Below are 115,343 nucleotides of genomic sequence, written 5' to 3' on the forward strand. Positions count from 1 at the left end.
ACGACACGGAAAACTGGGACGGGTGTAGGATTGACACTCAGTAAACAGATTATGCTGGTTCATGGTGGAAATATTATGGTGGATAGTACAGAAGGAAAAGGGAGTGTATTTACTTTGAATTTCTAATATCTGGTTTAAAGCCTATTTTTGCAGTATGAGGTATTTCTGGAAAGGGGTGATACATTTTCTCACCTCGAATAGTCGACATGGCACACATTCTCCATTTGTGTATAAATTGGCGGATGAAGCCATCTATGCTAAATCCAAGAAACATGCTGTTGGCAGTAAACAGGATGAACTATTAATGGATGTAGCCGATTACTTTGAAGTGACTTATGTCCAGTCTAACCTAGATTTAGGAGCAGATAGGGCTTTGATTGTTGAAAAGTCTACGATGAATGTGGAGGAGCTTGCAGTGCTCGTTCGAGAGTTTAAGTATTTGGTAATTCCGAATATCTATAAAGATAGGACGATAAGGCAGACCTGGCATTTGGTATGCCAAGATCCGCGTTTTATTGTCTGCATAGATTTGTTTTACTATGGTTTGGTTTTTTACCGACGTGAGCAGCCTAAGGAATTTTTTAAGTTGCGGTTTCCGTATTGGAGATGAAGGGCTAGAATGCTTCGCTAACACTTAGATAAAATCCAGATTGCCTTTTTTCTCCAGCTCTTTTTTCTCCAAAAGCATAATCTAATCGAATACTACTACTGTGTTCTATACTAAAGAAGTAGCGGATCCCGCCACCGTAACTAGGTACCAAACGCAGATTGTTTGATTTTGAAAATGTACTTCCTGTGCCTACAAAGCCAGTTGCAGCAAATCGAGGCATAAATCGGTAACGTAATTCAGCTTGTGCTGTAGCATAGTTGTTGTCTTTATAGCGACCTAGATAATATCCTCGCATACTCATATCTCCACCGAGATCGCGCATAGCATAAAACGGAATGTTATTTCCATATGTGCCCCGGTATATTCCCTGTGTTGCTAAGCTGACTTTAGTTGAAAAGGGATAATAACCACGCATATCTACTTCTATCATATTCCCTTGGTAATTCTCTTTACCGAAGAAATCGGGCGCGTAGGCGTATTTTACTCTTCCGTAAAATCCTTTTGTGGTGAATGTCGTTACGTCCCGGGTATCGTAAAGTGCAGAAACGCCCAAAGCTAGAAATTGCCCCCCTGACTTACCGTATATTTCTGGAGATTCAAAGATTCCACCGGCTTCGATATCACTGAATTTGAAATAATCGTAATTTGCGTTTACACCCAAGTAAAATTTTGGTGCAAGTCTTTTTTCTACGTCTACTTTGAATCGGTATAAAGTCTGTTCTAGATAGTCTTCATCTACTTCCCAGGTGTCGTTGCCTATCCCATAGAAGTTGAACGGCCAGTCACGGAGACGTATGTCTGTAAGTATGTGGTATTTGTTGCCTTTGGTCCATAGATCGGAGGTCAAGTTTACTTTCTTTTGTTTTTCGGTCGTCACGGTGGCGATAAGCATGACGTTTGAAGTCTTGCTCTGCAGGTCAGTCCGGTCCATGTAGAAGTTATAAGTGCTTGCTATACCTATTTCCAAACCTGTTTCCTGGGCGTAGGCAACAGCTGGTAAAACCATGAAACTAGGACCCCTCGTACTATCGTTTGTGGAGGAAAATACTTTTTTAATAACCTTTTTAATCAGGTTATCTTCTTTTTGTGCAACAGCGGATAAGGAGATCCCTGTAAAGAGAAGACTGCATAATAGTTTGTGTCGAATCATGTAATATGAAAATTCAAAGCATCAAACTTAGATAAAATGCTTTGGAATCTCGAATACGAACTGGAAAAACTAAGGTAGAATTGGCCTATTTGTACTTCTTTGGTTAAAAAAGTGAAGGAAATCATTTTTCTGTTTTTTACTTCAAAAGGCGTTTTCTTTTCATCGGACTTTCAAATATGAACTTGCTTATTGCTATTTCATATTTGAAAGTGAAAATTATTTACTTGCATATCAGCGTAATGAATATCTAGTCGTGTTTTTTTTAGAAAAATATTTTTGATAAGTCATTTCTGTGTCTATCTTTGCATCATCGAAAACGGAAACATCGATTGTTTCTTTAGGATTTGATAACGTTCTTTAAGAAGAAAAAAAGAAAAAAGTTTTTTAAAATATCTCTTGCAAGTTTGAAATAAAATTTTGATTTTTGCACTCGCTGTTCAGAAGTAACAGATGTTCTTAGAGATTTTGAATAAAATGTAATAAAAGCCTCCTTAGCTCAGCTGGTAGAGCAACTGACTTGTAATCAGTAGGTCATTGGTTCGATTCCGATAGGAGGCTCTAAATGCGACGAAAGTTGCAGGTCTGGAGGGGTTCCAGAGCGGTCAAATGGGACGGACTGTAAATCCGTTGCTTCGGCTTCGAAGGTTCGAATCCTTCTCCCTCCACACTTTTTATGACCTTGTAAAAGAGGTCAAAAGCGGAAGTAGCTCAGTTGGTAGAGCGATAGCCTTCCAAGCTATAGGTCGCGAGTTCGAACCTCGTCTTCCGCTCTTTAATTTCAAGATTTTTAGTCTCTATCTTTCGTAAATTATGATGTTAGGTGGGGGCATAAATCTGTAAGTAAGCTTTTATAAAGCCGAAGTAGCTCAGGGGTAGAGCACTTCCTTGGTAAGGAAGAGGTCGTGGGTTCAAATCCCATCTTTGGCTCGATAATTTAGTTTATTATTTTTTTTTGTATAAAATTTAATAAAGAATATTTAATAATTACTAATTCGCATAAACATGGCAAAAGAGAAATTTGACCGTAGTAAACCGCACTTAAACATTGGTACTATCGGTCACGTTGACCACGGTAAAACAACGACTACAGCTGCTATCACAAAAGTATTGGCTGATAAAGGTTTATCAGAAGCTCGTTCATTTGATTCAATTGACTCTGCTCCTGAAGAAAAAGAACGTGGTATCACGATTAACACATCACACGTTGAATATTCAACAGCTAACCGTCACTATGCACACGTTGACTGTCCAGGTCACGCCGATTACGTTAAGAACATGGTAACTGGTGCTGCTCAGATGGATGGCGCTATTATCGTAGTTGCTGCTACTGATGGTCCTATGCCTCAAACTCGTGAGCACATCCTATTGGCTCGTCAGGTTGGTGTTCCTGCGTTAGTAGTTTTCATGAACAAAACAGACTTAGTTGATGATCCAGAGTTGTTAGACTTAGTTGAGATGGAAGTTCGTGAGTTATTATCTTTCTACGAGTTCCCAGGTGATGATATTCCAGTAGTTAAAGGATCTGCTTTAGGTGCATTGAACGGTGAGCCTGAGTGGGTTGAGAAAATTATGGAATTGATGGATGCTGTAGATAACTATATTCCAATTCCTCCACGTTTGACTGATCTTCCTTTCTTGATGCCAGTTGAGGACGTGTTCTCGATCACAGGTCGTGGTACAGTTGCTACAGGTCGTATCGAAAGAGGTGTAATTAACTCTGGAGATCCAGTTGAGATCTTAGGTATGGGTGCTGAGAACTTGAAATCTACAGTAACTGGTGTTGAGATGTTCCGTAAAATCTTAGATTACGGTGAGGCTGGTGATAACGTAGGTTTATTGTTACGTGGTATTGAGAAAACTGATATCAAACGTGGTATGGTTATCTGTAAACCAGGTTCAGTAACTCCTCACGATCACTTCAAAGCTGAGGTTTACGTATTGTCAAAAGCAGAAGGTGGACGTCACACTCCATTCTTTAACAAATACCGTCCTCAGTTCTATTTCCGTACAACTGACGTAACAGGAGAGATCTCTTTACCAGAAGGTACTGAAATGGTTATGCCAGGTGATAACGTTACAATTACAGTGAAATTAATCTCTGCGATTGCAATGGAGAAAGGTTTACGTTTCGCTATCCGTGAGGGTGGTCGTACAGTAGGTGCTGGTCAGGTAACTGAAATCATTTAATCTATATAGATTAATATAAAATAGGAAAAGCTAATCAGTGAAAGCTGATTGGCTTTTCCTATTTTATATCAGTAAATTATTCTGAAATAAAAGTAAAAAATATTTGCTGCAAACGGTTTAAAACACTATATTTGCAACACAAAATAAGAAATACACGGGCATAGTTTAAAGGTAGAACGAAGGTCTCCAAAACCTTTGGTCTGGGTTCGAGTCCTGGTGCCCGTGCATAATAACTTAAATAATCAAAAAATGGCTAACGTACTTGGTTTTTTTAAAGAGTCATACGAAGAGATCACACAGAAGGTTACTTGGCCTACTTGGTCTCAGTTACAAAACCACGCTGTGGTTGTACTTATAGCTTCCTTAATAATCGCTATGGTGGTGTTGGCAATGGATAAGGCTTCAAGTAATATTTTGGAGTTGTTGTACGGTACTAAGTAAGCAATCTATCAATTAGTATTATGGCAGATCAAACGTTGAAATGGTACGTAGTGCGTGCTGTGAGTGGTAAAGAGAAAAAGGTAAAGCAATATATAGAGGCTGAAGTAAATCGGTTGGGGATACAGCATTTGATTCCTCAGGTGTTAATACCGATGGAGAAGTATTACCAAATGCGTGATGGTAAGAAAGTTGCAAAAGAGCGAAATTACTACCCTGGATATGTATTGATTGAGGCAGCTTTGGATGGTGAGATTGAGCATATTATCAAAAACCTAAATAGTGTTATTGGCTTCTTAGGAGATAAAGCTGGCGTAGCCATTCCGTTGCGTCAGGCAGAGATTAATCGTATCTTAGGTAAGGTGGATGAGATGGCTGAGCAGGGAGAGTCTATCAACATGACTTACTTTGTCGGTGAATCTGTTAAGGTAATCGATGGTCCGTTTAATGGATTTACTGGTGAGGTTGAAGAGGTGCATGAAGATAAAAAGAAATTAACGGTTATGGTTAAGGTGTTTGGACGTAAGACTCCTTTAGAACTTAACTATATGCAGGTTGAAAAAGAATAGTCGGTGCTTATTAATAAGTGATAAGATATTGTAACCAGTTCATTTTTTGGGCTGGTTTTTTATTTGTAAAAATAAATCAACAATAGTCTTTTTTAATTAAAAACTTCTTATTATCTTTGCACCTCGTTTAGTTGCGTAAATCTAATGATCGGTGACTTTTCGAAATAAATGTTACAAGTATTGCTTCCAACTTACTAACAAACATTTAACACATTAAATAACAAACAAAATGGCAAAAGAAGTCAGTGCGTTAGTAAAATTACAAGTAAAGGGCGGTGCAGCAAATCCATCACCTCCAGTAGGACCTGCTTTAGGTGCTAAGGGTGTGAATATTATGGATTTCTGTAAACAGTTCAATGCTCGTACGCAAGACAAACCAGGACAAGTATTGCCCGTTGTAATTACTGTTTATGCTGATAAATCATTTGATTTTATCATTAAGACTCCACCGGTAGCAGTTCAGTTGAAAGACGCTGCTAAATTGAAAAGTGGATCTGGCGAACCTAACCGTAAGAAAGTTGCTTCTATTACTTGGGAGCAAGTGGAAACGATCGCTAAAGATAAAATGCCAGATTTAAATGCATTTACTGTAGACGCGGCAATGAGAATGGTCGCTGGTACGGCACGTAGTATGGGTATCACTGTTTCAGGTGACGCTCCTTGGAAAAATTAATTAACGAAATCAGTTTAAGAAAGTGGCTAGATTAACAAAGAATCAAAAAGCGGCACTATCCAAAATTGAAGCTGGTAAGGCGTACACTTTAGCTGATGCTGCGGCATTAGTTAAGGAGATTACTATGACTAAATTTGATGCTTCTGTGGATATCGACGTGCGTTTGGGCGTAGATCCACGTAAAGCGAATCAAATGGTTCGTGGTATTGCAACATTGCCTCACGGAACTGGAAAAACTGTGCGTGTTTTAGTATTGTGTACTCCTGATAAGGAGGAAGAAGCTAAAGCAGCAGGTGCAGATTACGTAGGTCTTGATGACTATATCAGCAAAATTGAAGGTGGTTGGACTGACGTTGACATCATTATTACTATGCCTTCGGTGATGGCTAAAGTAGGTAAATTGGGACGTATTTTAGGCCCAAGAAACTTAATGCCTAACCCTAAGACTGGTACAGTAACTACAGAAGTAGGTAAAGCTGTAACAGACGTAAAAGGTGGTAAGATTGATTTCAAGGTTGACAAAACAGGAATTATTCACACTTCAGTTGGAAAAGTGTCTTTCCCTGCAGAGAAAATTTACGAAAACGCATTAGAAGTATTGCAAGTTATCAGTAAGTTGAAGCCTTCTGCAGCTAAGGGAACATACTTCAAGAGTATTCACATCTCATCAACAATGAGTCCGGGTATTCATGTAGAAACTAAATCAGTAGCAGGAATTTAATCATGAGAAAAGAAGAAAAACAAGAAATTGTTCAAGCTTTGGCCGAACAGATTAAATCCTACGGTAATTTCTATATTACTGACACTGCTGATTTATCTGTTGAAAAAATCAATGGAATTCGTCGCAAATGTTTCGAGCAAGATATTATCATTCAAGTTGCTAAGAACAGCTTGATCGAGAAAGCATTGATCGAAGCGGGGATTGACTCAGAAGAACTTAAAGGTGTCTTGAAAGGCGCTTCTACAATGATGTTCTCTGAGAATGCTAATGCGCCGGCAAAATTGATCAAGCAATTACGTAAAGAAGGAGATAAGCCTGTATTAAAAGCGGCTTATATACAAGAGACTACTTTCGTAGGCGACGATCAGTTGAATGCACTAGTTAGCCTTAAATCTAAGGAAGAATTGGTTGCAGATATTATTGCGGCATTACAATCACCTGCGAAGAATGTTATTTCTGCTCTTCAATCGGGAGGAAATACAGTTTCAGGTTTGTTGAAAGCTTTAGAAGATAGAGGCTAACGAACGTCTCTCAAATAAAAGTTCGTGAACTATTAAAAAATAATTATTTAAGAAAATTTTAAAAATCAAAATAAAATGGCAGATTTAAAACAACTTGCTGAACAGTTAGTTAACTTAACGGTAAAAGAAGTTAAAGAATTAGCTGATATCTTAAAAGATGAGTACGGTATCGAGCCTGCTGCTGCTGCTGTTGCAGTTGCTGCTGCTCCTGCTGAAGGTGGCGCTGCTGCTGCTGAAGAGAAAACATCATTTGACGTTATCTTGAAAGAAGCTGGTGGTCAGAAATTAGCAGTAGTTAAATTAGTTAAAGATTTAGCAGGCTTAGGCTTGAAAGAAGCTAAAGATTTAGTTGACGGTGCTCCTAAAGAATTGAAAGCTGGTGTTTCTAAAGACGAAGCAGAAGCTTTGAAAAAGCAATTAGAAGAAGCTGGTGCTGTTGTTGAAATTAAATAATTTCGCATAACGCCCAAAAGAGATTAGACTCTGATAGTTTCTATCAGAGTCTATTCCTGTTTTAATGTATTGAAGTAGGTCATACGTGTACTGTCGTATGATTTAGAGAGTGACAATTAGCAGTACAATTAAGCTCAGTTTTTTTAAACTAAAATCTTATTCCCTTGGCAAACAATAATATTCAAAAGGAAAGAGTGAACTTTGCTACAAGTAAGAAGGTAATTGATTATCCGGATTTCTTGGACGTGCAATTGGAGTCTTTCAGGGAGTTTTTTCAATTGGAAACTACTTCTGATAATCGCCATCAGGAAGGGTTGTACAAGGTTTTCGCGGAAAACTTCCCTATTTCTGATTCAAGAAACATTTTCGTGCTAGAGTTTTTGGATTATTTTATTGATCCGCCTCGTTACGATATTCAAGAATGTATCGAGCGTGGTCTAACTTATAGCGTGCCTTTAAAAGCAAAGTTAAAGTTATCTTGTAATGACGAAGAACACGAGGATTTCGAAACTATCGTACAAGATGTATATTTAGGTACGATCCCGTACATGACACCAAAAGGTACTTTCGTGATCAATGGTGCCGAACGTGTAATCGTATCTCAGTTGCACCGCTCTCCTGGCGTATTCTTTGGTCAGAGTAGACACACAAATGGTACTAAACTTTATTCTGCAAGGGTAATTCCTTTTAAAGGGTCTTGGATCGAATTTGCTACCGACGTTAACAATGTCATGTACGCTTATATCGATCGTAAGAAAAAATTCCCAGTTACAACGCTGTTACGTGCTATCGGTTATGATTCAGATAAAGATATCTTAGAATTATTTGACCTAGCTGATGAAGTAAAGGTTAGTAAATCGGGACTAAAAAAATACATTGGCCGTCGTTTAGCGGCAAGGGTATTGAACAAATGGACTGAAGATTTTGTAGACGAGGATACAGGTGAAGTTGTATCGATCGATCGTAACGAAATTATTTTTGAACGTGAAACTGTTTTGGAAGAGGATCACATTGACTTGATCATCGATGCAGGTGTAAAATCGATTATACTTGCTAAGGAAGATGAATCAAACAATGCGGACTATTCTATTATATATAATACCTTACAGAAAGATACGTCTAACTCAGAGAAAGAAGCGGTAGAGCATATCTATCGTCAATTGCGTAACGCTGAACCACCTGATGAGGAAACTGCTCGTGGTATCATCGATCGTCTATTCTTCTCGGACAAACGTTATGATTTAGGTGATGTAGGTCGTTACCGTATCAATCGTAAGTTACAATTAGGTAAAGACGCCGATACGAAAGTATTGACACGTGAGGATATTATTGCTATCGTTAAGTACTTGATCAATTTGATCAACTCTAAAGCTGAGGTAGATGATATCGATCACTTGTCAAACCGTCGTGTACGTACGGTTGGTGAGCAGCTATATGCTCAATTTGGTGTTGGTCTGGCACGTATGGCTCGTACAATCCGTGAGCGTATGAACATCCGAGATAATGAGGTGTTTACACCTACGGATTTGATTAATGCGCGTACATTATCGTCGGTTATTAACTCGTTTTTCGGGACCAATCAGTTGTCTCAGTTTATGGACCAAACGAATCCATTAGCTGAAATTACGCACAAACGCCGTCTATCTGCGTTAGGTCCAGGAGGTCTTTCTCGTGAGCGCGCCGGCTTTGAGGTTCGTGACGTTCACTATACACATTACGGCCGTCTTTGTACTATCGAAACACCAGAGGGACCAAACATTGGTTTGATTTCTTCTTTGGCTGTTCATGCGAAGATTAACAATTTAGGGTTTATTGAAACACCATACCGTAAAGTTGAAAACGGACGTGTGGTTGTAGAAGAGCCTGTAGTGTATTTGTCGGCTGAAGACGAAGATGAGAAGACAATCGCGCAAGCGAATGCGATATATGACGATAAAGGTAATTTTGAAGATCCAAAAGTAAAAGCAAGATACGAGGGTGACTTTCCGGTTATCGAGCCGGAAAAATTGGATTTGATGGACGTTGCTCCGAACCAGATTACTTCTATTGCGGCTTCGTTAATTCCATTCTTGGAGCATGATGATGCCAACCGTGCATTGATGGGATCGAACATGCAGCGTCAAGCTGTTCCATTATTACGCCCTCAAGCTCCGATTGTAGGTACTGGTCTTGAAGGACGCGTAGCGTCCGATTCACGTACGTTGATCAATGCAGAAGGTTCTGGTGTTGTGGAGTATGTTGATGCTGAGGAGATTAAGATCCGTTATGACCGTACTGATGATGACCGTTTGGTTTCATTTGACGACGACGTAAAAACTTATCGCTTAATTAAGTTTAAGAAAACGAATCAAAATACTTGTATTAACCTGAAGCCAATTGTTAAAAGAGGTGAGAAGGTTGTTAAAGGTCAGGTATTATGTGAAGGATATGCAACAGAAGATGGCGAGCTGGCATTAGGCCGTAACCTGAAAGTTGCATTCATGCCTTGGCAGGGTTACAACTTTGAGGATGCGATCGTAATTTCTGAACGTGTAGTATCTCAAGATATTTTCACTTCACTTCATATTGAAGAGTTTGAATTGGAAGTCCGTGATACAAAACGTGGTGAAGAAGAATTAACTGCTGATATTCCTAACGTATCCGAAGAAGCTACTAAAGACTTAGACGAAAACGGTATTATCCGTGTCGGAGCTGAAGTAGGAGAAGGCGATATATTGATTGGTAAGATTACACCAAAAGGAGAATCTGATCCTTCACCAGAAGAAAAATTATTACGAGCTATCTTTGGTGACAAAGCAGGTGACGTAAAAGATGCTTCTTTGAAAACTCCTCCTTCGATTAAAGGTGTCGTTATCGATACGAAGTTATTCTCTCGTGCTAAGAAGATGTCTAAAGAAGTCGAAAGAAAAGCTTTAGAGAAGTTGGAAGTTACGCACGAAAAGAACTTAAGAATATTGAAAGATCGTTTGGTTGATAAATTATTTACAATTGTAAATGGTAAAACCAGTCAAGGTATCTATAATGTTTATAAAGAGTTGTTGCTTGCGAAAGGAGCTAAGTTCACTCAAAAAATCTTAATGGATCTTGACTATGCAAATGTCAACCCATTTGGATGGACTACGGACGATGAGAAGAATGATATGGTGAAAATGGCTCTTCATAACTACAATATCAAGTTGAATGAAGAGTTAGGTGCTTTCAAACGTGATAAATTTGCTGTTTCTGTAGGTGATGAGCTACCTTCTGGTATCGTACAGATGGCTAAAGTTTATGTTGCTAAGAAACGTAAATTGAAAGTGGGAGATAAGATGGCTGGACGTCACGGTAATAAAGGTATCGTAGCACGTATCGTACGTGATGAAGATATGCCTTTCTTAGAAGACGGTACACCTGTTGATATTGTGTTGAATCCACTAGGGGTACCTTCGCGGATGAACCTGGGCCAGATCTATGAAACCGTTCTTGGTTGGGCAGGTCAAAAATTAGGTATGAAGTTCGCAACTCCAATCTTCGACGGTGCCGAAATGGATCAAGTAGAAGAGTGGGTAGACAAAGCTGGATTACCTCGATCAGGGCGTACGTATTTATACAATGGTCTTACAGGAGATCGTTTTGACCAACCGACTACTGTTGGGGTTATCTATATGTTGAAATTAGGGCACATGGTTGATGATAAGATGCACGCTCGTTCTATCGGACCTTACTCGTTGATTACGCAACAACCATTAGGTGGTAAGGCACAATTCGGTGGTCAGCGTTTCGGTGAGATGGAGGTTTGGGCCTTAGAAGCATTCGGTGCATCTAACATCTTACAAGAGATCTTGACTGTGAAATCGGATGACGTTGTGGGACGTGCTAAGACATATGAAGCAATCGTCAAAGGTAATAATTTGCCTACTCCATCTGTTCCTGAATCGTTCAATGTATTGGTACATGAGCTCCGTGGTTTAGGTCTAGATATCACATTAGATTAATCAAGCAAAGAAATGAGCTTAGGAGGTCTTCGATCTCTTAAGCTTTTACATACATCTTTAAGTTATACAACGTATGTCTTACAAAAAAGATAATAAAATTAAAAGTAACTTCACTTCCATTACCATTAGTTTGGCCTCTCCAGAGACTATTTTGGAGCGTTCAAGTGGAGAGGTTACTAAACCGGAAACAATCAACTACCGTACCTATAAGCCGGAACGTGATGGTTTATTCTGTGAGCGTATCTTTGGTCCTGTAAAGGATTATGAGTGTCACTGTGGTAAATACAAACGTATCCGTTATAAAGGTATTGTCTGTGATCGTTGTGGTGTAGAAGTTACCGAAAAAAAGGTGCGTCGTGAGCGTATGGGACATATCAACTTGGTAGTTCCTGTGGCACACATTTGGTACTTCCGTTCACTTCCTAATAAAATCGGTTACTTATTGGGACTTCCAACTAAGAAGTTGGATATGATCATTTATTACGAGCGTTATGTTGTTATCCAGGCGGGTATCAAAGAAGATGACGGTATCTCGTACATGGATTTCTTGACTGAAGAAGAATATTTGGATATTTTGGATACACTTCCAAAAGAAAACCAATATTTGGATGACAATGACCCTCAGAAGTTTGTTGCCAAAATGGGAGCAGATGCTTTAGAGGAATTATTGAAGCGTCTTGATTTAGATCAATTGTCTTATGATTTACGTCACCAAGCTGCGAATGAAACTTCTCAACAGCGTAAAAATGAAGCGTTAAAGCGTCTTCACGTGGTGGAAGCCTTCCGTGGTGCTAATACACGTATCGAAAATAGACCGGAATGGATGATCGTTAAGATTGTTCCTATTATTCCACCAGAGCTACGTCCTCTAGTACCTCTAGATGGTGGTCGTTTTGCAACTTCCGATTTGAATGACTTATATCGTCGTGTGATTATCCGCAATAACCGTCTTAAGCGTTTGATCGAGATTAAAGCTCCTGAAGTAATTTTACGTAACGAAAAACGTATGCTTCAAGAGGCTGTTGACTCGTTGTTTGATAACTCACGTAAGGTAAATGCAGTGAAAACTGAAGGTAACCGTGCGTTGAAATCATTATCTGATATTTTGAAAGGTAAACAAGGTCGTTTCCGTCAAAACTTATTAGGTAAGCGTGTTGACTATTCGGCTCGTTCGGTAATTGTTGTAGGACCTCACCTGAAGTTACACGAGTGTGGTATTCCTAAAGATATGGCCGCAGAGCTTTACAAACCATTCATCATCCGTAAGATGATTGAAAGAGGTATTGTTAAAACTGTAAAATCAGCGAAGAAAATTGTAGATCGTAAAGATCCAGTGGTATGGGACATCCTTGAAAATGTATTAAAAGGACACCCTGTATTACTAAACCGTGCACCTACGCTTCACCGTTTGGGTATTCAGGCTTTCCAACCCACCTTAGTAGAAGGTAAAGCGATTCAATTACACCCATTAGTGTGTACAGCGTTCAACGCCGATTTTGATGGTGACCAGATGGCGGTCCACTTACCTTTAGGTAATGCTGCAATTTTGGAAGCCCAAATCTTAATGTTGGCAGCTCACAATATCTTAAATCCCGCAAATGGTTCTCCGGTTACTGTACCTTCACAGGATATGGTTTTGGGTCTGTATTATATTACAAAAGGCCGTAAGACGGATGATTCTCGCAAGATGAAGGGTGAGGGAAGTATCTTCTATTCTCCAGAAGAGGTTATCATTGCTTTGAACGAGAAACAAGTTGATCTTCACTCTTGGATAAAAGTACGTACCAATACGTTGGGAAGTACAGGTGAGATCGAGAGACAGATTATTGAAACTACCGTAGGTCGTGTTATCTTTAACCAGATTGTTCCTGCAGAAGTGGGATATATCAATGAGATCTTAACAAAGAAATCTTTGCGTAATGTAATCGGTGAGATTGTAAAATCAACCGGGATGGCACGCGCAGCTAAATTCTTGGATGATATGAAGGAACTTGGTTTCCAAACAGCATTCAAGGGAGGTTTATCCTTCAACTTGCAAGATTTGAATATTCCTGCTGCTAAAGCAGAATTGATTGCGCAAGCTACAAATGAAGTAGATGAGGTGATGAACAACTATAACATGGGTTTCATTACAAACAACGAGCGTTACAACCAGATTATCGATATTTGGACGCGTATCAACAACAGATTGACTGCGCACGTAATGGATATCTTGTCTAATGACAACCAAGGATTCAACTCTGTATATATGATGTTGGATTCTGGAGCCCGTGGTTCGAAAGAGCAGATTCGTCAGCTATGCGGTATGCGTGGTTTGATGGCTAAGCCTCAAAAATCAGGTAATTCAGGTGGTGAGATTATCGAAAACCCGATTTTGTCAAACTTTAAAGAAGGTTTGTCGGTATTGGAGTACTTTATTTCTACGCACGGTGCGCGTAAAGGTCTTGCGGATACAGCTTTGAAGACAGCGGATGCTGGTTACCTGACACGTCGTCTACATGACGTAGCACAGGATATGATTGTTGTTGATCATGATTGTGGAGGTCTTCGCGGTATTTATACTACAGCGTTGAAAGATAACGATGATGTTGTTGAACCATTATACGATCGTATTTTAGGACGTACGCCACTTCACGACGTTTATCATCCTGAAACGGATGAGTTGATTGTTGCCGCTAACGATGATATTACAGAAGAGGTAGCTGCTGCAATTGATGAGGCTGGTATAGAAGGTTTAGAAATCCGTTCGGTATTGACTTGCGAGGCTAAACGTGGAGTTTGTGCTTGTTGTTACGGACGTAACTTAGCGTCGGGCAAGCGTGTTCAAATGGGGGAAGCTGTCGGTGTAATTGCAGCTCAGTCTATTGGTGAACCAGGTACACAGTTAACACTTCGTACATTCCACGTAGGGGGTACCGCATCGAATATTGCCAATGAGTCTACTATTATAGCGAAGTACGAAGGTACTATCGAGTTTGAAAACGTGCGTACGGTAGAAAAAGAAGGTGAAGAAGGTTCTTATCATGTTGTCTTAGGACGCTCCGGTGAAATAAAAGTTGTTAATGCTGACCGTAAAGTCCTTTATCAACAAATTATTCCTTACGGATCTAACCTTTATGTTAAAGAAGGTGATAAGGTAGAGAAAGGCACTAAGCTTGTTGATTGGGATCCATATAACGCGGTGATTATTTCTGAGTTTGCGGGTAAAGTCGAATTTGATGCTATTATCGAAGGTGTTACTTTCCGTGAAGAGTCTGACGATCAAACTGGACACAAGGAGAAGGTTATTATCGAAACACGTGATAAGACGAAAAACCCGACGATCAAGGTTCTTGATAATAAGGGTGAAGTTATCCGTTCGTACAACATTCCTGTTGGAGCCCACGTTTCGGTATCAGATGGTCAGAAATTGAAAGAAGGAGCTATCTTGGTTAAGATCCCTCGTTCAACAGGTAAGACCCGAGATATTACAGGTGGTCTTCCTCGCGTAACGGAATTATTTGAAGCACGTAACCCTTCAAACCCTGCTGTTGTTACTGAAATTGACGGTGTTGTTTCTTTAGGTGGAGTGAAGCGAGGTAATCGTGAGGTTTCTATTGAATCACGAGATGGTCAAGTTAAGAAATACTTAGTGCCACTTTCGAAACACATCCTTGTACAAGATAATGACTTTATCAAAGCGGGTATGCCTTTATCTGATGGACAGATTTCTCCAGGCGATATATTATCGATTAAAGGTCCTTCAGCGGTACAAGAATATATCGTTAACGGTATTCAGGAGGTCTATCGTCTGCAAGGTGTGAAGATCAACGATAAGCACTTTGAAACAATCGTACACCAGATGATGCAGAAAGTGAATATCGAAGATCCGGGAGATACACGTTTCTTGGAGAGAGAAGCTGCAAACAAATGGGATTTCATGTTAGAAAACGATTCGTTATATGACAAGAAAGTGGTTGTTGACGCAGGAGATTCAAATTCATTACGTCCAGGACAAATCGTTACTTTACGTAAACTACGTGAGGAGAACTCTAGTCTAAAACGTCAAGACATGAAGTTGGTTGAAGTACGTGATGCTATCCCTGCTACATCTAGCCCATTGCTTCAAGGTATTACTAGAGCATCATTGGGCACTAAGTCATTCATTTCTGCTGCGTCTTTCCAAGAGACAACGAAAGTATTGAATGAAGCAGCTATAGCTGGTAAACGTGATGATTTATTGGGACTGAAAGAAAATGTAATTGTAGGACACTTAATTCCTTCAGGTACAGGACTTCGTCACTACAGCAATATCATTGTTGGATCTCGTGAAGAGTATGATCAGTTATTAGCTTCTAAAGAGGAAGATTAATTTCCTTTTTGAAAGTATGCTATAACAAAGGGGCTGTCCAAGTGGATGGCCCCTTTCTTTTTTATTCGGTGTACACGAAAACGTTTTCGTACATATCTCTCTTGCTTTGCTTTTTTTGTTAGTTAACTTTATTATTATTGTGTTAAATAATAATAAAGTATGAGCATTTTAGAACGTTTTTCTTTATCAGGGAGAGTGATTGTTGTAACTGGAGGAACAGGTATATTGGGTAGAAATTTTGTCAAGGCTATAGCTGAAGCAGGGGCTAAAGTCTGTATTATAGGTAGAGATTTGAATAAAGCGCAGGAGCGCGTTCGTCTCGTTGAAGGAATAGGAGGGGAAGCTTTAGCTTTAGTCGGCGATGTCTTAGATGAAAATTCTATGCGGTTGGCATGTCAAGCCGTTCTGGAAAGGTGGGGTAAAGTTGATGCATTGGTTAATGCTGCAGGAGGAAATATTCCAGGAGCAACCATTGGGCCCGATCAGGATCTTTTTGAATCCAATGTTCAAGATACGATTAAGGCTATTGAGTTGAACTTATTTGGTACGATCATTCCAACCCATGTTTTTGGAAAGGTGATCGCAGAACGAAGCAAAGGAACTATTATTAATATTGGATCGCTATCTTCTAGTCAAGCTATTACCCGAGTGTTGGGCTATACTGTAGCTAAGAATGGTATTATAGGCTATACCAAATGGATGGCTACGGAATTAGCGCTACGATATGGAGATAAGGTAAGGGTAAATGCAATCGCTCCTGGAGTGTTTTTAACGGAGCAGAATAGAACCCTTTTGACCAATCCAGATGGATCGTATACGGATAGGGCACAAAGGTTTGTCAATGGTACACCTTATTCCCGTTTAGGTGAGCCTTCTGAACTAGAAGGGACATTGATTTATTTACTCAGTGATGCGTCTGCTTTTGTGTCTGGCGAAACAGTATATGTTGATGGCGGTTTTAACGCTTGGACTGGGGTTTAACAGAATAATGATGATGAATAAATTTGAGCAAACCTGGAGATGGTACGGACCGAATGACTCGGTATCCTTACAGGATATTAGGCAGGCTGGTGCTACCGGTGTTGTTACTGCATTACATCAGATACCTCACGGAGAAGTATGGCCTGTATCTGCGATTTTGGAGCGAAAGGAGATAATTGAAGCCTCAGGCTTAATGTGGTCTGTAGTCGAAAGTGTTCCTGTACATGAGGCCATTAAAACTAGGCGTAGTGATGCGAATAGCTATATCGATAATTATAAGAAAACGCTGGAAAATTTGGCATCCTGTGGCATCCACGTGGTTACGTATAATTTTATGCCTGTATTAGATTGGACAAGGACTGAGTTGGGATTGGAATTACCTAACGGAGCTAAAGCTCTTTATTTTAATTGGATAGATCTTGCAGTTTTTGATATTTATATTCTAAACCGAATGGGGGCATTCGATGATTATCCCCAAGAGGTGGTAACTGAAGCTAAGCTACGTTTTGATAAATATTCTGATGTAGAGTTGGAGCGTCTGACACGTGTTATATTGATGGGAATTCCTAGTGAAAAGGCGACGTCAATAACGGATCTAAAAGATAGTTTGAAAGTGTACCAGGAGATCGGATTAGAGGGTCTTAGGGATAATTTGCTGTGGTTTTTGAGTGAGATCAAAGAGGTTTGCGAATCGCATGGTATTCTCATGGCTTTGCATCCAGATGATCCGCCATATCCAATATTGGGTTTGCCTAGAATAGCCAGCAATAAAGAAGATTATCTTAAGATAATTAATGGCGTGGATCGCCCATTTAATGGTATTTGCTTTTGCTCGGGTTCATTAGGGGCAGGTGTAAACAATGATGTTGTCGAAATAGCTACAGCAGTGAAGCACAGGGTGCATTTTGCACACTTTAGGAATGTGAAAAAAGATCGGATGGGTAACTTCTTTGAAGCAGACCATTTAGATGGTGATGTAAATATGGCAGCAGTTCTCAAGATTTTTATTGAAGAAAATCAAATACGTAGTAAACCGATTCCGTTTAGACCGGATCATGGTCATCAGATGTTGGATGATTTGAAGAAAGTAACGAATCCTGGATATTCTGCTATCGGTAGACTTCGGGGGCTAGCTGAGTTGAGAGGGCTTGAATTAGGTTTAATAGCTATTATGTAAGTATTGTGGATTTTCGGAGTTGGATAGTAGTTTCTAACAGCACAGTTTGAAATTCGATCTGACTCCGATCCCTTTTGGAGTTTATAAGATTTAAAAGTAATTGTAATGCTGTGCTCGCCATTTCTTCGGTCGGTTGGTGGACCGTTGATAAGGCTGGGTTTAGACTGTTGGCAAACTCAATATTCGAAAATCCGATCACAGCAATGTTTTCAGGGACATGGATTTTAAGATCTGCCAGTACACCAAGGACACGGGTAGTTAATGTCTCTGTTGTACCTATTATTGCGTTTGGAACATCCTCTGATGTCATGCATTCTGAAATTATTTTTTCAAGGTCGTCATCTATCTTTTTTAGCGACTTGCTGTAGTCTATATAAATCAGATGTTTCTCGTTAATTGGAATATTATAGTCCTGCAGAGCTTTTTTATAACCTTCAAGCCGATACTGGGTCACACCAATGTTCTGACCACATAATACTATTATTCTGTTTCTGTTTATTTTTAGAAGTTCCTCTGTCGCTCGATAGGTACTTTCTATATTATCAATTCCTACTTTATGCGTGTCCAAATTGTAATGAATACGGTCGAAGATAACGACAGGACAAATGTTGTCATGGATATTGGCTATTAATGATAGATTTGAGGTTTCACTGACAGGTGCAATTACAATTCCATCGACCCCTTGGTTAGTCAATGTTTTTAGTGCTTTTTCTTCTTCTTCTTCTTTGTCTAAACTTTGCATTAAAATAATATTGTAACTATTTTGGATTGCTTCTTGGTGTAAGTATTGGACAAGTTGAGCGGTAAAGGGCGTACGGACACTGGGTAATACAACGCCGATACTATTGGTTTTTCCCAACTTAAGATATTTAGCTAGTGGGTTGGGTTGATAATTATATCTTTCAGCTAATTCCCTAACTTTTGCTTTCGTTTCTTCACTGATTTCATAGCTGTCATTTAGTGCTTTTGAAATTGTAGATGGGGATAGATTTAATTTTTGAGCAAGTTCTTTTAAGGTTATTTTAGCCATGATAATCGGTTACTTCTTGTCTACAAGATAAGAAAAAAGAAGGGTATTCCCTTCTTTTCGTTACCTTAAATCTATAATTTCATAGTCTTTATACCTTTCCTTTGCGAAGCGAAAGATACTCTCTTCAAATTTTTGGCCTAGGTATAGTGTTTTGATAGTATAGGTAAATCGATTTCCGGATTTATCAAATATAGAAACGTCGTGTATATGGTTATTTTTGTTGATACGTAATTTTATTTTGAAATAATTTGTTTTGGTATCAGTGGGAGATAGTTCGACAACTCGCAATATTTCTGATTTTCCATTTTTTGTCAGTTTCTCATCAGTCATACTTATATATTTGTACCCATTTTTATAAAAAGAAAACAAATTGTTGGGACCTATTGTATTATCATCGTGTTCGGCGTCTGTAACCTGTACCTCTTTTATATCTTTCGATATATTCCAAACTGTGCGGCCATCTGAGAGAATCTCTTGCTCAGGAAGTCTGATGGCATATTGTTTTTTCGGCTTGTTAAAATACATAGTGCCAGAGCTATTGTAGCTTTTCTTTTCTGCGTCCTGTACTGTCAGATCGAATTGGGAACGGATGGTTTTATAAGAATCGTATCGCTTGGATACATCATTTAGCATTTTCTTTGCAGCAGGGTCTGTCTGCGCCAATGCCCCTATTGTAACTATGCTTATTGTGTAGATTAGCGTAAATAGTAATTTCTTCATATGTGTTACTTATTGTTATATGTCATATGGAGTTAGTTTTCCTTTCTCAATGACTCCAAATATTGTTCTAGGGAGTATTCGTCTGGATAGAGTACTTCTCTGGCTTTACTGCCTTCAAAAGGTCCCACAATGCCTGCTGCTTCCAGCTGATCAATGATCCGGCCAGCTCTATTGTATCCTAATTTTAACTTCCTTTGTATGAGTGATGTCGAACCCTGTTGATGCATGACGATCAGTCGGGCCGCTTCCTCAAATAACTGATCTCTGTCAGATAGGTCAAAGTCCATAGAGCCTGAACCTTCGCCTGATTCATCAATATATTCTGGAAGCATAAATGCTGAAGGATAGCCCCGCTGTCCTCCGATAAAATCGGAAATACCTTCTACTTCTGGTGTATCTACAAAGGCACACTGTATACGTATCAGGTCACTTCCTGTTGCCAATAACATATCTCCGCGACCTATCAGTTGGTCTGCACCGCCCGAATCCAGGATCGTCCTTGAGTCTACTTTCGATAATACTCTAAAGGCCAGACGTGCGGGAAAGTTGGCTTTGATCGTACCCGTTATAATATTTACAGAAGGGCGTTGTGTCGCAATAACTAAGTGTATCCCCACAGCCCGAGCTAATTGCGCGAGTCGTGCTATCGGTGTTTCGACTTCTTTACCTGCGGTCATCATTAAATCTGCAAACTCATCTACGATCAATACTATAAAAGGTAAGAATCGATGACCCTCCTCAGGGTTTAATCGTCTATTGACAAATTTTGCATTGTACTCTTTTAAGTTACGTACTTGCGCATTTTTTAGTAGGTCATAACGTTGATCCATTTCGATGCACAGCGAATTTAACGTATTAATTACCTTTTTGGTATCGGTGATGATGGCCTCTTCTTCATTCGGCAACTTTGCGAGAAAGTGGCGTTCAACTTTTTTGAATAGGGAGAGCTCAACTTTTTTTGGATCGACCAATACGAACTTTAGCTCCGCAGGGTGTTTTTTGTAAAGTAGTGAAGTAAGTATGGCGTTAATTCCAACAGACTTACCTTGACCCGTGGCTCCAGCAACGAGTAAGTGCGGCATTTTTGCCAAATCCGCAATATAAACTTCATTGGATATGGTCTTACCGAGTGCGATAGGTAAATCCATATCCGTTTTCTGGAATTTTTCAGTAGCCAATACAGAACGCATGGATACCATTTCGGGCGTACTGTTAGGAACCTCAATTCCTATGGTACCTTTACCTGGCATAGGTGCGATGATACGTATTCCCAAAGCCGCTAAACTTAACGCAATATCATCTTCTAAGTTTTTAATTTTCGAGATTCGAACACCTGGTTTGGGAATAATCTCGTATAGCGTGACGGTAGGACCGATAGTCGCCTTTATATGTTCTATTTCAATATTGTAGTTTCTTAACGTATCGACGATTCTGTTTTTATTTGCCTCTAATTCTTGTTGATTAATTGTTATTTTGCCTGTGCCGTAGTCTTTAAGTAAATCTAGTGTAGGATGTTGATAACTGGACAAATCTAACTTTGGATCATATTCTCCAAATTGAGCTACTAGATCGTTTGCAGAAATTTGTTTTTCTTCTTTTTGTTTCTCGATAAATAGTGTCGGTTCGTCAATATCTTCTTCTTTCGTAGTCTCAATTTCCAAAGGTGTATCGACGGTCAGTGCTATCGATTTGTCCTCTACCGATCGGACTGGCGTTTCGAAAGTCGGTTTGGTGTCAAAAGTGACACTATTTTTTGTTTCTAGCTCATCTAGTTCGAGTTCTTCGTGTTCAGATTCTTTGTATTCTTCACGAAGGTGCGCATATCTATCATTCAATGTGGCGGAGAGGGGCGGGGTATTTCTGTTTCGTAATGTATTAGATACTTCAATTATGGCACCGTCAATATTTTCCTCTTCTTGCTCTTCTTTTTCCTGAATTATGATAGGGTCTCTCTTAACTGTTGTCTTTCTCGATAAGAGTTCTTCTTCTTCTTGGTTACTGATAGATTTATTGGATTGAAATGTAAATTTCAAATCCAGATTGTAAATCAGGATTAATGCTGTGAGGTAAGCGAAAATCAATATACCTCCGACACCATATTTCCCAATTTGGGCATTTAGGAGCTGGTTGGTCCAGAAACCAAATTTGCCTTCTAGGATGTGTGGTGTCTCGGTAATATATTCCTGTATGAACCCAAGGGTTATGGATAAAAAGATTATTCCTATTGAAGCGTATAGGGTCGTTTTCCATACAGGTAGAATAGATTTTTTGTAAAGTAGTTTATAACCAAGGACAAATAATATCAAGATAAACAGAAAAGAGGCGATACCAAACCATTCAAAAATAAATTGATTAGCTAAAAGAGCGCCTAATTTTCCCAGTTTATTCGCTACAATAGGTAGTTCTGATGTTTCATCACGTAGTTCTTCGGATGTGTCAAACAAGGTTCCCCAGCCGCCGTTTGTTACCGCAATATAACTTTGATCTTCTTTCCAGGTAAATAAGTAGGATGTAAAAGCAACTGCCAATAAGAATGAACTCAGTATCAGAAATAGGCCGAGTATCTTCAACGCTTTTCTTTGTCCTTCAGAAAAATTAATATTATCGAAGGATTTGAATAATGAAGGTGCTTTTTTATTAGAAGAGATTGCTGCAGTCTCCTTTGTCTCTTTACTACCTCTGTTTTGACTACTATTTTTAAATGTATTGCCTTTGTATGCCATGAAAATGTGATACTTTACCTAATACAAACTTATTAAAAAAAAAGGGAGAAATGCAGTGTTGTTCCCGGATTTATATTAGATCTGTAGCGGTAGGTCCTTGTTGTCCGTTTTAGTGAATAAAATAGTATCTTGTCGTGTTGACTATGAAGAATATATATATCACCGCTCTTTTTTTTGTATTACTGTTTTTGAACAGTTGTATCAAAGACAATGATTCAGAACTGTACGGTAGCCCTAGTAATTTTGCAGGACTAGCCGTATTTAATGCTATTCCGAACTCTACTGCAGTCAATCTCTTAGTGGAGGGGAATCGATTGAATATGACAAGCGAAAAATTACCGTTTGGTGGGTATATATCGCATCGTAATTTATACCCGGGTGCAAAGGTGATCACCGTAGAGAATCAAAATTCGAAGGGAGAAACCCAAAGGATTACGCAAAATACTTCTTTGATTTCTGGAGATATTTATAGTTTGTTTTTGTACGAAGAGAATGGTATCAAATCCCTACTTGCTAAAGATAATATGGTAATTCCTCGTAATGGCTATGCCAAGATAAGGTTAGCAAACATGGTGAAGGATGCTCCCGATTTGGCTATGTCGAGTGGAAAGGAGCCCCAAACTCTCTATGCGGACGTTCCTTTCAAAACGGTGACTGAATTTATTGAAGTTAAAGCAGGTGAGCCGTTGACGTTTAGGATCGTTCCGGCTGATTCAAAAATAAACTTACCCGAAATCGTTTTGGAGAACTTTTCCCTAGACAATAAAGCGATTTATACGTTTATGGTAAAAGGTCTATTAAACGCAGCTCATGAAAATGAAGAAGTTTCTCTAACGGTGATAAAATTTTAAAGGTCAGTATGAATTTATCTTCTTCTGCCTTTATTTTGTCGCTCTTGAAGAGTGCTTCGTAGTAAATCATTAAAATCTTCTTCGACCTGAAAAAATTGAGAGGCGCGAGCTTGTCCGATTACTTTCGCAAATTCTTCTCTGCATTGTTTCTTTATCTCTACTTCTTTAGCGTCAAAAGCAATTACATCGCGCCTTCCACCATTAAAAGAGTTTGCTTGCTGTGGTGTTCCTCCGCGTTTAGCTTTTTTTAAATCCCTTAATTGCTCGGTGTATTTATTATATATAGGGAAGAATTTTTGTGCTTCACTTGGTGTTATTTTTAGCTCTTTAGTGATATAGGCTATTTTTTCACTTTCAATAGCTTCAAAGTTATTTTGCTGGGCAAATGATGCTATGTGTAAAATGAATATTAGTGAAAATGTGGTTAAAATATACTTTAATCGTAACATTATAACATGTAATTTAAATATTCTTTTATATCCTCGTCGTCTATTCTTTTGTCAATTTTATTCTGACTGGAGGTTTCATTCTCTACAAATTTTGTAAGATGGATTAGATCTTCTCCTTCAGAAACCTGTGCAAGGTAGTCGAGTATTTCCTCGTTACTTACATCATGTAAATTAACCTTCGCACTGTTCGCTTGTAAATCAGGTTCAGTAATGGCCGGTGCGGTAGCGTCTTTTTGTACAGCGAAATACGAACCAATACCTATTAGAAACACTACGGCAGCGGTAGAAGCGTAGCTGAACCATTTTTTTCGCTCCGAAAAAGAAATAATAGTTGTGTTTTCAGGATTTTCATTATCCAGTTGCTTTGTTGCCTTTTTGATAGTATCAGTTAAGGATTCAAAGTAATCTTGAGGAACATTAAAACCTGTGTCAGAGACCGCGTCTTGAAGTTTATTTTCTGCTAGCCTACTCTGAATCGAGTGCTCCAGCGTCTCAAAATATCCATCGGGGACTTGGTAATCTAACGTAGCCGTCTGATTCTTAAGTTTGCTTTCTGATACTTTTGATAAGATCTGCTCTTCCAATTGATCAAAATAGTGATCCGGTACAGGATACGTAGTCGAGTCTGCGTTTAATTTGCACTTCTCAATAGTCAATTGCGCTACAATCGATTGCTGCTGTACACCGAAGAAATTTTCTGGAGTAGAAAAAGGTGTGACACGTAGTGAATCCGGAAGTTTATTTCTTCCTATGGGCTCGTTATGTGTATCTTTTTCCTTCATGGTCTAATATAGATGCTTTTTCGATGAAAAGGTTTAATCGTTGTTGTTAAAAAAAGATTCGACTTTCTTTACAGCTAAGTGGTACGATGCTTTCAGAGCTCCTACGCTTGTTCCTAGAATTTGGGATATTTCATCGTATTTTAAGTCTTCAAAATATTTCATATTGAAGACCAATCGTTGTTTTTCAGGAAGAGTCAGAAGCGCTTGTTGTAACTTCATCTGCGCTTTATCCCCATTGAAATAACTCGTGTCGGCTAAGGTTTCCGATAAGTACGATGAACTGTCTTCATCCAAAGAGATGTTATACTTTTGCTTTTTCTTATTTAAAAAAGTGATGCATTCATTTGTCGCTATACGATACAACCAAGTATACAGCTGCGAATCTTCTCTAAACTTTTCCAGGTTGCGCCATACTTTTATAAAAATATCTTGGGTCACGTCATCCGCATCGTCATGGTCAATAACCATGCGTCTGACGTGCCAATATATTTTCTGTTGGTATTTTTTTAACAAATGACTGAACGCTGCTTCTCGCGTGCGTTCATCTGCAAACATAGAAATGATTTGCGCGTCTTCCATTTATTTTCTACTAATAGCTTTACGTGCCGCAGCCACAATGCTATTGGCATTTAACCCGTATTTTTCCATTAACTGAGCAGGTGTACCGGACTCTCCGAAGCTATCATTTACGGCGACGTATTCTTGTGGGGTTGGCAGTTTTTGTGCGAGCACTTGTGCTACACTGTCGCCAAGACCACCTAAGCGATTATGTTCTTCAGCCGTTACTATACAACCTGTTTTTGCTGCTGATTTAAGAATTGCTTCCTCATCCAGTGGCTTAATTGTGTGGATATTGATGATCTCTGCATTGATACCTAATTTTTCCAACTCTTCGCCCGCTTGAATGGCTTCCCATACAAGGTGTCCGGTAGCGATAATAGTTACGTCAGTTCCTTCATTTAGCATAATGGCTTTACCAATCTCAAAAGTTTGATCAGCAGGAGTAAAGTTAGGAACGACAGGACGGCCAAAACGTAAATAGACAGGTCCCTGATGATTGACTAAAGCAATAGTAGCTGCTTTTGTCTGGTTATAATCACAAGTGTTTATAACAGTCATTCCTGGGAGCATTTTCATTAATCCGATATCTTCTAGGATTTGATGCGTAGCTCCGTCCTCTCCCAAAGTAAGACCAGCATGGGAAGCGCATATTTTTACGTTTTTATCTGAGTACGCGATAGATTGTCTAATCTGATCATAAACACGCCCTGTAGAGAAGTTTGCAAATGTTCCTGTAAAAGGGATTTTTCCGCCAATGGTAAGACCGGCAGCAATACCCATCATATTTGCTTCTGCAATACCAATTTGAAAGAAGCGTTCGGGGAACTCTTTGATAAAGGCTTCCATTTTAAGGGAGCCAATTAAATCGGCGCATAATGCCACCACATTATCGTTGGTTTTTCCAGCCTCTAAAAGGCCAGCTCCGAAGCCGGAGCGAGTATCTTTAGATTCTGTGAAAGTATATTTTTTCATTTTTTAGCAGTATTAAGTTTTTGGATAGGAAATATTAGTAATCACCGATTGTTCTCGGAATTTGGTCTAAAGCAGACTCTAATTGTTCATTATTAGGTGCTGCACCGTGCCATTTATGAGTGCCCATCATGTAGTCTACTCCAAATCCCATCTGTGTATGCAATAATATAACGACAGGCTTTCCTTTACCGGTACGGGATTTGGCTTCTTCTAGACCAGCTATTACAGATGCCATATCGTTTCCTTTTTCTATTTCCAGAACGTCCCATCCAAAAGCCTCCCATTTTGCTCTTAGGTTGCCTAAGGATAGTACTTGATTGGTCGGGCCATCGATCTGCGCACCATTGTAGTCGACTGTAGCAATGATATTATCTACTTTGTTGTGAGGAGCGTACATTGCCGCTTCCCAAACCTGACCTTCTTGAAGCTCTCCATCTCCCATTAATACATATACCAAACGGTTGTCGTTGTTTAATTTTTTAGCTTGCGCTGCCCCTATAGCTACGGATAGACCCTGACCTAGTGATCCAGAAGCAACCCTTATACCAGGGAGGTGTTCATGTGTGGTGGGGTGTCCTTGAAGACGAGTGTTGAGCTTACGAAAAGTAGCTAATTCACTAACAGGGAAATAACCGACTCTAGCTAATGTACTATAAAACACTGGAGAGATATGTCCGTTGGATAAGAAAAATAGATCTTCATTTTTTCCATCCATTTTAAATGAAGTATCATGTTTCATTGCATGAAAATACAGTGCTACAAAATAGTCTGTACATCCTAAAGACCCTCCTGGGTGACCCGATTGACATGCATGTACCATACGTACAATATCACGTCTTACCTGAGAAGCAACTTGCTCGAGATTGTTAATATCTACACTCATCTTTAATTAAATATCATAATGTTTATGGGTAAAGGTAGTGAATTTTGAATATTTAGGGGTATTATTTGCATTTTTAATTGTTGTTAACTATGGAATTTTATGTAATACTGCATCCGTATGAAAATCATGGATTGAAAACATTTAAATTAATAAGTATAATAATATATGAAAAAGTTGTTTTTTTGTTTTTCGCTTCTCAGTTCGGTACTATACAGTACTGCACAGCATAAAGTCAGTACAAATGCAGAAGTAAAGGAAGTGACCGTTTATGCGAACGGAGCTCAAGTATTAAATAAATTTCAGGTTCTGTTGCCATCAGGGAGTAGTGATTTGATTATCAGTAATGTTGCAAATGATCTAGACGAACGGAATGTCCAAATTAGTGGCCCTGATCATGTTTCTGTATTATCGATCGTGAAGACAAGTGCAGAGGAATCTCAGATCACAAACCCTTCACATCAAAAGCTAAAGGATTCATTGGATCTGCTGGCTGTAGATCGAGAGAGTGTGTACAACAAGCTGAATGCTGCTAAAGGTGCACTACAGATCTTAACCAATAATGACTTGTTGGGAGGTGGAGATGGAAAGATTGATATTGGAGATTTATCCAAGTTAGTCGATTATTATCAGATCAAGTCTGTGAATCTTAATAAAGAAATTTCTACGTTGAACAAAGAAATAGCTGAACTTGATAAAAAGATCGTTCGGTTTCAAGAGGCGTTACGTACCTACGTAGGTAGTGGTGGTCAGTTAAGGTTGCAAGTCAATTCAGGGCGTAGTGGCAGTGTCGCTTTAGAGGTACGTTATATGACACGCTCTGCACATTGGCAAGCTTATTATGACCTGAAAGCAACTTCAGTATCCGCTCCATTGAAGATGTTTTATAAAGCGGGTGTGTCGCAAAGCTCAGGTGTGGATTGGAGAAATGCGAAATTAATTTTATCCACTGGTAATCCAGCGGTAGGGGGGACTGCGCCTGTTTTATCGCCTTCTTATGCTGTAGTCCGTAATATAGAAGATGAGATGTTTACTACTCTTACGGTACAGAATCGTGTACAGAATAAAATACAGAGCTTGGATGCGAAAGCCATAAGAGGAGTTGCTGTCATGGATGAAGTTACCGTTGGTGAATTGGCTACTCCGTCTATTTCTATGGTTGAAAACCAGTTGAGTACAACCTTCGATATAGAAGTCCCTTATACCATTCTATCGAATGGTCAGCCACATAGCGTTGCCTTGAAGGAGTTTACGCAGCCAGCGATATTTAAATATTATGCTGTTCCTAAATTAGATAAGGATGCTTTCTTAATGGCTGAAATAACTGATTTTCAGAAGTTAAATCTGATACCGGGTGAGGCGAATATCTCTTTCGAGAACATGTTTGTGGGTAAGTCTTATATCAATCCCAATGTGACTACAGATACCCTGAACCTAAGTCTGGGGAGAGATAAGGGAATCTCTATAAAAAGAGAACGTATAATGGATCAAAAAAGTACACAGATTTCAGGTAGTTCTAAAAAACAGATCTTTACCTATGAAATTAAAGTCAGAAATAATAAGTCTAATGATGTGGATATTCTGTTAAAGGATCAATATCCGATTTCAACGGATAAATCTATTGAAGTAGAGCTGCTAGAGACAACAGCCGGGAAGGTTAATACGGAAACGGGCGTTGTGACTTGGATGCTACGGGTGAAGCCGAATGAAACGCAGACTTATCGAATAAGCTATTTGGTGAAGTCACCTAAAGATAAGGTGATCAGTTTTAATTAAGGCTAAGAAAAAAGGCATCGAATCTATTTATGATGCCTTTTTTTCTGAAAGTGTCCGTATTATTGATTCGACATTATAATTCAAGGCATCAATGAGTTCTCTTCGTTCGGTTTAATGGAAATCAAGAACTTTCATGCTTGCTGTTGATCCACCAGCAAGCATGAAAGTTCTCTTAATTTAAAATAGACCAAGTGGACCAAGGTATTCTACTTAATATAAGTATCAATCCTATAGTGTACATAATGAAAACCTTTTGGTTCGCAGCATAGTCTTCTTTTGCTTTTTTCGCTTTGGAATATCCAATGGTAATCAGAACTATTGCAATCAGCATTGTCACTGGATGTTCAATTATCTTAAACCGTAGCTCCGGGCTTTTCATAACACTCCCTGAAAACATGGTGTGGTATTTAAGCGTGAAAAAGTAAACTAGACCGATCAATAGCTGAAGGTGCGCACTGATAAATCCGATTAAAGCTATTTTGCGGTTGTAAGGTTTCGCTTTGAAATAATTGATTGCTGTAATTACAATAGAAATAACCAAAGCAATTAATAAGATGATGGCTAAGGTAGAGTGTAAGTGTTTCATTCCTGTTAACATGATTTATTTATTTAATTTCTCTCTTTTTTTATTTCTCTTCTCCGTGCAAGGTCCCGATTTCGTAAAAGTACTACTTTGCGGTGCGCTTCTCACCTAGCTCACGAAATTCTGACATTATTTTGAATTGTGGAAATGTTTTTTCCAAACTTAGACTGTAGCCTACATCAAAAAATAATTTAATATCAGCCATTATGCCTTCAAAGTCCCAGTTCTCATCCAGTTGGTCGGCAGGTGTGTGGTATTTTCCTGTTAAGGCCTTTTTTCTGTTGGCGATAGCAACAGTATCATTTGAAATCAATTCGCTTCCGCTCCCCATAAATAAGCCTGGTATTCCTTTCTTTACGAAGTTGAAGTGATCTGACCGGTAAAAACCACCAGATGTCGGATTGCTCTCTCCATGTACGATCCTTCCGAATTTGTGTGCCGACCGGACTACATAGTCGTCGATCTCTGACTGGCCAAAACCTACGATGGATACATCTTTAGTCTCTCCTAGAGGGCTAAATGCGTCCATATTTAAATTTGCTGCGGTCTTGTTTATTGGATATATTGGGTTATTGCTGTAATAAGCTGATCCTAGCAAGCCCTGTTCTTCTGCGGTGACCGCCATAAAAACGATGGTACGTTCAGGTTTTACTTTCGCTGCCTGAAAAGCTTTCGCAATTTCAAATAAAGCGGCTACACCAGCGGCATTATCTACTGCGCCATTATAAATGGAGTCTCCGTTGACAGATTCGCCAATGCCCAAATGATCCCAATGCGCTGTATAGATAATGGTTTCGTCAGGTCTTTTGGTACCTTCTATTTTTGCAATTACATTGTTTGATTTAGCGTATTTAAAGCTGTTTTTAAGTTGGATGGAAGTCGAGATGGCTAACGGTACCGCTTTAAACCCTGGTTTTTTAGCGGATTCAACAACTTCATTACTGATCCCTGCTAATTTAAACAGACGTTGCGCAGTATTAGCGGAGATCCAGCCTTCATATTGGGCTTTAGGTTCGCCCTTCTCTTTGTTGTCTAGATCCATTTGTGGGCCGCTCCATCCTGTACGTACGACGTCCCAGCCGTAGCTGGCAGCCTTGGTGTCGTGTATGATTAATACCCCGGCGGCTCCCTGCCTTCCTGCCTCTTCAAATTTGTAGGTCCAGCGACCATAGTAGGTCATGGTGTCGGCTTTAAAAAGATTTTTGTCATAATGACCAGGATCGGATGCTAATACAACAACGGTTTTGCCTTTTACATCCAGGTTTTCATAATCGTTCCATTTGTATTCTGGTGCTACAATCCCAAAGCCTGCAAACACCAAGTCGGTGGAGGCTATGTTAATCTGTTCTTCTAAACGGCGTGTACCGATGACATAATCGTCGAGATATTGCACCGATAAAGATCCTTTCTCTCCTTTGAGAGTTAGTGTGGGAGTGGTTGGCTTGGAAGAAATCTCGACCATCGGCACCTCTTGGAAAAAGGATGTCCCATTTCCCGGTTGTAACCCCAGATCTTTAAACTGACTCTCGATGTAATTGACTGTAAGCGTATCTCCTTTTGTAAAGGGCTTTCTACCTTCAAATTCATCCGAAGATAGAGTCGCAACATTTTTTGCATAACTATCCGCACTAATAGCGGCTATGGCGGTACTATCAATGCTGTCTTGACTATGCGTCGTATTCTTATTGTTCTGTATACAGCTCACCGATAGGATAGATGCTGATAAGATCGTAAATAGTTGTGTTTTCATCTGTCTAATAACTACTTCTTGACCGGCCAGAGAGCAGGTCGGTTTGACCTTAAAAGTACAGTTTTTTTTCATCCATATACAATTATTTCATGAGCTCGGAAGCGCGGTTTGTTTTTTTAGGTGATTAAGCTATCAGATTTATTCACCCTGTTTGGTTTTAGTAAATCATGATGGTTTCTTCTTCGCTAATAAATACTTCGGCAATTGGATGGAACAGGTATATTTTATTTGTAGCGATTTCTAAACATTTATAGCGTTTTCTGACTTTTTCCATCTTTTTAAACTTTCTTCCGTTTTCTAATACAAATATGGCATCTAAGGGGAGATCTTCCACTACAGTTGCATCTTCAGCAAGGACTTTGCTGTCGTATTTTTTTAAGGCTCGGTAGAGTGTTAGATCTGTGCAGGATGAAGCTGCAGGATTATTCATATACGACGATATCGCCATTAGAATGTCACTTGGAAATATGGAAAGCTTGATAAAAGGCTGTATCAGGTTTACGAAGTTTTGTTTCCACTCTGCGCCATGTGGTTTTACCGTGCTTTTATAATCTTGATAAGTCTTTAGGTGAGCAAATTCATGGATACTCGTGATTAAAAAAGAGTATGGGTTAAGGTCATGGTTTACCGTAATCTGATGAGGACTACCTCTGAAAGGAGCTCTATAATCTCCGAGTTTAGTTTTACGGCTGCGGCTTACTTTAAATCGGCAGGAGGTATCATTGATCCATTGCGATATGATTGGAGCCGCAGCTTCGGGCATATATTTACTGAGTTGTTTGCTAAAGTCTGCCATGAATACAAACATATTGTTTTCCGTCGATATTTAAGGTAGATTTTGTGTTTCTTACTTTATTTTGAGCGTGCCTCTTATTAATTCTAACCTGATTATTTCTAATTCGTATTCGTGATTATAAAGCATTTTATCTAAGTTTGGTTTAGATATTTAAATTCTTATGGCTAGGATTATTTTTACCTTACTTTTTGTTCATGTTTACTGTTTGTCTTGGGGGCAGGAGCTATTAGCTCGTGTCGAAGTGTCCGCTCCACAAGTACAGAATGCGAATTCAAGAACGATTGATTTTTTGAAAAAAGTTATTTCGGATTATTTGAATAACAGGTCCTGGACCGAAAATAAAGTTAGGCCTGAAGAACGGATTGATTGTAGTTTCAATATTGTTATCTCTTCATTTGATGGATCTAGTCAGTACCAAGCTACTGCTCAGATCAATTCTGCCAGACCAATTTACGGTACCAACTATAATTCTCCGATTCTCAGTTTCAAGGACAAGTACTTTAACTTCAGCTATACGGAAGGGGATCAGTTGGAGTTTAATGAAAATCAAAATATGGGAGCACTCTCTTCTCTTTTAGCATTTTACGCGCAGATTATCGTGGGCGTAGATATGGATACTTTCAAAAAGATGGGAGGGACAAGCATACTGGGCAAAGCCCGGAATATAGTGAACTATTCGCAGTCGACACAAAGTGAGGGCTGGCGTGCTATGGATGCAACGGATAATAGATACTGGTTGATTAATAATTTATTGGATCGTAAGTATTTCCCGTATAGGGAGTTTTTTTATAGTTATCATCGAGAGGGATTGGATAAGATGACCGAGAATGAACAGATAGCCAAGAAGAAGATGTCTGAGCTTTTGGTAAATCTTAAGGAAGTAGACCGTTCGAATACCGGTAATGTGTTGACGAATGCTTTGTTCACGGCCAAGTCAAATGAGTTTGTCGGTTTGTTTTCCAAGATGCCCGGAAATGAGAGTGTTAAGGTGTTTAATTTGTTGGTCGATTTAGATCCGACTAATACCGCTAAATACGAGAAGTTGAAGAATTGATTTTTTGATCGAATATTATTGTATGCTAGTACGATTACTAATAAAGAATTATGCGCTGATAGATAGTTTAGATATATCTTTTGACAAGGGACTGAATATTATCACAGGGGAAACGGGGGCTGGAAAGTCGATATTGATGGGAGCTTTGGGGTTGATATTGGGCAGTAGGGTAGAAGGAAGGCCGTTTTTTGACGAACAAAAGAAATGCGTTATCGAAGGTTACTTTAATGTAGCCGCTTATGGATTAAAGCCTTTTTTTGAGGAGGAGGATTTAGACTATGAAGAAGAGACCATTATTCGGAGGGAAATAGCATTAGACGGAAAATCCAGAGCTTTTATCAATGATTCTCCAGTTACATTGACTACTTTAAAAGGTCTTGGTGAAAAGCTTATTGATATACATTCACAACATGCTACTATGCAGGTGAATACAGAAGAGTTTCAACTTTTTGTTTTAGATAGCTTGGCTGGAAACGAAGATCGACTGACCTTGTTTAGAGAAGCGTTGAAAGAGCTTCGTATCTTGGACAAGCAGCTGAAAGTTCTCCAGGAAGAGTTGGATAATGCCAATGCCGAATCGGATTACAATCAGTTCTTGTTTGAAGAGCTGGAGAAGGTAAATGTGCAAGCTGGTGAGGTGAAAGAACTGGAGGTGGAACAGCAACAATTGGCCAATGCAGAGGAAATAAAACGGGGGTTGAATGCAGCCAGCTATGTGCTGGTAGATGGGGAGCAGACTGTGCTGTCTATGCTCAAGGAAAGTATAAATCAGGTACAGCATGTAGGACGATATTTTGGAGATGCGGTCCCACTGGCTGAACGTATGCAAAGTGCATTTATCGAGTTAAAGGATGTAGCGAGTGAGCTCGTTGCACAGGAGGGATCTGTCCATTTGAATGAACAGCGGCTGGATGAAGTAAATACGCGTTTGAGTGCTATTTTCGTCTTGTTGAAAAAGCATCGCGTAGATTCGGAAGAAGAGCTTATACAGCTAAAGGATCAACTTGAAAGTAAATTGCAGCTTGTGTTAAATCAAGACCAAGCCATTGAAGAGTTGAGCCGTCAACGAAAAAGACAGGCGGATAAGGTATTGGTGTTGGGCCAGGAGATCCATGAGCATCGGAAGGTGATTATTACGAGGGTCGAGGCGGAGATTCAGCAAACCTTGAGTCATGTGGGGATGCCTAATGCAAAGCTGAATATCGAATTGCATTTGCTTCCTTTTGATAAAGCCAGTACCAGAGGTATGGACAGTATTCAATTTTTGTTTTCAGCGAATAAAGGACAATCGATGCAGCCAATTCATAAGGTTGCTTCTGGAGGAGAATTGTCTAGGGTGATGTTGGCTATTAAGTCATTGGTTGCTAAGTCTTCCGCATTACCGTCTATTATATTTGATGAGATTGATACGGGGATATCGGGTGAAGTTGCACTACGTGTCGGTGAAGTGATGGCTGGACTGGCTGCTCATATGCAGGTAATAGCTATTTCGCATTTACCTCAGATTGCTTCCAAAGGGCAGGCACACTTTAAAGTGTATAAGGAGGATCATGGCGAAAAAACACAATCTAATATACAGTTGTTGACTAGCGATCAGCGTGTTGTGGAGATTGCGCAAATGCTGAGTGGGACGAATCCTGGAGATTCGGCGATTCAACATGCGCGAGAATTATTGAATGCATAAGAAGCTTTTTTACTATTCGTCAACATGAAAGAAAGCGTTACGCGTTAGCTAATAGACTTATTTTAAAGATTATTTATGGCGAAAGTATCGAACGTCAGCCATTTTGTTTACTAAGAAATTTTTATTTCAACTTTTTTAACTCATATATGTTATGAAATGAATAGTTACCATACCTACTCAGATTATCAATTAGCTTGTTCCTTAAAAAAGGGAAGTCAAGAAGCTTTTACTGCTATCTATCATCGTTTTTCTCGGCAATTATTGGCTATAGGATATAATTACGCTAAGGATATGGAATTGGCCGAAGAAATTGTGCAGCAAGTTTTTAGTGTTTTGTGGGAGCGCAGAGATCAGGTGCAGATAGATACTTTAGGACCTTACTTAGCGACTGCTGTTAAATTTTCCGTTTTCAAAACATTGCATCGTAAGAAACGCCAGGAAGAAATGGCAAGACAGCATTATCAGCCAAAAATTATCGAATTGGCAGAAGAAAAAATTGATGCAAAGTTTTTAGAGGAGTATATCAATGGAATTGTTGAACAGTTACCTGAGAAGTGTAAACTTGTTTTTGTATGTAGTCGTCGGGAAGGGATGACAAATGCGGAGATAGCGGAAGAATTGGGTATTGCTGAAAAGACGGTTGAAGGCCATTTAACAAAGGCATTGAAAAAAGTACGAAAGGGATTAAAGGGATTAGGCCTTTCTGTAGTTCTTATCGAAATGCTATTAAAAGATTTTTAAGAAAAAAAGTTCATTTATAGAGCAAGGGTTACCTAGCCCTTTGTGGTACATGTTCATATATTAATGCCAATTTTAATAATGAACGAATCTGAATTACCTGATTTAATAGAAAAATATATTGATGGTACGGCTACTTATGAAGAACGTGAGCGTCTGCTTGTCTGGTATCGATCTTTTGATCATTCGGAGGTATTCATGCCGGATGAAGACACCGTAGAAGAATCCTTGCAATTCATTTTAACCAAATTAAATGCTACACTAGATTTTCCTCTGCGGAAAAAAAGTATTGTTCAAAAAAATCATCCTTGGTATTGGGCTGCGGCAATCTTACTCATAGGATTTTCTATATCACTTTTTTATATAGAAAGGGACAACTTGTTAACCGAATCAGTTAAGCAGGTCCCTAAGGACAGTCTCCTACAAATCCAGCCTGGAACGGACAAGGCCATATTAACCTTGGCAGATGGGTCGGTGATTCCTCTTGATGAGGCTGGTAAGAAAGTGCTTCAAAATAATCAAGATCAAAATTTTGGGATAGAAAGTGAAGGTGTGTTGACCGTGAAAAGTAAGCAGGTAAGTATAGCAGCTTCTAGTCAAAGAATCGTCCAAAATCGACTGAGCACACCTAGAGGGGGGCAATATCGGATCATATTAGATGACGGTACCGCAGTATGGCTAAATGCCGGTAGTATTTTGACCTTTCCGAACCACTTTGTCGGTAAAACACGTGAGGTAAGCTTAGTCGGCGAGGCTTATTTTGAGGTCGCAGAAAATAAAAGTAAACCATTTGTCGTTCATGCAGATAAAATACATGTTCGTGTACTAGGAACGCACTTTAATCTGAAAGCTTATCCAGAAGACAAACAAATTCGGACAGCATTAGTGGAAGGGTCGGTGCAAGTAAATACAATTAATCATACATTAAAAATAAAACCGGGCGAACTCGGATTATTTGATAAGTCTAAAGGGGACCTATCTTCAAAACGAATCGATCTACAGTCAGATATCGCATGGAAGGATGGTTATTTTATGTTTCGTAATGAACCGATTACCGCTATTATGCTCCAATTAGCGCGTTGGTACGATGTAGAAATTACCTACAAGGGGGATTTAGATAATAAAATATTTACAGGTAGAATTCTTCGGAAAAGTACGATTAATGAAGTTTTGAAAAAATTAGAATTAACGGGGGGAATACATTTTAAAATCGAAGGAAGGAGGATTATTGTCATGCCATAGACCGGATCTATAGAGTCTTTGATGATATCTTAAAAATGCAAGAGCGCTTCCGACGCTCAAGCATTCTAGCTTAGGATCATTGAAGAAAATATGTGGAACATTTTACTAACAAGATTAAACCCTAAACAATCAAAAATATGAAATTTTATTTAACGGGGAAGAACTATTTCTTCCTTAAGATGCTGTGCATTATGAAATTTATACTAATCTTATTGCTAGGTACCTTTATGCATGTAAGCGCGCATACCTATGCGCAGAAAATCACCTTGCATGCCCAGAATAAGACACTAGAAGAAGTATTGCAAAAAATAAGCTTGCAAAGTGAGTATGACTTTGTATATAGTGCTAATATGTTGAAAACTTCGATCCCCGTAAATGTGGATTTAAGAGCGGTCGATTTAGAGAAAGCTTTAGACATATGTTTTAAGAATCAACCTGTCACGTATACGTTGTGGGATAATACGGTGATTGTCAAGCTGCGTGAAATAAACGATATTGAAAAGCAGTCTCAGCATGCTGTTTCTGGGGTCGTTCGTGATGAAAAAGGGACGCCGATGTCAGGTGTCGGAGTCCGGGTAAAAGGAACGAACGTGGGCACAGTAACAGCAGCAGGTGGTTTATTTTCACTTCAGGTACCTACGCAAGATGCGGTTTTGATTTTTAGTTTTTTAGGATACAACAGCAAAGAAGTTACGGTAAATAAGCAATCACAACTACAAGTCACATTGACCGAAAAGCCAGAAATACTGGATGATGTAGTCGTAACAGCGCTCGGAATTAAGCGCCAAAAGAAGGAGTTGGGTTATGCTGTTTCAGATATTGACGGAAAGGATATTACAGGTTTTGGAGAGACCAATGCTATTGCTTCTTTAGCAGGTAAAGTGGCCGGTGTCAGTGTTTCAACGACGACAAACGGTCCGTCGAGTTCGAGCCGTGTGGTGATTCGAGGCATTCGTGAGCTACAGGGAAGTAATCAACCACTCTATGTCATTGATGGTGTTCCTGCTGTGAATGGCAACATCGGTTCGGCCGATAAAGATGGTGGTTTTGATTTGGGGGATGGCTTAGGCGATATTAATCCCAACGATATTGAAAATATTTCTGTACTAAAGGGAGCTTCTGCCGCAGTACTTTATGGCTCTCGGGCATTAAATGGTGTGATTTTAATAACGACGAAAAATGGTGCGTATAAAAAGGGGTTGGGTATAGACTTCAACAGTACCTTAACGACGGAAACTATTTCGACCAAATTCGATGAAGAGCAAAAAATCTATGGTCAAGGTTCGAATGGATTACTACCACGAGATGCGACGAATTCAAATAATATAGCCTCGAGCTGGGGACCACGTTTTACGGATGCAGAAACTATCTTTCAAAAAGATGGGTCAGTACGACCGTATAAATATATAAAGAATAACATTCAAGATTTTTTTCAAACGGGTGTTACAGCGATGAATACTATATCGCTAACAGGAGGAAATAAAGATCATAATTTATATGCATCCTACTCGAATGTGACGAATAAAGATATTGTTCCGACTGGAAAATTTGATCGTAATAATATTTCTTTTAAAGGAAGTAGTAAAATATTTGATCAACTTACCTTAGATGTTAAAGGTTCTTTGATGTTTGAGAAAGTTAAAAATAGACCTGCATTGACAGATGATATCAACAATATTGGAAATGCTTTACTCAATATAGCAGCCAATTTTGACCAATCATGGTTGCAAAATTATCAAAATGAAGATGGCTCATACATCGACTACACCGGTAATCCTTACCGAGCAAATCCATATTGGACACTGAATAAAACATTGAATGATAGTAAAAAGGTACGCACAGGAGGATCAGCAAACTTAACGTACAAGTTCAATGAGAACTGGTCGGCGAATGCATCGGCAGGAACAGATTTCTATAAGTTTGATTTTTTTAATTTCTACGACTTATATACACCCAATAGAGCAGGTGGTTCATTACGTATGAATCAATTAAATGTTAGAGAGGATAATTTTCAGGCTTTATTAAATTTTAGTAAGGATATTTCATCCAAATTTAAAGTGGATGCTATGGCAGGTGGAAATATTATGAAATTTAATCGAGATCAAATCTTAACAAATGGAGCCGAGATTAATGCGCCAGGTAAACCCTTGATTACCAATTTTAGAGAAGTACAGGTCATTCCTTCTAATCCAAGAAAGGAAATTCAGTCTTTGTTTGGCAATGTAATGTTTGGCTATAATCAATTTTTGTTTTTAAACTTACAAGGTAGGAACGATTGGTCTTCTACACTTCCAAAAGGAAACAACAGTTATTTCTATCCGGCTGCTGATCTATCAGTAGTACTTTCAGATGCATTCAATTTCAGTTCGTCGGCTGTAAATTATGCCAAATTAAGAACCTCTTACGGCCAAGTAGGAAGTGACACCGACCCTTACAAAACCAGTTTTATGTATAGCCTGACGGGGCAATCTATGAATGGGTTGCCGATGGGTGAAATTTTAGGTGATGTGATTCCAAATGCTAAATTAAAGCCGCAACGTAAAAACTCCTTTGAAGTAGGTGCTGACTTAAGTTTCTTTCAAAATAGAATTGGTTTAGACTTCACCTACTACAACGAGATTACAAAGGATGTCCTGTTAGATCTCCCGGTAAATGAAACTACGGGTTTTCGTTTTGCGTCCTTAAATGCAGCAAAATTAAAAAACACGGGTGTTGAAATTTTATTGAAATCAACAGTGTTGAGTTTAGAAAATAGCTTTAAATGGAATTTGAGTTTAAACTTTGCAAAGAACTATAATACCGTGCTGGATATAACAAGTGGACTGGATGCCTATACTGTTGCAGAAGCACGTTGGGCAGGAACGACAATTATTGCTGAAAAAGGAAAGCCTTTTGGATCAATTATAGGGCGCACGTTTGTATTAGATGAACAAGGTAGAAGAGTGCACGATAACCAAGGTATCCCTATCTACACGACAGATCCTCAAACATTAGCTTCCACGCTTCCTGATTGGACCGGTGGGATGACGAATTCCTTTCAATTTAAGGGTTTTGAATTGCGTACAGTTATTGATATTAGAAAAGGTGGAAGCATGTACTCCATTACCAATCGGACTATGCATGAAAATGGTACCCATTTGAATACGCAAGAAGGACGTGATAGTTGGAATGAATACAATCAGGAACGCAGAGCCTTTGAAAATGCAGGAGGTGATCCTGATGAGATAAATCGTAATAATAGAGGCTTTGTCGGTGCTGGTGTCAACGAAAAAGGTGAAGCTAATACGATCGGAGTAGATCCATATATCTATTGGCGTTCTGTAGTTGATAATACAGCTACTCCATTTATATATGATGGAGGGTATGTGAAACTACGTGATGTTGGTCTTAGTTACACCCTTCCAAAAGGTATGATCAAGAATTTTCCTCTTCATAATCTGTCACTGGGCATCGTAGGACGAAATTTATGGATAATGTCTAAGCATGTACCTAATATTGATCCAGAGTCAAATTACAATAATGGAAATGGACAAGGCTTAGAATATGGTTCATTGCCAGGACGCAGAAGTATAGGTTTTAATCTGAAGGCTAGTTTTTAAGATCGGTGTCATGATAGAATTAATAAAAAGAAATAGAATGAAAAGAGTAACATATTTTTCGATGATAGCTTTGGCATTAGCCTTAGGCAGTTGTACTAAAGATCTCATCTCTATTAACGATAATCCTGCAGGTTTTAGTACGTTAGAACCTGGATACCAATTTACCAAAGTTCAAGCTGGATTAGCAGGAGATCGGGATGAGGCTTGGCGTACCAATTTATTGCTTACCTCGCCTATGATTCAACATTTAGGAGGAGCTTGGGGGATTCAAGCGGGGGGGCAATATAATATTTTTGAAAGGATCTATTGGGAGACCTTATGGAATACCGTTTATCCCCGTGACTTAAAAAATATACAAGATGTAGTCGACAAGACTAAATCAGACCCGGAGCAAGTTAACATGCACGCCGCGGCTAAAGCCATGCGTGTCTTTATCTATGCTAAGATGACCGATTTGTATGGAGACATCCCTTATTCAGAAGCAATCAAAGGGTATACTGAAGGGAAATTGATGGCAAAGTACGATAAACAGGAAGATATTTACATGGATTTTTTCAAAGAATTAGATGAAGCCAATGCATTATTTGATTTGTCAAAAGCGAAGGTAAAAGGAGATATTTTCTATGATGGGGATGTTGCGAAATGGAAGCGATTTACCAATTCACTTCGATTACGGTTAGGTATGCGGGTGAGCAATGTAAATCCAGCTGAATCGAAAAAGCAAGTTGAAGCCGCATTGAAGGCAGGCGTGATGACGAGTAATGCTGATATCGCTATGACTAAGCATATGGCCATAAATTACGCAGATGGAGAATTGCGAGGTAATGGAGTTTCGCAAGTTTTTAAAAGCGGGGATAACTCTATTGGATTCAAATTAGTAACTACCTTGGTAGATTATATGAAAAATAGCAAGGATCCACGATTGACCATTTATGGAGGTACTTATTTAAATGATGGGGTGATCGGTGTTTCAAGTTCAGTCATTGACATCTCCAAGATATTCCGTCCTATCGGTGTTCGACCAGGTGCGATGAGTTGGTCTTATTCGAATACAGGTACAACAGATCCCGATGCTAATGGGGTGAGATATCCCGTTACAAACGCCCATGCTTACGTTCAACCCAGTGTTTATGTTTCGGCACTGAATGCACCTTCGTTTCACTTGACTTATGCTGAAGTTGAGTTTCTAAAGGCGGAGGCTGCCCTAAGAGGTTGGGGGGGATTAGCTAATCCAGTTGATTTCTTTGATAGAGGAATAGAAGCGAGTTGTGCCATGATGTCTCTTTATCCCAATGCACCAAGCATTGCTACTGTGAATGTGGAAGAATTAAAAAATGCTTATAAGCCATTCCCCACTAGTTTTGAAGGAGCGATGGACGCTATTCACGGACAGATGTGGGTAAACTTCTTTTTGAATGGTCCTGAGGCTTATTCGAATTATAGACGAACAGGATATCCATCGGTGGTAGTACCTTCAAAGCCACCAGCAAATTATACCACTTCAACTGATGGTGTTATTCCAAAAAGATTTATCTATCCAATGAATCAGGTATTGCAAAATAAGGAGCAGTTGCAAATAGCACTTGATCGCATGGGGGGTAAAGATGATTGGTTATCACCAGTTTGGTGGGATAAATAGGCAAATGAAGACATCTTATTATTACTTATATATACTGTTGTTTTCCCTTTGTGCGCTCGTATCTTCGAGTTGCACAAAGGGCACCCAACAGGACGATACTTTGATTGCGCAAGTCAAGGTCTTAAACGATGAGAATTCTGCGCTCTCGGCACGAATAATTATTGAGTTAACAGGAGCTGATGTTGTTTCTTTGCGATATCGAATAAAGGGAAGTGGGGAGAATTGGAATAGTGTGAGCGCTGAGAAGTCTCTTTTAAAACATCGAATTCCTTTGTTGCATTTACTGGAAAATACCGTTTATGAATTTGATGTTTTGATAAATGGAAAAAGTGTTTCTGGTTTAAGAAACTTTACCACGGCTAAAATTCCGCAATGGGTAAAAGACTTTTACAATTCCAATGATGAAGGAATAGTCAATCAATCGGAAGGTTATTTTTTGTTTTCGAATATGACAAGTCCTAGCTGCACCTATGTATTGGATCATCGTGGCCAATTAGTTTGGTATCGCATAGGCCCAAATGTTGTAAAATCGGTTCATATGACTGATGATCATGCTGTACTAATGATCGAAGATGAGAACAAGACAAATTATGCAGATGGTAATATTGTTATCAAATGTAGCTTAGCAGGAGATACCTTGTTTTATGGAAAGGTAGGCAATAAGGGGTTCGATCAAATGGTTCATCATGATTTAAAACAAAGTAATGCGGGTAATTATGTGTTAATTACAAATACTTTTAAGGATGGGAGGATTTGGGATGGTTTAGTACAATGGAGTAGTTCAGGAAGCAAAATTTGGGAATGGAACACGAGCGAATTCAAGACCTATTTTCCATCTTCTTTTGAAGAGCAACCTTGGATTAATTCGGTATTTATAGATCGGGACGATAATTACTTAATATCGATTCGTGCTCTCCATCAAGTATGGAAAGTTCACTCCAAAAATGGAGAGGTGATTTGGCGATTGGGAGAAAATGGAGATTTAGTAATGGATCGCTCATCTGAATTTGTACTTCAACATTACGCACATCGAAATCATAAAGGTGATATTATGCTATTTGATAATGGTCATGTAAAAAGACCTTACTCGCGTATATTAGCTTTTGAGATAGATGAGAGATTAAAAGTTGCCAAAACGAAATTAGTTGTAAATGTTCCATCTACTTATTACTCGCCCATAATGGGAAGTGTTATTTTGATGAAGGACAACAGTTTATTAGTAACAAGTTCTACGACAGGTACCTTTATGAAGCTGGACTTGACGGGTAAACTGCTTTGGAAAAAGAAAGTCAATGGGATGCTTTATCGTGTGGAGTATTTGGATGCTTTTAATGGCGTGTAAATTCTTTTGCATCATCCCATCAAATTAAAAAAGGAGGCTTAAGCCTCCTTTTTTAATTTCCAATCTCATTGTCAGTAAGAACTACCTTAATATACATATCTCCTGGAGGCGAAACTGTACTTCCGCTACCAATATCTTCAGCGAATATCCTAACTACCCCAATAGAATAATTCGCACTGTAGTCAAAATCTTCAATTGTTGCAGGTATTATTTCGTAAGTTGTTTTATTGTTGTCGTAAGAGATTGCTACGCTTACATTTCCATCTTGAAAATAACGGTCATCTAAATCTCCAATATTTTGTCTGAATTCAAACGTATTTGTTCCGCTTATCCTAGTCCATTGGTTAGACTTTACAGGATATACATAACTAACTCCAGGGAGTGAATTATTTGTAATATACTCCTTTGTACAGGAGCTTAAGGTGGCTAAGGATGCGCCTGCTATAGCGAGTGCGAGTAATATTCGTTTCATATTTTCAAGATAAGTTTCAAAAATGATTTAATTGTTCTGTTTTTTACATAAGACAATCAAAGTCAATAATAGTTTAACCTCAACAAAAATACTGCCATAAAAAACAAAAGGCCTAAATCACTGTTCATGGATTTAGGCCTCGCAATTGTATTATACTAACTTATTCGGCAACGAGTGTTATTTTCCGTTCTACGGAAACGTTATCCCCGGTTAGGGCATTACCATCTTTATCGATCAATGTTAATTTGATTATATTTTCGCCCATAGGGAGATTAAGAATTTCATAAGGGGCCCATTGATCTAAAAGAAATTCTTGTCCATTAATGTTGGCCTTGACCTTATTTCCGTCTGCTGCTAGTGTTGTGTTTTCTATAAAAAAGTCCAATAATACAGTCTTTGTGTCCGCACCTTTGTATTCTCCTTTAGGCCGACTGTAGAATAGGGAAGGTTCGGTGACCTTTGGCAATTCTTCGATCTTTGCATCGGCGGTAACTTTAAATTTTAAAAGTCTTGAAGCATCAACTGTTTTTATCGACTCATGAAAGGATCTGGAGAGAAAGGACATTAAATAATGTTCAGAATTGAGTGGTACAGTTGCTGTATGTTCGGGTTTGTATAATGCAGCATATGGCGTATTATCTAATATAAAATGGATATGCTGTCCCTCATGGGAGTTGGCCATATGATGCGTATGTTCAGTCTGTTCGGTAAGGTTGAAATTATGCACGTTGTATTTTACGGTAAGTTTGGCGGAGTCGGTGCCGATTTTTTCAGCCTTGATACTGGAGACACTTAAAGTAGCTTCGGGAAAATCTTTTGCATGAGCAATAGGGTTTACAGCAATGGCTCCCACGGAGTCCTTTAGGGCAGTACTGTCTTTCACTTCACCAGAAGTATTTTTTGTAGGATTGTTACAAGCGCTAAATAGTGAGAGAACTGTTAAGGCTGCTAAGCCAAGTATCTGATATTTCATACTATTTGTGTTTATGTGATTATTAAATATAACGTATACAACAAGCCGATCGTGCTATTTGTTTTGGAAAGTAAAAAAAATAGGCTTACCAATTAAAGGAAGCCTATTCAGTTTTTGTATGTTTTGGGCTGGAACTATGCTTCAAAAGCAATCAATAGCGATTCTTTGATAGCGGAGATAGCCATGGCTAAATCTTCGGCGCTATGTGCTGCAGAAATAAAGCCTACCTCATAACCGGAAGGGCCGAAATAGATGCCCCGGTTAAGTAGTTCTCTGTGCATCTTTTTGTAGTAAAGCATAGAGTTCGGGTCTATCTGATCTGCACGTTGAATTTTTTCTTTGGCTTCGAATGCAAACCAAAATATAGAACCTACTGTTGAAATCTGTACGTTCAATTTGTGCTCGGCAATGAATGTCTGTATTTCATTTACAAATGATTGTGTCGTTTGCTCCAGACCCTCATAAAACCCAGGTTGCGCTAAAATCTGTAAGGCTGCAATTCCTGCCGCCATAGCAACAGGATTTCCAGAAAGGGTACCCGCTTGGTAAACATTTCCATCTGGAGATATATTGGACATGATCTCTGCAGAAGCACCGTAAGCCCCCACAGGCATGCCGCCACCTATAATCTTACCGTAGGTAAGGATATCGGGCTGTATATCATAATGTTTGGCGGCCCCCTCAAATCCTAGACGGAAGCCAGTGATAACTTCATCAAAAATTAAAAGTGCTCCATTTTCCTTTGTGATATCCCGCAAAAATTGGATGTATTCTTTGTCCTGAATAAGAAGGCCGTTATTTGCAGGAATACCTTCGATAATGACAGCAGCAATTTGGTCTTTGAAATCTACAAATACCTGTTCTAAAGCTGCAGTGTCATTCAAGGCAATTACGATAGTTTCGTCGGCAAACGATTTTGGTACGCCAGCAGAAGAGGTCTCTCCGAAAGTGACTAATCCGGATCCTGCTTTTACTAAAAGAGAATCAGAGTGGCCGTGATAACAGCCTTCAAACTTGACGATCTTGTCTCTTTTGGTATATCCGCGGGCTAATCTTATGGCAGACATTACGGCTTCCGTTCCAGAGCTTACGAAACGTATTTTCTCGATGTATTTATTGTTCGTTAAAATGAGCTCCGCCAATTCGTTTTCTAAACGGGTAGGTGCTCCAAAACTCAAACCTTTGCTCAGTTGCTCCTGTACTGCTTCGCGCACTTCTGGATTGTTGTGTCCGAGAATTAATGGACCCCAAGAGCAGCAAAAGTCTATAAATTCATTGCCATCGGCATCCCAGAGATGAGAACCGTCACCGCGCTCAATAAAAAGAGGGCTACCATACACCGATTTGAATGCACGCACCGGAGAATTTACGCCTCCAGGGAAATAGTTTTTTGCTTTTTCAAAAAGCTGTGTCGATTTTTCTCTTGATATATCTTGTATTGCCATATCGTTTTTAAGATTTTTTTATAGATCTACTTTAACCAGCCTTTTTCTAGTACTTCTTTTGCATGATAAGTTAGAATAGAAGTAGCTCCCGCGCGACGGAAACTCATTAGGGTCTCCATGATCACTGCTTCGGATAACCAACCGTTTGCAATTGCTGCTTTAAGCATTGCATACTCTCCAGATACGTTATATGCAGCTATTGGTAGATCGAAATTGTCGTGTAATAATTTGATAATATCTAAGTAGGGGAGACCTGGTTTAACCATAAGGAAGTCAGCTCCTTCTTCGGCATCCAGCTGTGCCTCGATCAAGGCTTCTCTGCTGTTCGCAGGATTCATCTGATAAGATTTTTTGTCTCCATTTTTTGGTGCTGAACCCAATGCGTCACGAAATGGTCCATAATATGCAGATGCGTATTTAGCGGTATATGACATCAATGATACATTGGTAAATCCGTTGTTGTCCAAGATACCACGTATGTATCCGATACGTCCATCCATCATGTCAGAAGGAGCAATGATATCTGCCCCGGCGTGTGCATGAGCTAAAGCCATTTTACCGAGCACCTCTAGGGTTTCGTCATTGAGGATTTCTCCGTTCTGAACAATACCATCATGTCCATCTGAGCTATAAGGATCCATCGCTACATCTGTAACTACGCATGCTTCTGGAAAATTCTTTTTTACCGCTTCAATTGCACGTAGATAAAGCGTGCCTTCACGGTAACTTTCCGTAGCATATTTGTCTTTCAATACTTCTTCAACTGCAGGGAATAAATCAAATGCTTTTAAATCTAACTTAAGGCAGCTTTCTACTTCTCTTAATAGATTGTCGATAGAATATCGATAAATGCCAGGCATAGATTTTACTTCTATCTTTTGATTTTCGCCATCTACGATAAATAATGGAAAGATTAGATTGGAGGGCGATAAATGTGTTTCCTGAATCATGTCACGAATGACGGCTGATTTTCTATTTCTTCTAGGACGTTGTAACATTTTATGGTGTATTGTGTATTGCGTATTGAGTTTTGATAAAACCTGAACTCAACGCACAATTAATCATTAATAATTAATTCCAAATATTGCTTCGGCCAAACCCATCTCATCGGGAGAGAAAGGTAGGCTGTATTTTAGCCCCATTTCTTCGATTGCCTGTGCGGTAGAGTAACCTATACAGATAATTTTTTGTCCTGGGTCCGCAAGGTTTTCTTTGAAATAAGCCTGTACATTACTTGGACTAGTGAAGACCAATACGTCTGAATTTGATTTATCAACATCTTCTTCCAAAACCGTTTCATAGATAGGCATATCTATAATTTTTGTATTAGGTGTTAATGCTTTCTGTATGCTTTGTAAGGAGTCCTTGGCTCTTGGGATGAGGACCGTTTGACCGTCAACTAGCTGCGCAAAGGCCTTTGCAATATCTTCTGTTCTAATACCAAGATCATCGCCAGAGAAGTCGGCTACTCTTCCAAATTTACGCAGGGTGGACTCAGAACCCCGACCTAATACCGCTATTTTTGTTTTCTTTAAGATGAGTGGATCAAGATTGAAAAAGTGTTCGATTGCATTCTTACTGTTAAAGAATATCCAGTCTGCTCTCTTTAGAATGAAGGAGTCCAATACATTAATTGTTGGGTATATTTTTATTAAGGAGCGTGCTTCAATCTGTATATTGTGTTTGCCCAAATACCTTGCTAGGTAAGAGTTTTCATCTAGGTCACGGGTTATAAATACGGAAGAAGGTAGTTTGCGTGACTTGTCGTATTTAGCAAATATTGATTCTGCTAGACCTTCGATGCTATTGGACTGTAAGTAGAGACGGTCTGGAAAATCTTCGTTATCTTCTGCAATCGATGTCCATACTTCGTACTTATCATCGCGTTTTCGGCAATAGCAACCCAATGGAGCATGACAACCGGCATCGAACATATTTAATACTCTTCGTTCTACACCAATTGTTTTTGCTACTTCCGTGTTGTTTATCTTTTGTAATATCTCAAATAGTTCATCATCGGATTCTCTAATCTGAATGGCTAATACGCCTTGAGCAGGGGCTGGAATTATTTCTACAGGAGATATTTCTTCGATATGGAAGTCTGAAAGGTCCATGTTAATACGGCTTACACCAGCTTTGGCAAGTACGATGGCATCATACTTTTCATCGCGTAATTTCTGGATACGGGTTTGTAAGTTGCCTCGGAGATCTTCGAATTCTAAATCTGGGCGTACCGATAGAAGTTGTGCTTTTCTTCTGTTGGATGAAGTCCCTACGGTAGCCGCGTGTTTTATTGATAGCCTTTTTTTGATATCAACACAGTCTTTATGTATTATTATTATCTCTGATGGATTCTCCCTTTCAGAAACAGCCGCAATAATCAAGCCTGGAGGGTTTACTGTAGGCAGGTCTTTATGCGAATGTACTGCTAGATCTATCTGGGCAGATAACAATTCTTCTTCGAGCTCTTTGGTGAAGAATCCCTTACCTTCCAGTTTATCAAGTCTAAGGTGTTGGATAATATCTCCTTGTGTCTTGATGATCTTTAATTCGGCATCTATGCCAATTTCCGCTAATCTGTCTTTTACAAAGTTAGCCTGCCACAGTGCAAGCTCACTGCCTCGTGTTCCAATAATTAGTTTTCTATTCAACATGGATTATTTATGTTACAAAAATGCCAATGCAAATTTAGCCAAATACCCTAATAATCTGATCATGTTATGTCAGAATAAAGTATCTTTTAAGGAAGATTTTTGTAAATTAGTTGTTTTCGAATTCGGTATTCTTTATCAAGATTTCTTTAGCCATAACCATTGGAACTTTGATGTATTTTTTTTCCATATAGTTAATGACTTTTTCCAAAACTTCACGTGCCTGAGGATCAAGTTTATTTACGTCTTGCGCAAATATCTCATTGAGCGCTATCTCCCGAATTTCTTTTATCTTGTTCGGTACTTGACGCATAGCAACCTCTACACGACGTTGTTTAATAAGAGGCAAAAACTCCTTGATGTTATCCTCGATTATTTTTTTTGCATGGTCTAGTTCGCCATAGCGTTCTTGTAGATTCTTTTCAGCTATAGCCTGTAATCCGCTGACTTCAATGTAATGTATTGGGTTGTTTGTCACGACATCTGCACAGATGTCATTTGGTATAGCTAAATCAACAATGATCTTTTTGTCTGTTTCCTCTTGGAGTAAAGTCTCGTAAAGGTCGGTTCCTATAATAGATTCAGAGGCTCCAGTACAGGTAATCATAACGTCAAATCCACCTTTATATTTCGAAAGTTCACTTAGTGGATAGGCTTCGCAGTTCAGTTCCTTTGCGAGTGATTTTGCATTCTCAAGAGTTCTGTTAAATATAACGAAATTTGATAGCTTATGTTTTTTTAGATATTTGGCTAAGTTTTGATTGGTTTCACCAGACCCAATAACAAGTATTCTGGGGTTTTCAAGAAGTTTTATTTCTTTTAGCTTACGATAGGCTAATGAAACGACAGATATAGGATTGCGAGAAATGTTTGTATGGGTATATACTTCTTTCGCTGTTTTAACGAGACGATCCATCATAAGACGTAAAAAGTCTCCCGTAAATCCTGCTCCTCTACATTTCTCGTAAGCTCGACGCACCTGTGCCAATATTTCCTTTTCGCCAACTACTAAACTTTCAAGGGAACAGGACATTCGGAAAAGGTGATTGAGGGCTTCAAGTCCTTCATAACGAGTTACCTGACCTAAGTAGCATTGAAGTCGCTCGGAGGGAACACAAAAGTTCATTTTGTCCATGAAAACAGCAATAAAATCGTCTGTCAATTCATGAGCTCCATAGAAAACAAATTCCACACGGTTACATGTAGCAATATAGAATATCTCAGGTATGTCTAAATTGTTTTTAAGATTAATCAATCTGGAATCTAACTCTTCATTACAAATCACCAGATTGCCCAGATCTTTTAGGTCAACATGTTTGTGAGTAAATGCTATAACTTTTAAATTCTTCAACGCCTTGGTAATCTAGCCTCAATTATATTGATGCAAATGTAGATTAAAACCTCCGTTGTTATGTCAAAAATCTGTCAAAGGAGGTAATTTAGAAGGGTTATAAATAGTGTTAATTTTATGTTAAAACTCGGTTTTGTTGCTTTTGTAGATTTGTTTTCTGGCTTAGATTAGTCGTCTAAGTATAGTTTTTGAAGCAATTTGATCAATCTAGAAGCAGAAATAAATAATGCGACAGTTGATTTTTAAATTCTTTAAGGATGGCTAAAGCACATTAGAGGATTTAGTGATCGACTCTTGTTATTTACGTTTATTTTTTTTGACATTCAACATTTGAGATTTACCTTTACGTCATGTATATACTCAACAAAATTTACGCTATATTAGGGATAGCTATTGTAGCGCTTTCGACTATATTTTGTCCATTTCTTAAAGTACCTTTGGCAGGTAACTGGAATTTGTATCAGACGGATGTTGTGCTATTTGGTCTAACGATCGGATTATTGTCACTTCTCGTTTTGTTTCTTTTTTTAAGAAAGTTAAGTCTTTTTCGTTTTGGAACTTATATATTTCTTATTTGGTGTATGGTTGGTTTTTTGGGTGTTTATTTTAAGATCAATAATTATTTCGGGATGAAATTTGTTGACGGTATGTTGGCCAAAACGCTTCATTTAAAATGGGGATGGTCTTTCTTGTTTATAGGCGCAGTTGTTATTTTATTGAGCGTGAAGAGGGTCAAAGAAATTAAGTAAAGTTATACAAGGAGATATGAGAAGTAAACAGATAAACAATACACCGATTAATCAGATTATGCTCATTCTGGTTATTCTGCTGATTTGTATTTTGGTGTTTAAAAATCTATTATATTACTTACCGGGATTCTTAGGTGCGGTGACTTTGTATATTTTGTTTCGTAATTCCTATATTTCGCTTACGGAGGGTCGTAAGTGGAATAAGCCACTTACCAGTGTGATGTATGTCTGTATTTCAGTTGTATTTATCGTTCTTCCTATATGGGCGATTGTTGATTATTTGACTCCGCAGCTATCGACCTTTCTGATGAATACAGATCATATCGTCCACCAATTCAATTTACTTAAAGAGTATATGAACAGTAAAGCATTATTGAAAGATATCGATATGTCTGACGAAGCTCTTTTGACTTTTTTGCAGAACTTGACTCGGTATATCCCTAACGTAGTGAATTCGGTGGTAGAGGTGGGGATCAACATTGTAGTTGCTTTATTTGTTCTTTATTTTATGCTGGTGCATGGCAAGCGTATGGAAGCTTCTATCTACAGAGCGATTCCCTTCTCGATCCGGAGTAAGAATGAGATATGGAACGAAGTGAATCTTATGGTTCGGTCGAATGCGTTGGGGATACCTATTTTAGGTATATGTCAGGGCTTGGTTGCGATGCTGGGTTATTGGGTGTTTGGGGTAGAGAATTTTGTTCTTTTAGGGGTTCTGACTGGTGTTGCGTCGATAGTCCCTGTTTTAGGAACAATGACTATTTATGTTCCAGTTAGTGTTATGGTGCTGGCTTCGGGAGAAACTGCCAACGGTATTGGTCTTGCTGTGTATTGTTTTCTTTTAGTAGGAGGAATAGACAATATATTGCGTTTCACCATTTTGAAGACTTTAGGAAATGTACCGCCTATGATAACCGTTTTTGGCGTATTACTGGGCTTAAATATGTTTGGTATGCTTGGTTTGATTTTTGGACCGTTGATCTTGTCTTCTGTCGGTCTGTTGATCAGAGTGTATAGTAATGAGTATGGAAAGGGAAGCCATTTGATATTGATGGAAGAAGATTCACAGTTGAACGATAAATGACCATTAAAAGTGACCACTTACTTTTTTTTAAAATATATTTTTGGTTATCGTAAATATCTACTTATGTTTGTAACACAAAGGGAGATGAAAAGAAATATATTGTGAGTATATACTCACAATGGTAACCAAAGGAGTAAACAACTAAATACTGATAGACCTCAAAGTCTTAAAACTTGCAAGAAATTTTTCTACCCAATTATAAACTAATTTTGATGAAGACTTGTCCAATTGCCCGCGACAAGTCTTTTTTTATGACATGTATTGGCGAATACAAAGCATTTTATCTAAGTTTGTAGTAGATAGATGTGCTATAATGTGTATCTATGAATTTTTATATATTATTACATAATCGATACAGCATGGGAACGGAAAGTAAGAGACAACAGAGATTTGCGGGGGTAATTCAACAGGATCTTGCCGAACTATTTTTACGAGACGGAAAAAATTGGGCTCCAGACGCTTTTATAACGGTGACGAAGGTCCGTGTTACTCCTGATCTCGCGATAGCTCGGGTGTACCTAAGCTTTTTGAATGTTAATACGGCAAAGGCTGATATTGCTAGTATCAAGGCTAAAACGAGTGAAATACGTTATAAGCTTGGTGCCCGGATTAAGAATCAGGCTAGAATTGTCCCGGATTTGGAATTTTTTCTTGACGATACCAATGAATATGTAGATCATATGGATCGTCTTTTCGACGAGATCAGCAAGGAGACTAGACAACCCGATTAGTCCCCATCGTTTAGTTGTAATGATATTTCAATTGGATAATGATAGTCACCGATTTCCAGAAGTGGCAATGGCTGAGGAAGATGGGCTTTTGGCCATAGGAGGCGATTTAAGTACTGGGCGGTTATTGCAAGCTTATAAACGCGGTATATTTCCTTGGTATAGTGAGGATACACCTATATTATGGTATGCTCCCCATGAGCGTTTCGTTCTTTATCCATCACAAATAAAAGTGAGTAAGTCTATGGCTAAATTGTTGGCTAGAAATACATTCGATATTTCATTCAATAAAGATTTTGGGCATGTGATGCAGTATTGTTCGACAGTTTCTAGGCGGGACCAGGATGGTACATGGATCGTTGATGATATGCTTTCTGCCTATAAGCGACTGCATGAAGAAGGTTACGCACATAGTATAGAGGTGTGGCAATCGGGGAATTTGGTAGGGGGCTTGTACGGGGTACTGGTTGGTAAGGTTTTTTGTGGAGAGAGCATGTTCTCTAAAGTGGCTGATTCTTCCAAAGCTGCATTAATTTATTTATGTCAAAATTTTGATTTGGAATTGATAGACTGCCAGATTTATTCTTCCCATTTGGCCTCGATGGGAGCAACGACTATAGATGCTTCTTTTTTTTACGATATATTGGAAGTACAAGTTATAGAATGTAATGGATTACAAAAGCTATTTCGATATGCCTAATGGGTTAACTTATTTTAATACCCCTGGAAACGGGGAGATGCCCAAGATACATCATCAATGGCGTAGACAAAGGAAGAATGCTTTTTTTGCCCTATCTAGTGATCTTAGGGATAGACAGGTCATATTTTTATAAGAGATAAAGGAGGGAGTAGCAACGATGTTCAATTGTCCTGAAGCGAACATTTACTGTGTCCCTAATTTCTCATGTGGTTACAATGCTTTACTCGATGGGCTTCCTTCTGATACGAGGTTCGCTATGTTGGAGGAGGACAATGCTTCATTAAACTATACCATTATAAGTCTTGGGTTCTCCTTTGAGGTTTTGAAAACAGTAAAGGGGAATCTGGAAGAGGCATATTTGTTTATGAAAAGTTTTTGGCAAGAGACTTGATATTAGCTGTTGTTGCAGAAAGGACCTGTTGATCATTATTGATCAATTTGAAGGTACCACAGGAATGTTATCGTATTTTGTGGGGGCGGAGGTGATAAAGTGTTTTCCTAGAGGTACTGTAATTCGAATCGGTATCCGTTTATACAATTGTAAGGAAGATGTAGAATGTTTAGTTAAACTTTTAGATAAGAATATAGCAAGATGAATTTTAAGATAGGGGATTTGGTCCGATTTGTAGAGGAGCCCATTGAAGGGCATATTACTTCTATTCAAGCAAATGATATCATAGGAGTGACGGATACTACGGGTTTTGAGATACCGGTTTTGAAATCCAAAGTAACATTAGTGCATGGAAATATGCGAATGCCAGAGGATGATATTGAAGATGGGGAAGCTAGCATAAATCTACCTTTTGTTGACAAGGGGATTTTTGTAGGGATAGCAGGGGAGCAAAAGTTGGGATTGGCTAAGTTTTACATTATTAATGAAACCTCATTCGAGCTGTTGGTTAGTATTTCCGAGTTATCGGGTACAAAAGTTACAGGTGTATTTGGTAATTTAATTCCGAAGCAGGACTATGCGCAATTTTATATAGCAAACTTTTCAGCTGTCGGCAAGTGGCCAACATTTAATATACAGATTATCACGCATAGTAAAATAGCTCATGTGCAAAGGCAGCCGCTTAGTAAAGAGTTTCGTGTGAAACCTTTAGAATTAATAAATTCTAAAGAGCGCGTAGAGATGCTGAATGATAAAGTCTGGTTGTATGAATTGGATAAAAAGGAAGAGGATATTGGTTTAGATAAGTTAAAGTCTCATTTCATATCCCACAGACCAAAGGGGAGGTAACTGAAAACATAATTGCCTAAATCTTGTTTATCTATTACACTAAATAAATAAATGATATGGCAATTGTAAAAGTAATCGAGCTTATAGCGTCATCGGAAAAGAGTTTTGAAGACGCGATCCAGCAAGCAGTAAACGAAGCTTCAAAGACCGTTAAAAATATTGATTCGGTATGGGTTCAAGATATGAAATGTCACGTTAAAGACGGTCGGGTATCAACCTATGGTGTGAACTGTAAGCTATCTTTTCGTGTAGAAAAATAGAAGAAAAGCCCCTGCTTAAAAATAAGTAGGGGCTTTATCGTAAGTGCTGTAAAGCACTTAATTATGCACCTAACTGCACGCGTTTGAATGCAGTAACAGTTAATCCTTTAGAGACTGAGTCTAAGAATTGAGCGATATTTTTAGAGGAGTCTTTGACAAATTCTTGGTTTAATAAAGTCGTATCTTTAAAGAATTTGTTTAATTTACCTTGAGCAATTTTCTCTGCCATTTCAGCTGGTTTACCTTCAGCGATGATTTGATCTTTAGCAATAGCTATCTCACGATCAATTGTGTTTTGATCTACACCGTCTTTGTCGATAGCAACTGGGTTCATAGCAGCAATTTGCATAGCTACATCTTTACCAGCATCATCAGCACCTGCTACGTCAGCAGAAAGACCAACCAATACGCCTAAACGGTAGTTGCCATGGATGTAAGCTACAACTTTTTCACCTGTTACGATTTCGTATTTAGAAACGTCAATTTTCTCACCGATTACACCTGTTTGCTCAATTAAAGATTCTGAAATAACTTTTCCATCAACAGTTAAAGCTTTCAAATCTTCCAAAGAAGCAGGCGTGTTAGCCAAAGCTACGTCAGCGATTTTTTCTGCGAAAGCAACGAAATCAGAGTTTTTAGCAACGAAATCAGTTTCACAGTTAACTTCTACTACTATACCTGTTTTACCGTCAGCCGAAGATTTAGCAATGATAACACCTTCGTTAGAGTCACGGTCTTGACGGCTAGCAGCTACTTTAGCTCCTTTTTTGCGTAAGTAGTCAACAGCGGCTTCAAAGTCACCGTTTGCTTCTACTAAAGCTTTTTTACAATCCATCATACCTGCGCCTGTTTGTTGACGCAATTTGTTTACATCTGATGCAGAAATTTGTACTGACATGATATTTTCTTTTTTTTATAAAATTACAATTGTGGGGTTAACAAATGCTTGTCCGATAGGTAAAGCTATTGTTAACATTGAAAAAAGAAACCGGATAGACATGCAAGGTTTAGGAAGCTTTTCTTCCAGAAACCAACACTTGTCCATCCGGCCCTATATAGAATAATTATTCTACGTCTTTTGCTTTACGAGTGCGTTTTCCTGGAGTAGCATCTGCTGCTTCACCATTGTCTACTGCCGCCTTAGCTGCAACAGCTTCTTTTTCCGCATCTTCTTCTTTGTCGCGTTTGCGCTCTTCCAAACCTTCAACGATTGCTTGTCCGATAATTCCTGCGATTAAGCTAATTGATTTAGTAGCGTCATCGTTTGCAGGGATTGGGAAATCAATGTTAGTAGGATCAGAGTTTGTATCTACCATCGCAAAAGTAGGAATGTTTAATTTGATAGCCTCAGCTACAGCAATGTGCTCTTTTTTAACATCGATGATGAATAAAGCTGCTGGTAGACGGTTCAAATCAGCGATACCTCCTAAAAGGTTTTCTAATTTGATACGCTCACGCTGAATCATTAATTTTTCCTTTTTAGATAATACATCGAATGTACCATCTTTTTGCATTTTGTCGATGTTAGACATCTTTTTGATAGACTTACGCACTGTTGCGAAGTTTGTAAGCATACCACCTAACCAACGCTCAGTAACATAAGGCATGTTTACATCCTTTGCTTGTTGTGCGATGATTTCTTTTGCTTGTTTTTTCGTTGCTACGAATAAAACTTTACGACCTGATTTTACGATTTGTTTGATAGCTGAAGCAGCTTCTTCTAATTTCGTAAGGGTCTTGTTTAAATCGATAATGTGGATACCGTTGCGCTCCATGAAAATGTACTTAGCCATTTTCGGGTCCCATTTACGTGTAAGGTGACCAAAGTGAACACCTGCATCCAATAAATCTTGATAAGTAGTTCTTGCCATTTTTTGATCCTCCTTTGATTAACGTTTACTGAATTGGAATCTTCTACGAGCTTTCTTGCGTCCTGGTTTTTTACGCTCAACCATACGGTCATCACGTGTTACTAAACCTTTCGCGCGTAAAGCTGGTTTTACTTCTGGATCTAGCTCAACTAGTGCTTTAGCGATTGCTAAACGTACAGCTTCTGCTTGACCTTTTACTCCACCACCATGAACGTTAACTTTGACATCAAAGTTTGCTAATGACTCGGCTACTAATAAAGATTGAGTAGCGATGTATTGCAAAGGTAATGTTGGGAAATACTCTTTGTAATCTTTACCATTAATGATAATGTTACCACTTCCTGCTCCTAAGTAAATACGAGCAACAGCAGTTTTTCTTCTTCCTGAAGTGTTAGTTGTTGACATAATAGTGCTCCTTAGAATTTAACTGGTTTTGGATTTTGTGCCTCATGTTTGTGCTCACCACCAGCGTAAACAAATAAATTTTTGAATAACTGACGGCCAAGACGGTTTTTAGGTAACATACCACGAACCGCTTTTTCGATGATGCGCTCAGGATGCTTCGCCATTAATTCTTTAGGAGAAACAAAACGCTGACCACCTGGGTAGCCTGTGTAGCGAACATAAGTTTTGTCGCCTAATTTGTTTCCTGTCAACTTAATTTTGTCCGCATTGATAACAATAACGTTATCACCGCAGTCTACGTGTGGGGTAAATGTAGGCTTGTGTTTTCCACGAATTACTTTCGCAATTTCACTGGCCAAGCGCCCCAAGATCTCGCCCTCAGCGTCAACAACGATCCACTCTTTGTTAACGGTGTTCTTGTTGGCAGAGACAGTTTTGTAACTTAACGTATTCACTTGCTTTTATTTAATTAATTAATTTTGTTATCTTCTCAATCGTAATCACTACAATCGGATTGCAAAGGTACATTTTTTATTTCTTATTTTGCAAAGGATAGTTCTGTTATTTTTTTAGGCTGTGGTGTATTGCAAGTTTTGTCCTTGTATTTTTAGGTGGGTCCGTTGTTTAACATTTATTAATATAATATGTATTAAACTTTTTGATACTATTGTACTCTTTTTCTATGGCAATATGCTACCTTAGTAAGGTGTTATAATGGATTCGAAGATGATTTTAAATAAAAAGATGGCGTCTCACATTAAGAAAATGGTGTTTTTTGGTTTATTGCTGACTTGTGGCCTTGCTACGGCTCAGACTGTTGAACCACCGTATAAGATGCAATTGGCCAAGGTTGAAGAACGGCTAAAGGTAGGAGATTTTAGAGAGGCTATGAGTGAGATGGATCGTATCACGAACCAATATCCGAAAGCTGCCGAGGTATATTACGCCAAAGGGTTATTATTTGGACAGACAGGTAATTATGATGAAGCGTTAGAAAATGCAAAAACAGCTTACGCGTATGATCCTAATATTATGCACGCTAATTTTGTTGTCGAGCTTTATAAAAGTAAACAGAATTGGGCGGAAGCAGTGCCAATACTGAAGGATCTTCGTGTCAAATATCCTGGTTTGTCTTCGGTAGGAAGAGATTTGATGATGATTCTATCTAACGATAAGAAGTTGGATGAGGCCGTGTCGGTGTATAAGGAGGAAGTGGTAAAGGGGCTTGGTTCAGATACATTAGATGTCGTTTTAGCGGATGTGTATGTCATGAACGGTAAACATAAGGAGGCGAGAGAAGTGTTGGAACCCTGGGATGGAAAATCTAGTTTGAGGCACGTTTATGGAACATTGGGATATATCAATTTAGAAGAGGAGAAACCGAAGGAGGCCGTTGGAGTGTTGGAACGAGGTGTTAGAATTAGTAAAGATCCGGTTTTGTATCTTGATCTTGCTGACGCTTATAAAGCGGAGAATAGGAATAAACAAGTCTTCGAAACGTTGAAGCTGGCTTTTGAATCAAATAGAGTGGATTTTGTCGATAAACATCGTGTTATGCAAAGCTTGATGCATCCTGGGTTTAAGGATTTCTCAATCGGTCAAATTCAGGAATTGGCAAATAGCTTAGTGGTGGTACACCCAAGGATTGCAGAAAGCCATGTTGTTAAGGGCGAGGTGTTGTGGCGAGGAGGGAATGCCGCAGAAGCACGTTCTTTATTTCTTACCGCTGTAGGGCTCAATCCGAGGCATGTGGATGCTTGGCGTATGTTGATCAATACAGATCTGGGACTTAATCAGGTAAATGAAGCGATACAGCACGCTGATGAGGCGATGCTAGCGAACCCTGGGAACGCTATGCTCATGTATTTCTCCGGATTGTCCTTTATGGTAAAGGAGGATTACGAAAAGACCAGGTCTATGTTGGAGATGGCTTTGGATCATAGTGAAGAAGAAAACACCTATTTGAGGTCGATTATCTACAGTGGATTGGGAGATCTTTATCATCAATTGAAGATGGATGCTGCATCAGACGTGGCTTACGAAGAAGCTATTCAGCTGGACAGTACGAATAGTACAGCGATGAATAATCTTGCGTATTATTTGTCTATCCGTAAGCAAGATCTGGATAAAGCGGCCGAGTTTGCTCGACGGGCAAATGTGTTGGATGCGAACTCGTCTACTTTTCAGGATACTTATGCATGGGTTTTATTTCAGCAAGGAAATTATCGTGAAGCTGCTGTCTGGATGGAAAAGGCTATAAAATCTTCCTCCTCGCCATCAGCACTGTTGTTTGAACATTATGGGGATATCTTGATAAAGCTGGGACGGGAAAAGGAAGCTATTAAACGATGGGAAAAGGCATTGTCATTGACAAAAGATAATCAGGTCGATATCGAAAAAATAAAATTAAAAATAAAGGAGAAACGATATGTGGACTAGGTATTTGTTTTTTTTACTTTCATTATTAATTATTGTGGGGTGTGGAAGTAAGAAGAAGTTGATAGGTACGCATCCGGAAACCAGTACGGAAAATAGAACTACGGCAGAAGGGTATTTGATTAATAATCTAGATTTTCGAACTTTTAACGGAAGGGCAAAAGCAAAGGTTGAGTTTGATAATGAAAAACAAGATGTAACATTGCATATTAGAATGCAACGCGATCAAGCTATTTGGATTTCTGTAACTGCTACTATGTTTAATTATGAGGCTGCCCGTGTCAAAATTACGCCGGACAGTATTCAAATATTGAATAAAATGCAAAGTACTTATATTTCGAAACCTTTCGAGTATGTACATCGGTATACGGGTGCGCGGATTTCATTTTCTGCTTTGCAGGACCTTTTGATGGCGAATGTATCGCAGTCTTTATTGAGGACAGATCAGATCACTGTAGCTAGTGCATCGGATGAGGTACAGATTGTAGGCGTCAAAGGAGATCTTTCCTTTCAGTATAGTCTGAATGAAAAAAATAGGCCGAAGGTATTTCGATTGAATGCGGTAGGTGCCAGTGATAATCTAGAGTCGTATTACAGTAGTTTTGTGATTTCTGATGGTTATAACTTTCCGCAGAATCAACATATCAAGTTGAACGCAGCAGGAATGAATGTAAGTGCAGTTTTGAATTATAATAAAGCAGAATTTAACCAAAATGTAGAAATGCCTTTTCTCGTTCCTTCAAAATATAAGATGATACCGTAAGATTGTAGGTGTTAAAATACGATTTTTATTAGGCAAGTAGACGATATATGTTTATTTTTGGAAGCTTTATAAAGGGCTAAATTAAGAAGTAGCAGTTCATGATTTTGAAGAAAATACTATTCATTATATTTATAATTGGCGCATGTGTGCATTTTTCCTACGGTCAGAGTAGTGCTGAGTTGAAAAAGCAGCTGGAAAAGATAAATGCCGATATTTCTGCCCTAAATAAAGAATTGAGTGCAAAAACAAAGGAGAAGCTTCTTTCACAAAAGGAGGTGAATGCCCTTAGTCGACAGCTTAATCTAAGAGAGGATAAAATTACTATCATTAATAAGGAACTTGGTAACCTTTCCTATCAAATTAATGAAAATACGAAATCGGTAACTGGATTGAAGGCCGAATTGGAGCGCATCAGAAAGGATTATGAGAAGATGATCATGTTTGCATTTCGTAACAAAAATGGCTATAACAAGATGATGTTTATTTTCGCTTCAAAAGATTTTAATCAAGCCTTTAAACGTGTCAAGTATCTTCAGCAGTTTAATGATGCACGGAAGATCAAGGCTGCGGAAATAGAGGGCGTAAAGAAAGAAATCGAACTAAAAATTGCCCGATTAGAAGCAGACAGGAAAGCACAAAGAGAGCTTTTGGCTGAGCAGCAGAATGAGAAGAATATTATCGCTAAAGATCGCTCCGCCCATCAGGTAGAGTTAAGTCAATTGGCGAAAGAAGAAAAATCCTTCAAAGGAAAACTGAGCGCTAAACAGCAAGAGAAGAAGAAAATGGAGGCGTTGATCCGGGCTGCGGTACAACGCGAGATAGCAGAGGAAAGACGTAAAGCAGAGGCTGAACGAAAACGCTTAGCAGAGATTGAGGCTAAACGGACAGGTAAAACTGTGGAAGAAGTCGAAAAGAAAACGCCTAAGAAGACAGATAGCGAAGTGTTGCGTTCGACACCAGAAGCTGAAAGATTATCCGCAGATTTTAAATCTAATAGGGGTCGATTACCTTGGCCTGTGGCTCAGGGTAATATAGTGCGTGGATTTGGAATGCGGATGATTGAAGGTATTTCTACTTTTGAACCGGATATCGCTATTCGTACGGCATCAGGTGCTGCTGTGAGAGCGGTTTTTGATGGTGAAGTTGTACAAGCGGTATCAGGGGTTATCGTAATCCGACATGGTGAGTACTTTAGTTTCTATTCTAACTTAGCCTCTGTAAGCGTACGTAGGGGACAGAAAGTAAGTAGAGGGCAGCAAATCGGTACGTCGGACGATGATCCAGATTTAGGATTCCCTGTTGTCAATTTTGGGCTATCTCAGGGAACTAAGGAATTTGATCCATCTTCTTGGATAGCAAGATAGTTACGGGATATTAATTTATTAATAACTATATTTGTGTTGACGGAGTAATTATTGTAAGAGTTTTTATACGCATAAAAGAATAAAATGTATACATCAAATTTATTATTTATAGGAACCCAAGAGATTATCATTATCGTGGTGTTGGTTCTGTTGTTGTTTGGAGGAAAGAAAATTCCTGAGTTAATGCGTGGTTTGGGACGTGGTGTGAAAGAATTTAAAGATGGACAAAAAGAAGAGCCATCTGAACAAAAAAACAATACATCTGATAATACAAGCAATCCTTAATGATTGTATTACAAAGGAAAGGAAGGATTTGATCTTGCTATCTGCTTGATCAAATCCTTCTTTTTTATTATAAATCTCGCCCACTAGTCGGCTTAAAAACTAGATATCATGAAATTTTCTATTATTTTATTAATAGTTACTGTATTTGTACTGTCTACTAAAACTAGTGCACAAGAAATAACAATTGATAGTCAAAAGGAAGAACTGAATAGTTCGATGGTTACTTTTATAGAACTTCAGCAAAAGCAGCTCGCTTCTCATTTGGATTCTATAAAAGAGAATTTCGATCCCAATTTGGAAATTACTCCAGAAGATATCGGTATTTTAAGACGTCTTAAATCCGTTTCGAAAGAGGTCCCCTTAGAGTTTAATTCGCATGTAAAGGGATATATTGACAAATATATTTCACAGAATTACAGACCTTATATGAACCGACTCCTCGGGTTAAGCCAGCATTATTTTGGAATTTATGAAAAGGTATTTAAGGAGATGGGCCTTCCTGAAGAAATTAAATACCTCTCTTTGGTTGAGTCCTCACTAAATCCACATCTAGTGTCGACGTCGGGTGCGGTAGGCCCTTGGCAATTTATGTTTGCTACAGCTAAGTTTTATAACTTGGAAATGAATAGCAATATAGATGAGCGTAAAGATGCGTACGCATCCAGTTATGCGGTGGGACAGTATATAAAAGAAGCTTATGATCAATTTGATGATTGGCTTTTAGCATTGGCATCTTATAACTGTGGAAGAGGTTGTGTAAAGCGAGCTATAGAGCGTTCCGGTTTACATAATCCTACTTACTGGGAATTATCAGCCTTTCTTCCGAAAGAAACCCGGAATTACATACCAAAGTATATTGCCATGACCTATGTTTTATCGAATGCAGATTATTATGGCATTGAAGCGGCGTCCACCGAACTTGGATCGTCAAGTAACCTGGTTATGGTAGATCGAAAAATTGATTTAGACAATGTGGCGAAAGCTTTAGGTGTATCGATGCAGCAGTTGAAATATTATAACCCTGCTTTTAAGCAGCGTATCATAATAGGCTCTATTGAAAAGCCGAAGCGTTTACTGTTGCCGGTGACTGAACAGACAAACGACAGTCTTCTGTATGTTGCATTGCGCGAAATTGAACCTGTCCAAGAGTCGACCCGAAACAGTAACGAACTTATGTTGGCCGATGAGGAACAAAAACAAAAAAAATATAAAGTCAAAGCGGGGGAAACGTTAACATCTGTGTCTCGTAAGTTTGGTATTTCAGTTCAGAATTTAAGGGCATGGAATGAGTTGTCCTCCAAAAGTAGAATAATCGGACGCTCATTAATTGTAGAAAAGCCTGTTGATAACCGGCTTGCCAAAAATATAAAAACAGCATCTGTCTCCGCAAAATCCAATGTAATAGTTTATACTGTTAAAAAAGGGGACTCCTTGGACCGTATAGCAAATAAATTTAATGGAAGTACGGTCTCGAAATTGAAAGCTGATAATGGTTTGAAAAGCAGTATGATTAAGCCTGGGATGAAACTCAAAGTTAATAAAGGATAGAGTGGCGGACTGTTTATCGAAGATGCAGCTTAGTAAAGCCAAGCTGCATCTTCTTCATTATCAATTTCCTCTAATCGAACTTCAACATGTTCTTTCAAAATCGTCGAGAGTTTGGTTCCGTAAAAGTCACTAAATATTGGGAATTGATGGTGACTCCTGTCTATAAGAACAGCTGTGCGCATCTTTTTTAAAGGAACATTTATAAAAGCTGCTAGCGCGTATGCTAAAGTTCTTCCACTATTCAAAACATCATCAACAATTATAACAGCTTTATTTTTTGCCATTTCTACAGGTTGGTCTGTTGTAGCTTCAAGTGTTCTTTTATTTTTTTCAATACTAACTTTAATGAGCTCTATCTCTTTTTCCGGAGCTATTTCTTTTAGTATTACCTGTAGACGTTTAGCAAAAATATAGCCGCGCTCAGCAATTCCTACTAATACAACGGCCTTCTCTTCAAAGTTATCTTCTAGAATCTGATAAGCAATTCGTTTTGACTTTTGCTGTATCTGTTCTTTATTTAGTATTAAAGTTTGTTTTGTTGGCATAACGATTATTTGACCATGCTAATTTAAGAAAACTCTATATAAGTTTCAGTATAATATTGAATAGTATAAAAAAAGTCCGAATGATACACTCATTCGGACTTTGGAAATTTCTTTCGACAAAGACTCTTATTTACCGTCTTCTTTGTAGTTCGTTGCGTCTGCAGTCATGATTCTGTCTTCATCTTTTTTAGGTCTTCCTCCATTATAATAATAACGTTTCCAATACGCTTCATTAAGGCTGCTAACCATTACTCCTTTGCTAGATGAAGCATGAGCAAATTTGTCATCTCCTAAATAAACCCCCACATGTGTAATGCTCTTACTGCGGATTTTAAAAAAGACCAAATCTCCTGCTTGAAGCTCACCTTTTCCTATCGGGGTGACATTATCATATTGATTTCTGCTGTTATATCCAATTGTGGTGTTGAAGACATTTTCATATACTGCTAATGAAAATTTGGAACAATCGATTCCTTTTTTAGAATCTCCACCTAAACGATAAGGTGTTCCTAACCAATCATAAACGAACTGATAAAGTTTAGTGCTTGTTGTAGCATTAACGGCTACACCCATGATTTGAGAAAAGTACTCTTTTGCAAGATTATCCTGATCTCCAGTTTTACTTTTGTTTGTTGTTTGTGCGTGCGACACTAGACAAAAGCCTGTCAATAGCAAACCTGCTATTAGTTTTTTTGTTTTCATTAAATCGCTTTATGTTTAATTACAACTTTTCTTCCTGTAAGTACACAATTAAGTATACAATTGTATAACTTATGTCAACGAAGATAAGACTTAAAGCCATCTAATCCAAGCAATTTTACTTTTTTTTAACAAAACTTTAACTTTTGATGTTTCTTAAAGTGTTCTTTTTGAGTGTGTTGCTTTTTTTTGGTGGGGTAATGATTGTAAACGGAGATTGTATTGTTAATATGGTGTACAAAACGTTTACAAACGGTTCACCATATGACTCATTATTTTTATTCTATTTCTATTTTATTAAGTTAAATTTGCATTTAATAAAAATATTGTATTATCTTTATCTAAAATTTGCGAAAAGACATGATTTTAAGCGTTATTATTTCAACAACTATTATTACCACTGGGATAACTCAGAGGGAGGTAGTTCTATGTTGAAATAATACGTGTCATAAATATAGAAAGCCTTCCTCGAAACGAGGAAGGCTTTTTTTGTGCTATTTTAAAACAAACAAACAAACTAATATAGAATCAATGAAGGTATTAAAATTTGGAGGTACATCCGTAGGTACCGCGTCGAGTATAGAAAAGGTACTGTCAATTGTTAGGGACTCTTTTGAGAAAAATGAAAAGCCGCTTGTGGTGTTGTCAGCGATGTCTGGAGTAACCAATTTATTGACACAGATGGCTGAGGATGCCGCTGAGGGGAAGGGGTTTAGTGCAAATCTGGAGGTAATCGAAGAGAAACATTTTGATGTTGTCCGAAAACTGATAGCCGTCAAATTTCAAAATCCGGTATTTACAAAACTAAAACTAATGGTCAATGATCTCGATGATATATTGCAAGGTATAACTGCCTTGAGAGAGTTGAGTGATCAAAGTAGAGATTTGGTACTGTCTTTCGGAGAACGCTTTTCCAATTACATGGTTTCCAAAATCATGGAACAGTATGTTTCTGATTCGGAGTACATTAATGCGGCCCATTATATCAAAACTGACTCTAATTTTGGAAATGCACATATAAATGAAGATTTGACTACTCAATTGATTCAGGCGCTATCGTACACTCACACAAATAAGTTATTATTTGTTACTGGATTTATCGGATCTAATGATAAAGGAAGGGTTACAACATTAGGACGTGGCGGTTCAGACTATACTGCAGCGATATTCGGTGCTGTATTAGGAGCTTCCGTTATTGAGATCTGGACAGACGTGAATGGTATGCTGACTGCGGATCCTAGAATCGTAAAAAAGGCTTTTTCGCTCCCTATCTTATCGTATACAGAGGCAATGGAATTGTCTTATTTCGGTGCTAAAGTCATTTATCCACCAACTATGATTCCTGCATTTATGAAAAAAATTCCGATTGCGATTAGAAATACCTTCGAACCTCATTTGTCTGGAACCCGTATCCAGTTCGAATCGGATAAGTCGAACTATCCTATTAAAGGTATTTCATCTATTTCAGATATATCGATCATCAATCTTACGGGAAGCGGAATGATTGGTAAATCTGGGTTTTCAGGACGTTTGTTTACTTTATTGGCTCGCGAACAGATTAATGTTGTGTTAATCACACAATCTTCTTCGGAGCACAGTATAACGTTTGCGGTCAATCCATCTGATGCGACTAAGGCGTTGGCTTTGATCGCTTCAGAGTTTGAGCTGGAGTTGGCTGCAAGTAAGCTGGTGATGCCAGAGGTGGAAGAAAACCTCTCTGTATTGGCCATTGTTGGTGAAAATATGAAGCGAACACCAGGTATGTCGGGAAAATTGTTCCATGCGTTAGGAAGGAATGGTATAAATGTTCGTGCCATCGCTCAAGGGTCTTCTGAGTTTAATATTTCCGTTATTATTTCCAAAGAGGATCTTGCAAAAGCGTTGAACGCGGTACATGATGCCTTTTTTGCAGAACTAAAGAAGACACTACATGTGTTTAACCTTGGTACTGGTAATATAGGTGCAACACTGTTTAAACAGCTATTTATGCAGCATGATTTCTTATTAGAAAGCAATGATATCGAAATTAAGGTTGTGGGCATCTCTAATTCAAGAAAAATGTTATTTGATGTATCCGGAATTGATTTGGGTGCATGGGAAGAAGCGTTGGGAGCTAAGGGGGATATTGCAGACTTGACTAGCTTTATAGAACAGATGAAAGCACTCAATCTACCCAATTGTGTGTTTATTGATAACACAGCTAGCAAGTTGCCCGCAATATATTATGAGGATATTTTTAGATCCAATATCTCTATTGTGACTTGTAATAAAATAGCGAATTCGGGAGATTATGCACAATATCAATCGCTGCATGAAGCGGCACGCAAACATGGTGTAGACTTTTTTTATGAGACTAATGTTGGTGCAGGGTTGCCTATTGTCCGCGTGTTAAAGGACCTAATGATGAGTGGCGATCGTATTTTAAAAATAGAAGCAATTTTATCCGGAACGATATCTTACATCTTTAATAATTTTGTGGGAGATGCTTCATTTTATGAGGTCGTGAAGAAGGCACAAGAGTTGGGGTATACAGAACCGGATCCCCGAGATGATTTAGGAGGCGTTGATTTTATGCGAAAAATGCTGATTTTGGCTCGTGATGCTGGATATCCGATTGAATCTTCAGACGTAGATTTAGGAGCCATACTCCCAGAGGCTTGTTTGGCAGCATCATCTGTAGATGAGTTTTATGCAGAATTGTTGAAGGCTGAGCAATATTTTAATTTGTTAAAGGATCAAGCCGCTGCAGCCGGTCAAGTAATCCGATATATTGGCAAATTGGAAGAGGGAAAAGTTTGTATTTCTTTACAAATGGTGGACAGTACGCATCCATTTTATGCACTTTCGGGAAGTGATAATATCATATCTTTTACTACCGAGCGGTATAAAGAAAGACCTCTTGTGGTTAAGGGACCTGGTGCGGGTGCTGAAGTAACTGCAGGAGGAGTGTTTGCAGACTTGGTAAATGTCGGAGCATAACATTTCATAGATTAGATTACCCCTTGCAATAAAAAAATGAAATATCCCCATTTAGCAGCATTACACTAACACGATAGTAATCTAGATCCGCCAGTTGGCGGATAAAAAACAAATTATTTACATATGAATCAGAATAAGTTAGATAAGAAGATAAGTTTCGATAAGATCTTGGATAAAGTGCGCGTTTTTGCTCCTGCTACTGTGGCAAATATGATTTGCGGATTTGATATTTTGGGATTTGCGGTAGATAAGCCTGGTGATGAAGTCAAGATGTATCGAGTGGCAGAACCCGGTGTACGAATTCGCTCTATAACAGGAGATGATGGTCGACTACCTCTGGATCCTGATAGAAATACAGTAAGCGCCTGTGTCAAGATGTTATTGTCTGATTTGGGGCTCTTAAATGATATCGGAGTAGAGATTGAATTGAATAAACATATGCCGATTGGTTCAGGATTGGGATCAAGTTCTGCCAGTACGGTAGCGGGGCTTTTTGCGATAAATGTCTTATTGGGAAGCCCACTTTCTAAAACAGAGCTTATGCCCTATTGTGTGGAAGGGGAGCGCTTGGCATGTGGATATGGTCATGCTGATAATGTCGCACCAGCTCTTATGGGAGGTGTGACGTTAATTCGAGGTCAAGTCGAGCTGGATGTTATTAAACTTCCAGTTCCGGAAGAATTGTTTGTCGGCATTGTGTTTCCACAGGTTGATGTTCCGACCCGTGATGCTAGAAAGCTGATCAAGGATAAGGTGCTTTTAAAGGATGCGGTGGTGCAATGGGGGAATATTGCAGGATTGGTGGCCGGACTTTTTCAGAATGACTATAGTCTGATAGGAAGAAGTATGCAAGACGTGTTGATCGAGCCAACTCGTGCTATTTTAATTCCTGAATTCTATGAAATGAAGCGAATAGCCTTAGAAAATGGTGCATTAAGTTTCGGGATATCGGGTTCAGGTCCTTCTGTTGTCGCCGTGTCTCGAGGAGAAGCTATGGCTCAGCTTATTGTCGATAAAATTAAAAGCCATTTGTCCACTAGAGAAATCGATAGTTATCAATATGTATCTGCTATTAATGTAGTAGGCCCTAGGGTGCTGGAGTTTTAAGCCTAGTGCTGAAATTTTAAATCTAATATCTTAAATCTAAAAAAATGAAATTTTATAGTACGAATAATAAGAATCTGCGTGTTTCTTTCCAAGAAGCCGTATTCAACTCTTTGCCACAGGATAGAGGCTTGTATATGCCTGAGGTTATACCTCAATTGGATGCTTTGTTTATCCGGAATCTCCAGCAGTATTCTCTGCAGGAGATCGCTTTTACTGTAGCAAATGCAATAATTGGAAATGACATTCCGAAAGAAGATTTAAAAGCCATAATAGCAGATGCAATTAATTTTGATGCACCTGTTATATTTTTGGATGCCCAAACTGCTGTTTTTGAACTTTTTCATGGTCCCTCATATGCGTTTAAAGATTTTGGGGCGCGTTTTATGAGTCGGGTGATGGGGTATTTCTCTAAAAATGGAGATCGATTATTAGATGTGCTTGTTGCAACATCGGGAGATACTGGCGGCGCTGTTGCGTTGGGATTTCTTGGCGTCGAAGGAACGCGAGTTACCATTCTATACCCTAAAGGAAAAGTTTCTAAAGTACAGGAAGAGCAATTGACAACGAATGGGCAAAATATCCGGGCAGTAGAGGTGGATGGTACGTTCGACGATTGTCAGGCTTTGGTAAAGCGAGCTTTTAGTGATCCTGAGCTTAACACAGCACTGCGTCTCACTTCCGCAAATTCTATCAATATTGCCCGTCTAATTCCACAGACCTTTTATTACTTTTGGGCTTATGCACAATTGAAGGTACAGGGGGTTCATGAAGTGGTGTTTACTATTCCTAGTGGTAACTTTGGCAATATTGGAGCTGGTCTATTGGCTTATAAAATGGGACTACCAGTGAAACATTTCGTGGCCGGTACAAATGTGAATGATACAGTGCCACGTTTTCTAAAGTCAGGATCTTACGAACCTAAACCGTCTATTCAAACATTGGCTAATGCGATGGATGTAGGGGATCCAAGTAATTGGGTTCGTATTAAAGATTTATTTCATGGAGATTTGGAGGGTTTGCGCAATGTTATCTCTTCGTATGCATATACAGATGAGGAAATAAAAGTGGCTATGAATGAGCTTTTTGAGAAATATAGCTATGTGGCATGTCCGCACACTGCAATAGGTTACTTAGCCGCTCAAGCCTATCGTAAAGATTGTCCTGGGGAGTATGGTTCTGTGTTTTTGTCCACGGCACATCCCTGTAAATTTCCGGAAGCAATCGATACAGCGATATTTGCAAAGGTAAAGCTACCACAAGGAGCTTCTGATCTGTCTAATAAGCCTAAGGTAGCTACCGCCGCTTCTATAGATTTTGAGAAATTTAAAGACTATCTATTGAACAGGAAATAATCAAAGATTCAATAGGGGAGTTGTTTTTACAGAGGTCCTGTCTAAATGAACTTTAAATTGGCAAAAAGTATAGTTTTGAAATAAAATTTTGAAAAAATAATCAAAAAATAATATTATTTGTTTTTTCAGTTTTATTTTTGTGCCAATGAATAAGATAATCCTTCATAAAGGAAAAGATAAAGCCGCTTGGCAATTGCATCCTTGGGTGTTTTCAGGGGCTATAAGTAAAGTAGTTGGTCATATTCAACCGGGAGAGGTTGTTTCGGTATATAATATAGACGATGAGTTTATTGCATATGGCGTATATAATAATACGTCTCGCGTTGCTGTCCGGTTACTTGAATGGAATCCCACCAATGAGATTGATGAGCAATGGTGGCGGAAGCGTGTTAAAAAGGCTGTTCAAAATAGAGAACACCTATTGAGCATTGACAATGATAGTGTACGTTTGATTTTTGCTGAAGCAGATTTTTTGCCGGGTTTGATTGTGGATAAGTATGCTGATTTTATTTCGATACAGGTTCATGCGGTTGGTGTAGAAAATGTAAAAGCAGTTATTGTCGATGAATTGGTGAATATTTTGTCTCCAAAAGGTATTTATGAACGAAGTGATCTTAAATCTCGGGAGTATGAAGGGCTTAAGGATCAAAATGGTTTGTTATGGGGGGAAATACCGCCCGAATTTGTAGATATTGTTGAAAATGGGATTCACTATCGCGTGAATATCATTGACGGTCAAAAATCTGGATTTTATTGTGATCAACGCGAAAATAGATTGTTGACTGCACAATATGTGAAAGGGAAACGTGTTTTGGACTGTTTTTGTTATTCCGGTGGCTTTACGTTGAATGCACTTCGTAATGGTGCGATCGAAGTGGTTTCTGTAGACAGCTCTGCTTTAGCTGTCGAAACATTGAAAGATAATATCGTCTATAATAAATTTGATGCTTCTCTGCATAAAGCGATACAGTCTGATGTTAACAAATATTTGCGATATTTGGGGGAGCAAGGTGAAAAATTTGATTTGATTGTCTTGGATCCGCCCAAATATGCACCCTCACGCTCCACATTGGAAAAGGCTTCCCGGGCATACAAAGATCTGAATAGACGGGGATTGATGTTGTTGAAAAGTGGGGGGCTATTGGCTACTTTCTCTTGTTCAGGGGCTATGGATATTGATACGTTTAAGCAGGTTTTGGCCTGGGCAGCGTTGGATGCTGGCAAAGAGATTCAATTTATACGGCAATTTTCTCAGCCAGAAGATCATCCCGTAAGGGCTTCTTTCCCAGAAGGGGAGTATCTAAAAGGTTTGTTAGTCCGTGTAATATAGAAAGCTAATTTTTTCCTTAGTGACCTTAATTTTGGTTACTAAGGAAAAAAACTTTAATGATCCTTTTGGGATCGGCAGCAGATGTGAACTGATTCCTATGTTATCGGGAGAGCTCTTGAACGCCAATGCAAAAGAAAACATCATGAAAAAAAGTTCTTGAATTGCATTGAACCGCAATGAGTAAGCTCATAGATGTCATACAGAGTTAAAACGAATCAATAATACAGAGACTTTTAGAAAAATTAGATTACCAGCGAATTAAGGCAGCCCCCCAGGTAAAACCGGCACCAAAGGCTGCAAGACAGACCAAATCCCCTTCTTTTACTTTTCCTGTTTCCCACGCTTCAGAAAGTGCGATAGGCACCGAAGCAGCAGTTGTATTCCCGTATTTTTGAATATTGTTAAATACTTGATCGTCTCGTAGACCTAAGGTTTTCTGTACGAATTGAGATATACGTAGATTTGCTTGGTGTGGTACTAGTAGATCTATATCTATGCTTTTTAAGTTATTTTTTGCTAAAGCCTCTCCAATTACTTCGGGAAATTTGACTACAGCTTTTTTAAAGACCGCTTGTCCGTCCATATATGGGAAAGCAGAGCCATCTTTTAGCATCTCCACGGTCATCAACATACCTCCCAATTCCTGGTCGGGCCACTTTGGTCTGTTTTCTAATCCTTTTCCGCCTGAAGCTCCTGGATAATACATCGCGAGTTTCTCTGCTTCAGCACCATCCGAATGTAAGTGTGTGCTCAAGATACCTTTTCCTTCTTCTATAGTCGGTTGAAGTACTGCTGCGCCGGCTCCATCACCGAAGATAACGGAAACAGCTCTACCTCGAGTAGAAAAATCCAGGGCATAAGAGTGTTTTTCAGATCCGACAACAAGAATGTTTTTGTACATTCCTGTTTTGATAAATTGATCGGCGACGGATAAGGCATATATGAATCCCGAACATTGATTCCGGATGTCCAATGCTCCGATCTCTTTCATTTCCATTTCTCTTTGCAAAAGTACGCCACACCCTGGGAAATAGTAATCCGGAGACAGGGTCGCGAAAATTATAAAGTCTACCTCATCTTTTGTGATACCAGCTCTTTCGATGGCGATTTTAGCAGCTTCCACGCCCATGGATGTTGTGGTTTCCTCGAGACGATCGGCGTATCTTCTTTCTTTAATCCCTGTTCGTTCTTGGATCCATTCATCACTGGTATCCATAAAGCGCTTCAGGTCATTATTAGTGTATATGTTTTTTGGTACGTAGTGACCTAAGCCGGCAATTTTGGACTGAAACATTTTCTGTTGTTATTTTGTAAATGGTCAATTCTATTATCATTGTCCTTGTTTTTTTGCAATATCGGTATACATGGTGACATCACATTTTATAAAACAAAAGGAAATTGCTGTAAAATTACGCATTTTTTCAAAAATACACTACTTTTGCGCTATGGGGGTAGAAACCGCACAAGAGACCTTTACGCTGGAAGAAATATTAGCGTCAGTTAAGGAGAGTCATAAACTGATTCTTTGGAATGATGATATCAATACATTCGATCATGTTATTTATTGTCTGATGCACCATTTGCAGTACACGGAGTCCCAAGCTGAACGTATAGCGTGGAAGGTGCATAATGAAGGAAAATGTGCGGTTTTGGAAGGATCTTATGTTGAGGTTGAAGTCTATCGCAAGATACTTAAGTCTGAAGGGTTGACTGTTTCTGTCGAATAGTTTTTGAGCGGTAATAATACAGTTACGATTATCCTCTTTTCTTTTTTAATTATACATTTTTGTAGCTTACGACAGTAAGCTAACATTTGCGACTTAATTTCCATTATTTATTTATGCGCAATAGGCCAATTTAAGGTACTGGTTGTCGAATAAGCAACGCGCCAAACGATGTTGGGCGTTAGTGTCTCTTTGTTGGATCCGTAGTCTAAAATACAAGTTAAAGGGAGGCAGACTTATACCGATGAGATTTCTATTGTCGAGGCGGTTAATCCAGGTAATTATATCGTTAGGGTCAATTTTGTCGGTGTGTTGGATTATGAAAAAAAACTGTGGTGATTGCCGCCAATAAAACTAGGGATATCGGTACGGTGAAGCTTGGGAAAATGTCGGTTCTAGAAATAACGCTGGATTTGAGCTCGTGTCTAAGGTTAATGTTTTTCCGTTGTGGGATTTGGCAGGTGATATCAACTTATTATATTTTAAGGTGAATTTCAATGCCGTACTTGAGGTTAAAAGTACAGAGGGGCTTTGCGAAATGGAAATCTGACGACCAACGTAAATCAAGTAAAAGCAACTTCTGTGTAGGTGCGGGGGATCGTGTGGCCATGCATAGCCTTCAAGGAAAAATGAAAGCTATGCATGGGGTATATGTGGCTGTCAAATAGGATGTTTTCAAAGGAACATCGACGATCACATTCAATGTGCGTGATCTGTTTAGTTATCGACTTTTTGGTGCTAATAGTTATCTAACTTCACAATACCCAGATCGTTATTTCCGATGATCAAAGCAGACGTTTAATCTCGGCTTCTCGTATAGATCCGGTATTCAGGATCTGAGTAAAATTAAAACAGGAAATGAAGAGATGTCGTCTAGCGAAGGTCAATGCGTGTATTCGTATAATTTAAATAGTTTCTAAGTGTAGGAATTACATTAAGTAATTGTATATTTATAATTATAACTGTGGTCTTGAGTTTGTTGAGTAAACTGAAGATCGTATGAAAATCCATTAATACACTATAACCGAATGAATAAGAAACTTATTGTAACCTGTTTAATGGCTGGTTTTTTGTCATTAACAGCTTTATACGCACAAGGAAAGAAAAACTTTGAGACTGTCACGCCGACTTATGAATTACTCAATCTACCCAAGATAGATCTTACTAAATTTAAAAAAAATAAAAGCGGTGCATATGTGATTTTTAACGGTAGTTCTTTAGAGGGCTGGCGTGGCTATAACAAGACTTATGTGCCGAATAAATGGAGTATAGAGGCTGGGGCTCTTAAATTTTCAAGACAACCTAACGTCGATAAACCTGAAGGTGGTGATATTATTTTTGCCCATGATTTCAAAAACTTTGAACTGGAGTTTGAATGGAAAATTTCGGAAGCAGGTAACTCTGGTGTTTTTTTCTTAGCAAAAGAGATAAAGGGACAGCCGATATATATATCTAGTCCAGAATATCAGATACTGGATAACGAAAAGCATCCCGATGCTTCAAAAGGTGTTGACGGTAATCGTAAATCAGCTTCGTTGTACGATATGATTCCAGCAAAGCCGCAGAATGCAAAAGCTGTGGGAGAATGGAATAAGTCAAAAATTGTCGTGAAAGGAGAGAAGGTCGAGCATTATCAAAATGGTAAAAAAGTCGTTGAATATACAATCCGGACACCGGAATGGAGAACATTACTTCAGTCGAGCAAGTTTAGTCAGAATAAGTGGCCATTGGCTTTTGAGTTGTTGTCTAAAGTCGGAGCAGATCCGGGTGTAGTCGGGTTTCAGGACCATGGCGACGATGTATGGTATCGCAATATAACAGTAAAAATCTTGAAGTAACAAAAGGCTTTAATCGATGAAATGATAGGCGGGGTATCCTTTTGGGTGCCCCATGTTATTTAAAAAATATATTGAAGCTCTTTTAGGTCTATAATCATGTGATTGATATCTACTGGTTTCTCTGTTCCGGTACTGTTGAAGAAGATAGCTTCTAAACCCGCATTTTGAGCACCCCTCACATCGGCATCCAGATTGTCGCCAATCATAATCGAAGAGCTTTTCTCGGCTTCACCATTGTTGACTGCATAGTCAAATATGCGTGGGTCAGGCTTGTTCACTCCAAATACTTCGGAGATCACAATAGTCTTAAAATAATCTTTGAGGGCACTATGTTTTAATTTCAGTTCACAGGCTTCTTTAAAGCCATTAGATATCAGATGCAGGTTGTATCGACCTTGAAGATATCGGAGTGTCTCGTGTGCGTGAGGAAATAGGTTCGTTTTAGTAGGGCATATCTGTAAGTATTCTTCTTCAAATGCCGTTGGGAATAAGACTGGGTCTACACCGAGTTGGGTGAAGGTGTCTGCAAAACGTAGTTTTCTAAGAGTGGACTTGTCTATCTTCCCGTGATGATACAGATCCCAAACACGATGATTATTGATTGTATATGTTTCTATAAATAAATCTGAATTACTTTTACCAAAAAGACGGTCAAATTGAAAACGGTGATAGAGTTCTTGTAATGTTTCTTCTGCATTTTTATCAAAATCCCAGATGGTATGGTCCAAGTCGAAAAAGATATCTTTTTTTTGTGTAAACATATGCAAAGATACCCCCTCTTTTTCTTATTAGTGTCATAAAACACGGGCTATTTTATTATGCACCTATATTTGCCTATTTTTGTTGAAATAGCATTTATGAGAAGAGCTCTCTTTTGGTTTTATTTACTGGCACTATATGCGCTTTGTCAACTGATAGGTTGGGGATATATGTTTATCAAACATGTACCTGATCGAAAAGGAATGATTATAGGTGAGGGATTGATATTTATTGCCATTTTTGTGTTGGCGGTGATTAAGTTGAAGAAGCATCTAGAGCGTGAACGTTATTATCAACAACAACAACAGAATTTTCTTCTTTCTGTAACTCACGAATTAAAATCTCCACTAGCGTCTGTCAAGCTTTATTTGCAGACCATACTAAAACGAGACCTAGATAGAGAACAACAAAAGACTTTTTTGTCCAATTCTTTAAAAGATATTGAACGTTTGGATTATCTGGTTGAAAATGTGCTGTTGGCCACAAAGTTAGAGAATAGAACATTCATCTTACCTAAGGAAGATTTTGATTTTTCTTTACTGATAGAAGAGATTTTAGATAGACTACAGAAGAATGCTTGTAAATCAGAGATTATTAAACCGTATATTGAACCTGGAGTGATATTACACGCTGATAAATTTGCAATCACGAATGTGGTGACCAATCTTGTGGAGAATGCGATAAAATATTCTCCTCCCTGTGCTAATGTAGAGGTGAATCTTAAAATAAAGGATAAGGATCTTGTATTTTCGGTGTCGGATCATGGTGCTGGTATACAAGATGAAGAAAAGCGACTTATTTTTAATAAATTCTATCGTGTAGGAAATGAGTCTACCCGCAAAACCAAGGGAACTGGTTTGGGGTTATATATAGTGAAATCTGTATTGCAAAAACACGATGCCACGATTAGGGTTATGGATAATAAGCCTTCCGGAAGCATCTTTGAAGTAACATTTGAAAATTATGCAAGCTAAGCAAAGGATACTCTTGGTCGAAGACGAGGAACACTTGTTGGAGGCAATCAAATTGAATTTAGAACTTGAAGGTTACCGTGTTACTACGGCAACCGATGGAAAGAAAGCGTTAAAAATTTTTAAAGAAGAGCGCTTTAACCTAATTATTTTGGATGTTATGATTCCGGAAATAGACGGTTTTCAGGTAGCGGAGACTATTCGTCTCCAGAACACGGAGGTGCCTATTATGTTTTTGACTGCCAAAAATAGCAGCGAAGACCGTATTACCGGACTTAAAAAAGGTGCTGATGATTATTTGGTGAAGCCTTTCAATCTTGAAGAGCTGATTTTGCGGGTTGGGAATCTAATCCGTCGCGGTATGAAAGGGGATGAATTGAAAGAACTGAATTCGTATACGATTGGTGATAAAACCATTTATTTTAACTCTTACGAATTACACTTGCCAGATGGTACAGTGACCTCTCTTACTAAAAAAGAGACGATGTTATTGAAGCTTCTTATTGAGCGACGTAATGAAGCTGTTTCAAGAGAGCAGATTCTGGAAACTGTTTGGAATTATGATGTATACCCTTCTACAAGAACCATTGATAATTTTATCCTGACATTCAGAAAGTATTTTGAACCGGACCAAAAGCACCCGATCTATTTTCACTCGATACGAGGGGTAGGGTATAAGTTTACAGATACTCCCGAAGGCCAAGGCGAATAACTTTTATGAATACACGGTTTCGGATGATAGTAGTGTCAATAGCGGTCGTAGGCTTAGCCTATTCCGTTGTTTTCAGACACTACAATGTTTGTGTTTATCTCTTGGGGATTATTGGATATTTCATATGGAGTCAATATCGGGAAGGAACAGTTTTTCTCGCCACCCAGGCATTTCACAAACAAGATTACGAGAAAACAAAGAGATTACTTGCAGAGATCAAAAATCCAGACCATCTAAGGAAAGGACGACGTAACTTTTATGAATTTATGCTGGGTAATATAGCTTTGAAAGAGAATCGGGTCGATGAGGCAGAATATCATTTCCAGCTGGCTTCCAGATTGCCTTGGCGCCGAGATAACGAAAAGGGTATGGTGTTGATAAACCTAGCAAATATCAACCTGCGGAAAAAAGAGTATGAGCGTGTTTTGACATATTTAGATCTGGCTGATAAGTTAGCGCTGACGCAGCGGCAAAGTGATATAGTTAGGAAAATTAGAGAAGACGTAAAAAAATATAATTAAGAAATAGTGAGTACAATTTTACAGAACGATTTGTTTATCAAAGCTGCGCTTTCGCAGCAAACAGAAAGACCTCCGGTGTGGATGATGCGTCAAGCAGGGCGTTTTATGCCTGAATATTGGGAAATCAAGAATAAGTATAGCTTTTTGGAGATGTGTAAGACACCGGAAATTGCCGCAGATGTCACCATGTTGCCTGTGGACCTTCTGGGGATCGATGCTGCTATTCTTTTCTCAGATATTCTTGTTACTGCCGAAGCTATGGGAGGGGACTTGTCCTTTGAACAAGGGGTAGGGCCTCGTTTTTCAAATCCGGTTCGATCATTTGCTGATGCTGAAAAGCTATCTGTAGATTGCTTAGACAAGCTTCAATACGTAGCCGATGCGATTAAAGTGATTCAAGAACGCCTAAATGGACGTATCCCACTTATTGGTTTTGCCGGTGCGCCATTTACCATATTAAGCTATTTGGTAGAAGGGGCTTCTTCAAAAGATTTTAAGCTAACAAAACTTATGCTTAATAATGAGCCAGAACTTGCTCATCTTATTTTACAGAAGATTGCTGACTTGACAATAGCCTATCTGAATATGCAGATCGATGCGGGGGTAAACGCAGTACAGTTGTTCGATAGTTGGGCCTCGGCTTTGTCTTGGAATGATTATCACACATTCTCTCACAAATACAATAAGTATATTATCGACAATTTGAAACGCACGGTCCCGGTTATTTCTTTCGCAAAAGGAGCTTCCGTATTTGCACCGGTTATGGCAGAGACTAAACCCGATGTCATTTCGGTCGATTGGAATGCGGATCTGTTAAATATTAAAAAGAGTCTACCTGCTGGTATGGCTGTACAAGGAAATTTGGATCCATTCATCATGTATGCTAACAAGCCTGTTATCAAAGCTAAGATACACGAACTTTTTGAACGTATGCGAGGAGAGAATGGTTTTATATGTAATCTGGGACATGGTATCATGCCGGATATGCCTTTTGACCACGTCAAATACGCTGTCGAAGTAATTAAAGAGTTTAGGTACTAATAAAATCAAGAAGGAAAAATTATTTAATTTTTCCTTCTTACTTTTGTATTATGATATATCTATATGCTAAGGCAGTACATATCATTTTTGTGATATGTTGGATGGCGGGACTTTTTTATACGCCCCGTCTTTTCATTTATCATACAGAAGCCAAAGGAAAGGAAAAGGTGGAATATAATGTGTTGCACCGACAGTTTACAATTATGGAAAACCGTCTTTGGTGGGTGATCACAACTCCTGCCATGTACATTACGATTGCTTCTGCTTTATTAATGTTGTATCTAAACCCTGGGCTACTCTCTTTAGGTTGGATGCACGTCAAGTTGTTGTTTGTCGGAGGAATGGTTTTTTATCATTTTAGAACCCAACGGATAATGTTTAGGTTGAGGGATGAAGCTTCTACATGGACTTCACATCAATTACGGCTTTGGAATGAAGTATCTACAGTGCTGTTGTTTGCTATAGTATTTGTCGTTATTTTGAAATCAGCGCTAAGTTGGATTTATGGTGTGTTAGGATTATTGATATTAGCAATTTTACTGATGATACTAGTTAAACTTTATAAGAAATATCGAAAATCAAAAGGAGAGAAGGTAGACTAATTTATGATGAAAAGAGTTTTTTTGACAGTCATACTTATGACGGTGTTATCGGCACATTCGTTTGCACAGGAACACAATTGGGCGTTTGGTTTTTATGGCGATATGAATGTAAAATCAGCAAAAGAAAGTAGTTTTGGCGTGCAAGGGAAGTATGACCTGGATAACCGTAGTTCAGTACAAGCTCAGGTCCACGGAAGAAGTAATTTTGTTTCTGTTGGTGCAGACTATCTTTTTTCATTTTTAGACAAGCGAAAAAGTAATTTTAACGTTTTTCTCGGGGCGGGAGCAGCCGAAGATTTTATTAGTTACCAAGAGGTCGACGTCAAGGAGTATGTATTTGTAAAGGATGAAAGGTTCGTTCTCAACGGACAGCTCGGATTGAGCTATTACTTTAAGCCTGTACAATTATCTGTTTATACAGGGTACAAGGTGAAGTATCTTGTCGAAGATGAAACGTTTCTGCCTAATTATTTAACACTCGGTGTACGGTATCATTTGTGGTAATATGTTGCGGAGCGACTATGCTCCATAACATAAATACTTAATTTCGAGATATTCGTCTATTCCGTATCTAGCACCTTCTCTACCTATTCCGGATTGTTTTATACCCCCAAAAGGAGCGGATGCATTGGAGATTAGGCCTGTGTTGATACCGACCATTCCCGCTTCTAAAGCTTCGCCCACCCGATGGCAACGATGGATGTTCTCGCTGTAGAAATAAGCAGCTAGGCCAAAAGGCGTATTGTTTGCTAATTGAATAGCCTCTTCTTCATTGCTGAATTTAAATAGGGCACATATAGGACCGAAGGTTTCCTCTTTGCTTATTATACTATCGGGAGCGAGATCCGTGAGTACCGTAGGTTCGAAGAAATTTCCATGAAGTGGTTTTCCTCCTGTTAAAATTTTGGCTCCCCGGCCTACTGCATCTTCCACGTGTTTTTTTACCTTTTCTAAACCAGCTTGATTGATTAGAGGGCCTACCTGAGTACCTTGTGTAAATCCATCGCCAACTTTTAGTACTTTAACAGCCGTACTAAGCCTTTTTGCAAATTCGTCGTAAACAGCCTCCTGAATGTAAAATCTATTTATTGAGACACAGGTCTGTCCAGAGTTTCTAAATTTTCCCGCAATAGCTCCCAAAACAGCTTTGTCAACATCTGCATCGTCAAATACAAGGAAAGGAGCATTTCCACCTAGTTCGAAAGAGATTCTCTTAAGGGTGCTGGCCGCCTGTTGCATGAGTGTCTTTCCAACAGCTGTGGAGCCTGTAAATGTGATCTTTTGCACGATGGGATTTGTAGCCAGTTCCTCTCCAAATCCTTTACTGTCTTTGGAAGTAATTACAGAAAAGACGCCCTTTGGTATTCCGGCCATTTGGGTCAGCTTAGCAAGGGCTATTGCTGTAAATGGGGTTTGCGAAGCTGGTTTTAGGACAACAGGGCATCCTGCTACTAAGGCAGGGGCTAGTTTTCTCGTAATCATTGCTAGAGGGAAGTTCCACGGTGTGATAGCAGCTACTACTCCTACAGGTTGTTTGATGGTCATCAAACGATTGTTACCTTTGAGTGAAGGGATCGTCTCTCCATACGTACGCTTACCTTCTTCGGCAAACCATTCAACAAATGAAGCTGCATAGTCAATCTCTCCCAGCGATTCGGTTAGTGTTTTTCCACATTCTAACGTCATGATCTCTGCAAGCTCGTCTTTGTGGCTGAGGATGAGTTCGTATATTTTATAAACAGCTTGACAACGTATGCCAACAGGGGTTTGCCGCCATAAGGAGAGTGCTGATTCGGCAGCCTTAATCGCACTTTTACAATGATCAATATGAAGATTCGGTACGGTGCCAATTGTTTTATTTGTAGATGGGTTTATGACTTCAAAAGTGTGCTCTGAGTCAATAAAGTCTCCGTTGATATAAGCTTGTTGTACAAAAAGTGCGTTTGTCATGATTTCTCTTTTATGTAGGTAACAATTGTTGATGTAGTTTGCTATCTATAAAAAAAGAGGAACTCGTCCTCTTTTTTTATTTTATAAATTCTTAAGGATCGTATGTCCCATTCGATCTCGCTTGGTTTTCAAGTAATCCTCGTTGTATACGTTCGGTTCGATTTCAATGGGTACGTTCTCGACAACCTCTATTCCGTAACCTATTAGACCAGCTCTTTTAGTTGGGTTGTTTGACATCAGCCGCATTTTTGTAACTCCCATATGGCGGATTATCTGCGCACCAACGCCGTAATCTCTTAAATCTGCTTTAAACCCTAATTGTGTATTCGCATCTACTGTGTCTACTCCTTCTTCTTGAAGTTTGTAAGCATGGAGTTTGTTGATCAGTCCTATACCACGACCTTCTTGATTCATATATACGATAATTCCTTTCCCTTCTTTCTCGATCATTTCCATTGCTTTGTGGAGTTGAGGACCGCAATCGCAACGACATGAGCCAAAAATATCTCCCGTCATACAGGAACTGTGTACACGAACTAGCACTGGTTCGTCTTCTTTCCACTCTCCTTTGTAGATAGCAAGGTGTTGTTGTCCAGTGTTTTTTTGAGTGAAAGCTTTCATTTGAAAATCCCCGTAGACGGTTGGCATCTTTACAGATACCTCTTCTTTGATAAGTGTGTCATGTTTCAGACGATATTCGATTAAATCTTCAATGCTTATTATTTTCAGTTCAAATCGTTTTGCTACTTCCATCAAATCTGGAAGCCTTGCCATTTCGCCATCATCTTTTAATATTTCTACGAGCACACCAGCTGGTTCAAAACCAGCTAGTCTTGCTATATCAACAGTGGCTTCGGTGTGCCCCGTACGACGTAATACGCCTCCGTCAATAGCGATCAATGGAAAGATATGCCCTGGGCGCCCCAACTCCTCAGGCTTTATATTAGGATCTATTAACGCTTTAATTGTTTTTGAGCGATCTGAGGCCGATATCCCTGTGGTACAGCCGTAGCCTTGCAAATCTACTGATACCGTAAAGTTAGTTTCATATATAGCTGTATTTTGACCTACCATCGGGTGTAAATCTAATTCTTTACAGCGTTGCTCGGTCAACGGGGCACAAACTAATCCCCGTCCATGAGTCGCCATAAAGTTTATAATCTCAGGTGTAGCATTTCTCGCTGCGGTTACAAAGTCTCCTTCGTTCTCCCTGTCTTCATCGTCTACAACGATGATTACTTTCCCTGCTTTGATGTCTTCAATAGCTTCTTCGATCGTGTTTAATTTTATATCCATTGATATATGAGTTTTCGAATTACAAAGGTATGTCTGATTTATTTTCTTTTAATAATAAAGAAGTCAAAATTGCGATTAGACCTTTTGTTTTTTGATATTTAATTTTTCTTTAATCCATGACAAAGCATACTGAGCCTTGATTTTATACTGGTCTATATCAAATAAGGCCGAGTCTGTGGTCGATTTATAAGTAAGGAATGCTGCTAATGGGGTTAAAACAATGATTGCCATCCACATCCCCCAAAATGGGCTGATAGCGCCATCCTTAGCTGATTTCTCCGCTACGGTAGAGATAATATGATATATCAAGAAGAATATGATGGATATCACTACCGGCGCTCCCAATCCCCCTTTTCTAATGATAGCTCCTAGCGGTGCTCCTATAGCAAATAGGAGTAGACAAGAAACTGCAAGCGTAAATTTACGGTGATACTCAATATCGTAACGAAGATCTTTGTCTACCAATGCTTGGTATTCTGCAGATCTATTGAATGTTCCATCCTTAAATTGTTGGATCTGTCCCAAGGCACTACTTACAATATTTCTTTTTGCAGATGCTGGAACGTTGTCTAATAGACTCCCTTCAATTTTTAATTTAGACTTTTGATGAATGCCGTCGTTGTAATACCGCGAAGTAAAGAGGATGTTGTGTTTCAGTTCCTGTGCACTGATTCTTGATACACTATCCAACTCCATTCTGTTGGTGTCAGACTTGAGCTTAAGCTGACGAAGATTTAACATCTGGTGATGTTGTTTAAAAAGGTTTTCATCTGTCCGCTTCATTTCAAAAGCATCCATATTAAACTTTGTCTCTGTCTCCTTAAAATAGAAACGGGTAAACTGCTGACGCGGGTCATAGGTTTTGGCATTGCTCGCACGGGAGTCTTCATAACGTACACCATCAATAAGCTTCAGAATCATGAAGTTTTGATCCCGCGAGTTGTACATATATCCTTCTTTAGCGACCAGTACGTCACTGCCAGCTGTACCTTTCGATTTGTCATAAATAGTCAGATCGTATAATACTGTCCCATCTTTACTTTTGCTTTTTGCTCGAATCGAATACCCTGGTATAGTACTGTTAAAAATTCCAGGTTTAATTAGAAAGTCGGCCTTTTTATTGCGCACATCCCAAAGGAGGGATCCCATCTTTAGGTTTACGACAGGAAGTATATAATCTGAAAATAGAAAGGATCCTGACGCAAATAGTGCGACTAGAACAAAAAGCGGGCTCATGGCCTTACGAAGTGATACACCAGCAGCTTTAATCGCAACTAATTCATAGCTTTCTCCAAGATTACCAAATGTCATAATCGAGGATAAGAGCATAGATAGCGGAAGTGCCATTGCTAACTGTACGGCGCACTGATAGCCAATCAGTTCCATTATAACATACCACTCAAATCCCTTTCCGATAAGGTCGTCAATATATTTAAATAAAAAAAGCATCAAAAGCACAAACATCACAATACAAAATGTGACTATAAAGGGCTTAATGAATGCTTGTAGTATTAATACGTGTACTTTTTTCATGCATCTTTACGCATAGCCTTTCCTAACTTTGTGTTAGGCTACGAGCGACAAACAAAGATACAGAATTTTAAGCACCAATTACACTCTGTAGATAGCTTATCGAGTTGTCCCAGATTTTTTTTCTATCATCTACATTTTCGTCTTTTGCATAATCTGTTATTGCTAGAGCAACATCGTTTGTCAATTCGTCCTGCATGATCTCTAATTCGAAAAAATGAGGGTCATCGTCTATCCATTTGAATTTGGCGTATTTGTTTTCTTTATATGCGGCAAGCTTGGCTCTGTGGTGTTCTCCATCCCAGATAAATTCGTAAATTCCGTCATGGTAGATCACGTCATCGGCAAACCATTGCGATAAGTCATTTGGTTCAACCAGATAAGGGTATAGAATACGGGGAGAAGAGTTAATTATATATTCAAGTTGTATTTTAGTTTTTTCCGACATAGACAGGTCACTTTTTAGTTTACATTCTCGTATTGATTTCTGTAATGATACATATTTTTATTTTAAAAGAGTAGCAAGTCAGATAAAAAATGTTCACATTGAAAAAGTTGTCAACATCTTACGTCTTTCATTTATAGATAATTGCATTGAAGGTCCTTTTAAGGGATTAATAATTTATTAAAATCTCTAAATAATTCCTTTGAAAATAATTCCTTATTACTATATTTGCATCACCGAAACGGCGGGGTAGCTCAGATGGTTAGAGCGCAGGATTCATAACCCTGAGGTCGGCAGTTCGATCCTGCTCCCCGCTACTAGATAAAGCTTCACTGAAAGGTGAGGCTTTTTTTGATCTTAATTGGATTACAGGCCGTCAACTGCTGATAGCACAGTTCAATCCTGTTCTCTATTACAAAAAAAGCCTCAAGGATACTTGAAGCTTTTTTTGTAATAGGGGTGAGCAATGTTTGCTGCTATTTCAATGGAAAGTGTTCCTGGTAGTGGAATGGCAAAAGTGAAGTGCCATACTAAAGGTCATGGAATACGTTGAGCTGACGTTAGAGGATTATAACCAGTAATTAAGAAGTAAAGGTGGTGATAGGAGCTATGCTTTGTGGTTCTCATTTTTAAGTTAGAAATAGTCGTTTTTTCCTGTCATTTTCTTATTTGAAGCGGAGTTCTCAGAAATGAGATTTAAGAGATCGCTATATTTTTCTAACAAACTAATATATTTATTCATCCAAAAATAAACAGAACTATTATCAATATCTGCATTGGTTATAGAAGATGAATCCTCTGCGTTAAGCAAGTGAGGATGGTTTTTTATTAATGTTTCAGGCAATTCGGCCGTAAAATCGTGTCCGATTATATTACCAACTTCTAAGAGAATTTGGAGATTCAAATTCTCTTGTTTAAACCAATTGTATATTGTTCTTCTGCTTACTTTGAGCTTTCGGGATAATTCGCTAATCCCAATACGTTCCATCCGAAGAACCTGTTCCAGAACATTTCCTACATGTATGCCCATAATAAAAATATATTGTAAAAGTTGATCTAATTAGCCTCAAATAAGTCTAACTCTTCATATTTGGAATTGTTGCTGATGAAATCTGGTATAATTTCTTTCATCTTTTTAACAACATGATAATCATTTCCTATTTTATTTAATGCAAGTAAATCTTCTATAGCTTCATTAATATGAAAGTAATCATAGGCTATATTTTGAGAAATTTTGATTTTAGGGTGATGAGTTAAGATAATTTTTTCTTCCACAAGCAATAACTCTTCATAAATTTTTTCACCTGGGCGAAGACCTGTGAAAATAATATCAATATCTATATAAGGCTTTAATCCAGCAAGTTTAATCATATTTAAGGCTAAATCTATAATTTTAATAGGTTTACCCATGTCGAATAAAAAGATCTCTCCTCCTTTTCCCATTGCAGCAGCTTCTAGCACCAACTCTACAGCTTCAGGGATTGTCATGAAATATCTTGTGATATCAGGATGTGTAACCGTAATCGGAACTCTTCGATCGATTTGGCTTTTAAACCTTGGTATTACGGACCCGCTTGACCCTAGAACATTGCCAAATCTTGTCGTTACAAAGCGGGTTGTATTAGTTGTATAATTATCTGTTCCATTTAGCGATTGAATATAAATCTCTGCCAACCGTTTAGAAGCGCCCATTACGTTCGTAGGCTTCACTGCCTTGTCGGTAGAAATCATCACAAATTTTTCTACCGAAAATTCTAGACAGATATCGGCTAAATTTTTAGTACCTAAAACATTGGTTAATATTGCTTCAGATGGATTATCTTCCATCATTGGTACATGTTTATAAGCTGCGGCGTGAAAAACTATCTCTGGTCGGTACAATTCAAATAGTGTTCTGATACGGTCTGAATTCTGAATATTTGCTATGAAAATTTTAATTCTATCAGATTGCAAATTATCTTCCAATTCTAGTTTCAAATCGTGTAAAGGAGTTTCTGCCTGATCGCAAAGTATTACCATTTTGGGATAATAATCAAGCGCTTGCCTTACGATTTCAGACCCGATCGATCCCGCAGCTCCCGTTATTAAAATTCGCTTCCCCTTAATCTCGTTAAGGATATTTTTTTTGTCAAGTTTTATAGGTTCTCTCCCTAAAAGGTCAGCGATATTTAAATCTTTAAGCTGGTCACTATCGAGTTTTCCGTATAGCCATTTATCAGAAGAAGGTACCGTTACTACTTTAATACCCAGTTCTATACATTTTTCAATTACTTTCTTTTTTCCACTAACATTCAAATCGTTTCCAGCTACTAAAACCTTATTGATGGCGTATTTTTTCTTAAGTGTTTCTATAAAAAATAGCGGATATACTTTTTTTTGTTCTATATGTTTATTTATTCTATCCAGACCATCATCAATGAAACCAAGCACATTTATAGGTACTTCATGACAGGTGTCCAGTGCTTTTTTTACGAGAATTGAAGTACTGTCAGTTCCATAAATTAAAACATTATCCGCTACATTTTTGGACTGTAAATCTTTTAAATATCCAAAAATGTGTTTAACGGCTATTCTCAAAATAATTAGCAAGGATGAAGAAATAAAAAAGTTCAATAACAGTACTTTGTCAAACCATTTCCATGGAAACTTAAAATGTGGCGCAACTAGCAAGTTGCTAATAAGCATAAAGCCAATACTGGTTATTAGTACTGCCATGAATACGCGAAAGATATCTTCTGTATTAGAGTATCTTATGATTCCTGTATGAATTTTCATCGTAATAAATACGAAAATAGACACCACACTGTACAAACCTATGTAAAGGATATCACTGGCGTAAAACAATTCAGCGTATTCAATTTTTTTGGTCAGCAATAAGGATATAAAGAGGGTCCAGATTACGATTAATTGATCAATCAATAATATTAGCCATCTTGAATGTATCTTATCACTAAATAGTAAATTTTTCATAGGAGTATTTTAGATAAATGACAGCGAAGAAAATAAGGTAATAAAAGCCCTGTATAAAGGAAAATAATCGGTCTCTGTTTTCCTGTCAACACCTTGCTTATCAAGCAAAGAGTTGTAAGCTTTGTGATTTGCAATGAATCGGAAACTTTTATAGTTGAGGAACAGATCTGAAAAAGCCGATTTCCATCGAAACAAGGAATCTTGTTTAAAGCAAAGCCCTCCACCTAAATGAAAAAACTTCATTCCTCTTTCCCGGCCAATGATAGTAATTTCATCAACCAAAAATTTTGCAGGAGATTCATTTAGATATGCTGCTTTAGTAGCAACCAGATGTGCTTGAATAATTCCATGGGAGAATGAGATGATCGTTGCACATGTTATTTCTTCACCTAAATAAACCAATAATAACCTGCAGTCAAACTCATCTGAATGAATCAAGTCGATAAAATATTGTTTATTAAACAGGTAGAAGTCGGTGGAGCCGATTCTACGCATGTTTTCCGTATAGATCTCAACAAATGTATCGATATCTTCTTGTCGTTTTGATTCCTTAACATAGTATCCTTTATCACGAGACCTTTTGATTGATCTAGAGGTCGAGCGATCGTACTTTTTTCGCTGCACATCTAAAGGCAAATTCAGATCAAGCGCAACAGTAAGTCCATTTTCATGAATTCCTTCGAATTCTTTCATCAAAATATGTTGATCAAAAAAAGGATGCAACCTGGAAAATACCGAGACTATCTGTTCGTTTTTTAGAAATTTTAAAAATGACTTTTTAAAATTATCGATTAGTCTTTCATCCAGGTGTTCGAATTTTTTACTTGCAATTGGTCCAGGATACCCATAAACAGAACTTAAGTCAAAAAATGAAGAATCAGGAATATTTCTTTTAAGGAATGGAAAGGCTACAAAATCTTCCCCTTCCTCATAAATCAAGAGTATAGGATTACCACTTTTGTCTAAAGCATGATAATGCCAGGTATGATAAAAATCGTGTATAAAAGAGCGTTTAACGTAAGAATTCCATTCCTTTCTCTCGTTAAGGGTAATTAATTTAATCATAATTGGAATTTTAGATAGGTACAAGATTTGGATATTTATCACTATTTACCGGCACAACGCCGAATCTGTATAGAGGGAAATAATCAATATTATTATTAGGATTGATTCCTATACGATTAACCAAGGAATTATATATTCCTTCATTGGCAACATAGCGCCAACTTTTATATTCTAAAAACAGATCTGAAAAACCAGCTTTCCAGTTAAATAAGGAGTCTTCTTTAAAACCTAATCCACCACCCAAATGATAATATTTCATGCCTAGTTTACGTCCGAGGATGCTAATTTCATCTGTTAAGAATTTGGCTGGTGATTTATAGAGATATTTAGTTAAGGTAGCTACCAAATGGGCTTCAATGATACCGCATGTACAGGTGATTACGCTTCCACAAATTATCTTATCTCCAGCATAAACCAATATAAGACGACAATCAAATTCATCTGTATTAATGAGGTCTATAAAATATTGTTGATTAAAAAAATAGTAATCTTCTGCTTTAATCCGTGTCATATTTTCTGTGTAGATGTTAAAAAACACATTGATATCTTCAAGATCTTTTGTTTCTTTTACTGAATATCCATTGCTCCACGCTTTTTTTATATATTGATAAGTTGATTTCCTGTATTTTTTACGCTGCTGATCAATTGAAATGGTCAAATCAATGGCGACAGTTTTGCCATTTTTGTAAACCCCTCCGAATTTTTCAATTAATAGATATTGGTTAAAGAAAGGATGTAGCCTGGAAAATACAGAAATATTTTGTTCTTCATCTAGAAAATCTAGGAAAGAGCTTTTAAAATTATCCATCAGACTTTCTTCGAGGTCTTCAAACTTTCGGTTAGAGATAGGTCCGGTATAACCATATACAGAAGCCAGATCTGAAAATGGAGAATCTGATATTTTTCTTTTAAGCAAGGGTAAAGCAATATAATTATCCCCTTCTTCATACACGAAAAGGAAAGGATCCCCGCTTTGATCTAAAGTATGATAATGCCAGGTATGATAAAAATCATACTCTACTGAGCGTTTTACATATTTTATCCATTGCGTTTTTTGAAAAAGAGTGATTAATTTTCTCATGGCAGTAAGTAAACATATGTTAAAGAGAAAATTCTGTTTTGTTTAGTTTCATTTTAATAAATCCATTATTTTTATTGGTACCAGTAGAAACAAAACCTATTCTTTCGTAAGTTTTACAAGCAGAAATATTTAGTTTATTTACTTCTAATAAAACACTTTCTAATCCTAGCTGAGAAAAAGCATATTTTAATATTAGTTTTGTAGCTTGCTGGCCTATTCCTTTTCCCCATAAGGTTTTTTCTCCAATAAATATATGAAAGGAAGCTAGTCCGTTATTTATATTTAATAGCTGGATATTTCCTATATATTGATTGTTCTCTTTAAGGCAAATGGCAAAACGTCGTTCATTTTTTTTCTCTAATTTGCTTTTTAACCATTCTTGCTCAGCTTCTAAGGAAATATAACTATCAGGTTTAAACTCCGTAAACTTCCAGATATTAGAATCATTTCTCCATCGGTAAGAGATATTCGCATCGCTTAAAACCAATGGTCTTATATAAACAGAATTATCCATCCTAATTTTTTAGTTAAAAACAAATTCACGATATGAAATATCCATTTGGCAACGGCTGTATAAGTCGAATGAAAATTCTTGGGGTTCGCCAACTGTTAACTGGCCGTTAAAAGGCAGAGCGAGCTTCCGAATTCATACATAGAAAAAAAATAAAAGGAGTTTAATACAGAGCATTAAAAAGTCAGATTATGTATTATATCTTTTAACACGCAAACTAATAATTTCATGTCTTCTATAGTATATCGATGATCTATTGGTAGAGGCACTAGGTGTTTGGCCAGATGATTTTCAAACATACGTTCGTTTGTCCATTTCAAGACATTGGGCCAAAAGGTAGGCACAAATATTTTTTTCTCTATTAGTTTAGTTTTAACTTTATCATTTGAAAGAAGAAAAGGATATATCATAGGGACGGAATCTATAGACATTTCAAGATCAAGTTCATTTATTCCTGCCAAATTTTCCTGCAAATAATTAAAGTTTTGTTTTCTTATTTTTTTGCAATTTTGGTAATTAATTCCGGAAAGAATTTTCTGAGTTAGAACGGACATATTTTTAATGTCGTTATTTTCAAGACTTTTTTCGTTTGCAACAAAATTCTGGTAAGCATTTTCATTCCCGAGATCAATACTCTTTATAAGGTGTAGAAATCTATCAACAGATATGTCCGTTTCTAGTTTCAATCGGAGACTACTATTAAGTTGCAAATATGCTCCATCGGATACTCCAAAAAATTTTCGGCATGAATATATGGTGTTGATCTGATCTAATGGTTTTGAAAAGAAGGCTTGCGAATTATCAATAATTAAATTTTCAATGTTTTTGCTTAATTTTTCTACAGTATTCTGTTTTAGGCCAAAATAATTAGTGTACAAAAAGCATTCACCATTTCCAATTTCAAAATTAATTATAGGGTCTAACTGTTGGTCCAGTGTATAAAACTCATATGGAACTGCCAATTTTAACATAGGTTCCAATATGGTATCACAGGTAAAATAGGGAATATAAATTTTAGTATAGTTCTTAACTTTCAATATATATTCTAAAGCATTTCTTGTGGTATTTAATTTTATGAGTGAAGGATAGTATTCTTCGCCATCTGAAAGTTGCAGCTGAAAAAAACCCCCGATGGTTTTTTCAAGTTCTTTTTGATCTTTCATAAAATTAGATATTAGGTTTTCTCAAAAGAGCTATTAACCCTGGTTTGATAAATACATTCTTTTATGAGGGGGTTGATAAAACTCATACAAATCCGCTGGAATTCTAGCATTATAACCCACAACTTGCCTTAAGTTTTCACTTAAAGATTCTCCAAATTCATAGCCTAAATATCTTGGAAAATCAAACAAAGGCTTAAAGAATGGTTTGGTGAAACTTATGGTTAATACTTTTCGGGCATTTTCTGTATAATTTTTACCGGCAGCATGCCATAAGTTAGAATCAAACAAAATAATACTACCTTTTTTGGTTATTGCCCGGTCAGCATGTTTATAAAAAAATTCTTCGCTCGGTTTAACATCCTCCTTGTGTGAACCGGAAAGTAAATAAGTGGCACCATTCTGTTCTGTAAAATCATCTAGCAGTACAATCATTTGGATCATCATTTTATTATCACCGGTAAAACTTCTCAAATCCCGATGAATATTTTGAACATACGGCCTATCATTTTTCATATTAATAACTCCACTCAACCCATTTAAGATATAATTCCCGCCTAAAAAAAAGCGTATTTCTTTATCACAAAACATTTGTTCTAAAAAATGTAACCCAAAATTATCACATTCTAATAGGTGATGAAGGGTTCCTTCCATGTTTGCTTCAATACCGTTTTGGGTTTGAATTTTCCTTCTTTGCAAGTATGCAGGTTCTAGGTCATTCGTAATTTCTGCAATCAGCTCTTCATTAAGAGCATTTTCATAAATAACCCAACCAAATCGATCAAATGCATTCTCAAAGTCACTAATAGTAGCTTCGGAATAATTAAATATATTTTTCAAAGTTTATAGATTTAATGGTTAAAAATTTAATTAATTTAGAATATCCAGTATTTGATATTGGATCTTTTTATTTAGTAGCCATTTCAGGGCATCGGTACAAGGGAAAATAATTCATATCTAAATCGTTCTTCCTTTCTTTGACCAGATCATTGTAAACGAATGTGTCTGACACAAATCTCCAGGTAGAATCTTCCAGAAACAGATTTGAAAAAGATGATTTGAATTTAAATAAGGAGTCTTCACGCCCCCCCAAGCCACCGCCCAAGTGAAAATATTTCATTCCCAGTTTCCTGCCTATTATACTTATTTCGTCTGTGAGTAACTTACTGGGCGATTGATTTACATAATCGACATCTGTTGCCGACAGATGATTTCGGATTATACCTCCACAACACATAACAATTGCGCCACAAATCATCTTAATTCCATCATATATCAGAATTAACTTACAGTTATCCTCTTTAATTAATTCTACAAAATAATCTTCATTGAAAAAATAGCTTTTTTCTGCTTTCAGCCTGATCATATTCTCATTATACATGGCTGCAAATAACTTTACCTCATCTCTGGTTTTAGATTCTTTAATAATATAAGGCATCCTTCTCAACTGTCTGATTTGCCTGCCCATCCTTTTTTCATAGCCGATTCTTTGCTCTTCAATAGAAATGGATAAATCTATATATACAGTTTTGCCGTTGTTGTAAATACCTCCTATTTTTTCTATTAATACTTTCTGGTCAATGAAAGGATTAAGTCGGGAGAAAACACAGATATACCTTCCTGTGTTAATGAAGTTTAAGAAGAAATGCTTGAAATTTTCGAGTATTTGGTCATTTATATCTGCAAATTTCCTATTGGAAATTGGCCCCGAATAACCATAAACGGAAGTCAGGTCATATAAACCTGAATTTTCAATTTCTCTTTTTAGCAAGGGCAGAGCAATAAAAACGTCGGATTCTTCATAAACGAACAGAAATGGCTCCGCTTTTTTCTCGAGTGAATGATAGTGCCATGTATGATAAAAATCATAATTTACAGCGTTACGAACATATGCTGTCCATACTTCTGATTGTTGAAAATTGATCAAGCGATATGACATGACTTATAATATTTTAAAAAACTTCAGTTTTTTAGATGTGGAAGCTAGCCAACGTTCATGATTTTAAGCATTTGGGCATTAACAAGGTTCACATCAAATTTCTCTATGGCGAATTTTCGCCCATTAATACCGTACAAGATAATATCCCGGGTATTATTTATATAGTGCTCCATTTTAGAAGCAAGAGCTGGAATATTTTTTACCGGCACCAAAAAGCCATTGGTACAGGAAGGTGAAGCATTTACAGTTTCTCGACATCCGACAGAATCACTTGTAATGATGGCCCTCCCCATGGCCATTCCCTCCAGTATACATCGGGGAACACCTTCTCCATAATATGAGGGGAGTACAACAATTGATGAATTTTTAATATACGGCCTTACGTCATCCACTTGTCCAATATATTCTACGGTATCTCCAGATTGAATTTTGGAATATAATTCTTTGTTAATGGAATCAATATTATCATCAAAAGAACCAATAAGCCTGAATTTTATATTAGGGTATTTGGATCTGACCGTTCTAGCCGCTTCAAAAAACTCATTAACCCCCTTCGCATTGATGAGTCGGGATATCATTAGAAAACTGATATTAGCAGTTTCAGGTTCAGAATAATCATAATAGCCTAAATCCACTCCAGAACCATTTACTACAAAAGCCTGATGTTTAACCCCGATTATCCCTGATTCTATCAATTTATTATAATCATCCCGGTTCTGGAAAATGATTCTGACCCTTCGGTTCTCCATTAGACTGAACTTAAGCAGTGCTTTAGTTATCAGACTTACCAGAACTTTTTTAGATCCATTATCGGCAAAATTATAACCAAGCCCAGTTAACATCGGAGTTATAGAATTTATTCCACAAAATCTTGCTACAATGGTCCCATAAATAACAGGCTTAAATGTGTAGGGAAAGAAAATGTCCGGTCTGAGTTTCCTAATGATCTTATATAATTGAATTATGTATGTAAGATCAGAAATGATGGATACGTTACTTCCGTTCAGATGATTTTCAAAAACAGTTACGCCAAGGCTCTTTAGTCTTTGCTGAACATGTGGCTGTGAAATTTCAGGGGTATATACAAATACCTCGTTCTTCTTTACAAGTTCTTCAATGAGTTTACCCCTAAAATCTAGTAAAGTACGCGAAGAATCACAGGCTATCAATACTTTTTTTCTAATCTCTGCCATACTAATGAAAATAAAAAGAATGATATATAAACTAAGAAGCCACCTGACTTACAGTCAGATGGCCTTGTAATTAAATGTCTTAAATTATTTCTGTTTATTACAAAGTTGCGCCAGCACCTTTCATTACGACAGACGGAACATTTGCCGCGGTACTAAGTACTGATTTATATTCGTAAGTAGGTACCCAGTTTGAAGGAGCAGTAGTAATTTTGTTTTTCCCACAGTTATCAAATATATTGGTGCTTTCACCGCTGATAACACCAGGTACAGGACTAAGTTCTGTTCTGATTGGTAGTGAAGTGTTTTTGAAATAGCTGTTTTCCACCCTCACAATTGCCCCCATAAAGGAGCTTACAAAACCTGCGTTGTCATAATAATTGTTGAAGGTATGCACAGTTCCATATCTTACATTCGGACAGCGTTCAGAAACATTGTAGAAATAGTTATTATGCACAGTAACGCGAAGTTTCCCAACAGATTCGGGCTCGTTATAACTAAAGCCGATCAACATAGCTTTATGGTTATCGTACAATTTATTCCATGATAATGTAACATAATCGGCACCAGTTCCGACGTCTAATAAGCCATCATAGTAATCCCAGTCACTTACCCGTTCTGATGAAAGATCACAATGATCCACCCATACGTGGTGTGCACCTCCTTTAATAATTATATTTGAGTATGTTTTAACTTTACTGATTGTCATATTCCGGATAATGATATTGCTCTTTCCGTAGATAAACAAACTTGCTCCAATTAGTTTAGAACCGTTAAGTCCCAGAATCGTTTTATTAGATTGCACCCTAAGTAATCCAGAACCAGTAATCGTTCCAGAGACTTGTATAATTAATGGTGCTGAGGATGATACCGCATTTTGAAGCGCTGAGAAAGTTGATACAGTTACCGTCTGACCGCCTGCACCTCCTGTTGTTTTACCATTTACAGATGCATATCCTATAGGTTCACTGGTTGATATAGGAGGATTAGTGGTTTCAGTTGGTGGAACAACAGGGCTTATTGTGCTTTGACCACCTACAGTATAAGTATACTTCTTACCATTGGTTCTCGGGTCCGAGTTATCAGAAGCTGAAAGAAACAAGAACCCTGATTTATGACTGAAACGTCCTTTACCTAAATCTCTGATTTCCTTATGGGCAGAATGTGCAGGGCCAATCTCAACGCCATTTTCAAATACTCTTACGGTTGAAGCAGTTGGCTTATCATTGGAATCGCTTATTAAATTGGGATCCATCGGAATTCGTACAGCAAAACCTCCGTCCGAAATACCTTTTGAAACATTTACTGTGAATACAGAAGTTGATGTTGTTGAAACAGCACTCTGTAAATCCCCATTGTTAGGAACATCAATTGTTAGATTTTCTACCTCTTCTTTTTGGCATTGACTAAAGGTAAAAAGAGTAAGCAGTAGTGAGCTAAATACTAGCACTTTTGTAATTAATTTTGTTTTCTTCTGCATGAATTTTTGTGTTTTAAATTTACATCTTGGGCGCAAACCTAAAGGATTTGTAATTTAAAACACAATGCAGATAATGAGGCGTTTATATATTTTAACTGAAAATCATATTTTATTTAATGCTGTTATTCAGTTAGTTGTGAATTTTCAAATTTTTGTTTTCAAGTAAAATTATTGAAGTTGTTAAAAAAGTTTATGTTACAATATTATGACAAACCATTTGCGGTTTGTGTAATATTTGTCTGGTTTTGATAAGTTTCTGTATAATAATTGTTGTACCAGTTTACAAAATTTTTCACTCCAGTCCCCACACTTGTTATTGGTTGATAATGAAGCTTATTCGTTAAGTCATTAATATCAGCAGACGTTTCGGCTACATCTCCGGCCTGCATTGGCAAAAAGGCTTTATTCGCTTTAAGACCAGTATATTTTTCGATTTCATTAATAAATTTCAACAAACTTACTGGCTCTCCTCTTCCAATGTTGTACACTGCATAAGGTACTTTTGAGGTGGCAGGATCAGGACTTTTCGCATTCCAATTTGGATCTGCTTGTGCAGGAGCATCAATTACCCGAACAATTCCTTCAATAATATCGTCTATATATGTAAAATCTCTGCTCATCTCTCCGCTATTGAAAACTTCTATTTTTTCACCTTCCATTATTGCTTTAGTAAAGATATACAAAGCCATATCTGGTCTACCCCAAGGACCATAAACTGTAAAAAATCTTAAACCCGTTGTTGGCAAATTAAACAAGTAGCTATATGCGTGAGCCATTAATTCATTACTTTTTTTAGAAGCAGCATATAAAGAAACGGGATGATTTACACTTTCATGTGTAGAAAAAGGCATTGTTTTGTTTAGTCCATATACGCTCGATGAACTGGCGTAAAGTAAATGTTTAATTTTAAAATTTCTACAGCATTCTAAAACATTCAAAAATCCTTTGATATTGGTATCTATATAAACTTCGGGATTTGTGATACTATACCTCACACCAGCTTGCGCAGCTAGATTACATACCGCGTCAAACTGGAAAGATTTGAAGCAAGTCGTTAATTCTACACTATCACAGATATCCAATTTCATGAACGTATAGTTTGGATATTTGGTGCTTTTTACTACTTTTCCGTATTCAAGTTCTGTCGTGTTTATTCCGGTTTCTATGAGCCTGTCGTGCTTTAAGTTGACATCGTAGTAATCATTGATGTTGTCGATCCCCACAACTGTATCTCCTCGTTCTAATAAACGTTTGGCCAAATGAAATCCTATAAAGCCGGCTGTACCTGTAACCAATACTTTCATAACAATTAAGTTTATAGATGAATTATAGATTATTTGATTATTCTTATTAAAAGTTATAAGCTATTTACTCGGCGAACCTCCTCCAGAATGGAACTAATAAATAACTCCGGACTACGATCTTTAAGGTAATCTTCTCTTCTGTTGTTTTTCTGAATAGGATAATCAGCGAGAGCAAACTTCATAGCTGATGTTAAAGTGCTTATATTATTGGGTTCAACTTTTAGAATAGAAGATATTTTTTCAATTCCGCCCGCACAAAGGGTTGAAACGATGGAATCATTTACGGCCATCATTTCAAGTAAAACATTTGGAAAACCTTCTTTAATCGATGAAACAACACATAGTTTTGCTTTTTTAAAATAGGGTAGGGGATTGTCAACATGTCCCATCAGGATTACTCTTTCTTCCAGACCGGTTTCTCTGATTAAAGCGTCAAGGTTTTTCCTTTCTCTGCCTTCTCCTAATATCAATAACTTTAGATTCTTATGCTCTTGCGCAATATTTGCAAATGCATGAATTAATATTGAAAAGCCCTTTTCTGGAATCAGCCTGCCAGCGGAGCAGATAAATTCTGAATCTACCAGATTTTCACCTATGGACTCTCTAGCTTTTTTTAATATATGATTTAGGTCGATCGGATTTTCTATTACTACAACCTTACCGTTTGGAATAAATTTATTTTGTTCTAACAGCTGATTACGCATAATTTCTGTTTGGCATACGATTAAATCAACTGCCGGATAACCTAATTTATAAGCTATCTGATAGCTTAATTTTTTGATACCTGCATAACGGGTAAATACCGAAGTGCATTCACGGACAATTAGGTTTGACTTTATATATCCAACACGTTTGAGCATGCCTAAATATGAATTAAGATAAGGATGTGTACTCATGATCGTATACTCTCTTCTGTAAGGATAGAGCTCTTTAACAAGTTTTAAAAAGCCGATTAACAGAGACCTTTGCGTTAAGTGTTTTACCTTCTGTTCGTTGGGTATGAATAGTCGGGAGTTAAATATATGTTTCAGGAAGATTAAAGGACTGTCTGTTACACCTGCTACCATGCGTAGGATATTTTCCGCTCCTCCTGCAGTATCAGACATTGATACAAACAATAGTCTATTTGAAACCCTATCCATCCTTTGAAAATAGTCGAATTTCTCAACTAATATTATGCTCTAATAAGGGCTAGTATTTTAGTAAAGAACTTTTTTTAATAATCTATGTACAGGAGTAATTGGTGAATGTGTTCTTCTCTTTCCATCTACAACAATCACATCGTTTCCGAAACTGATGTTATGCATGCCTTCCAGGTAAGGTTCTTCGGGCAATAATTCAAAATCAGGTTCGGATTTAAATGAAAGTTCAGAAAGATCAGAAACTTTATTTATAATTATGGATCCCCCGTAACGGATTTCTAAGTTTTGCGTTGGGCGATAAAGTTGTCCATTTACTACAAATAAGTTTCCTGCCCCTCTGCAATTTTTCGTACTTACCGGAATGGGGTTTAATGCATGTGGCTTAAACTCTTCCTCTAACGAATCTGAATAGTATATGTATATGTCATTTAGCATTCCATCTATATTAGTAAATAACCAATATTTTTCCTTGTAGTGGATTATGGAACTATCTACATAGCGGGGACCCTCCAGCAATACTCTTTTCTTCTTTAACTCAATAGAGTTTTTATGATCAAGCTGATACAGACTTACTTCACCAGCATCTGCAGTCTCTGGAATGCAATAAAAGTTTGATTTCTCTTCAAAAATGTATGGATATGAAAAATGGATGCCTTTTGGTGTAAGACCAGATATTCTTTGTTTAGTGCCAAAATTAAAATTTTCAATTCTTGAAATTTTACCTTTAATCTTCCAAAAGTTAAGCTCTTCATAGTAGATGTAAAGACTGGAATTCAATTTGACAACAAAAGGATCCGCTGAATAATGAGCCTTATCCTCCTCGAGCCACGACACTTTTCCATTGAATTTTTTTCTCCGGATTAAATCTTCAGCAGATTGATTTACAAATCCTATATTCCATTTGTCTGCACCAAAATATCTATCTATTACTTTATTCATTTTAAATCAAGATTTAATAACAAGAATTTCATTATCTAAACCTGATTATGCAAATTCTTAAAGAGGTCTATTTATTTAATATTTAAGTCATAAAGTATGCCTCTACGTGTTTCTTGCAGGAAGCTGCTATGTGATAATGCTGTTTAAATGAATTAAGACTATTTTCTTTTATCTTCTGTTTGTCTGGATAGAAAACGGCTCGCTTTATAGTTTGACAATATGAATCCACGCTGGTATCGTTGCTCAAAAATCCAGTGTCCTCTTCATGAATCATATCTTTAATCCCCCCTACTTTAGTACAAATGGATATACAGCCAACTGATAACGCTTCTATTAAGGATATAGGCATTCCTTCATAAAAGCTTGATAAGCAGAAAAAGTCTGCTATACTTAAAAAATCAGCTATGTTGTCCTTCTCTCCAAGAAATTCAATGTAAGGGTCGTCTTTGATCAATGTATAAAGTTGCTGATATAAGGATTCATCGCGAAGATCACCGATTATTAGTAGTTTACATTTCTTCTCTTCACTTGCATTAAACTTTTGTAAGGCTTCAATTAATAGCTGCTGGTTTTTCACTTTCATAATCCTTCCCACATGAATTAAAAGGAAGGAATTTTCATTTTCTTTATATCTTTTAATAAGTACGGGGTATTCATCGGTGAGGGTTAAAAATGGTCGACCATTTTCAATTACAATAACATTATTCAAACCATAATATTTTTTGAATGATTTGCTCCCATCTTTCGAAACCGCTATGGGAATTACGGTGTTCTTCTTGTACAGCGTTTTGCGAAATGACTTAATTGCAAGATTGGGGCATTCAGCTTGGGCTGTGGAATGGATCGTATGAAAAAACTTACAATTACCACTCATAAATCTATACAAAATCAAATATTCGAAAGCATTTAAATGTGTGTGCACTATATCCGCTTTTTGCTTGACTAGCCAGGTTGTCAATTTGAAAAGTACCTGAAAATTTAACCCTCTACCTTTGTGCAGGGATAAATAGTGTACCTTTCCGTTAATTTCACTAAGAAAAGTCGTATCGGGATCATTATCACAAAGAGAAATTAAATATATTTCATACTGATCAGTTTTTGCCAACTCATTGCATAGATCGACTACAAATCGTTCTGCTCCCCCTTTTCTGAGCGAGCCTATAATGTGTACTATTTTTGGTTTATTCATTATTTTTTTGAATCACATAAATTGACGGCTTTATCCAATCGTAATTTTTCTTAAAGTCAGAAATATGATTTTAAGATCAATCCATAAATTATGATTATTGATGTATTTCAAGTTTTGTGTAATTTTTAAGGGGATTAATTCTTCTACATAAAAACTTTCTGGATCATTAGATTTGGCCAAAAGCTCACATTCGTCGGAAAATTCAATTGATGCCCAGTCTGTAATTCCTGGTTTGACAGAGAGTACCATTATTTGTTCATCGTTATAAAGATTTACATATTTACGAACCTCAGGGCGTGGACCAACAAAACTCATATGGCCTTTTAGTATATTCAATAATTGGGGCAATTCATCCAGTTTATGTTTTCTTAACCAATGTCCAATTTTTGTAATACGAGCATCGTGATTACCTATAGTAAGTAGTTGTTGGTCTTCTTGGTGTGTGTACATTGTTCTGAATTTCAGCAAAGGAAAATCTTCTACGTTCTTTCCTACCCTAATCTGACGATAGAATACTCCACCTTCCGAATCTAAAAGTATGAGTATCGCAATTACGACAAAAACCGGACTAAGTACGATCAAGCCAAATGAGGCAAATAGAATATCAAATATGCGTTTAGTTTCCATAGCCAAAAGCTCTTGTTGAAACGTCTCCCATTGTTGGAATATTTGCTCTTCTTGTTTTCTTGATCTTTTTAGATTCAACCTCTACCACAGCCGGTTTGTTTAGTTGGATTTGTACGGTGGCAATTACCGATTCAATAATAAAATGTATTTCAGAATCTGAAAGCTGAGGATAAATAGGCAAGGAAATTTCACATGAATATTGCTTATAAGCAACAGGATAATCTTCTATACGATACCCAAGGTTTTTGAAATAAGTAAGCATTGGCATCGGTATGAAATGTACGTTTGCAGCTATCCCAAGCTGAGCCAAATCATCAATTATTTGATCCCGTTGTGTTTCGGTAATACCCAATACTCTTAGCGGAAACAAATGGTGGGATGATTCTCTCTCATCATCCTGTAGAGGAGGTTTTATAAACCATTCCATTTGTTCCAGGCCCTTACAATATTTTGAAGCTATTTTTTTACGCAGAGGCAATAACTCATTGCTGTATTTTTTTATTTGTGCCAGACCAATAGCCGCACAGATATCTGGCATATTAATTTTTAGCCCTTGAAATAAGATATCATAACGCCAGCCACCACCCTTTGATTTGGCCAGAGCATCTTTGTCTTGTCCATTAAGTGTATATATCTTTAGATATTCATATTCAGCAATAGCATTAAAAGTAGGGGGAAGATTTAAACAGATACATCCTCCTTCAGCCGTAGTGATGTTTTTTACTGCATGAAATGAAAATATAGTTACATCACTCATTTTTGCAGAAGACAAACCGTCATAGGTTGCACCAATAGAATGTGCTGCATCTGCGATCAGTAAGATCCGTCCTAAAAGCTCCTGCTTATCGGATTCTGCAGTAAACATATTATTCACCTTTGGATCCCGGATGATAGCTTTTAGTTCAGTATAATTGCATGGCCATCCCGCAATATCTACAGCTATAATAACTTTTGTTTTCGAAGTTATAGCGTTTCTTACCTTTTCAGGATCTATACAAAAATCATCACTGATATCCACCATTACTGGAGTAGCGCCACAATGCAAAACACTTAGTGCAGTTGCGCAATACGTATAAGCAGGTATGATTACTTCATCCCCCTCTTTAATCCCAAACCATTTTAACATCAGTATTGCTCCGGATGTCCAGGAATTCACACAAACTGCAGCATCAGAATTGGTAAGCTTAACTATTTCTTGTTCTAAAGCTTTAACTTTAGGCCCGGTTGTAATCCACTTGTCTTGAAGTGATTGTACCACTTGATCAATAACTGTTTGATCAATAAACGGAGGTGAAAATGGAATGTTCATAGTTCTAGAGTTTTATGTGGTTGTATGTCTGTTTCAATAAAGATAAGCTGAGTTTAAGTGCTTAATTACTAATTATTTAAACAAGAAAAATCCATCTGGCGGAAACTGCGCAAACAGGAATGATTGTAATTACTTCGCGCTTGTTACACTCGGTTTGGATTTGCTAGCAGGCGTATGGCAGTTGAAAATCACATGTAGGTGGAAAGAAGAGCTTTTTTAAGAATTATGGAATATTAAATCTTTCCATTGCGGAAGAATATTTTCTACAGAATTTATTTTACTTATTAGCTGTGCATTGCTGGCAACTTTTACTCTAAGGCTTTCATCGGCTAATAAATTATCCATTGCAGAAGTAAGTTTACCAATATTATTTGCCTCTATTAAAATTCCATTTGCCTCATTTTGTATTATTTCTGATGGACCAAACTCACAATCCATTGCAATACAAGCACAGCCAAAACTCATCGCCTCTATTAAGGCATTTGGATATCCCTCATTTCTGGAGGGTAGAACAAACAATTCGGCTTGCTTATAATAATCCTGCAGATTATCTTTTGGACCAATTAGTTTAACCCTAGTGTGCATACCCAATTTTTCAATTTGATCGGACAGTTTTTCATATTCACTTCCGCCACCAACAATTAGTAAATCAACATCTTCAGCTTTAATTTTACTATACGCTTCAATTAGTTGGTCAAATCCCTTGATAAAGGAAAGTCGACCAACACCTAAGATGAATTTCTTAGTGTTTACAGGGATCGCAGAGGGCGATTTAAATACATTTAATGGATTTCTGATAATTTTAAAATTATTTAATTTTTTAAAAGATTTATGGTTTCTAATGCACACCTCTATTCCTTTGGCTGGTATAACAACAGCCTTAGATTTTTTATATATGATATAGGAAATTCTTTTTAAAAAAAAGTTGAATGAATTAATCGTATGATCAGGAGTGGTTCGTTCTGAAACTATAAAAGGTATATTAATTAAAGAACAAGCTAAACCAGTCCATAAGTTTGCTGTGGTCATAAACGAAATAACACAAGTTGGTTTTTCTTTAATCAGCAATCGGGACAATCGTATAAAAATTAGTAATGCATATTTAATACGATTAAAAATATTTTCTTTGCCCCGCTTTTCTAATAAATTAATCATCTTGACATGAGCTGAGATTTGATACCCAGGCTCGGCTTCATTAAGACATATAATAAAAACGCTCAGGCCTAGTTTACTAAATTCATTTGCCAGTATAGATAACACCCTTTCTGCCCCTCCACTATGAAGGTTATTAATAACAAAAAACAACTTATTTTTCATAACCAACAGCCATTTTTTTATAAAACCCAAATTCCTGATACCATTTAGATAAAATATATACTCTCCAGATAAAAGACGAATAGTCATGTTTTCCTTCTAAATGCTTTTTAAAAATATCTTTAAACCTGGATACATTTAAAATAGGAATCTGACGTAAAAAATCGTCATTTAGATTTTCTTCAAATTCACTACGCAATTCATTTCTTATCCATCCTGCTAATGGTACAGCAAAACCTCTTTTGGGTTGATCAAATACCTCTTCAGGAATATATTCTTTTAGAATATCTTTTAATATCTTTTTTCTTCTGCCTTTTTCGTAGCGAAATGATACAGGCAGCGTTCTTGCAAACTCAATAATGTTGTAATCCAGAAAGGGGCTTCTTACTTCTACTGAATGAGCCATACTGGAACGATCTACTTTTACATTGCTGTCGTTTTCTAACCACAATTTAATGTTTAAATCAGCTGTTGCCTGCAATAAATTCTTTGACCATATTTTATAGCCATTATAATGGGACAACCACTTAAAGTGTCTCTTCCTTACGAGCGAATCATATCCAACAAATATGCCTGCAATAAAATCATATTTTGAAGCGGCATTGAGTATTCCTTTATAAGAAAGTGCCCGGGCGCCCAAAACATTAAAACTCAACATCCGGGCAGCCATTTTTCTTAAAAAATACGGTACCAGCGTAATTTTATTTGCGTAAGGCACTAATCTAAAATGGTTGTATCCAAAAAAACTTTCATCACCGCCATCTCCAGACAAGACCATCGTAACGGATTGTTTTGTGATCTTATTCAACAGTAGAGAAGGCAGAGCAGAGCTATCGGCAAAAGGTTCATCGAATACTTTTACCAATTGGGGGATCATTTCCAAAATATCTGTTACTTTACAAATTGTTTCCGTATGTTCAGAACCTATAATTTTTGCATATTGTGCAGCTACTTTGCTTTCATCATATTCCGGGTCTTCAAATCCTATTGAAAACGTTTTGATGGGATTCTTTGACATCCTTGAAGCAATACTGGATACCAGAGCCGAATCTATACCTCCTGAAAGAAAAGAACCGAAAGGCACATCTGCTTGTAGTCGTATTTTTACGGCATCTTTTAGTAGATTGTGCAACTTCTCTTTGGCCTCATCATAAGACAATTCCACTTCGCTTACTTCCTTTAAGTTCCAATATTCCTCAACCTTATATATTTCGTTATCTAGATCAATTTCCAGATTATTTCCCGGAGGTAATTTATAGACATTTTGATAGATCGTGTATGGGCTAGGAATATAGCCACAATCCAAATACATCGAAATAGCTTCATTGCTTATCTGTTTGTGTTGGCATATGGGACGTAACTGACTACAGATTTCAAGTTGTCCGTCCTCCCACGAGTAGTAGAAGGGTTTTACACCTAATCGATCGCGTGAACAAAATATTTTTCTCGATGTGTTATCATATATCGCAAAAGCGAACATTCCGTTTAGTCTAGGTACTAACGCTGCCCCCCATTCTTTATAACCTTTTAATAATACCTCGGTATCGCTCGTTGTGTCAAAAGTGTACCCTAGAGTTGTTAAATGTTTTTTTATCTCTTGAAAATTATAAATTTCACCATTGAACACTATAATAAGATCTTCAAATGTCATCGGTTGGTGTGAACGAACATTTAAATCTAAAATGGATAATCTTAAATGCCCAAAAGTTAAATCAGATACTTTTTGAACGCCTAAATAGTCCGGTCCTCGGAATTGTATGGACTCCAGTTTTAATTTTACCGACTCCTCGTCAATGGGGATATTAGTTAAATAAATTCCACACATATTAGAATACATTTATATTGAGGGATTTAACCTGATAGTTAATCTTATGGATATTTGGGTGTTTTGTTTCATATATTTTTTTCTGCACATCTATCTGTATATACAGCCACATTGAAATAAATAATACAAGGTTATTTTCAAAATAATTATGATTTGTCAGCATATACATCACTAAAGAGAAGGAAATCAGAAAAATTACCGGATTATCATTAAATATTTTAACGCCGTTAATTAAAAAGGATCCATATATCCACAGGAAATAGAGAAGAACAAAAAAGCCGGCTTCACCGATAACCATTAAAAATGTGTTATGTACACCATTTTTAATCGTGAAAGAATTGTATTCAGGGCCAAAAATTTCTCCGCTAAAGGAATGGTATCCATTACCCCAAACTGGATTATTTAAAATTTCATTATAATAGTGCGACCAGGTCTCTGTTCTAGATTCTTCCGCTAAATCATCATTGACTTTACCTTCAAGTATACCTGAGAATGCATGCATTCTTTTCGTGCTTAAATCCAGTTTATCTCCAAATGAAAGGAGCAGCGCAAATAGAACAATACCTGCTAGAAACTTATAAACATTTTTATAGTTAATTAGCAAAGCCAGCAAATTGATTAATATCCAAATCAATAAGAAAGTTCTGGAGAAGGTCACTAATCCAGCAATTGAAAACAACAATTGGCCAATGATTTTTAATTTTTTATTATCTATTGAAAAGCTTAGCGAATATCCTAATATACAAGCATAGCCTGCGGCATTAGGGTTTATATAAAAGCCTCTGTATCTACCGCCAATTCCTTCGATAAAAATAGCTTCTAAAATTATACTTAAACATCCTAATAAAAGCACTATATAGATATCCTCTTTTGTGGTGTCGGTTACCACACTTGCCCCCATAACTATAATGATAAAATACTTAATAAGTGTTACTAAATAGCCTTCGTCATTTTGTGTGCTGACTAGTATTGATATCAAAAAGAATAAAAGTCCGAACACAATAAACGGAATTATTGGCTTCTTGTTTTTACTAAATAAGTAATAAGCGATTACGAGAAGGAAGGTGCTGTAGCTTAAAAGTTGACCAACTGTGGCATTTGCTTTAATCAAAAAATAACTTGGAAGATTGCAGAAAACTAAGAATAGAATAATAATCTTAAGATATTTCATGTCGGAAATTATTAATACATAATTATATTTTTCTAACAACTTATAATATAGTTCTTATTGTACTAAACGCATTTTGTAAGCTATGATCTCTAACTTCAAACAGAAAATATTTTCTAAAATAATAGAAGAGTAACTTAACTTTTTGAACTTTGGAATATTTAAAGATTTTAATAATTAAATATAAGTCGTCAAGTGTTTTTTGTTTCATAGTATTTGCTTTTAACATACTCCAGATACCCCCTGCATGCTTTCTGTAGGTGCTCATTACTTCGGGTAAAACATAAATTTTCTTTCCAGAGGCAAATGTCAAATACAGTTTAAGAAATCTATCGGGCGCATGAAATTTAAAAAACCAATCTGTCGAGTAAATCTCTTTAATTTCGGTACTGTTTCTGAAAAGAACGGAGACAAGTATAGTTTCAAAATCATTATTAAACAGGATATCCTCAAAGGAATAGATTATTGGTTTTGGATTTAAGTTCAAATAATATATTTCATTATTTTCTTTGATCCTTTTCGAATAATGACAACACATTATATACTCCTGGTTTTGTTCTAAGAAATCAACTTGCTTTTGCAGTTTTAAAGGGTCTGTCCAATAGTCATCTCCGTCGCACTGCGTCAAATATTTTCCTTTTACCTCTTTATACAACCTTGCCGCATTGTTGTGAGCACCTACATTAGATTCTGAAGTGATTAACTTTATTTTATCTGGGTATTTTTGTACATATTCCTCTACAATTCCTCGGGTGTTATCGGTTGAACAATCTTCTCCGATAAGAATCTCAAATTTAAAAGTCGTTTGTTGTTTTAAGTACCCTTCAATAGCCTGTGCAATATACTTCTCGTGATTGTAAGTGACGCAGCAGATACTAACCATCACTTCATCTTCAATACTTTTCATAGCTGGTTTATTTTTTTTCATGACCATTTATGACTTTTTCTATCCGATTGGCAATCAATTCGCCAAAGCCGTTTTGTTGATGTATGGTTCTGGTTCTCTCAGGGTATTTTTGAGTTCTCAATAATACGCGTGAAATCATATCCAAATCGGAGATGGTCAGTGTATCATAGAGAGGGAGACAAACAATCCTTTTTACCACAGAATCACATACTGGCATAGTTTTGTTATTTACAAAGGGTAATGCTGCCAAAGAAGGGAAAAAGTACCTTCTGCAATATACACCTGCCGATTCCAGTTTAGCAAGACAAGCATGCATTAGTTCTTCTGAATCAAAAAGAATTGGACAATAGGCATAATTATAGTCCTGAGTGGAATCAATTAATTGAAATTTAACTTTTAATTTTTTCAGGTTCTCTCTGTAATGAAGTGACAACGATTTTCTGTTTTCTAGAATGGTATCAATATGCATCAGATTACACAACCCCATAGCTGCATGAAATTCTGAATTTTTCGCATTAATACCAACCAACGCAAAGGTATCCGGGCCACTGTATCCAAAATTACGCATAAATGCCATTTTCTCTAATAACTCTGGTTTTTTAGTAAAGACAGCTCCGCCTTCTATAGTATGAAACAATTTAGTTGCGTGAAAGCTTGTGGTACTAATATCTCCATACTCAAAAACTGACCTGTTTTTATATTTTGTTCCGAAACAATGGGCGGCGTCATACATCACCTTTAAACCATATTTATCAGCAATATTTTGTATAGCATCAATATTACATGGGTTGCCATAAACATGGGTTGCCAAAATAGCGGAGGTTTTAGGGGTAATTGCAGCTTCGATTTTATCAGGATCAATATTGAAAGTATCCGGATCGATATCCACATATATCGGTTTGCAGCCTTGCCATAAAATACTATTGGTTGTCGCTACAAAAGAGAATGGAGTTGTGATAATTTCTCCTTTCAATTCCAATGCTTTAATCGCCATTTGTAGGGCTGTAGTCCCATTGGATACATATAGTAAATAATCCAGATTCAGGTACTGCTTGAGTTTGAGTTCCAGATCATTAACCAGAGGGCCGTTATTGGTTAACCATTGGCGATCCCAAATACTTTTTACATAGTTTTCAAATTCCTCCATTTTGGGAAGAAATGGCTTGGTTACTGGTATCATCTTTTTAGGATTAAATGTTTAAAATCTATTATTGCGGTAAGGTTTATAAGGTTACTGATACTTAAATAAGTAAGGGCGTAAAACAAAGCACTTATAATAATCCGTGTCAAATTGTTAATATTAAAAGAATCCACTAAGAAATAGTCAAGAATATAAGCTGAAATGCCAATAATAGCCGATAAGATTATAGTTGGTAAAATGTCGGCTATCTGTTCTTTGACCGGATAATTAATCAGCCTTCCGCTATAGAATGTGTTGATGTAAAATCCGATAAAATTAAACGATAATTGAAAATATAACAGACCATAAATACCAAAAGGTATTACACTCAAAATACCTATTACACTTAGTGTTTTCTTTATAATCTCCAGTTTTAGAAACAAATCACTCCGTCCTTTCACCTTTAAAATATTCAAATTGTACGCATGAAGGGGGTACATTACCCCTGCAATGCAAAGTATTTGAAAATATGGTACTGCAGGCAACCACTTATCGGTTAATAAAAAACTAAAAAGAGGTTGAGCTGCTACACACATAAAAATCAGTATGGGAGCATTCCAAAAAATAACCTGCTGCATTACCTTTTTGTTCATCCTTTTTAACTGCATATTATTATGGGATATTTCCGCAAACATCGGATAGGTAACTTTATTGACAGCAGCTGAAATATTTGCAGTTGGTAGCTGACTGATAGAGTCGGCCCTAGAATAATATCCTAATTGAGTTGCAGCGTAAAATTTGCCTATAATAAGTGTATATATATTCTGATAAAGTGTATCAAGTACGCCAGATAGGGTCATTTTATAGCCAAAATGAAAATGACGGTTAAAGCTTCCTTTGTCAAATATCAAGGCCGGACGCCAGTCCGAATATATCCAATGAAGTATGGTTGACAAAAAAGAGGTAAATAAACCCATCCATACTAGACTCCAGACACCATATCCATTTTTAGCAAGGATAATTCCTAAAATTCCACCTGCTAAAGACGAAGGGATTTGTATGTTTGTTTGTGTTTTAAACCTCATCTCTTTTACAAGACGGGTACTTTGAACACCAAAGAAAGCATTTAAAATAAATATTAGACTGTAAACACGAATGATCGTTGTAAGGACTTGTTGATTGTAAAATGATGAAATAAGGGGGGCGCAAAAAAATAAAATGAAATAAAGTACTGTGCTCCCTATCAAATTGAAATAAAAAACGGTAGAAAAATCTTTTTGATCTGCATCGGTAGTGCGTATGAGCGAAGAAGTAAGGCCTCCGTCTAACAATGTGTTTCCGATGGATATAAATACAGATAACATAGCTATCAGCCCAAATTCTGCCGGCGTTAGAATGCGGGCTAGCACTATGGTTATAAAAAAACTGATTAATTTAGAGCCAAATTGCTGACCTACTGACCATATTACGCCAGAGATAGTCTTTTCCTTTAAAGTCATTTGTTATAAGCGTGCACTTACCATTGTATTAGGCAAGACTGACTTGATGTCGTAAACGACTGTATTTTCTTTGCATAGATTTGTAAGGTCGAGTTCTTTAAATTCCTTATGGGCAACGGCAATTAAAATTGCATCGTATTTTCTTTTTTTCGATTCCCCGTTCTGACAAATTACGCCATACTCTTGTTTAACCTGATCTGAATTGGCCCAAGGATCATGAATGCAGACCTTTACTTTATATTCTTCTAACCTCCTAATTATGTCGATTACCTTCGTGTTTCTTACATCGGGGCAATTTTCCTTAAAAGTAAATCCTAAAACCAACACTTCTGCATCTGTAATGTGGGTACCGTTATAAATCATTTGTTTAATAAGCTGATCCGCTACATACGCGCCCATTCCGTCGTTTACACGGCGGCCAGCTAGAATAATTTCAGGATGATAACCAACCTCCTGTGCTTTCTGTGCAAGGTAATATGGATCAACCCCTATACAATGCCCACCTACCAAGCCTGGTCTGAAATTCAGAAAATTCCATTTTGTACCAGCGGCAGTAAGTACTTCGGTAGTATCTATTCCCAGCCTGTTAAATATCATCGCCAATTCATTAACAAAAGCAATATTAATATCTCTTTGCGCATTTTCTATAATCTTTGCCGCTTCTGCGACCTTAATAGAGGAAGCCTTATGGGTACCAGCATGAATAACTGTACGATACAATTGATCCACAATTTCGGCAGTTTCCGGTGTAGAGCCAGAAGTGATTTTAAGGATATTGGCTACGGTATGGTCTTTATCTCCTGGGTTTATGCGTTCGGGAGAGTATCCTGCAAAAAAGTCAATATTATACCGTAGACCCGAGCTCTTTGCTAATATCGGAACACATTCATCCTCTGTTACTCCAGGATATACCGTAGACTCGTAAATCACTATATCGCCCCTTTTTAATAATTTCCCTACCATTAAGCTAGCCTTAATCAACGGATTTAAATCCGGTCGGTTATTTTTGTCCACAGGTGTAGGTACCGTAATGATAAAAACTGTACACGATTCTAGTTTATCTATCTCGCTTGTGCAATACAATCCGTATGAAGTTGAAAAATCGAAACTAAGCACATTCTTAAGATCTTCTTCACAAACTTCTAATGTATTATCCTTACCACTTTTAAGTTCATCCACTCTTTGTTGATGAATATCAAAACCAATAACTTTATGCTTCTTAGCAAACTCTACTGCGAGGGGAAGTCCAACATACCCAAGGCCAATTATGGCTATTCTTACAGGTGCTATCGCGTACATAATGCGTTATTTAGAGGTTTAGCTTTGATAAGTTGACTGATTTCAACCCGGGTTACTAAGGCGCAGTCTATGTGATCAAAAGACATCAGAACAGTTTTTCCCTGTATTTTGATAATTTTCCCTTCTTGATTATAAAATAATCCACTTCTAATTCTCACCCTATCGCCGGTCGAAAGATCATTTAGGTTAATTATCTCCAAGTTATTATAGGTTTTTACCATTTCCTTAAGCTGTTCAATTGTCGCTTCCCTTAAAATGGCGGGTTTCCCCATGAAATAAATGTAGTTAACAACACCAAGCGTATATCTGACTTTAGTAAGATCTCTATCATCTATTCTAACAAAAACATAGCCTGTAAAGAGGGGAACACTTACTGTCTTTTTTCTGTCTGCCCATTGGTTTTCCGTAGTTTTTAAAGGACAGAATGTTTCAATTCCTTGATCTTGTAAAAGTCTATCTACTTTTTTTTCCCAACGTGGACGCACATAAATAACCAACCAGTTTTTTTTTAGCTTTCTTTTATAATTCAATCCAATTTCCATAACTAAATTCTTTAAGAGGAATTAAAAAATGTCATATTTTTTCTGCCCTATTCATATTTTTTTAGGCATTATGCAGTTTTATATCTGCTACCTTAGACAACAGGGCTTCGCCATATCACTTACAGTGATGTGTGGGTAAATTTTGAAAAGTAATTAGGGAAAAAATAAATTGGAAACGGCTATTTAAATATTTGCAGAATACTTAATTTATTACTGCAGAAGGTCTATTAACTGTTCAATACGTTTGTTATAATCAATTCTTAGATTTATTAGTTTGCCATATCATATCCATAGCCTCCATAACCGTATTTATGATACCTTTCTCTTTTTGCATCATTAAATACCACCATGAGGTTTTTAAGCTTATTTTCGTCGTAAATATCTTTAAGAATAGTCAAATGATAGTGGTTTGTATAATTATATCTTACGAGATATATACTCACATCTACAAAAGGTGTCAAACTAAAGGCATCTGCAACTTGTCCAACCGGAGATGTATCTACGATAATATAGTCAAATCGTTTTCTTAGCTCTTCTATAAGGACGTCTACTTTAGGGTTCAATATTACTTCTGCAGGATTTTCTGGAATTTCAGAACAACCGATTACACTGACATTATCAGAGACTAGGCTAGGTTGGATAATATCATCGACAGAAATATAGTCATTATCCAGATAGTCTGTAACACCTAGCGTTGATGTCAAATTTAATTTTTTTAACAAGGCTGGTCTTCTCAAATCAAATTCTACGATACAGACCTTTTTATTGAGCATACCCAATGTGTTGGCCAGATTAATGCTAAAGAAAGTTTTTCCTTCACCTTTCATACTTGAGGTCACCAATATTACTTTATGAACTTGATTTAGCATAAATCCTAAATTCATACGTATGTAGCGAAATAACTCTGAGATAGTCGAACGCTGATCTGCTCGAAACACATCGGTACTTTTGTCCAAATTGTGCGATAGCTCGCCAAGCAATTTCACGCCTGTTAGTTCAATTGATCTGCTATCCGTAACTTTGTTGTTTAAAAATCCTTTTGCATAAATAAAGCCAGCAGGTACAACGCATCCCAATATGAAACCACATAAATAAAGCATGTCTGACTTTGGCGAAATCGGTGTTGTATTGTAAGCTGGTTTGTCAATAACTTGTGAAGTCGGTACTGTAGTAGATAATGACAATGCTGTTTCTTCGCGTTTTTGCACTAAGTACTGATACAACCCCGTTTTTACGGTTTGCTCCCTACTTCTTTCTAAAAGTCCTCTTTCAATGGTAGGGACAGATTTACTTTTGCTGTAGTACTGTGCATAATTTTTTTGTAAATTACTTTTCTCAATATTAAATCCATTTTTTATTGAATTTAGGTTTTCCAAAATGTTGTTTTTTAAACTGGACAGTTGATTATCCAGATTCAACACCAGTGGATTTTCGGCATTAGCCGTACGGAGCATTCTATTTTTTTCTTGCTGAAGGTCATTGAATTTCACGATCATACTATTCAGTATCGGATCTTTAATGCCCATTGAACTAGGTGCTAAACTGCTCTGCGATTCCTTATTTAAAAAATAGCCTTCCATAGACTTAACCAGGTTAAGCTGCGTAGTTGACTCCGCTAATAACTGGTTATATTCGCCTGACCTTGTTGCATTTAATTGTGCATCAATATCTAGGTTTGTTACCTGATATTTTTGTTTAAAGTTCTCAACGTCTTGTTCTGCTCCTGTCAGATCACTTATCAAATATTTCAATCTGTTATCTATAAACTTAATCGTATTTTCTGCGATTACATTTTTATTGTTTACATCGTTAGTATTATAGTTTCTGATAAGATTATTCAAAATATCTAATCCCCTTTCTGGAATGTTATCGTTCAAACTAATTACAATAGTATTAGCATCCTTAACTATAGGGTTTATTTTTAACCTCCCTAAGTTATATGATTCAGTAAGTCTATACAGGTCTTTAAATTGAATGTCTATTTTTCCATACATACTTTTAAAAGCAGGTCCCTTGTTTACACGTATTGCATAGTTTTTATTTTTGATAAGCTTATCATAGGGGACTACCAGATTAACAGTACTATCGGTAAAGTTAAATAAGCTATCATTTATAGACGTAATATTTATTTTTCTAGAATAAGCTCCGCTGTTTAACTCTTCAACTTCTATTTTTACAGGTAATGTCTTGCCATACAGTTCTTTCGTTTTTAAGCCTGATTTTTGAAAGTAAGAGGTCTCCATATTTAGATCTCGAAGAACTTTATTGATCAAATCTTTAGATCGCAGAATCTCCATTTCATTATCAACGGTTTTAACCGTTTGGAACATATTCAAATCGCTAAAGGCTGTACTGTTAGAGATTGCTGCACCTTCTTTATCATCTTGTATTAATAATGTACTACTGATCCTATACACAGGTGGTGTCAGAGATAAGTAGCCATAAACTAAGGCCATTGCCACTATAATACTCGTTAATATATAAGGCCAGTTCTTGATAATTCTTTTTAAGACTTCTGCAAAATCATTAGGCCTGTTCAAGTTCTTTTCCGCAAACATAATCTTGTTCTTTAAATGACTAATTTCTTAAAATGGCTGATATGAGTACAGCGACTGCTGAAATCGATGCAATCACAATAGGCATAATTCTAGTACTAGGGCTATACTCTATGGCTTTAGATTTATCGGGCTCTACGTAAACTATGTCATTTTGCATCAGATTAAAAAAGGGATCATTAAGAACATTTTGTTGGTTTAAATCCAACCTTCTCATTGTTCTTTTCCCATTTTGTTCCCTGATGATTAAAACGTTTTCTCTTTTACCATACACAGTCATATCGCCAGCCATACCAAGCGCTTCTAATAAATTAATATGATCGCCAGGTATCGTAAAACTGGAAGGTTTGTTTACTTCTCCGATTACAGTAATTTTAAAATTTAAAAGCTGTACCTCGACTATCGGCTCTTTAACATATTTAGTTAATTTTTCTGTTAATGCATCTTGGGCTTGTGTAATAGTTAAACCTTCCATCTTAATATTACCTATTACTGGAAGGGTAATC

Annotated in this window: 102 protein-coding genes and 6 tRNA genes (2 of these 108 cut by a window edge); 52 read left to right on the forward strand and 56 right to left on the reverse strand. The window is 37.6% G+C overall.

From position 1 onward, the window contains the following. Together G7B18_RS07350 and G7B18_RS07355 are read left to right on the forward strand one after the other, a co-directional pair. Nucleotides 1-126, forward strand: the 3' portion of a protein-coding gene (locus tag G7B18_RS07350) for a sensor histidine kinase (RefSeq protein ID WP_164108809.1). The gene continues 1,194 nt to the left of window position 1, outside the view; only the last 126 of its 1,320 coding nucleotides appear in the window; its start codon lies beyond the left edge, outside the window; the stop codon is at nt 124-126. Nucleotides 127-154: 28 nt separating this feature from the next. Further along, nucleotides 155-610, forward strand: a complete 456-nt coding sequence (locus G7B18_RS07355; RefSeq protein WP_164108808.1) for a hypothetical protein — start codon at nt 155-157, stop codon at nt 608-610. Nucleotides 611-614: 4 nt separating this feature from the next. On the opposite strand, the gene G7B18_RS07360 is transcribed toward G7B18_RS07355, so the two are convergent. After that, nucleotides 615-1,760 (reverse strand): BamA/TamA family outer membrane protein, encoded by a 1,146-nt coding sequence (locus G7B18_RS07360; protein WP_164108807.1) that lies wholly within the window; start codon nt 1,758-1,760, stop codon nt 615-617. Nucleotides 1,761-2,245: 485 nt separating this feature from the next. Between G7B18_RS07360 and G7B18_RS07365 the strand changes: the two genes are divergently transcribed. The 16 genes from G7B18_RS07365 to uxuA all read left to right on the forward strand — a co-directional run bounded on the left by G7B18_RS07365 (nt 2,246) and on the right by uxuA (nt 17,805). Continuing rightward, a tRNA-Thr gene (locus G7B18_RS07365) sits at nt 2,246-2,318 on the forward strand. A gap of 26 nt (nt 2,319-2,344) precedes the next feature. After that, nucleotides 2,345-2,425 (forward strand) — tRNA-Tyr (locus G7B18_RS07370). Between the two features lie 32 nt (nt 2,426-2,457). Next, nucleotides 2,458-2,530: transfer RNA gene (locus G7B18_RS07375), tRNA-Gly, on the forward strand. An 85-nt stretch (nt 2,531-2,615) separates the two neighbouring features. Further along, nucleotides 2,616-2,687, forward strand: a tRNA-Thr gene (locus tag G7B18_RS07380). Nucleotides 2,688-2,762: 75 nt separating this feature from the next. Next, the gene (tuf, locus tag G7B18_RS07385) at nt 2,763-3,947 is read left to right on the forward strand and encodes an elongation factor Tu (RefSeq protein ID WP_079641244.1); all 1,185 of its coding nucleotides are present in this window, start codon (nt 2,763-2,765) and stop codon (nt 3,945-3,947) included. 154 nt (nt 3,948-4,101) lie between these two features. Continuing rightward, nucleotides 4,102-4,172 (forward strand) — tRNA-Trp (locus tag G7B18_RS07390). A 24-nt stretch (nt 4,173-4,196) separates the two neighbouring features. Further along, entirely contained in the window at nt 4,197-4,388 is a 192-nt protein-coding gene (gene secE / locus G7B18_RS07395) for a preprotein translocase subunit SecE (protein ID WP_164108806.1), read from the forward strand. A gap of 20 nt (nt 4,389-4,408) precedes the next feature. Next, nucleotides 4,409-4,954 (forward strand): transcription termination/antitermination protein NusG, encoded by a 546-nt coding sequence (gene nusG / locus G7B18_RS07400; protein WP_164108805.1) that lies wholly within the window; start codon nt 4,409-4,411, stop codon nt 4,952-4,954. Between the two features lie 229 nt (nt 4,955-5,183). Then, nucleotides 5,184-5,627, forward strand: a complete 444-nt coding sequence (rplK, locus tag G7B18_RS07405) for a 50S ribosomal protein L11 (RefSeq protein ID WP_079641248.1) — start codon at nt 5,184-5,186, stop codon at nt 5,625-5,627. Nucleotides 5,628-5,649: 22 nt separating this feature from the next. Next, the gene (gene rplA, locus G7B18_RS07410) at nt 5,650-6,348 is read left to right on the forward strand and encodes a 50S ribosomal protein L1 (protein ID WP_021068873.1); all 699 of its coding nucleotides are present in this window, start codon (nt 5,650-5,652) and stop codon (nt 6,346-6,348) included. 2 nt (nt 6,349-6,350) lie between these two features. Beyond that, nucleotides 6,351-6,869 (forward strand): 50S ribosomal protein L10, encoded by a 519-nt coding sequence (rplJ, locus tag G7B18_RS07415; RefSeq protein ID WP_164108804.1) that lies wholly within the window; start codon nt 6,351-6,353, stop codon nt 6,867-6,869. A gap of 75 nt (nt 6,870-6,944) precedes the next feature. Continuing rightward, entirely contained in the window at nt 6,945-7,322 is a 378-nt protein-coding gene (gene rplL / locus G7B18_RS07420; RefSeq protein ID WP_002992785.1) for a 50S ribosomal protein L7/L12, read from the forward strand. A 164-nt stretch (nt 7,323-7,486) separates the two neighbouring features. Continuing rightward, nucleotides 7,487-11,296 (forward strand): DNA-directed RNA polymerase subunit beta, encoded by a 3,810-nt coding sequence (gene rpoB / locus G7B18_RS07425; protein WP_164108803.1) that lies wholly within the window; start codon nt 7,487-7,489, stop codon nt 11,294-11,296. A 73-nt stretch (nt 11,297-11,369) separates the two neighbouring features. Continuing rightward, on the forward strand, nt 11,370-15,647 hold the full coding sequence (gene rpoC, locus G7B18_RS07430; RefSeq protein ID WP_164108802.1) for a DNA-directed RNA polymerase subunit beta': 4,278 nt from the start codon (nt 11,370-11,372) through the stop codon (nt 15,645-15,647). A gap of 159 nt (nt 15,648-15,806) precedes the next feature. Next, complete coding sequence (locus tag G7B18_RS07435; RefSeq protein ID WP_164108801.1) at nt 15,807-16,628, forward strand: SDR family oxidoreductase; 822 nt, start codon at nt 15,807-15,809, stop codon at nt 16,626-16,628. Next, a complete protein-coding gene (uxuA, locus tag G7B18_RS07440) occupies nt 16,597-17,805 on the forward strand; it encodes a mannonate dehydratase (protein ID WP_240452792.1) in 1,209 nt (402 codons plus the stop codon). The genes G7B18_RS07435 and uxuA overlap by 32 nt, the downstream gene beginning before the upstream one ends. Here the strand turns inward: uxuA and G7B18_RS07445 are convergent. From G7B18_RS07445 to G7B18_RS07455, 3 genes are read right to left on the reverse strand one after another with little or no spacing between them, the layout of a single operon-like run. After that, entirely contained in the window at nt 17,798-18,835 is a 1,038-nt protein-coding gene (locus tag G7B18_RS07445) for a LacI family DNA-binding transcriptional regulator (RefSeq protein WP_164108800.1), read from the reverse strand. The genes uxuA and G7B18_RS07445 overlap by 8 nt on opposite strands. Before the next feature lie 60 nt (nt 18,836-18,895). Then, the gene (locus G7B18_RS07450) at nt 18,896-19,555 is read right to left on the reverse strand and encodes a LolA family protein (RefSeq protein ID WP_164122271.1); all 660 of its coding nucleotides are present in this window, start codon (nt 19,553-19,555) and stop codon (nt 18,896-18,898) included. Nucleotides 19,556-19,587: 32 nt separating this feature from the next. Beyond that, nucleotides 19,588-22,278 (reverse strand): FtsK/SpoIIIE family DNA translocase, encoded by a 2,691-nt coding sequence (locus G7B18_RS07455; RefSeq protein ID WP_164122272.1) that lies wholly within the window; start codon nt 22,276-22,278, stop codon nt 19,588-19,590. Between the two features lie 143 nt (nt 22,279-22,421). Here G7B18_RS07455 and G7B18_RS07460 point away from each other — a divergent pair, with 143 nt between their 5' ends. Next, entirely contained in the window at nt 22,422-23,129 is a 708-nt protein-coding gene (locus G7B18_RS07460; RefSeq protein WP_164108797.1) for a DUF4397 domain-containing protein, read from the forward strand. A gap of 14 nt (nt 23,130-23,143) precedes the next feature. On the opposite strand, the gene G7B18_RS07465 is transcribed toward G7B18_RS07460, so the two are convergent. The 5 genes from G7B18_RS07465 to G7B18_RS07485 are packed head-to-tail and all read right to left on the reverse strand — an operon-like array spanning nt 23,144 to nt 26,776. Next, nucleotides 23,144-23,578: a hypothetical protein gene (locus tag G7B18_RS07465; RefSeq protein WP_240452793.1), complete on the reverse strand. Its 435-nt coding sequence runs from the start codon at nt 23,576-23,578 to the stop codon at nt 23,144-23,146. Further along, nucleotides 23,578-24,360 carry a hypothetical protein gene (locus G7B18_RS07470; RefSeq protein ID WP_164108796.1) on the reverse strand — a complete coding sequence of 261 codons (783 nt, stop codon included), beginning with the start codon at nt 24,358-24,360 and terminating at the stop codon, nt 23,578-23,580. Before G7B18_RS07470 ends, G7B18_RS07465 begins: the two co-directional genes overlap by 1 nt. 33 nt (nt 24,361-24,393) lie before the next feature. Then, the gene (locus G7B18_RS07475; RefSeq protein WP_164108795.1) at nt 24,394-24,939 is read right to left on the reverse strand and encodes an RNA polymerase sigma factor; all 546 of its coding nucleotides are present in this window, start codon (nt 24,937-24,939) and stop codon (nt 24,394-24,396) included. Then, complete coding sequence (locus tag G7B18_RS07480) at nt 24,940-25,893, reverse strand: transketolase family protein (RefSeq protein ID WP_164108794.1); 954 nt, start codon at nt 25,891-25,893, stop codon at nt 24,940-24,942. It lies immediately after the preceding gene. 34 nt (nt 25,894-25,927) lie between these two features. Next, complete coding sequence (locus G7B18_RS07485; protein WP_164108793.1) at nt 25,928-26,776, reverse strand: transketolase; 849 nt, start codon at nt 26,774-26,776, stop codon at nt 25,928-25,930. Between the two features lie 165 nt (nt 26,777-26,941). Here G7B18_RS07485 and G7B18_RS07490 point away from each other — a divergent pair, with 165 nt between their 5' ends. After that, nucleotides 26,942-28,549: a mucoidy inhibitor MuiA family protein gene (locus tag G7B18_RS07490; protein ID WP_164122273.1), complete on the forward strand. Its 1,608-nt coding sequence runs from the start codon at nt 26,942-26,944 to the stop codon at nt 28,547-28,549. 172 nt (nt 28,550-28,721) lie between these two features. On the opposite strand, the gene G7B18_RS07495 is transcribed toward G7B18_RS07490, so the two are convergent. From G7B18_RS07495 to G7B18_RS07505, 3 genes are all read right to left on the reverse strand, one after another. Then, on the reverse strand, nt 28,722-29,135 hold the full coding sequence (locus G7B18_RS07495) for a hypothetical protein (RefSeq protein WP_164108791.1): 414 nt from the start codon (nt 29,133-29,135) through the stop codon (nt 28,722-28,724). An 82-nt stretch (nt 29,136-29,217) separates the two neighbouring features. Continuing rightward, nucleotides 29,218-30,954: a M28 family metallopeptidase gene (locus tag G7B18_RS07500; protein ID WP_240452794.1), complete on the reverse strand. Its 1,737-nt coding sequence runs from the start codon at nt 30,952-30,954 to the stop codon at nt 29,218-29,220. An 85-nt stretch (nt 30,955-31,039) separates the two neighbouring features. Beyond that, nucleotides 31,040-31,678 carry a SprT family zinc-dependent metalloprotease gene (locus tag G7B18_RS07505; RefSeq protein ID WP_164108790.1) on the reverse strand — a complete coding sequence of 213 codons (639 nt, stop codon included), beginning with the start codon at nt 31,676-31,678 and terminating at the stop codon, nt 31,040-31,042. Between the two features lie 160 nt (nt 31,679-31,838). On the opposite strand from G7B18_RS07505, the gene G7B18_RS07510 reads away from it, so the two are divergent. From G7B18_RS07510 to G7B18_RS07540, 7 genes are all read left to right on the forward strand, one after another. After that, nucleotides 31,839-32,732: a DUF4835 family protein gene (locus tag G7B18_RS07510; RefSeq protein WP_164108789.1), complete on the forward strand. Its 894-nt coding sequence runs from the start codon at nt 31,839-31,841 to the stop codon at nt 32,730-32,732. Nucleotides 32,733-32,754: 22 nt separating this feature from the next. Next, nucleotides 32,755-34,416 (forward strand): DNA repair protein RecN, encoded by a 1,662-nt coding sequence (gene recN, locus G7B18_RS07515; protein WP_164108788.1) that lies wholly within the window; start codon nt 32,755-32,757, stop codon nt 34,414-34,416. Nucleotides 34,417-34,572: 156 nt separating this feature from the next. Beyond that, nucleotides 34,573-35,157, forward strand: a complete 585-nt coding sequence (locus G7B18_RS07520) for an RNA polymerase sigma-70 factor (RefSeq protein WP_164108787.1) — start codon at nt 34,573-34,575, stop codon at nt 35,155-35,157. A gap of 78 nt (nt 35,158-35,235) precedes the next feature. Continuing rightward, nucleotides 35,236-36,396 (forward strand): FecR family protein, encoded by a 1,161-nt coding sequence (locus G7B18_RS07525; protein ID WP_164108786.1) that lies wholly within the window; start codon nt 35,236-35,238, stop codon nt 36,394-36,396. A 137-nt stretch (nt 36,397-36,533) separates the two neighbouring features. Further along, nucleotides 36,534-39,995, forward strand: a complete 3,462-nt coding sequence (locus tag G7B18_RS07530) for a SusC/RagA family TonB-linked outer membrane protein (protein ID WP_164108785.1) — start codon at nt 36,534-36,536, stop codon at nt 39,993-39,995. A 37-nt stretch (nt 39,996-40,032) separates the two neighbouring features. Beyond that, nucleotides 40,033-41,634: a SusD/RagB family nutrient-binding outer membrane lipoprotein gene (locus G7B18_RS07535; RefSeq protein WP_164108784.1), complete on the forward strand. Its 1,602-nt coding sequence runs from the start codon at nt 40,033-40,035 to the stop codon at nt 41,632-41,634. Between the two features lie 4 nt (nt 41,635-41,638). Continuing rightward, nucleotides 41,639-42,976: an aryl-sulfate sulfotransferase gene (locus G7B18_RS07540; protein ID WP_164122274.1), complete on the forward strand. Its 1,338-nt coding sequence runs from the start codon at nt 41,639-41,641 to the stop codon at nt 42,974-42,976. Between the two features lie 52 nt (nt 42,977-43,028). On the opposite strand, the gene G7B18_RS07545 is transcribed toward G7B18_RS07540, so the two are convergent. The 6 genes from G7B18_RS07545 to hemA all read right to left on the reverse strand — a co-directional run bounded on the left by G7B18_RS07545 (nt 43,029) and on the right by hemA (nt 49,868). After that, complete coding sequence (locus tag G7B18_RS07545; RefSeq protein WP_164108782.1) at nt 43,029-43,448, reverse strand: hypothetical protein; 420 nt, start codon at nt 43,446-43,448, stop codon at nt 43,029-43,031. Between the two features lie 160 nt (nt 43,449-43,608). Beyond that, nucleotides 43,609-44,421 (reverse strand): hypothetical protein, encoded by an 813-nt coding sequence (locus G7B18_RS07550; RefSeq protein ID WP_164108781.1) that lies wholly within the window; start codon nt 44,419-44,421, stop codon nt 43,609-43,611. Nucleotides 44,422-44,555: 134 nt separating this feature from the next. Next, nucleotides 44,556-45,866 carry a glutamate-1-semialdehyde 2,1-aminomutase gene (gene hemL / locus G7B18_RS07555; protein WP_164108780.1) on the reverse strand — a complete coding sequence of 437 codons (1,311 nt, stop codon included), beginning with the start codon at nt 45,864-45,866 and terminating at the stop codon, nt 44,556-44,558. Between the two features lie 26 nt (nt 45,867-45,892). Continuing rightward, nucleotides 45,893-46,864 (reverse strand): porphobilinogen synthase, encoded by a 972-nt coding sequence (gene hemB / locus G7B18_RS07560; RefSeq protein ID WP_164108779.1) that lies wholly within the window; start codon nt 46,862-46,864, stop codon nt 45,893-45,895. Between the two features lie 66 nt (nt 46,865-46,930). Beyond that, on the reverse strand, nt 46,931-48,520 hold the full coding sequence (gene hemC / locus G7B18_RS07565) for a hydroxymethylbilane synthase (protein ID WP_240452795.1): 1,590 nt from the start codon (nt 48,518-48,520) through the stop codon (nt 46,931-46,933). A 106-nt stretch (nt 48,521-48,626) separates the two neighbouring features. Continuing rightward, on the reverse strand, nt 48,627-49,868 hold the full coding sequence (gene hemA / locus G7B18_RS07570; protein ID WP_164108778.1) for a glutamyl-tRNA reductase: 1,242 nt from the start codon (nt 49,866-49,868) through the stop codon (nt 48,627-48,629). A 350-nt stretch (nt 49,869-50,218) separates the two neighbouring features. On the opposite strand from hemA, the gene G7B18_RS07575 reads away from it, so the two are divergent. From G7B18_RS07575 to G7B18_RS07600, 6 genes are all read left to right on the forward strand, one after another. Then, nucleotides 50,219-50,617, forward strand: coding sequence for a hypothetical protein (locus tag G7B18_RS07575; RefSeq protein ID WP_164108777.1), 399 nt, complete (start codon nt 50,219-50,221; stop codon nt 50,615-50,617). Nucleotides 50,618-50,633: 16 nt separating this feature from the next. Continuing rightward, nucleotides 50,634-51,701, forward strand: coding sequence for an AI-2E family transporter (locus tag G7B18_RS07580; RefSeq protein WP_164108776.1), 1,068 nt, complete (start codon nt 50,634-50,636; stop codon nt 51,699-51,701). A gap of 359 nt (nt 51,702-52,060) precedes the next feature. Further along, nucleotides 52,061-52,432 (forward strand): 30S ribosome-binding factor RbfA, encoded by a 372-nt coding sequence (gene rbfA, locus G7B18_RS07585; protein ID WP_164109083.1) that lies wholly within the window; start codon nt 52,061-52,063, stop codon nt 52,430-52,432. Nucleotides 52,433-52,451: 19 nt separating this feature from the next. After that, complete coding sequence (gene aat / locus G7B18_RS07590; protein WP_164108775.1) at nt 52,452-53,129, forward strand: leucyl/phenylalanyl-tRNA--protein transferase; 678 nt, start codon at nt 52,452-52,454, stop codon at nt 53,127-53,129. 592 nt (nt 53,130-53,721) lie between these two features. Further along, nucleotides 53,722-54,369 carry a hypothetical protein gene (locus G7B18_RS07595; RefSeq protein ID WP_079641315.1) on the forward strand — a complete coding sequence of 216 codons (648 nt, stop codon included), beginning with the start codon at nt 53,722-53,724 and terminating at the stop codon, nt 54,367-54,369. 56 nt (nt 54,370-54,425) lie between these two features. Beyond that, on the forward strand, nt 54,426-54,629 hold the full coding sequence (locus tag G7B18_RS07600) for a dodecin family protein (protein WP_164108774.1): 204 nt from the start codon (nt 54,426-54,428) through the stop codon (nt 54,627-54,629). Between the two features lie 61 nt (nt 54,630-54,690). Here the strand turns inward: G7B18_RS07600 and tsf are convergent, their stop codons facing one another. From tsf to rplM, 4 genes are all read right to left on the reverse strand, one after another. Beyond that, entirely contained in the window at nt 54,691-55,527 is an 837-nt protein-coding gene (gene tsf, locus G7B18_RS07605) for a translation elongation factor Ts (RefSeq protein ID WP_164108773.1), read from the reverse strand. Between the two features lie 166 nt (nt 55,528-55,693). Beyond that, entirely contained in the window at nt 55,694-56,500 is an 807-nt protein-coding gene (gene rpsB / locus G7B18_RS07610) for a 30S ribosomal protein S2 (RefSeq protein ID WP_079641319.1), read from the reverse strand. An 18-nt stretch (nt 56,501-56,518) separates the two neighbouring features. Then, the gene (gene rpsI, locus G7B18_RS07615; RefSeq protein WP_079641321.1) at nt 56,519-56,905 is read right to left on the reverse strand and encodes a 30S ribosomal protein S9; all 387 of its coding nucleotides are present in this window, start codon (nt 56,903-56,905) and stop codon (nt 56,519-56,521) included. A gap of 11 nt (nt 56,906-56,916) precedes the next feature. Next, a complete protein-coding gene (gene rplM, locus G7B18_RS07620; RefSeq protein ID WP_079641323.1) occupies nt 56,917-57,360 on the reverse strand; it encodes a 50S ribosomal protein L13 in 444 nt (147 codons plus the stop codon). Nucleotides 57,361-57,631: 271 nt separating this feature from the next. Here rplM and G7B18_RS07625 point away from each other — a divergent pair, with 271 nt between their 5' ends. The 5 genes from G7B18_RS07625 (at nt 57,632) to G7B18_RS07645 (ending at nt 63,301) form a co-directional block, all read left to right on the forward strand. After that, on the forward strand, nt 57,632-59,344 hold the full coding sequence (locus G7B18_RS07625; RefSeq protein WP_164108772.1) for a tetratricopeptide repeat protein: 1,713 nt from the start codon (nt 57,632-57,634) through the stop codon (nt 59,342-59,344). Continuing rightward, nucleotides 59,334-60,104, forward strand: a complete 771-nt coding sequence (locus G7B18_RS07630) for a DUF4292 domain-containing protein (protein ID WP_164108771.1) — start codon at nt 59,334-59,336, stop codon at nt 60,102-60,104. Before G7B18_RS07625 ends, G7B18_RS07630 begins: the two co-directional genes overlap by 11 nt. Nucleotides 60,105-60,202: 98 nt before the next feature. Continuing rightward, nucleotides 60,203-61,468: a murein hydrolase activator EnvC family protein gene (locus G7B18_RS07635; RefSeq protein WP_164108770.1), complete on the forward strand. Its 1,266-nt coding sequence runs from the start codon at nt 60,203-60,205 to the stop codon at nt 61,466-61,468. Nucleotides 61,469-61,552: 84 nt separating this feature from the next. After that, nucleotides 61,553-61,753 (forward strand): twin-arginine translocase TatA/TatE family subunit, encoded by a 201-nt coding sequence (locus tag G7B18_RS07640; RefSeq protein WP_079641331.1) that lies wholly within the window; start codon nt 61,553-61,555, stop codon nt 61,751-61,753. Nucleotides 61,754-61,861: 108 nt separating this feature from the next. After that, nucleotides 61,862-63,301, forward strand: a complete 1,440-nt coding sequence (locus tag G7B18_RS07645) for a LysM peptidoglycan-binding domain-containing protein (protein ID WP_164108769.1) — start codon at nt 61,862-61,864, stop codon at nt 63,299-63,301. 29 nt (nt 63,302-63,330) lie between these two features. Here the strand turns inward: G7B18_RS07645 and G7B18_RS07650 are convergent, their stop codons facing one another. Together G7B18_RS07650 and G7B18_RS07655 are read right to left on the reverse strand one after the other, a co-directional pair. Beyond that, nucleotides 63,331-63,846 (reverse strand): phosphoribosyltransferase family protein, encoded by a 516-nt coding sequence (locus G7B18_RS07650; protein WP_164108768.1) that lies wholly within the window; start codon nt 63,844-63,846, stop codon nt 63,331-63,333. A gap of 126 nt (nt 63,847-63,972) precedes the next feature. After that, on the reverse strand, nt 63,973-64,548 hold the full coding sequence (locus G7B18_RS07655; RefSeq protein WP_164108767.1) for a C40 family peptidase: 576 nt from the start codon (nt 64,546-64,548) through the stop codon (nt 63,973-63,975). A 528-nt stretch (nt 64,549-65,076) separates the two neighbouring features. Here G7B18_RS07655 and thrA point away from each other — a divergent pair. The 4 genes from thrA to G7B18_RS07675 all read left to right on the forward strand — a co-directional run bounded on the left by thrA (nt 65,077) and on the right by G7B18_RS07675 (nt 71,313). Continuing rightward, the gene (gene thrA / locus G7B18_RS07660; protein WP_164122276.1) at nt 65,077-67,524 is read left to right on the forward strand and encodes a bifunctional aspartate kinase/homoserine dehydrogenase I; all 2,448 of its coding nucleotides are present in this window, start codon (nt 65,077-65,079) and stop codon (nt 67,522-67,524) included. Between the two features lie 123 nt (nt 67,525-67,647). Further along, a complete protein-coding gene (locus tag G7B18_RS07665; RefSeq protein WP_164108765.1) occupies nt 67,648-68,631 on the forward strand; it encodes a homoserine kinase in 984 nt (327 codons plus the stop codon). 44 nt (nt 68,632-68,675) lie between these two features. Further along, complete coding sequence (gene thrC, locus G7B18_RS07670) at nt 68,676-69,983, forward strand: threonine synthase (RefSeq protein WP_164122277.1); 1,308 nt, start codon at nt 68,676-68,678, stop codon at nt 69,981-69,983. Between the two features lie 145 nt (nt 69,984-70,128). Beyond that, nucleotides 70,129-71,313 carry a class I SAM-dependent rRNA methyltransferase gene (locus tag G7B18_RS07675; RefSeq protein WP_164108763.1) on the forward strand — a complete coding sequence of 395 codons (1,185 nt, stop codon included), beginning with the start codon at nt 70,129-70,131 and terminating at the stop codon, nt 71,311-71,313. A gap of 247 nt (nt 71,314-71,560) precedes the next feature. On the opposite strand, the gene G7B18_RS07680 is transcribed toward G7B18_RS07675, so the two are convergent. Continuing rightward, nucleotides 71,561-72,607: a 3-oxoacyl-ACP synthase III family protein gene (locus tag G7B18_RS07680; protein WP_164108762.1), complete on the reverse strand. Its 1,047-nt coding sequence runs from the start codon at nt 72,605-72,607 to the stop codon at nt 71,561-71,563. A gap of 151 nt (nt 72,608-72,758) precedes the next feature. Here G7B18_RS07680 and G7B18_RS07685 point away from each other — a divergent pair, with 151 nt between their 5' ends. The 3 genes from G7B18_RS07685 (at nt 72,759) to G7B18_RS07695 (ending at nt 74,875) form a co-directional block, all read left to right on the forward strand. Then, on the forward strand, nt 72,759-73,040 hold the full coding sequence (locus G7B18_RS07685) for an ATP-dependent Clp protease adaptor ClpS (protein WP_164108761.1): 282 nt from the start codon (nt 72,759-72,761) through the stop codon (nt 73,038-73,040). Between the two features lie 494 nt (nt 73,041-73,534). Continuing rightward, a complete protein-coding gene (locus tag G7B18_RS07690) occupies nt 73,535-73,705 on the forward strand; it encodes a hypothetical protein (protein WP_164108760.1) in 171 nt (56 codons plus the stop codon). A gap of 360 nt (nt 73,706-74,065) precedes the next feature. Next, complete coding sequence (locus G7B18_RS07695) at nt 74,066-74,875, forward strand: DUF1080 domain-containing protein (protein WP_164122278.1); 810 nt, start codon at nt 74,066-74,068, stop codon at nt 74,873-74,875. A gap of 59 nt (nt 74,876-74,934) precedes the next feature. Here the strand turns inward: G7B18_RS07695 and G7B18_RS07700 are convergent, their stop codons facing one another. Next, nucleotides 74,935-75,636, reverse strand: coding sequence for a YjjG family noncanonical pyrimidine nucleotidase (locus tag G7B18_RS07700; RefSeq protein ID WP_164108758.1), 702 nt, complete (start codon nt 75,634-75,636; stop codon nt 74,935-74,937). A 96-nt stretch (nt 75,637-75,732) separates the two neighbouring features. Between G7B18_RS07700 and G7B18_RS07705 the strand changes: the two genes are divergently transcribed. The 6 genes from G7B18_RS07705 to G7B18_RS07730 are packed head-to-tail and all read left to right on the forward strand — an operon-like array spanning nt 75,733 to nt 79,985. Next, a complete protein-coding gene (locus tag G7B18_RS07705) occupies nt 75,733-76,608 on the forward strand; it encodes a sensor histidine kinase (RefSeq protein ID WP_079641605.1) in 876 nt (291 codons plus the stop codon). Then, nucleotides 76,598-77,317, forward strand: a complete 720-nt coding sequence (locus tag G7B18_RS07710) for a response regulator transcription factor (protein ID WP_164108757.1) — start codon at nt 76,598-76,600, stop codon at nt 77,315-77,317. Before G7B18_RS07705 ends, G7B18_RS07710 begins: the two co-directional genes overlap by 11 nt. Nucleotides 77,318-77,340: 23 nt before the next feature. Continuing rightward, nucleotides 77,341-77,838 (forward strand): hypothetical protein, encoded by a 498-nt coding sequence (locus G7B18_RS07715; protein WP_240452796.1) that lies wholly within the window; start codon nt 77,341-77,343, stop codon nt 77,836-77,838. Between the two features lie 6 nt (nt 77,839-77,844). Beyond that, complete coding sequence (gene hemE / locus G7B18_RS07720; protein WP_079641360.1) at nt 77,845-78,879, forward strand: uroporphyrinogen decarboxylase; 1,035 nt, start codon at nt 77,845-77,847, stop codon at nt 78,877-78,879. Nucleotides 78,880-78,929: 50 nt separating this feature from the next. After that, a complete protein-coding gene (locus tag G7B18_RS07725) occupies nt 78,930-79,481 on the forward strand; it encodes a CopD family protein (RefSeq protein WP_164108755.1) in 552 nt (183 codons plus the stop codon). Nucleotides 79,482-79,484: 3 nt separating this feature from the next. After that, on the forward strand, nt 79,485-79,985 hold the full coding sequence (locus G7B18_RS07730; RefSeq protein ID WP_164108754.1) for a porin family protein: 501 nt from the start codon (nt 79,485-79,487) through the stop codon (nt 79,983-79,985). Between the two features lie 15 nt (nt 79,986-80,000). Here G7B18_RS07730 and G7B18_RS07735 read toward each other — a convergent pair whose 3' ends face one another. The 4 genes from G7B18_RS07735 to G7B18_RS07750 form a co-directional block, all read right to left on the reverse strand. After that, a complete protein-coding gene (locus G7B18_RS07735; RefSeq protein WP_164108753.1) occupies nt 80,001-81,431 on the reverse strand; it encodes an NAD-dependent succinate-semialdehyde dehydrogenase in 1,431 nt (476 codons plus the stop codon). 81 nt (nt 81,432-81,512) lie between these two features. Continuing rightward, nucleotides 81,513-82,727 carry a bifunctional 3,4-dihydroxy-2-butanone-4-phosphate synthase/GTP cyclohydrolase II gene (locus G7B18_RS07740; RefSeq protein ID WP_164108752.1) on the reverse strand — a complete coding sequence of 405 codons (1,215 nt, stop codon included), beginning with the start codon at nt 82,725-82,727 and terminating at the stop codon, nt 81,513-81,515. A gap of 75 nt (nt 82,728-82,802) precedes the next feature. Next, complete coding sequence (locus G7B18_RS07745) at nt 82,803-84,260, reverse strand: LptF/LptG family permease (RefSeq protein WP_164122279.1); 1,458 nt, start codon at nt 84,258-84,260, stop codon at nt 82,803-82,805. Nucleotides 84,261-84,327: 67 nt separating this feature from the next. Continuing rightward, nucleotides 84,328-84,705, reverse strand: a complete 378-nt coding sequence (locus tag G7B18_RS07750; RefSeq protein ID WP_164108750.1) for an START-like domain-containing protein — start codon at nt 84,703-84,705, stop codon at nt 84,328-84,330. A gap of 240 nt (nt 84,706-84,945) precedes the next feature. On the opposite strand from G7B18_RS07750, the gene G7B18_RS07755 reads away from it, so the two are divergent. Further along, nucleotides 84,946-85,019, forward strand: a tRNA-Met gene (locus G7B18_RS07755). A gap of 317 nt (nt 85,020-85,336) precedes the next feature. Here G7B18_RS07755 and G7B18_RS07760 read toward each other — a convergent pair. From G7B18_RS07760 to G7B18_RS07885, 26 genes are all read right to left on the reverse strand, one after another. Further along, on the reverse strand, nt 85,337-85,732 hold the full coding sequence (locus tag G7B18_RS07760; RefSeq protein WP_164108749.1) for a helix-turn-helix domain-containing protein: 396 nt from the start codon (nt 85,730-85,732) through the stop codon (nt 85,337-85,339). Between the two features lie 26 nt (nt 85,733-85,758). Next, a complete protein-coding gene (locus tag G7B18_RS07765) occupies nt 85,759-87,672 on the reverse strand; it encodes a polysaccharide biosynthesis protein (protein WP_164108748.1) in 1,914 nt (637 codons plus the stop codon). A gap of 9 nt (nt 87,673-87,681) precedes the next feature. Next, nucleotides 87,682-88,737 carry a GNAT family N-acetyltransferase gene (locus G7B18_RS07770; RefSeq protein ID WP_164108747.1) on the reverse strand — a complete coding sequence of 352 codons (1,056 nt, stop codon included), beginning with the start codon at nt 88,735-88,737 and terminating at the stop codon, nt 87,682-87,684. A gap of 10 nt (nt 88,738-88,747) precedes the next feature. Next, complete coding sequence (locus G7B18_RS07775) at nt 88,748-89,818, reverse strand: GNAT family N-acetyltransferase (RefSeq protein ID WP_164122280.1); 1,071 nt, start codon at nt 89,816-89,818, stop codon at nt 88,748-88,750. Nucleotides 89,819-89,837: 19 nt separating this feature from the next. Continuing rightward, complete coding sequence (locus G7B18_RS07780; protein ID WP_164108745.1) at nt 89,838-90,332, reverse strand: GNAT family N-acetyltransferase; 495 nt, start codon at nt 90,330-90,332, stop codon at nt 89,838-89,840. A gap of 173 nt (nt 90,333-90,505) precedes the next feature. Then, entirely contained in the window at nt 90,506-91,492 is a 987-nt protein-coding gene (locus G7B18_RS07785) for a hypothetical protein (RefSeq protein WP_164122281.1), read from the reverse strand. A gap of 33 nt (nt 91,493-91,525) precedes the next feature. Beyond that, nucleotides 91,526-92,329 (reverse strand): phytanoyl-CoA dioxygenase family protein, encoded by an 804-nt coding sequence (locus G7B18_RS07790; RefSeq protein ID WP_164122282.1) that lies wholly within the window; start codon nt 92,327-92,329, stop codon nt 91,526-91,528. A gap of 67 nt (nt 92,330-92,396) precedes the next feature. Beyond that, entirely contained in the window at nt 92,397-93,428 is a 1,032-nt protein-coding gene (locus tag G7B18_RS07795; RefSeq protein WP_164122283.1) for a GNAT family N-acetyltransferase, read from the reverse strand. Nucleotides 93,429-93,472: 44 nt separating this feature from the next. Beyond that, nucleotides 93,473-94,621 carry a glycosyltransferase family 4 protein gene (locus tag G7B18_RS07800; RefSeq protein ID WP_164122284.1) on the reverse strand — a complete coding sequence of 383 codons (1,149 nt, stop codon included), beginning with the start codon at nt 94,619-94,621 and terminating at the stop codon, nt 93,473-93,475. Between the two features lie 97 nt (nt 94,622-94,718). Next, nucleotides 94,719-96,068, reverse strand: a complete 1,350-nt coding sequence (locus tag G7B18_RS07805; protein WP_240452797.1) for a polysaccharide lyase family 1 protein — start codon at nt 96,066-96,068, stop codon at nt 94,719-94,721. Nucleotides 96,069-96,301: 233 nt separating this feature from the next. Then, nucleotides 96,302-97,402: an NAD-dependent epimerase gene (locus G7B18_RS07810; protein ID WP_164122285.1), complete on the reverse strand. Its 1,101-nt coding sequence runs from the start codon at nt 97,400-97,402 to the stop codon at nt 96,302-96,304. A gap of 53 nt (nt 97,403-97,455) precedes the next feature. Then, complete coding sequence (locus G7B18_RS07815; protein WP_164122286.1) at nt 97,456-98,508, reverse strand: glycosyltransferase; 1,053 nt, start codon at nt 98,506-98,508, stop codon at nt 97,456-97,458. A gap of 93 nt (nt 98,509-98,601) precedes the next feature. Beyond that, nucleotides 98,602-99,483 carry a hypothetical protein gene (locus G7B18_RS07820; RefSeq protein ID WP_164122287.1) on the reverse strand — a complete coding sequence of 294 codons (882 nt, stop codon included), beginning with the start codon at nt 99,481-99,483 and terminating at the stop codon, nt 98,602-98,604. Nucleotides 99,484-99,565: 82 nt separating this feature from the next. Continuing rightward, nucleotides 99,566-100,672, reverse strand: coding sequence for a glycosyltransferase family 4 protein (locus G7B18_RS07825; protein WP_164122288.1), 1,107 nt, complete (start codon nt 100,670-100,672; stop codon nt 99,566-99,568). Nucleotides 100,673-100,702: 30 nt separating this feature from the next. After that, a complete protein-coding gene (locus tag G7B18_RS07830; protein WP_164122289.1) occupies nt 100,703-101,299 on the reverse strand; it encodes a sugar transferase in 597 nt (198 codons plus the stop codon). Next, nucleotides 101,289-102,608, reverse strand: coding sequence for a DegT/DnrJ/EryC1/StrS family aminotransferase (locus G7B18_RS07835; protein WP_164122290.1), 1,320 nt, complete (start codon nt 102,606-102,608; stop codon nt 101,289-101,291). The genes G7B18_RS07830 and G7B18_RS07835 overlap by 11 nt, the downstream gene beginning before the upstream one ends. A gap of 216 nt (nt 102,609-102,824) precedes the next feature. After that, complete coding sequence (locus tag G7B18_RS07840; RefSeq protein WP_164122291.1) at nt 102,825-103,925, reverse strand: glycosyltransferase; 1,101 nt, start codon at nt 103,923-103,925, stop codon at nt 102,825-102,827. Then, on the reverse strand, nt 103,915-105,747 hold the full coding sequence (gene asnB / locus G7B18_RS07845; RefSeq protein WP_164122292.1) for an asparagine synthase (glutamine-hydrolyzing): 1,833 nt from the start codon (nt 105,745-105,747) through the stop codon (nt 103,915-103,917). Before asnB ends, G7B18_RS07840 begins: the two co-directional genes overlap by 11 nt. Nucleotide 105,748: 1 nt before the next feature. After that, complete coding sequence (locus G7B18_RS07850) at nt 105,749-106,918, reverse strand: O-antigen ligase family protein (protein WP_164122293.1); 1,170 nt, start codon at nt 106,916-106,918, stop codon at nt 105,749-105,751. A 40-nt stretch (nt 106,919-106,958) separates the two neighbouring features. Beyond that, nucleotides 106,959-107,843, reverse strand: a complete 885-nt coding sequence (locus G7B18_RS07855) for a glycosyltransferase family 2 protein (protein ID WP_164122294.1) — start codon at nt 107,841-107,843, stop codon at nt 106,959-106,961. Continuing rightward, nucleotides 107,830-108,969 (reverse strand): DegT/DnrJ/EryC1/StrS family aminotransferase, encoded by a 1,140-nt coding sequence (locus G7B18_RS07860; RefSeq protein WP_240452798.1) that lies wholly within the window; start codon nt 108,967-108,969, stop codon nt 107,830-107,832. Before G7B18_RS07860 ends, G7B18_RS07855 begins: the two co-directional genes overlap by 14 nt. Before the next feature lie 29 nt (nt 108,970-108,998). After that, nucleotides 108,999-110,441 carry a lipopolysaccharide biosynthesis protein gene (locus G7B18_RS07865; RefSeq protein WP_164122296.1) on the reverse strand — a complete coding sequence of 481 codons (1,443 nt, stop codon included), beginning with the start codon at nt 110,439-110,441 and terminating at the stop codon, nt 108,999-109,001. A gap of 3 nt (nt 110,442-110,444) precedes the next feature. Further along, nucleotides 110,445-111,740 carry a Vi polysaccharide biosynthesis UDP-N-acetylglucosamine C-6 dehydrogenase TviB gene (tviB, locus tag G7B18_RS07870; RefSeq protein WP_164122297.1) on the reverse strand — a complete coding sequence of 432 codons (1,296 nt, stop codon included), beginning with the start codon at nt 111,738-111,740 and terminating at the stop codon, nt 110,445-110,447. Continuing rightward, on the reverse strand, nt 111,728-112,282 hold the full coding sequence (locus G7B18_RS07875) for a UpxY family transcription antiterminator (RefSeq protein ID WP_164122298.1): 555 nt from the start codon (nt 112,280-112,282) through the stop codon (nt 111,728-111,730). The genes tviB and G7B18_RS07875 overlap by 13 nt, the downstream gene beginning before the upstream one ends. Before the next feature lie 269 nt (nt 112,283-112,551). Further along, nucleotides 112,552-114,840 carry a GumC family protein gene (locus tag G7B18_RS07880; protein WP_164122299.1) on the reverse strand — a complete coding sequence of 763 codons (2,289 nt, stop codon included), beginning with the start codon at nt 114,838-114,840 and terminating at the stop codon, nt 112,552-112,554. A gap of 19 nt (nt 114,841-114,859) precedes the next feature. Continuing rightward, on the reverse strand, nt 114,860-115,343 hold the 3' portion of the coding sequence (locus G7B18_RS07885) for a polysaccharide biosynthesis/export family protein (RefSeq protein WP_164122300.1). It continues 275 nt past the right edge of the window; only the last 484 of its 759 coding nucleotides appear in the window; its start codon lies beyond the right edge, outside the window; the stop codon is at nt 114,860-114,862.

The organism is Sphingobacterium sp. xlx-130 (assembly GCF_011007405.1).
Taxonomy (GTDB): Bacteria; Bacteroidota; Bacteroidia; order Sphingobacteriales; family Sphingobacteriaceae; genus Sphingobacterium; species Sphingobacterium luzhongxinii.

Excerpts from the sequence above, each read along its gene's own strand:
- G7B18_RS07355 (WP_164108808.1), top strand. The coding sequence starts at position 155 with ATGAGGTATTTCTGGAAAGGGGTGATACATTTTCTCACCTCGAATAGT.
- G7B18_RS07360 (WP_164108807.1), bottom strand. The coding sequence starts at position 1,760 with ATGATTCGACACAAACTATTATGCAGTCTTCTCTTTACAGGGATCTCC.
- tuf (WP_079641244.1), top strand. The coding sequence starts at position 2,763 with ATGGCAAAAGAGAAATTTGACCGTAGTAAACCGCACTTAAACATTGGT.
- secE (WP_164108806.1), top strand. The coding sequence starts at position 4,197 with ATGGCTAACGTACTTGGTTTTTTTAAAGAGTCATACGAAGAGATCACA.
- nusG (WP_164108805.1), top strand. The coding sequence starts at position 4,409 with ATGGCAGATCAAACGTTGAAATGGTACGTAGTGCGTGCTGTGAGTGGT.
- rplK (WP_079641248.1), top strand. The coding sequence starts at position 5,184 with ATGGCAAAAGAAGTCAGTGCGTTAGTAAAATTACAAGTAAAGGGCGGT.
- rplJ (WP_164108804.1), top strand. The coding sequence starts at position 6,351 with ATGAGAAAAGAAGAAAAACAAGAAATTGTTCAAGCTTTGGCCGAACAG.
- rplL (WP_002992785.1), top strand. The coding sequence starts at position 6,945 with ATGGCAGATTTAAAACAACTTGCTGAACAGTTAGTTAACTTAACGGTA.
- rpoC (WP_164108802.1), top strand. The coding sequence starts at position 11,370 with ATGTCTTACAAAAAAGATAATAAAATTAAAAGTAACTTCACTTCCATT.
- G7B18_RS07435 (WP_164108801.1), top strand. The coding sequence starts at position 15,807 with ATGAGCATTTTAGAACGTTTTTCTTTATCAGGGAGAGTGATTGTTGTA.
- uxuA (WP_240452792.1), top strand. The coding sequence starts at position 16,597 with ATGGCGGTTTTAACGCTTGGACTGGGGTTTAACAGAATAATGATGATG.
- G7B18_RS07445 (WP_164108800.1), bottom strand. The coding sequence starts at position 18,835 with ATGGCTAAAATAACCTTAAAAGAACTTGCTCAAAAATTAAATCTATCC.
- G7B18_RS07450 (WP_164122271.1), bottom strand. The coding sequence starts at position 19,555 with ATGAAGAAATTACTATTTACGCTAATCTACACAATAAGCATAGTTACA.
- G7B18_RS07455 (WP_164122272.1), bottom strand. The coding sequence starts at position 22,278 with ATGGCATACAAAGGCAATACATTTAAAAATAGTAGTCAAAACAGAGGT.
- G7B18_RS07460 (WP_164108797.1), top strand. The coding sequence starts at position 22,422 with ATGAAGAATATATATATCACCGCTCTTTTTTTTGTATTACTGTTTTTG.
- G7B18_RS07465 (WP_240452793.1), bottom strand. The coding sequence starts at position 23,578 with ATGTTACGATTAAAGTATATTTTAACCACATTTTCACTAATATTCATT.
- G7B18_RS07470 (WP_164108796.1), bottom strand. The coding sequence starts at position 24,360 with ATGAAGGAAAAAGATACACATAACGAGCCCATAGGAAGAAATAAACTT.
- G7B18_RS07475 (WP_164108795.1), bottom strand. The coding sequence starts at position 24,939 with ATGGAAGACGCGCAAATCATTTCTATGTTTGCAGATGAACGCACGCGA.
- G7B18_RS07480 (WP_164108794.1), bottom strand. The coding sequence starts at position 25,893 with ATGAAAAAATATACTTTCACAGAATCTAAAGATACTCGCTCCGGCTTC.
- G7B18_RS07485 (WP_164108793.1), bottom strand. The coding sequence starts at position 26,776 with ATGAGTGTAGATATTAACAATCTCGAGCAAGTTGCTTCTCAGGTAAGA.
- G7B18_RS07490 (WP_164122273.1), top strand. The coding sequence starts at position 26,942 with ATGAAAAAGTTGTTTTTTTGTTTTTCGCTTCTCAGTTCGGTACTATAC.
- G7B18_RS07495 (WP_164108791.1), bottom strand. The coding sequence starts at position 29,135 with ATGAAACACTTACACTCTACCTTAGCCATCATCTTATTAATTGCTTTG.
- G7B18_RS07500 (WP_240452794.1), bottom strand. The coding sequence starts at position 30,954 with ATGAAAAAAAACTGTACTTTTAAGGTCAAACCGACCTGCTCTCTGGCC.
- G7B18_RS07505 (WP_164108790.1), bottom strand. The coding sequence starts at position 31,678 with ATGGCAGACTTTAGCAAACAACTCAGTAAATATATGCCCGAAGCTGCG.
- G7B18_RS07510 (WP_164108789.1), top strand. The coding sequence starts at position 31,839 with ATGGCTAGGATTATTTTTACCTTACTTTTTGTTCATGTTTACTGTTTG.
- recN (WP_164108788.1), top strand. The coding sequence starts at position 32,755 with ATGCTAGTACGATTACTAATAAAGAATTATGCGCTGATAGATAGTTTA.
- G7B18_RS07520 (WP_164108787.1), top strand. The coding sequence starts at position 34,573 with ATGAATAGTTACCATACCTACTCAGATTATCAATTAGCTTGTTCCTTA.
- G7B18_RS07525 (WP_164108786.1), top strand. The coding sequence starts at position 35,236 with ATGAACGAATCTGAATTACCTGATTTAATAGAAAAATATATTGATGGT.
- G7B18_RS07530 (WP_164108785.1), top strand. The coding sequence starts at position 36,534 with ATGAAATTTTATTTAACGGGGAAGAACTATTTCTTCCTTAAGATGCTG.
- G7B18_RS07535 (WP_164108784.1), top strand. The coding sequence starts at position 40,033 with ATGAAAAGAGTAACATATTTTTCGATGATAGCTTTGGCATTAGCCTTA.
- G7B18_RS07540 (WP_164122274.1), top strand. The coding sequence starts at position 41,639 with ATGAAGACATCTTATTATTACTTATATATACTGTTGTTTTCCCTTTGT.
- G7B18_RS07545 (WP_164108782.1), bottom strand. The coding sequence starts at position 43,448 with ATGAAACGAATATTACTCGCACTCGCTATAGCAGGCGCATCCTTAGCC.
- G7B18_RS07550 (WP_164108781.1), bottom strand. The coding sequence starts at position 44,421 with ATGAAATATCAGATACTTGGCTTAGCAGCCTTAACAGTTCTCTCACTA.
- hemL (WP_164108780.1), bottom strand. The coding sequence starts at position 45,866 with ATGGCAATACAAGATATATCAAGAGAAAAATCGACACAGCTTTTTGAA.
- hemB (WP_164108779.1), bottom strand. The coding sequence starts at position 46,864 with ATGTTACAACGTCCTAGAAGAAATAGAAAATCAGCCGTCATTCGTGAC.
- hemC (WP_240452795.1), bottom strand. The coding sequence starts at position 48,520 with ATGTTGAATAGAAAACTAATTATTGGAACACGAGGCAGTGAGCTTGCA.
- G7B18_RS07575 (WP_164108777.1), top strand. The coding sequence starts at position 50,219 with ATGTATATACTCAACAAAATTTACGCTATATTAGGGATAGCTATTGTA.
- G7B18_RS07580 (WP_164108776.1), top strand. The coding sequence starts at position 50,634 with ATGAGAAGTAAACAGATAAACAATACACCGATTAATCAGATTATGCTC.
- rbfA (WP_164109083.1), top strand. The coding sequence starts at position 52,061 with ATGGGAACGGAAAGTAAGAGACAACAGAGATTTGCGGGGGTAATTCAA.
- aat (WP_164108775.1), top strand. The coding sequence starts at position 52,452 with ATGATATTTCAATTGGATAATGATAGTCACCGATTTCCAGAAGTGGCA.
- G7B18_RS07595 (WP_079641315.1), top strand. The coding sequence starts at position 53,722 with ATGAATTTTAAGATAGGGGATTTGGTCCGATTTGTAGAGGAGCCCATT.
- G7B18_RS07600 (WP_164108774.1), top strand. The coding sequence starts at position 54,426 with ATGGCAATTGTAAAAGTAATCGAGCTTATAGCGTCATCGGAAAAGAGT.
- tsf (WP_164108773.1), bottom strand. The coding sequence starts at position 55,527 with ATGTCAGTACAAATTTCTGCATCAGATGTAAACAAATTGCGTCAACAA.
- rpsB (WP_079641319.1), bottom strand. The coding sequence starts at position 56,500 with ATGGCAAGAACTACTTATCAAGATTTATTGGATGCAGGTGTTCACTTT.
- rpsI (WP_079641321.1), bottom strand. The coding sequence starts at position 56,905 with ATGTCAACAACTAACACTTCAGGAAGAAGAAAAACTGCTGTTGCTCGT.
- G7B18_RS07625 (WP_164108772.1), top strand. The coding sequence starts at position 57,632 with ATGATTTTAAATAAAAAGATGGCGTCTCACATTAAGAAAATGGTGTTT.
- G7B18_RS07630 (WP_164108771.1), top strand. The coding sequence starts at position 59,334 with ATGTGGACTAGGTATTTGTTTTTTTTACTTTCATTATTAATTATTGTG.
- G7B18_RS07635 (WP_164108770.1), top strand. The coding sequence starts at position 60,203 with ATGATTTTGAAGAAAATACTATTCATTATATTTATAATTGGCGCATGT.
- G7B18_RS07640 (WP_079641331.1), top strand. The coding sequence starts at position 61,553 with ATGTATACATCAAATTTATTATTTATAGGAACCCAAGAGATTATCATT.
- G7B18_RS07645 (WP_164108769.1), top strand. The coding sequence starts at position 61,862 with ATGAAATTTTCTATTATTTTATTAATAGTTACTGTATTTGTACTGTCT.
- G7B18_RS07650 (WP_164108768.1), bottom strand. The coding sequence starts at position 63,846 with ATGCCAACAAAACAAACTTTAATACTAAATAAAGAACAGATACAGCAA.
- G7B18_RS07655 (WP_164108767.1), bottom strand. The coding sequence starts at position 64,548 with ATGAAAACAAAAAAACTAATAGCAGGTTTGCTATTGACAGGCTTTTGT.
- thrA (WP_164122276.1), top strand. The coding sequence starts at position 65,077 with ATGAAGGTATTAAAATTTGGAGGTACATCCGTAGGTACCGCGTCGAGT.
- G7B18_RS07665 (WP_164108765.1), top strand. The coding sequence starts at position 67,648 with ATGAATCAGAATAAGTTAGATAAGAAGATAAGTTTCGATAAGATCTTG.
- thrC (WP_164122277.1), top strand. The coding sequence starts at position 68,676 with ATGAAATTTTATAGTACGAATAATAAGAATCTGCGTGTTTCTTTCCAA.
- G7B18_RS07675 (WP_164108763.1), top strand. The coding sequence starts at position 70,129 with ATGAATAAGATAATCCTTCATAAAGGAAAAGATAAAGCCGCTTGGCAA.
- G7B18_RS07680 (WP_164108762.1), bottom strand. The coding sequence starts at position 72,607 with ATGTTTCAGTCCAAAATTGCCGGCTTAGGTCACTACGTACCAAAAAAC.
- G7B18_RS07685 (WP_164108761.1), top strand. The coding sequence starts at position 72,759 with ATGGGGGTAGAAACCGCACAAGAGACCTTTACGCTGGAAGAAATATTA.
- G7B18_RS07690 (WP_164108760.1), top strand. The coding sequence starts at position 73,535 with ATGCCGTACTTGAGGTTAAAAGTACAGAGGGGCTTTGCGAAATGGAAA.
- G7B18_RS07695 (WP_164122278.1), top strand. The coding sequence starts at position 74,066 with ATGAATAAGAAACTTATTGTAACCTGTTTAATGGCTGGTTTTTTGTCA.
- G7B18_RS07700 (WP_164108758.1), bottom strand. The coding sequence starts at position 75,636 with ATGTTTACACAAAAAAAAGATATCTTTTTCGACTTGGACCATACCATC.
- G7B18_RS07705 (WP_079641605.1), top strand. The coding sequence starts at position 75,733 with ATGAGAAGAGCTCTCTTTTGGTTTTATTTACTGGCACTATATGCGCTT.
- G7B18_RS07710 (WP_164108757.1), top strand. The coding sequence starts at position 76,598 with ATGCAAGCTAAGCAAAGGATACTCTTGGTCGAAGACGAGGAACACTTG.
- G7B18_RS07715 (WP_240452796.1), top strand. The coding sequence starts at position 77,341 with ATGATAGTAGTGTCAATAGCGGTCGTAGGCTTAGCCTATTCCGTTGTT.
- G7B18_RS07725 (WP_164108755.1), top strand. The coding sequence starts at position 78,930 with ATGATATATCTATATGCTAAGGCAGTACATATCATTTTTGTGATATGT.
- G7B18_RS07730 (WP_164108754.1), top strand. The coding sequence starts at position 79,485 with ATGATGAAAAGAGTTTTTTTGACAGTCATACTTATGACGGTGTTATCG.
- G7B18_RS07735 (WP_164108753.1), bottom strand. The coding sequence starts at position 81,431 with ATGACAAACGCACTTTTTGTACAACAAGCTTATATCAACGGAGACTTT.
- G7B18_RS07740 (WP_164108752.1), bottom strand. The coding sequence starts at position 82,727 with ATGGATATAAAATTAAACACGATCGAAGAAGCTATTGAAGACATCAAA.
- G7B18_RS07745 (WP_164122279.1), bottom strand. The coding sequence starts at position 84,260 with ATGAAAAAAGTACACGTATTAATACTACAAGCATTCATTAAGCCCTTT.
- G7B18_RS07750 (WP_164108750.1), bottom strand. The coding sequence starts at position 84,705 with ATGTCGGAAAAAACTAAAATACAACTTGAATATATAATTAACTCTTCT.
- G7B18_RS07760 (WP_164108749.1), bottom strand. The coding sequence starts at position 85,732 with ATGGGCATACATGTAGGAAATGTTCTGGAACAGGTTCTTCGGATGGAA.
- G7B18_RS07765 (WP_164108748.1), bottom strand. The coding sequence starts at position 87,672 with ATGAAAAATTTACTATTTAGTGATAAGATACATTCAAGATGGCTAATA.
- G7B18_RS07770 (WP_164108747.1), bottom strand. The coding sequence starts at position 88,737 with ATGATTAAATTAATTACCCTTAACGAGAGAAAGGAATGGAATTCTTAC.
- G7B18_RS07775 (WP_164122280.1), bottom strand. The coding sequence starts at position 89,818 with ATGAGAAAATTAATCACTCTTTTTCAAAAAACGCAATGGATAAAATAT.
- G7B18_RS07780 (WP_164108745.1), bottom strand. The coding sequence starts at position 90,332 with ATGGATAATTCTGTTTATATAAGACCATTGGTTTTAAGCGATGCGAAT.
- G7B18_RS07785 (WP_164122281.1), bottom strand. The coding sequence starts at position 91,492 with ATGAAAGATCAAAAAGAACTTGAAAAAACCATCGGGGGTTTTTTTCAG.
- G7B18_RS07795 (WP_164122283.1), bottom strand. The coding sequence starts at position 93,428 with ATGTCATATCGCTTGATCAATTTTCAACAATCAGAAGTATGGACAGCA.
- G7B18_RS07800 (WP_164122284.1), bottom strand. The coding sequence starts at position 94,621 with ATGGCAGAGATTAGAAAAAAAGTATTGATAGCCTGTGATTCTTCGCGT.
- G7B18_RS07810 (WP_164122285.1), bottom strand. The coding sequence starts at position 97,402 with ATGAAAGTATTGGTTACAGGTACAGCCGGCTTTATAGGATTTCATTTG.
- G7B18_RS07815 (WP_164122286.1), bottom strand. The coding sequence starts at position 98,508 with ATGTCTGATACTGCAGGAGGAGCGGAAAATATCCTACGCATGGTAGCA.
- G7B18_RS07820 (WP_164122287.1), bottom strand. The coding sequence starts at position 99,483 with ATGAATAAAGTAATAGATAGATATTTTGGTGCAGACAAATGGAATATA.
- G7B18_RS07825 (WP_164122288.1), bottom strand. The coding sequence starts at position 100,672 with ATGAATAAACCAAAAATAGTACACATTATAGGCTCGCTCAGAAAAGGG.
- G7B18_RS07830 (WP_164122289.1), bottom strand. The coding sequence starts at position 101,299 with ATGGAAACTAAACGCATATTTGATATTCTATTTGCCTCATTTGGCTTG.
- G7B18_RS07835 (WP_164122290.1), bottom strand. The coding sequence starts at position 102,608 with ATGAACATTCCATTTTCACCTCCGTTTATTGATCAAACAGTTATTGAT.
- G7B18_RS07840 (WP_164122291.1), bottom strand. The coding sequence starts at position 103,925 with ATGAAAAATAAGTTGTTTTTTGTTATTAATAACCTTCATAGTGGAGGG.
- asnB (WP_164122292.1), bottom strand. The coding sequence starts at position 105,747 with ATGTGTGGAATTTATTTAACTAATATCCCCATTGACGAGGAGTCGGTA.
- G7B18_RS07850 (WP_164122293.1), bottom strand. The coding sequence starts at position 106,918 with ATGAAATATCTTAAGATTATTATTCTATTCTTAGTTTTCTGCAATCTT.
- G7B18_RS07855 (WP_164122294.1), bottom strand. The coding sequence starts at position 107,843 with ATGAAAAAAAATAAACCAGCTATGAAAAGTATTGAAGATGAAGTGATG.
- G7B18_RS07860 (WP_240452798.1), bottom strand. The coding sequence starts at position 108,969 with ATGGAGGAATTTGAAAACTATGTAAAAAGTATTTGGGATCGCCAATGG.
- G7B18_RS07865 (WP_164122296.1), bottom strand. The coding sequence starts at position 110,441 with ATGACTTTAAAGGAAAAGACTATCTCTGGCGTAATATGGTCAGTAGGT.
- tviB (WP_164122297.1), bottom strand. The coding sequence starts at position 111,740 with ATGTACGCGATAGCACCTGTAAGAATAGCCATAATTGGCCTTGGGTAT.
- G7B18_RS07875 (WP_164122298.1), bottom strand. The coding sequence starts at position 112,282 with ATGGAAATTGGATTGAATTATAAAAGAAAGCTAAAAAAAAACTGGTTG.
- G7B18_RS07880 (WP_164122299.1), bottom strand. The coding sequence starts at position 114,840 with ATGTTTGCGGAAAAGAACTTGAACAGGCCTAATGATTTTGCAGAAGTC.